This window comes from Sphingobium sp. TCM1, assembly GCF_001650725.1.
Lineage (GTDB): Bacteria > Pseudomonadota > Alphaproteobacteria > Sphingomonadales > Sphingomonadaceae > Sphingobium.
Window position 1 is genome coordinate 167,636 of sequence record NZ_LXVX01000016.1, and the last position, 91,643, is coordinate 259,278.

The following is a 91,643-nucleotide window of genomic DNA, read 5'->3' on the forward strand; positions in this document are numbered from 1 at the left end:
GCCCCTCGGCGGCCGCAGCAGCATCACCTGCGCCGAATAGGGGTTGATCCGCCGCTGTTCGGCGCACCGCGTCTTGAGTTCGGCGATCGCCGCATCGGCCAGGAAATGGCGGTTGCGCGACAGGGCGCGCAGCATCGGCGCAGCCTCCGCCAGCCCATCCTCGCATGACGGGTCGAACGCGGCGCTTTCGCACCAGTCCACCAACTCGTCGAGGCCGATGCTATCCTCCGACGCCGGGGTTTCGATCAGGCGCGTCATGACCCGCCCGCTATCTGGGTCAGCGTGCGCTGCGCTAGCAACCGCACGGCTCCGTCCTCTTCCCGCGCGGCCATCGCCCGCAACGCCGGCAGCGCGCGCCCCGTGTCGAGCGCCAGATATTCCCGCATCACCGCCCAGCGCTGCGCCGGCAGCCCAGCGTCCATTTCGGCCGCGAACTGGTCGGCGGCGTCTCGCCGCCCCTGCATCCGCAGCAGCGACAGCAGCATCAATGCGCGCGCATGGCCCTCGTCCGCCTGCGCCTGCCCCAGCGGCGCACCCGTGGCCAAGTCGAACAGGCGGGACACGACCGGCCCGGTCGGCGCGACTTGCGCCCTGAGCAGCAGCAGGGGAACCTCCCCCGGCCGAAAGCGCAGCGTCTCCCGCCGCTCATCCACCGCGATCACCATCCCCGGCTGACAGAGGCGCGGGCCGGTCGGCACCGCCCGCCCCTGCTCTATACGATAGGCATCGGCGCTCATCGCCCGGTTCAACGGACGGCACAGCGCGTGGCGGCCCGAAAAATGCACGCGGCCATGCGCGTCCGGCGCGGGATCGACGACGGTCGCCGTCACCCAGATGCGTTCCGTCCGGGCGAAAACCAGATGCCGCGCCGCGCCGCTGCGGCTCGCCCGGAAAGGGGGCAGATGCAGCGGGTCGGCCGCGATCCGCGCCCTTTCCTTATCCAGCAACGCCTCGAACCAGCCAATATCCTCCAGGAACGGCTGGATCAGCGCCACCGCGTGCTCGATCGGCGCGGCGTCGGCCACCGCGACCGCAGCGGTAAGATCGGCAAGCCTCACGGCTGGTCGATGATCGCGATCACCACATCCATCAGGCTGATGTCGAGCGCATCGCCATCGGCAAGTCCGAACAGGCTCGCGCCGTCGGGCAGGTCTGCAATATCCTCGATGGCCAGCTGCGCCATGGTCTGCGGCATGTGATCCCCCGTGTCGATTGAACGGGATCAAGGCTATGGCGCGCCGGCGAGCGGTACCAATTAAATCGGTGTAATCCCCGGCCCGCCATTAACCATTTCTTTGCGCGCCAATCCTATGCTGCGGCCTCGACCCAGGAACCGGACCCCATGCAGTTTTTCAGGCGCAACCCGATTCATCCGCACAGGAAGCCCCCGGCCGGCGACGCTGCGCCGATGCGCCGCCTGCGCCTGCTGCTGGTCGACGAAAATCCCGTGGCCCGCGCCGTCGTGGCGCGCCGCCTGTCCCATCTCAACTATGATGTGGCGCTGGCCGAAAACGGCCATGTCGCGCTCGGCCTGCTGGTAACGCGACCGGCGGACATCATCCTGATCGACATGGGCCTGACCTTGCTGCCGGCGGTGACGACGATGGAAAAGATGCGCGCCGCCCATCTCGCGCCATCGGCCTGCGTCGTCATGATCGGTGGTCGCGAGGACGGCCAGTCCGCGATCGAGGCGCTGAAGGCCGGCGCCGACGACCATATCCTCAAGCCCTTCGACTTCGACCTGCTCGATGCCCGCCTGCGGCATCTGTGCCAGCGCGCCGAGCAGGTGGGGACGCTCAACCGGCACAATGCCGAACTGGACGCGCGCATCGCCCGCCGCGCGGTGGAACTGGGCGAAACCCGCGAAACGCTGCGCGAAATGCAGGCCGACCGAGCTCGTCTCGTCTCCTCGATCCAGGCCTTGCAGGACGAAATCGCGCGGCTGCAATCAGCCCGGATATAACCAGAGCGACAGGCCCTCGCCCGGCGCGTCGGGCGGCCCATCCGCAACGATCCGCACAGCATCGGCCCGCGCGCGGTCCAGGATCGCCGCCGGCACATGCGCCGGATGATAGACGCGATCCGCCTCCCCCAGCAGCCGCGCCGCGCGCAGCGTCAGATCATCGGGATCGCCCGACAGCAGCCGGATCGACTCCAGCCGCGACCCACGATGGTCGCCCGTCCCTGCCAGCCAGGATGGCACCGCCCCGGCCGCGTCCTCCTGCAACGGATCGATGATCCCGCCCGGCGCCAGCCCCGCATCGATCGCCCGTCGCCGTTCGCCCGCATCGGCCCAGCGCGCGCGGATCGCCATCCGCGCGCCGAAAAGCGCCTCCGCGAGCGCCCCCAGCCGGGCGGGCAACATCGCTTCCAGCCGCTGCCGCAAAGCCTTGGCCAGGCCCGCCGACGCGCCTCCGGTGCCGATCGCGATCAGCACCGGATCACGGTCCACGATCGCCGGCAGGGTAAAGTCGCAAAGAGCCGGCCGATCGGTCGCATTGACCAGCACGCCGCGCGCGCGCAGCCGCGCCACGACCGCGCCGTCTCCGTCCGACACGATGGCGATTCGCGCCGCCGCATCCTCCTCGCCGACGATGATCGCGCCTGCCCGCTCCAGCAGTCGGCGTTTCGCGTCGGCCGCCTCGCCCTCACCGGTCAGGATGACCGGCCTGCCCGTCAGCAACAGGAAGACGGGCAGGCTCTGCATCAGTGTTCGATGTCCTTGGCCACCCAGTCGGGGATGATGTCGCCATCGATCAGCGCCTGGATCGGCGGCCGGGCCCGCACCACCGCCCATTTGTCGCCGGACACCAGCACTTCGGGCGTCAACGGCCGGCTGTTATAGGTGCCCGCCATGGTCGCGCCATAGGCGCCCGCCGTCATGAAGGCGACCAGATCACCGGCCTGCACGACATCCATGTCGCGGTGCATGGCGAAGGTGTCGCCCGTCTCGCACACCGGCCCCACCACATTGGCGGTGGCGCGCGCACCCACCGGCTTCACCGCGCGGATATCATGCCACGCGTCATAGAGGCTGGGACGCATCAGGTCGTTCATCGCGGCGTCTACGATCACGAAGGGTGCCTGCGCGCCCTGCTTCACCCGCACCACGCGCGAGAGCAAGGCGCCCGCATTGCCCACGATCACCCGGCCCGGCTCGAACATCAGCCGCACCGGCCAGCCCTGCGTCACGCGACACACCATCGCGCCATAGTCCGCCGGGCTGGGCGGCAAGGGCTGCGAGGGATCATAGGGGACGCCGAGGCCTCCGCCGAGGTCGGCGGTGCGGATGTCATGCCCCTCCGCCCGCAGCGCCTCGATCAGCGCCCCGACCTTGACGAAGGCCGCCTCCAGCGGCGCAAGGTCGGTCAGCTGGCTGCCGATATGGACGGCGACGCCCTGCACGTCGAGCCCGGGCAGATCGCGCGCGGCTGCATAGCTCTCGATCGCCCGGTCATAGGGAATGCCGAACTTGTTTTCCGACTTGCCCGTGGAAATCTTGGCATGGGTGCCCGCATCCACATCGGGGTTGATGCGATAGGCGACGGGCGCCTTCCTTCCCATCGACATGGCGATGTCCGACAGCATTTCCGCTTCCGGCTCGCTCTCCAGGTTGAACTGGTAGATGCCCTGTTCCAGCGCGATCCGCATTTCCTCGGCGGTCTTGCCGACGCCGGAAAAGACGATGCGGTTCGCGGGAATGCCCGCCGCCACCGCGCGCAGCAATTCGCCGCCCGACACCACGTCCGCGCCGAGGCCCAGCCTGGCCAGCGTTGCCAGCACGGCGGCGTTGGGATTGGACTTGACCGCAAAAGCGATCAGCGGGTCCGCAAGCTGCGACAGGCCCGCGCGGAATACGCCGACATGGCGCTCCAGCGTCGCGGTCGAATAGATATAGACGGGCGTACCGACCGCCTGCGCGATCGCGTCCATCGGCACCTGCTCCACCTGCATGGCGCCATCGACATAGGTGAAATGATCCAAGGTCTGTTCCTGTAACTTACTGGGGCCGCGCTTCGGGCGGCAGGTCGAACGGATCGTCGCCCCTCTGCCGGGACTGCGTCAGCAATTCCACATTGCGTTCGGGCCGCGCCTGGATGGAGGGCGTCAGCAGTTCCGTGCTGGTCGGCGCGGTTGCAGCGCCCGTCGGCACGGCGGGCAGGCTCTGGCCCTGGACCGGCTTCAAGGGCTGGCGTCCGCCGCACGCCGTCAGCGCCAGCGCAACCATGCCAAGCCCCGCGAGCGTGCGCGTCCTCATGACCCCAGTTCCTCCTTGGCCTGCGCGACACGCGCCCGTACCTGGCTCGGCGCAGTGCCGCCATGGCTCTGCCGGCTGGCGACCGATGCGTCGACCGTCAGCACGGCATAGACCCGCTCGTCGATCCGCGCGTCAATGTCCTTCAGCGTCTCGAGCGGCAGCCGGTCCAGCGGCACGCCCGTTGCCTCCGCCGCCGCCACCGCGCGGCCGGTGATATGATGCGCCTCGCGGAACGGAATGCCCCCTTCGCGCACCAGCCAGTCGGCCAGGTCCGTCGCGGTCGCAAAGCCGCTTTCCGCCAGGCCCCGCATCCGATCGGTGCGGAACGTCACCGTCTCGATCATCCCGGTCATCGCCGCGATCGACAGGCCCAGCAGGTCGTGCGCCTCGAACACCGGCGGCTTGTCGTCCTGCATGTCCTTGGAATAGGCCAGCGGCAGCCCCTTCATGGTGACGCACAGCGCATTCATGCATCCCATGATCCGCCCGGCATGGCCCCGCACCAGTTCGGCCGCGTCGGGATTGCGCTTCTGCGGCATGATCGAACTGCCGGTCGAATAGGCGTCGGGCAATTTCACGAAGCCGAAGGGCTGGCTCGCCCAGATGATGAACTCCTCGGCCAGCCGCGACAGGTGCAGCGAGGCCTGGGTCGCCGCCATCAGATAGTCGAGCGCGAAGTCGCGGTCGCTGACGCTGTCCAGGCTGTTGTCGGTCGGCTTGGCAAAGCCCAGCGCCGCCGCCGTCATGTGGCGATCGGTCGGGAATCCGGTCCCGGCCAGCGCCGCCGCGCCCAGCGGACATTCGTTCAGCCGCGCGCGCGCATCGGCGAAGCGGCTGCGGTCGCGCCGCACCATTTCATAATAGGCCATCAGATGATGGCCCAGCGTGACCGGCTGCGCGGATTGCAGATGGGTAAAGCCGGGCATCACCGCATCGACATGCTCCTCCGCCCGTGCCACCAGCGCCCGCTGGAGACCCAGCAGCCCGGCCTCCACTTCATCGATCGCGTCGCGCACCCACAGGCGGAAATCGGTCGCCACCTGGTCGTTGCGGCTGCGCGCGGTGTGCAGGCGGCCGGCCGCGGGGCCGATCAACTCGGCCAGCCGCGACTCCGTGACCATGTGGATATCTTCCAGGTCCAGGTTCACCGGCACGCCGTTCGCTTCATATTCGGCGGCGATGCGGCTCAGTCCCTCGGTAATCGCCTGCGCATCCTCGCCATCGACGATCCCCTGCGCGGCCAGCATCGCGACATGCGCCTTGGACCCGGCGATATCCTGTTTCCACAATCGCTTGTCGAAGGGGATGGAGGCATTTATCTCACGCATGATCGATGCCGGTCCGGCTGCGAACCGGCCGCCCCACATGCTGTTGGAGCCTGCTTCCGTGATATCGTCGTTCCGCGCGCTAATGATACTGCTCCTGCCTGCCGCCCTGGCGGCCTGCGATAGGCAATCCCGGTCCCCGGAGCAAGCCAATGCAGGCATCAGCGGTGAGGTTCCCGCCGCCTCCGGCGAAGTCAGGGACGCGGGCGCGAAGGACAATGCTTTCAGCTACAGGCTGGACCGCAGCAAGGCGGGCACCCCCGCGCCCGATTTCGCCTTCCTCGATCCCGATGGCGGGGAAAGGACGTTGCAGGACTTCGCCGGCCGCCCGCTGCTCGTCAATCTCTGGGCCACCTGGTGTGCGCCGTGCATCGCGGAAATGCCCACACTGGACCGGATCGCGGCGGCCCAGGGCGCCAGGGGGCTGGCCGTCCTCACTCTCTCGCAGGACATGCAGGGAATGAAGGCGGTGACGCCCTTCTTCCAGAAGCACAAGCTGCCCCATCTCAGGGGCTATGCGGACCCGGAAAACCGGTTCGGCTTCCATTATGCCACCGGCCAGCTCCCCACCACGGTCATTTATGACGCGCAGGGCAAGGAAATGGTGCGGGTGATCGGCGCGATGGATTGGGAAGGGCCGGAGGCGAAGGCGCTGATCGATGCAGCGACAGCCTCCTGACCACTGGCGCATAAACGAACGAACCGAAAAAACCCGCCATGCCAGTTGACTGCAAAATGCACTGGCATCGTCGTGCAGTTATCAATTGCCGAGCGATAGTCGATGCGACATGCTTGCGGATCAAGTGCCAGAAATAGTCGGGAAACAATCCGCTTTCGGGTAAAATTTGTGCAGTGCAATAGCGGTTTCACCGGCAATGCTCGTTCATCCCCTTGTCATCGATAATGCAAAACAGGGGGCATGAATGACAAGACTGTCCGCGTTGAAACTTTCTCTCATTATGGCATCGTCCTGGTCGGCCTGCGCGATGGCGCAGGAAGCGCCGCAGGAGCCGCAGGCTGACGACGGCGCCGCGATCATCGTCACCGGCACCCGCGCGGTGGGCATGCAGGCAGCCGAAAGCGCCGCGCCGATCCAGGTGCTGGGCGAAGAAGCGCTGACCCGCGTGGGCCAGCCGAACCTCAATCAGGCGTTGACCCAACTCGTGCCGTCCTTCCAGGCGCAGACCCAGGGCACCGACATGGCGAGCTTTTCGCTGTCGGCCCGCCTGCGCGGTCTGTCGCCCAACCACACGCTGGTCCTGGTCAACGGCAAGCGCCGCCATGGCAACTCCATTCTGCAGGTCATCAACGGCGCCTTCGGCGGTTCGGCCGCACCGAGCATCGACCTTATCCCGCCGGACATCGTCAGCCGCATCGAAGTGTTGCAGGACGGCGCGGCGGCGCAATATGGTTCGGACGCGATCGCCGGTGTCATCAACATCATCCTGAAGGATGACAAGGAGGGCGGCACCATCAAGCTGAACGCCGGCCAATATTATGATGGCGAAGGCACGACCTACAGCGCCAGCGGCAATTTCGGCATGAAGATCGGCGAGGACGGCTATCTCGACGTCTCGCTGTTCCACCGCCGCAGCGACTGGACCACGATCGGCGACGGCCAGATTTCAGTCATGAACTATAACGGCACTACCGTCACCAATGTCTCTCCCGCCTTCAAGCCGCTACTCGATGCCTGCAATGCGGACGATTGCACCGCCAACGTCAATGGCGGCCAGCCGGCGTCGAAGCTGACGCTGGGTTTCTACAATTTCGGCTATGATTTCGGCGGCGTCGAACTCTACTCCTTCGGTGACGTGTCCTATCGTCATGGCGACGCGCTCCAGGGCTATCGCCATCCCACCCGCCTGTGCCGCGCCCAGAATTCGGCGGGCGTATGGGTGGCGACGACCACCGATCCGACTCAGTGCTTCGGCACCTCCGCACAGACCGGTCTAGTCCCGCACATCGAAGTGAAGCAGAATGAATTCCAGATCACCAATGGCCTGCGGGGCGATCTGGGCGACGGCTGGAATTGGGATCTGGCCGCCAGCTATTCGGAAGACGTCGCCAAGGTCTATACGACCCACTCGGTCAACGCATCGCTGTTCGTCAACACCGGCCAGTCGCCCAGCGACTTCTACGACGGCAAGTTCGAATTCCGCCAATATGTCGGCACGGCCGATATCCGCAAGGAATTCGATATCGGCCTCGACAAGCCACTAAACCTTGCGTTCGGCGCGGAATATCGCCGGGAGAGCTACACCATCGGCCAAGGCGATCCACTGTCGCTCTATATCGAAGGCGGCCAGTCCTTCCCCGGCTACGCCGCCAGCGACGCCGGCACGCTGCGCCGCACCGCCAAGGCGATCTATGCGGACGTCTCCTTCAATCCGACGCCCGAATGGCTGGTCGACGTCGCCGGCCGCTACGAACATTACAGCGATTTCGGCGACACCCAGATCGGCAAGATCACGACCCGTTACGACTTCTCGGACGCTTTCGCGCTGCGCGGCACCGCCAGCACCGGCTTCCGCGCCCCGTCGCTTCAGGAATCGGGCTATTCGTCGACCAATGTCGGCCCGACCTCGGCCACGCTGCAACTCGCGCCCAGTTCGCCCGGTTCGGCAAGCGCGGGCTTCGGCGCGCTGAAGCCGGAAAAGTCGGTCAACCTGTCCGCCGGCATCGTGTTGCGCCCGATCCCGCGTTTGGCGATCACGCTGGACGGCTATTACATCAAAATCAAGGACCGCATCGTGTCCTCGGGTTCGATCACAGGCCAGCAATTTAACGGCCTGACTACCGCACCGACCCGCATCCTGACACCGCTGATCAACGGCCTGACGCCCTATGACCTGGTCCAGGCCGCGATCGCCGCGAGCGGCAAGCAACTCGACCCCACCGTCATTAGCAACGGTTCGCTCGCGATCCAGACCTTCACCAACGGTATCGACACCTCGACAAAGGGCCTGGAAATCGCAGCGCGCTATCCGGTCAATCTGGACTTCGGCAAACTCGACCTGTCGCTGGGCGCCAACTATAATGTGACCAAGGTCACGAAGAACAAGCTCGGCACCCTGTTCAGCCCCACCGCCGAACAGACCATCGAAGCGGCCAGCCCCAAGTTCAAGGGCACGGCCAGTGCTCTGTTCACCAGCGGCCGGTTTGGCGCCAATCTGCGCATGAACTATTATACCAAAGTGAATTCCTACGTGCAGCCGAACAGCACGTCGTCCAACGGCAACGCTTCGCGGGGCATTGCGGCCCTGCCCGCGCCGATCCTGCTGGCGAACGGACAGCGTTATTATAATGCCGAAGTGAAGCCGGCGGCGATCTTCGATCTCGAACTGGATTATGACATCACCGAATTCGCCAACATCGCGATCGGTGCGAACAACCTGTTCGACAAGAAGCCGGAAATCGCGCCGCTGGTGGGCAACTACGACCCGGCGACCTGGCCGACCACGGGCAATTCGCCCTACATCAACAATGGCGGCACCATCAACGCCCCCTATACGTTCGGCCCCTACGGCACGAACGGCGGCTATTATTACGCCAGGGCGACGATCAAGTTCTAACCTGACGTCACGAAGGAAGGGCCGGTCCGGCGACGGACCGGCCCTTTTGCCATGGAGAGAAAAAGCATGAAACGCCTGCTCGCCGCCGCCCTGCTGCTCGGCGCCACTCCCGGCTTGGCCCAGCCCGCCCCCGAGCCCCAGCCCCAGCCCCAGCCCATGCCGGCCAAACTCCCCTTCTCGCCGTCGGTGCGCGTGGGCGACATCCTGTTCCTGTCCGGCCAGATCGGCCAGGTGCCAGCCGGCATGGACAAGCACCAGGAAGGCTTCGACGCCGCCGTGAAGGGCGCGATGGATTCGATCGGCAGAATATTGAAGGACAATGGCCTCGACTTCGGCCACGTCGTCAAATGCACGGTGATGCTCGACGACATGGCCGACTGGCCCCGCTTCAACGCCGCCTATCTCCCCTATTTCGAAGGCAAGCGGCTCCCCGCCCGCAGCGCCTTCGGCGCAGACGGCCTGGCGCTGGGCGCCCCGCTCGAAGTGGAATGCATCGCCGCGTTCAAGTGATCGGATGGCGCGCCCGGCTCATGCGACGCTCGCCGCCTCACGCGATGGCAACGGCCTCGCGCACCACCAGCACCGGCACGCCGTCCCGCACCGGGAAGGCCAGGCCCGCCGCGTCGGACACCAGTGCCCCACTCGCCGCGTCCCAGCGCAGCGGCGTGCGCGTCACCGGGCAGACCAGCTTCTCCATCAGCCAGGGATCGATCGGGCCCGTCCCGATCTTCGCCGCGCTCATTGCATCGTCGCCCCGCCATCGCGCTCGATCCGGCCGACAATCTGCATCAGCTGGATGATCCGCTCCGACCGTTCGGACAGCGTGTCCGCTTCCAGCAAGGTCTGCTTGGCCGCGGGATCGAAGGGTGCGATCTGGGCGATGCCGTTCACCAGCGCCGCATCGTCCAGCCGCGACACCGCCGTCCAGTCTACCACATAGCCCAGCAGGTCGGCGAAGCGCCGCGATTCCTGCTCCAGCGCCGCACGCTCGACGGCAGACAATATCTCATCCTCCTGCGGCGCCTGCTCGATATCGGCCTCGACCTGCCGGAACTGGGTCGCCACCGGCAATTCGCGCACCACGCGAAACCGCGCCAGGCCGGTCAGGATGATATTGAACCGCCCATCCTCCAGCGCCTCGATCTGGCTGACATGGCCCAGGCAACCGACATCGAACAGCGGGGGCTGCGCCGCGGCGTGGGCCTCCTTCACACTCCCATCCCCGCGCGGCTGGATCATGCCGATCCGCCGGTCGCGCGCCATGGCGTCATGGATCAGCGCGCGATACCGCGGCTCGAAGATATGCAGCGGCAATTCCATCCCCGGCAGCAGCAACGCGCCTGACAGAGGAAAGATCGAGACGCGCGCGATCGGCATCTCAGGAAAAGAGAATCTGCGACAATTTGCGCCGCTGCCCCGCGACCCAGGGATCTTCCAGCCCCACCGCCTCGAAAATCTTGAGCAATTGCGCCCGCGCCGCGCCGTCATTCCAAGCCCGGTCGCGCCGCACGATCTCCAGCAGCGCGTCGGCCGCGCCATCGCGGTCGCCATTGGCCATCAGCCCGCCGGCCAGTTCGAACCGCGCTTCATGATCGTCGGGATCGGCCGCGACCTTCGCCGCGACGCCCGACAGGTCGGACACCGGCCTAACGTCGCGCGCCAGTGCGATGGCGGCCCGCGCCTGGTCGATCGCGACATGCTTGGCCGCATCCTCGGGCAACGCCGCCAGCACCGCCTCGGCCTCGTCCAGCTGGCCCAGCGCGACCAGCGCCCGCGCCTGGCCCGACGCCACCTCGACATTGTCGGGTGCCATCTCGGCGATCTGGGCGAAAACCGATAGCGCGCGGTCAGGCTCGCCGCCCGCCAGCAATTCCTCGCCCATGGCGATCAGTGGCGCGACTTCGGCGGCCAGCGCCTTCTCGTCGGATTCGATCGGCAACTGGCCCAGTATCTGGTCGAGATATTGCTTGAGCTGCCCTTCGGTGCGCGCCTGACTCAGGTCCGCCACCGGCTGGCCCTGAAACACCGCATAAACGGTGGGGATCGACTGGACGCGGAACTGGCTGGCGATGAAGCCATTTTCGTCGACATTGACCTTGACCAGCTTCACGCCCTTGGGTGCATATTCGGCGCACACCTTCTCGATCACCGGGGTCAACTGCTTGCAGGGGCCGCACCATTCAGCCCAGAAATCGACGATCACCAGGCTGGTGCGCGAAGGCTCCACCACGTCGCGGCGAAATGCCTCCACGGCCGCCTTTTCGGTGTCGCTCAGTCCCAGGGTCGCCACGCTTCTCGTCTCCTGCAATGCGGTCCAACTCGCCGCCGTCATACAGCGCCTTATGTGGGGCGTCACCCCTGGGGCACAAGACAGGAAGGGGAGAAAGGCGGCGCCCCCGCGTCAGAGGAAATATTTGAGTCTTATGTCCTGCTCGACTTCGCCGCCTCCGACCGAAAAGCTGGCCGACCGAAAACTGGGCGCGCCGAAGCGGATCGCTGGATTGCGCGAGAAGCCCACCCCCTCGCGCGGAATGCCGGCGAAGGTGTCCAGCTTGCCGTTGCCATTCTCGTCATGGATGATCGCGATGGCATAAATGCCGGGCGCCAGTTGCCCCAGTCCCACCGGCGCGGCGGACGCCGGCACGGCGAAATGCCGCTTGTCGGGGTCATGGCTGCAATCGGGGAAATGAGCGGGCGACCGGGTGACGCACACCAATATCTGCCCCTTGCCCGAACGCAGGCCCTCCAGCCCCATAAGCAGCGGCTGGGGCTGGAGAGCGGGCGCCGCGCCCACCGATCCCGCCATCGCCGCCAGCAACATACCGTATCGCGTCACGCCTGCCCCTTCGCAAAGTCGCCCAACCCCTTGTCGGTGCCACACAGCCGATCCCAGAATCGAAAATAGAGACCGTAGTTGCAACGATAGAGATCATGATGCCGTTGATGATGGCTGGCGGTGATCAGCCACGATCCCATCGGTCCGCGCACCATCCAGCGCGGAAACATCTCCCACCCCATATGGTTGCTCACCCCCATGACCGTCATGATGGTCAACACCACGCCCAGCGCGCCGACATGGATCGGGATCAGGAACACCAGCGCCGGGATGACGACCGCGCCGGTCAGCGCCTCCCAGGGGTGAAAGCTCATCGCTGCCCAGGCCGTCGGCGGCCTGCTGGCATGATGCACGGCATGGGCGATGCGGAACAGCGCGGGCCGGTGCATCCAGCGATGGGTCCAGTAGAACCAGCTGTCATGCGCGGCCAGATAGAGCAGCACCGATACCGGCAGCCACCACAGCGGATAACTGTCCAGGTCGGTGTATATTTTCGTCCAGCCCCGCGCCTGCCAGCCCCAGGCGACCACCCCGGCGGGCACGCCATAGATCAGCGCGGACAGCAGCGACCAGCCGACCTCGCGCCCCATCTGCGCCTCGAGCCCGCGATACAGGCCCGGCTGGCGCATCCGGGTCGCCAGCGCGAATCCTCCGCTGGTGAGCAGGTAGCGCACGCCGACGATGGCGCTCATCGCCAGGGCGGACAGGATGATAGCAATGGCCATGGCGCGGCTATAGCTCAAGCTAGGACCATGATCCCAGCAAAAGGTGGAGCGATCCTATGTTCTGGGCCGCGCCTGGCGATAGCTGCCCAGCATCCGCACCCATTTGGTGTGGAACTCCAGCTCGGCCAGCGCGCGGTCGACCGCCGGGTCGCCCGGCATCCCCTCGATGTCGCAGTAGAATTCGGTCGCGGCAAAGCTCGCGCCCCGCTGGTAACTTTCCAGCTTGGTCATGTTGACCCCGTTGGTGGCGAAGCCCCCCATCGCCTTGTATAGGGCGGCGGGGACATTCTTCACCTCGAACAGGAAGGTCGTCATCACCGGCCCGACATTGGGGGTCGGCATCTTCGGTTCGCGCGCCAGCACCAGGAAGCGCGTCATATTGTCGTCGCTGTCCTCGATATTCTCCGCGATCAGGCGCAGGCCATAGAGTTCCGCCGCCAGATAGGGCGCGATCGCCCCCTCCCCCGGCGTGCGCGTCTCGGCCACCAGCGCCGCCGCGCCGGCCGTGTCGGCATAGGCGACCGGCTGGATGCCGCGCTCGCGCAGATAATGGCGGCACTGGCCCAGCGCCTGCGGATGGCTGATCGCGCTCTTCACCGGGCTGTTGTCCGGCGCCATCAGGCAATGGCGGATGCGCAGGAAATATTCGTCGACTATCCGCAGCCCCGATTCGGGCAGCAGGAAATGCATGTCAGCCACGCGCCCGTGCAGGCTGTTTTCGATCGGGATGATCGCCCGCGCGGCCTGTCCGTTGCGCACTGCGTCAATCGCATCCTCGAATGCGAAACAGGGCAGCGGCACGCAATCGGGCGCATAGCCGAGCGCGGCCAGATGCGAATTGGCGCCCGGCGCGCCCTGATAGGCGACGGCGCGGGCGGGATCGGCGGCGGCCTTGGCGGCCAGTTCCGCGACGATCACGCGGGCAGGGGCGGGATAATTTTCCATGGACGCGTGCGCGCTTAGGGTTTCCGCCGCCGCCACGCAAGCGCGGACAGGCATCGCCGGCACAATCCGGTGCCAACCCGACTTGCACCATCGCGTGTCCCCCTTTATGGCAGCGCACAAGAGGGGGCGCGTCTGACAGTCTCCAGGACAAAAATCTTAGGGAAGTCGAGCGAGATGGGCGATCGTTTCAATACCGTGGCGGGCTGGGCTTTGTTTGCGGGGATCATCGCCCTGGGCGGTGGGATCGTCAGCGCCAAATATTTCCATGACGAACGGCCCGAAAAAATGGGCTATGCGATCGAAGGCGTGGAGGCCGAGGGCGAAGGCGGCGACAGCGGCCCCGGTCTGAACACCCTGCTGGCCAGCGCCGATGTCGCGGCGGGCGAAAAGGTGTTCGCAAAATGCGCGGCCTGCCACACCGTGAATCAGGGCGGCGCCAACGGCATCGGCCCCAATCTCTATGCCACGGTGGGTGAAGCCGTCGCCCAGGGCAAGGGCGGTTTCGCCTTCTCCGAAGCGCTCAAGAGCAAGGGCGGCAACTGGAGCTTCGACGCGCTGGATCACTGGCTGAAAAGCCCGCGCGAATTTGCCCCCGGCACGAAGATGACCTTCGCGGGCCTTGGCAATCCGGTCGATCGCGCCAACCTGATCGCCTGGCTCAATACCCAGGGGTCGAACCTGCCGCTGCCCGCCGCCGACGCGGCGCCGGCTGCCGAGGGCGCGAATGTCGCCGCCGCCGGTGAGGCCGCCAACGGCGCCGAAGCGCCGGCCGCAAACACCGCAAACGCTGCCGAGTAAGCGCCGATCGCCTCGCCGGTCCGAATCGCGGATCTGACGGGCGCGGCGCTTACCGCCGCGCTCGATTCGCTGGCCGAGCTGCGCATCGCCGTCTTCCGCGCATTCCCCTATCTCTATGATGGGGACCACGGCTATGAGCGCGACTATCTGACCGCCTATGCGCAAAGCCCCGACGCGCTCGTCGTCGGTGCCTTTGCCGGCGCGGCGGGACAGGAACGGCTTGTGGGCGCCGCCACCGCGGCCCCCATGGCCGATCATGCCGCCGAATTTGCCGCCCCGTTCCGCGCGTGCGGCATCGACGTGGCCGACGTCTATTATTTCGGCGAATCGGTGCTGCTACCCGAATGGCGCGGCCATGGCATCGGCCACGCCTTCTTCGACCGGCGCGAGGCCAGGGCGCGCGAACTGGGCTTCCCGCTCGCCAGCTTCTGCGCCGTCATCCGGCCGGCGGATCATCCCGCCCGGCCAGCCGGCTACAGCCCGCTAGATCCCTTCTGGCGCAAGCGGGGCTTCGCGCAGGTCGACGGTCTTGTCGGCCACTTCGCCTGGAAGGACATCGGTCATGCGACGCAGACCGACCACGCCATGCAATTCTGGACGAAGCGGCTCTGACCCTTGCCGCAGGCCGCGCCGATCAGCCCTCCGCCGCCTCGCCCACGCCACGCATCCGCGTAAAGATGTTCCAGGTGGCGATGAAGAGCGCCGCGATCACCGGCCCGATGACGATGCCGTTGAAGCCGAACAGCTCGATCCCGCCCAGGGTGGAGATCAACACGACATAGTCGGGAATGCGCGTATCCCGGCCCACCAGGATCGGGCGCAGCACATTGTCGACCATGCCGATCACCAGTATGCCGCAGGCCACCAGGATCGCGCCTTCCCAGACCGCGCCCGTGACGAACAGATAGATGGCCACCGGCACCCAGACGAGGCCCGTTCCCACCGCGGGCAGCAGCGAGAATGCGCCCATCAGCACGCCCCACAGCAGCGCGCCCTGTATGCCCAGCGCCCAGAAGACGATGCCGCCGATCAGCCCCTGCACGATAGCGACGACGATGCTGCCCTTGATGGTGGCACGGATGACGACGACGAACTGTTCGATCAGCGCCTTGCGCTGGCCCGCGCGCAACGGCGCCGCGGCCGCCACGCGCTGCGCCAGCACCTCCCCGTCACGCAGCAGGAAATAAGCGAGATAGAGCATCACGCCCAGCGCCATCAGGAAGCTGAAGGCGCTTTGCCCGATCTGAAAGGCCTGCGCCGCCAGCATCCGGAAACTGCTGGTGATACCCTTCGTCACCATTTCCTGCGCAGCGTAGAAATTGGTCAGGCCCCACCGGCGCAGATAGGGACGCAGCCAGTCGGGCAGGCTGGCGACCGCTTCAGAGAAGAGGCGCGCGAAGTTGATCTCGCCCGACTGGATCTTGCCATAGAAATAGGCCGCTTCCTGGAGCAGGGCGGCGCCCAGGACGAAGGCGGGCACGATCACCACGGCCAGGATCAGGAACAGGGTGATGAGCGCCGCGCCGTTGCGATGCCGGGGCATCGCCGCCAATATCCGCCGGTTGACCGGCGCAAAGACGATGGCAGCGATCACCCCCCACAATATTGCGGCAAAAAAGGGCTCGATCACCAGGGCGAAGGCGATCGACACCATCAGCACGAAACCGAGGAAGAAGCCATCCTCGATCCGGGGCGTGACGTTCAGGGCCGGCGCGGGGAGCGCGGGATGCGGCGGCGGGGTCGGTTCGGCGTCCATGCCCGCTCCTTCGCAAAATTCCACGGCCAAATCCATCGCGCAAAGATCATCGCGCCCTCCCCCTGTCCTTTTCCTCTTTCCGCCGGTAGAGAGGCCGCTTCCTTTGTCTTTGGGACCAGCAACGACCGTGGCACGCGAAATCACCGGATTTTCCAACCCGCTGGTGAAGCGCGTCCGCTCCTTGCGCGAAAAGAAATATCGCAAGGTCGAGGGGCTGTTCCTGGCCGAAGGGCTACGCATCCTTACTGAAGCGCGCGAGGAAGGTGTACTGCCCGAAATGCTGTTCCACGCCGGATCGACGCATCCGCTGGCGGCCGAACTGATCGCGGCGATGGAGGCAGCGGGCGGCGACGTGATCGAAACCACGCCCGACATCCTGTCGAAGATCAGCGGCAAGGACAATGCCCAGGCCGTTGTCGGCGTCTATCGCGATCGCCTCACCCCCCTCGACCGGCTCGACCGCAGCACGGCCGACATCTGGATCGTCGCCCAGTCGCTGCGCGACCCCGGCAATCTCGGCACGATATTGCGCACCGGCGACGCCGTGGGTGCGGGCGGCCTCATCCTCATCGACGATTGCGTCGATCCCTTCTCGGTCGAATCGGTCCGCGCCTCGATGGGCGCGCTCTTCACCCAGTCGATCACCCAGGCGCGCTGGGGCGAATTCATGCACTGGCTGCGGCAGGGTCCGGGCGAACTGATCGGCACCAGCCTCAAGGCGACCCAGGACTATCAGGAACCCGTCTATCAAAGCCCCAGCTTCCTGCTGGTCGGCAATGAAGCGCAGGGGTTGCCGGAATCTTACGAAGCCGAATGCGACCAGCTGGTAAAGATGCCGATGCTCGGCAAGGCCGACAGCCTGAACGCCGCGGTAGCCACGGCGGTGATGGCCTATGAACTGCTGAACCAGAAGAGAAGACGCGAATAGACCGTCAGACCTGCGCAGGCGGGAACCCATCTCCCGACCTTGCGCCACGGGATAGCGCCGGAAATGGATTCCAGCCTTCGCGGGCATGGCGAACGGGATAAAGCGACAGGGGGCGAAAAGACGTGACGAACACAAACGGCATCGGCGAAATGTGGCGGCACAAGCGCGTGCTCGCGGCCAGCCTGATCGGCACGGCCGTGGAGTTTTACGACTTCTACATCTACGCCACCGCCGCGAGCCTGATCTTCCCCTCGCTCTTCTTCCCCTCCTCCTCGCCCACGGCGCAGTTGATGGCCTCCTATGCCAGCCTCGCCCTCGCATTCTTCGCCCGACCGGTGGGCGCGGCGGTGTTCGGCCATTATGGCGATCGCGTCGGGCGCAAGGCGACCTTGGTCGCTTCGCTGATGCTGATGGGCGGCTGTACGCTGCTGATCGGCTTCCTGCCCACCTATGCGATGATCGGCTGGTGGGCGCCGCTGATCCTCTGTCTCCTGCGTTTCGGCCAGGGTTTCGGCCTGGGCGGGGAATGGGGTGGCGCGGCCTTGTTGGCGGTGGAAAACGCCCCGGCCGGATGGCGCGCCCGTTTCGGCATGTTCCCGCAGCTTGGCGCCCCGGTCGGCTTCATCGCCGCCAACGGCCTGTTCCTGGTGCTGGGCGCCTTCCTGTCGGACGCGGATTTCTTCGCATGGGGCTGGCGCCTGCCCTTCCTCGGCAGCGCGGTGCTGGTGATATTGGGCCTGTGGGTCCGTCTCAAGCTGACCGAAACCCCGGAATTCGCCGCCGCGCAGAAGGAGACGCCGCCGCCCGCCGTGCCGCTGGCCACCCTGCTCTCCTCGCATCTGGGCGCGGCAATCGCCGGCACCTTCGCCTGCGCCGCGTGCTTCGCCGTCTATTATATCGCGACCGCCTTCGCGCTCGGCTATGGTACGACCGCGCTTGCAATCGACCGCGAAATCTTCCTCGCGCTGCAACTCGGCGCGATCCTGTTCATGGCCTTCAGCATCATCCTCGCCGGCTGGTGGTCGGACCGCACCAGCCCCACCACTGCGCTCGCCTGGGGCTGCGCCGGGACGGTGCTTATGGGCATCGCCTTCGGCCCGCTGATCGGCACCGGGGCGCTGCTGCCGATCTTCGCGGCGCTCAGCCTGGCGCTGTTCGTCATGGGGTTCATATACGGGCCGCTTGGTGCCTATCTGCCCGCCCTCTTCCCGATCCAGCTGCGCTATACCGGCGCCTCCTTCGCCTTCAACCTGGGAGGGATATTGGGCGGCGCGCTCGCCCCGATCGTCGCTACCTGGCTGATCGGCGCGCAGGGCGTGGGGCTGGTCGGCCTCTACATGTCGGCCGCCGCGCTCATCAGCCTTGGCGGCCTGTGGTGGACGAGCCGGGCGCCCGCCATCAGATGAGCTTCCGCATCAGCAGCATCGGCACGCCGCTATCCTCGAACGGGCGCACGCCTTCGAACCCGAAGCTACGATAAAGCGGCACTCCCGCCATCGTGCCCGACAGTTCCAGCGCGGCGAAGCCCTCCGCCTTCGCCGCCGCCTCGCACAGCGACAGGATCAGCGTTCCCACGCCTTTGCGGACATGGTCGGGATGGGTGTACATCGCCCGCACCCGCGCCGGCTCGCTGGCCGGGTCGAGCAGCCGGTCGTCGCGCCCGGCGCTGTGATTGCCGCCATAGGCTGTCGCCCGCCGGCTCCAGCCGCCACAGCCGGCGATATCGCCCGCATCCTCGATCACGAAATAGGTGCCGTCGGCGATCAGCCGGCTGTCCAGCCCCATGAAGCCATGGCTGGCCTGCACCTGATCCGGCGTCAGCCAGCCGGATTGCAGCCGCTCGATGGCCAAGGTCATGAGCCCCGAAAGCGCGGGCTCGTCGGACAAGACGGCAAGTCGGTGGGTCAGCATGAATAGCTCCTGGGACGAAAACGGCCGACCCCGCAAGGGACCGGCCGCCGTCGTGACGTCGAACGAAGGGATCAGAAGTTGAAGCCTACCTTCGCATACCAGAAGCCGCCGTTGAAGCCGAAGGGCGACACGTCGGGATAGATGTCACCGGTGAAGCGGCCGCCGGTCGAGGCATAGACCGGACCCAGCGTCCCCTTGGTGTTCGAGAATTTATCCGGATAGTTGCTGAAGATATTCTGCGCGCCGGCGCTCAGCGTGAAATTCTCGTTGATCTCGTAGCTGACCTCCAGGTCGAACACGAACTCGCTGCCGAAGGTCTGCGACACCGGGCCGTCATCCGTCACCGTATATTTGCCGTACCAGTTCATGCGGCCCAGCACCGACAGAGGCCCTGCGGTCCAGTTCTCGGTCAGGATGACGCGGGTCTTGGGCAGCGTCCTTTCCAGCTGGGCCACACGCACGTCCGACACGATCGCCGCATCACGCGCGATGACCTTGGTCTTGTTCCAGTTGAAGGCCAAAGTCGAATTGAGCGACCCCAGGTCACCGACCGCGAAGCGATAGCTGCCAACGACATCGATGCCCTGCGTCCTCGTGTCGAAGGCGTTGGTCAGGAACTGCACCTCGTTGACGGTGGCATAATTGGCCAGGCCCAGCGACTGGAGCGTCGGCCGCTGCGCGTCGGTGATCTCGAACGTGCCGGACGTACCGATCCGGTCCTTCACCTTGATGTTGTAATAGTCGATCGACAGCGTCGCTCCGGGTGCTGGCGTGAAGACCGTGCCAAGCGAGAAGCTGACCGATTCTTCCGGCTTGAGCGCCTTGGCGCCCAGATAGGCCGCAACCGGGCTCGTCACCGGCAGCGTCATCGATTCGATCGCATTGGGATTGCCGGGATTGAAACCGGTGGCGATGCTGCTGCTGTTGACCTGGCCCGGCGTTGGCGCGCGGAAGCCTGTCGCCACCGTCCCGCGCAGCGCGAGGACGTCGGGAACGACGGCGTAACGGGCCGAGAATTTGCCGGTGGTCGAATTGCCGAAGTCGGACAGATGCTCGTAGCGGCCAGCGATGCCGAAGGAGAGCTGCTCGGTGACGTCGCCTTCGATGTCGATATAGATGCCCTTGGAATTGCGGCTGCTCTCACCCGCAATTGCCGGCCCATAACCGGGGAAGCCGTTGGCCCCGACCGGCAGCGTAACCGACAGTTGCGATCCATCCGCATTCAGTACCGGCGTACCGTCCTGATGGAACACCAGGTTCCCGGTATATTGCCCGATCGCATAGGAGGCCGCATCGCCCAGGCCCAGTTCATAGGATTCGCGGAAATATTGCCCGCCGAAGGCGATGGTGACGGGGCTGGCGAAGCCGACTTCCCACGGATAGCTGAAGTCCGCGTTGACCAGGGTTTCGCGCTGCTCCAGCTTGCCCAGATAGAATTCGGTCGGCGACGTGATGCCCAGCGACGGGTTCATCGTCCCGTTCATCGTGTAGCGCAGGGTCGACTGGCCGTAACTGCCCGACAGGTCATAGTTGAGGCCGAAGCCCGTCACCCCCTTATAGCCAACCGTGCCGGAAATATCGTCGATCTTGCCGAAGAAGATCGGAGTGAAGCCGCCGGGATAGACGCAGCTCCAGTTCTGGACCAGCGGGTCGGAACAGCTGGCGACCTGGGTATAGTCGCGATCGGTGACTTCATAATCGTTGGGGGCGTAGACGTTGCCGCCCGCCGCGCCGCTCTGGATGCCGGGCTGCGTATTGTCGAAGTCGGTGAAATAGTCGTTGAAGATGCCATTCTTGCCGAAGCTGTTGCCCTCGATGTCGACTCCGGATGTGTTCACCGACTGGCGATAGTTGAAGCTTTCCTCCTGGAAGCTGTGGCCGTAATTGCCGAAGAAATAGACGCTGCTGTCCTCGCCCAGGTCGAAGCCGCCATTCACGAAGAAGCGGTAGGACTCCATTTCCGGATTGCCATAGCGCTGCGCCAGTTCAGGCACCCCGATGTCCGGCTGCTCCTGCGCCAGCAGGTGCGCGCCCGCGCGGGTCACGCCGCGGCTGGTCTTGCCGGCGTTCACATATTCGCCGCTGATGTTGATATGGCCGCTGTCGCCCAGCTTGAACCCGGCATTCAGCGCAAGCTGATAATCCTCGCCGTCGCCACGATAATATTGGCCGTACCGCGCATAGCCCGACAGGCCGTCGCTGTCGTCGCGCAGCGTCATGTTGATGACTCCAGCGATCGCGTCCGATCCATATTGCGCCGACGCACCGTCACGCAGCACTTCGACCGCCTTCACCGCGATCGCGGGAATCTGGGCAAGGTCGGCGGAATGGGCGCCGGCCGACTGGGCGTTGGCGCCGATCTGGACCAGCGCGGAACGGTGCATACGCTTGCCGTTGACCAGCACCAGCGTCTGGTCGGGCGCCAGGCCGCGCAGGTTGGGGGGACGGACGAAGGACGAGCCGTCGCCGATGGCGTAGCGCGCGACCGAGAAGGAGGGAACCAGGTTCTGGATCACCTGGTTCATGTCGGCCGTGCCCTGCTTCTGCAGTTCCTGGCCGGAATAGACGTCGATCGGCGTGGGGGATTCGGCCACTGTGCGGTCGGTCCGCCGCGTGCCGGTGACGATGATGGTCTGGCCGGCCGCTGCCGCAGGTTCCTGGGGCGTAACGTCCTGCGCCAATGCGGGCATCGAATAGAAAAGCGCGACAGCAATGGCGCCGCGCGAAATCAGACCCTCATACTTCATCAAAAAGCCCCCTATTGTTTCTTTTACTGAGGCCTTTTCGACATCCTCTTCCCCACAACCGATCTAAAACACCATGGCCGCATGAATATATGGCCGAAATCGATGGATTTCGGCGTCGAATTATTCAGCAACATATGGAAACGAAAGGCTGGCACAAATCCACTAGGGGAGAAATGGCCCTTTTTCATGCCGCCGCACAATGTCGCGGAGGCGCAAAGGCCGGACGCTCGTCCGAATTCTGGAAATCATTGTAACATAACGAAAAAGGCGGCGACCCTAGGGGTCACCGCCTGTTTCATTTTTACAACTGTCAAGCGATTAGGACGATCAGTCCTCGCTGCGGTTGTCGCGGCGCTCGGCGATGCGAGCGCGCTTGCCGGTGCGGCCACGCAGATAATAGAGCTTGGCACGACGCACGACGCCGCGGCGAACGACGGTGATCGAATCGATGTTGGGCGAATAGAGCGGGAACACGCGCTCCACGCCTTCGCCGAACGAAATCTTGCGCACGGTGAAGTTGGAACCCATGCCCTTGTTCGAGCGGGCGATGCACACGCCTTCATAATTCTGGACGCGGCTGCGCTCGCCTTCGATGACCTTCACGCCGACGCGCAGCGTGTCGCCGGGGCGGAAGTCGGGAATGTCCTTGGCGAGGGCGGCGATGCTTTCCGCCTCGATCTGCTGGATGATGTTCATGTCAAACTCAGTCCTTGGTCGTTCGTTGCGCACCAGAGGGCGGCTGGTCCCGAACGCCGATATGGCGTTCCCAAAGGTCCGGCCGCCTTAGCCGTGTATCTGCCTCCGCCTGCTGTTTCCGCCAGGCGGCGATCTTCGCATGATCCCCCGATCGCAACACTTCGGGGATCATGCGCCCCTCCCATTCTACCGGGCGGGTATAGTGCGGATATTCGAGCAACCCTGTTTCGAAGGATTCCTCGACTCCGCTGGAAGCCGCGCCCATTACACCGGGAAGCAGCCGAACACAAGCATCGAGCAGCAGCAGGGCGGCCATTTCCCCGCCGGACAGGATGATGTCGCCCATGGAGACCTGCTCGATCGGCCGGGCATCGAAAATCCGCTCGTCAAACCCCTCGAACCGGCCGCACAATATGGTCGCGCCCGGCCCCTCCGCCAGCGCGCGCACCCGGCCCTGCGTGATCGGGCGGCCACGCGGCGTCATCGCCAGCACCGGCAGGTCGGGGCGCGTCTCCAGCGCATGGTCGACGGCCTTGGCCAGAATGTCGGCGCGCAACACCATGCCCGCGCCCCCGCCTGCGGGCGTGTCGTCCACCGTGCGATGCCGGTCGGCGGCGAAATCGCGGATATGGATGGGATGGCAGGCCCATTTCCCCTCGCTCAGCGCCCGCCCCGCCAGCGACACGCCCAATGGCCCCGGAAACATTTCGGGATAGAGGGTCAGTATCTGCGCGGTGAAGCTCATTTGCGGCGCCCCGCCCGCAGGCGCGCGGCCGACCAGCCGCCGGCCATGCACAGGATGCCGCAGATCAGCAGCGCAATGCCGACCGACTGCAACAACCCGGCAAAGGGCCGCTCGGGATGCAGCAGCGCCGGGATCAGCACCAGAAGCGGGATCGGCAGGATCAGCCCGGCCGCCGTCGCCAGCCTGGCCAGGCGCGACCAGCCGATGCCGAACAGGCGCCAGCCAGCGACGAGCATGAACAGCAGATAGAGAGCGGTGACGATCTGGGCCATGCGCCGCGCTTAGAGCGATTCCCCCTCGGATGGAACATCTGGCGATCCGGAAAATCACGGAAATCAAGAGATGGCCAGACAACGGCCATCGCCCTGTTCCGCCGCGTCAGGGCGTCTTGATGGCGATCTTCAATTCCTGGATCTGCGCCGTGGCGGTCGGCGCCAGCAGGATCGTGCCGGCCACCCGCCCCCTATCGCACGTCCAGGTAAAGCTGCCCGACAGAGTGCCGGTGGCGGTCACGGGCGCATCGGTCCGGCATGTGCCGACCTCATTCCGGACGGCCGCCAGTTTCCTCGTCCAACTGTCCATGTCGCTGTCCATCAGGAAGTTCATCGCCAGATGCGCGCGCGCCGCCCCGACATCGCCCGCCGCATAGATGCGCCCCGCGGCGGCATAGCCGTCCGCCAGCAACGCCGACACCGGCACGATCCGCGCGATCAGCGCGCCCGCCTGCCTCAGCGCCACCGCCGTGTCCCAGGCCGGACCGCTGCCGCCATTATAGGTGCGGTTGGTGAAGACGAAGACGCCCACGCCATGGTCGGGCATCAGCATCACATGGCTGCCATAGCCCGGATAGCCGCCGCCATGCGCCAGCGTCAGCCCCAGGTCGCAATCCTGCGCCACCCGCATCCCGAAGCCATAGGCTGCCGCCTGCCGGCACGCCGTCGCCCCGCTCCTGCCGTTGCGCTGGGCGATGGTCACGAAATTGCTCCCTTCGGCCAGCATCCGCACGGCGCCGCGCGACACCGGCCCCGTCTGCGGATCGTCGCGCGGCGGCCAGGCCGACAGCAGGAAGGCGACCCAGCGGGCATAGTCGTTCGCGCTGGTCTGAAGGCCGCCCATCGCCCCAAAGGCGCCATCCACCATGTCCGGCTCGCTTTTCCAGCGCCCCTCCTCCCAGCGATAGCCGAGCGCACGGCGCTCCAGCGGCCATTCGTTCACCGCATAGCCGCTCGACGTCATGCCGAGCGGCACCAGCAGGCTCTGCTCGACATAGCGGCGATAGGGCATCCCGCTCACATTGGCGATGATCCGCCCCAGCACAGCATAACCGAAATTGCTATATTCATACCGGCTGCCCGGCGCGGTGCTGAACGGCACGCCAGCGGCAAGCATCCGGGTGAACTCGGCCTCTGGCAGCGGCGTCTGCCGATCTCCCCAGGGATTGTCATCGACAAAGCCCGCACTGTGAGTCAGCAGGTCGCGAATGCGGATGCGCGGGCTGTCCCTGGTCGGATAGGCCCATCCGCGCATTTCCGGCACATATGTCTCCGCCAGATCGTCGAGCGACAGCTTGCCGTCCTCCCGCAGCTTGAGGATCGACAGCGCCGTGAACGCCTTGGTCATCGACGCGATACGGAACAGGCTGTCCGGCGTCACCGGCCGTTTCCGGACCAGTTCCTGCACGCCAAAGCCCCTCACATGGACCAGCCGCCCATTGGCGACGATGCCGTAGACGAGGCCCGGCGTGTGACTGTCCACCTGAAATTCGGCGAACAGGCGGTCGATCTCCGGGATTGCGGCATCGATCTTACTCTCATCGGCCGCCCTGGCCGTCGCGGGAAGCAGGGCCAGAAGCAGCAGCGATGGAAGGAAGAGCCACCTCACCGGGTCCAGTCCTCCACTTTCAGGCCGGCTATGTCTGTAAAGTCCGACAGGTTGCGCGACACCAGCGATGCGCCCAATGCGAGCGCCTGCGCTGCAATGAGACGATCGAAGCTGCCCCAACGGAAGGGAATGGCGGCATAAGCCCGCGCCGCCGCCTCATCGAAAGGCAGAACTGCGATCTCTTCCACGAAGGTAGCCAGAGCATCAGGCGACGGCGGCTTACCCCCTACCGTGCCATAAGCCAGTTCCGCATAGGTGATCGACGATATGAAGACGCTTCCCGCCGGCTGGTCTGCCAGACGGTCGATCAGCGACGGGTAAGCACCTGTGAAAATATAGATGCAGCTATTGGTATCCAGCAGATGGATCATTTGCCGCTGCTGTCACGCCCCAGAAGATGCCAGTCGCGCGGACTGTCCTCGAACTCGCCCTCTTCATAGGTGCGCGGCTCCAGCCAAGGCGCCTTGCCGGCGAACTTGCTGACGTCGACCTTGCGCTCCGTCTGCACAGGCTCGAAGGTGAACTTGCCCTTCTCCTCGCGCAGCGTCACCTCGGCGCCCTCCTTGAGCCCAAGCGCCTTGGGCAGCCGCAATGCCAGGCTGTTGCCCGACTTGAAGACCTTGGCCCGATATTCCTCGCCCATGGCGGACCTCCGTGTATACGGAGTGTATATACTATTCAGCGAAAGCGGCGTCAATCAACGCGCCGTCCTCGCTCAGCGTGACGACATGCATGGGCGCCATGAAGCGCTTGCCCGGCTTGTCGCCGACCGCGGGACGCTGCACCTCGATGATGTCGCCGGCGCCAAAATTCTCGACCGCGACGATCTCGCCCAGCGCTTCGCCGGTGCTGGAGGTGCAGGGCAGGCCGATCAGGTCGGCATGATAATATTCGCCCTCGCCCAGAGGCGGCAGGGCGGAACGGGGCACGGTCAATTCGGTGCCGCGCAAGGCCTCGGCCGCGCTCCGGTCGCCGATCTCGGCGAAGCGGGCGACCGCGCCATTGGGGCCGGGGCGCGCCGACTTCAAAGTCAGTGTGCGCCCCGCCGCATCGAAGCCCTTGAAGCTCTTGAGGCTTTCCGCCCCTTCGCCAAACAGCTTCAGACGGACTTCGCCCGCCACGCCATGCGCGCCGATGATGACGGCAAGGGTGACGGGCTTGTCGGTCAAGATAATCAGCCCTCGGCCGCTTCTTCAGCGGGAGCAACTTCTTCAGCGGCCGGCGCAGCAGCGGCTTCGGCCGCAGCAGCCTTGGCGGCTTCGGCGGCTTCAGCGGCTTCCGCAGCCTTGGCGGCGCGATCTTCCGCGCGGTCCTTGGCCTTCTGGCCCGGCTCAGCCTTGTTCGGGTTGTTGCGCGCCTTGCGCTCCTTCACGCCGGCGGCGTCCAGGAAGCGGGCGACGCGGTCGGTCGGCTGCGCGCCGGCTTCGACCCAGTGCTTCGCACGTTCGGTATCCAGAACGACGCGCTTCTCGTCGCCCTTGGGCAGGACGGGGTTGTAGCTGCCGATGCGCTCGATGAACTTGCCGTCACGCGGGGCGCGGCTGTCGGCCACGACGATGCGGTAATAGGGACGCTTCTTGGAGCCGCCGCGCGACAGACGGATGGAGGTTGCCATGGAACTTGCCTTTCTACTCTATTCTAATCTGTTGAAACTGCTTATTTCTTCATGAAATTCTGGAAACCGGGCGGAAGCTTGGGCATGTTGCCGCCCAATCCGCCAAGGCCGCCCAGACCCGACAGGTCGGGACCACCCGCACCGCCGTCCGGGCCGCCAAGGCCACCCATGCCGCCGCCGGTGAACATCTTGGCCAGCCCCTTGAGGCCGCCCATCTTGCGGATCTTCTTCATCGCCGTTTCCATTTCCTGATGCATTTTCAGGAGACGGTTGACGTCCTGCACGGTCCGCCCGGCACCCTTGGCGATGCGGATCTTGCGCTTGGCGTTGATCAGCGCGGGCTTCTCCCGCTCCTTGGGCGTCATCGATCCGATCATCGCGTCGAGATGCAGCAGCGTCTTGTCATTGGCGCCGCTGTTCGCCATCGCCGCCTGCGCCTTTTTCAGGCCCGGCAGCATCCCGGCAAGCGCGCCCAGGCCGCCCATGCGGCGCATCTGGTTCAACTGCGCCCGCAGATCGTTCATGTCGAACTGACCCTTGGCCATCTTCTTGGCCAGCTTGTCCGCTTCCTCGGCGTCGATGCTCTCGGCCGCCTTCTCGACGAGGCTGACGACGTCGCCCATGCCCAGGATGCGCTGCGCGACGCGGGCGGGATGGAAGGGCTCGATCGCGTCCAGCTTCTCGCCGGTGCCCGCGAACTTGATCGGGCGACCCGTGACCGCGCGCATCGACAGCGCAGCGCCGCCACGGGCATCGCCGTCCATGCGGGTCAGCACCACGCCGGTCAGCGGCACCTGCGCCGAGAAGCTGGTCGCGACATTGACCGCGTCCTGGCCGGTCAGCGAGTCGACCACCAGCAGGATTTCCGCCGGATTGGCGACGTCGGCGACCGCCTTCATCTCGTCCATCAGCGCCTGGTCGACGTGCAGGCGGCCGGCGGTGTCGAGCATGACCACGTCGAAGCCCTGGAGCTTCGCCGCCTGGAGCGCGCGCCTGGCGATCTCGACCGGCTGCTGGCCCGCGATGATCGGCAGGGTCGCGACGTCGGTCTGGGTGCCGAGCACGGCCAGCTGCTCCTGCGCAGCCGGGCGCTGGACGTCGAGCGACGCCATCAGCACCTTCTTGCGTTCCCGCTCCTTCAGCCGCTTGGCGATCTTGGCGGTACTGGTGGTCTTGCCCGACCCCTGCAAGCCGACCATCATGATGACGGCCGGCGGGGTCACGTCGATCATCAGGTCGGACGTGTCCGAACCCAGCGTCTCCGTCAGCGTGTCCGAGACGATCTTGACGACCATCTGCCCCGGCGTGACCGACCGCAAAACGTCGCTGCCAACCGCGCGCTCGGTGGCCTGATCGACGAACTGGCGGACGACGGGCAGGGCGACATCGGCTTCCAGAAGGGCGATTCGCACCTCGCGCATCGCGGCGCGGACATCGTCCTCCGTGAGCGCACCGCGCCCACGCAGCTTGTCGAATACCCCACCGAGACGATCGCTTAGCGAATCGAACATCATCACCTCATTTGGACCGAAAGGCCCGGAAAACTGCACTTACCCATCAAACGACAAAATCGCCGGCGGGCGAAACCTCGCCGGCCAGCGTCCATCCGATGCCCCTCTTGGGCGTCCTGGAGTCGTCAGGGTATCGGACGGAGACCGGCCGATTGCACGGGCGCCCTTAGCGCAAGGGCGTCCGCGATGCAAGCAATCAGGCAGGAGCCAGAACGGCGACCAGTGCACCGATCGGCGGGGTCGCCGCCAGCAGCGGAACCGCCACCCCCTCGACGATGACGACCAGCGCCCCCACGCCATAGGCCGGATGCACCCGGCGGCGCGAGATCGGATCATAGGCCGCCGCGATCCCCAGATAGAGAAGCTGCATCCCCAGCACCGCCAGTCCGCCCCACGGCCCCAGCAGCGCCATCGGCAATATCCGCCCGAATGCGGGACCGATTATCGCGATCAGCGTACAGATCATCAACCGGCGGTGCCAGTCGGTCCGCCGCCGCGCGCGGATGGCCAGCGTCAGCAGCAGCATGAAGGCCACTATCTCCAGCAGGCTCAGCGCCATGAAGATGCGCGGCGTGAAGAAGGGCGGCACCCGCCCCAGCCGCACCGCCATGCCGGCGGTCAGCAGGCCCAGGGGCACCATCGCCACGCCCAGCCCCACGGCGATCCACCCCAGCCGCCGATGCAACGCCATCGTGCCACGCCAAACCAGCGCGGCCTGCGCGACGAACAGCAGCGTCCACGCCACGAACACGGCGCCATGGACATGCACCCAATAGGGCACACGTCCCACATCCACCTGGCCCCGCAGGGCAAAGGAGCCGAAACCACCGATGACCGTGACCGCAATGAAGACGGCCATGGCCAGAAAAAAGCCGTTCTCGCGCGCGGTGACGCGCGGCGGCATAGCTATCGCATCCATGGGAGCCCTTTCCGCTCGATGACCCTGGCGCGACCCTTCGACTGTCGTTGACGCCTTTCTATCAGAAGCGCAGGGGCAAGACGACAGGGCGCGACGATTCCCGTCAGCGCTTGCGCGGGACGCTGTTTTACGCCAGCACAACAGCCCGCAACAGACATATATATGGGGAGCCGATCAGGACATGAGCTGGACACGCCGCAAGCCGATGGAGGCGATGATGCCGCAGGAGGCGGTGCACCAGATGGCGCGCACCCTTTCCTGGCCGCATCTGCTGGCGCTGGGCGTCGGCGCAATCGTCGGCACCGGCATCCTGACCTTGATCGGGGTCGGCGCGGACCGGGCCGGCCCCGCCGTGCTGCTCTCCTTTGCCATAGCGGGCGCGATCTGCGCCTGCGCCGCGCTCGCCTATGCCGAACTGTCGACCATGATGCCGGCGGCGGGCAGCGCCTACAGCTACTCCTATGTCGTGCTGGGCGAAGGCATCGCCTGGATCGTGGGCTGGAGCCTGATTCTGGAATATTCGCTCGTGGTGTCGACCGTGGCGGTCGGCTGGTCGGGCTATGCCGGGCCGCTGCTGACGCCGCTGGGCTTCCCGGAACTCTTGACCAAAGGGCCGGAACTGGGCGGCCTCGTCAACCTGCCCGCCATCTTCATCATCGCCGTGGTCGCGGGCCTGCTGATGTTCGGGACCCATGAAAGCGCGCGCCTCAACACCATCCTCGTCCTCATCAAGATCGCAACCCTGAGCCTGTTCGTCTGGGTCGCCCTGCCCGCTTTCGACGCACAGAATTTGCAGCCCTTCATGCCCTTCGGCTTCGCCAAGCATATGGGGCCGGACGGGGTCGAACGCGGCGTGATGGCGGCCGCCGCGATCATTTTCTTCGCCTTCTACGGCTTCGACGCCATCTCGACCGCGGCAGAGGAAGCGAAGAACCCGGACCGCGACCTGGCCATCGGCATCGTCGGGTCGCTGATCGTCTGCACGCTCATCTATGTGCTGGTGGCCGCCGCCGCGATCGGCGCCCTGCCCTTCACCCGTTTCGCCGCCAGCCCGGAGCCGCTGGCGCTGATCCTGCGCGAGATGGGACAGGGCGGCATCGCCCGGATCGTAGCCATCGCCGCCGTGATCGCGCTGCCGACCGTGCTGTTGGGCTTCCTCTACGGCCAGAGCCGTATCTTCCTGGTGATGGCGCGTGACGGCTTCCTGCCGCAGAGCCTTGCAAAGATTTCGCGGCGCGGCACCCCCGCACGCATTACTGCCGTCACCGCCGTGCTGGTGGCGATCATCGCCGGCGTCCTGCCGATCGACGAGATCGCGGCACTGGCCAATGCCGGCACCCTGATCGCCTTTACCTCGGTCGGCCTCTGCCTCCTCGTCCTGCGACGCCGCTCCCCGGACCTCAAGCGCCCCTTCCGCACCCCCGCCGCCTGGTTGGTTGGTATCGGCGCGGTCGCAGGCTGCGCCTATCTGTTCGTCAGCCTGCCGATGAAGACGATTCTGGCGTGTGCGGTGTGGAACGCGATTGGGTTGGCAGTCTATTTTCTTTACGGGCAGCGGCGGGCAACCGTCGTGTAAGGGGGAAAGTAAGTTTGTGGTATCCGGACTTTTGATGGCAAGTGCGCTTGCATTGGCTTCACCGGCCGGAAATCCCGGCAGTTGGATGTCCGACAACGACTATCCGGCCGGCGCGCTGAAACGACGAGAGGAAGGCACAGCCGGCTTCCAGCTATTGATTGGCCCAAAAGGACGAGTTGCCCGGTGCACGATCATGGAACCCAGTGGCTCGACGGACCTGGACGCAGCCACTTGTAGTATGATCGTCGCTCATTCAAAGTTCAGACCAGCGACCGACGAAAGCGGTCAGCCGAGCTATAATATTTATGACGGACGCCTCACATGGCATCTGCCCGGTCGTTCCGGACCGTTCAGGAGCAAGAGGCCCGCACCACCTGGCCCGACAATTGAATTAACGGTTCAAAAATTGCCCGACGGTTCACGGGAAAAAATGGTCTGGCTCATCGCCAGATACGACGCCACCGGACAGATGGCTGCGTGCGAGCCAAGCCCTACCAATTCCAAAGAATGGAAGCTCGCCTCTGTCGCCTGCGGGCAGGCGAAAGCAATACCCGCCGAGATCATCAAGGACAATGACGGCACCCCCATATCCTTGGTTCGCGGCATCAGCGTCTTGTTCAAGACCGCGCAATAGCCCGGACTCGCCTTTTTCGTCCACTCCCACTACATGCGCGCCCATGGGACGTTTTTCCAAAATGCATGGCCTGGGTAACGACTTCGTCGTGATCGACGCCCGCGCCCACCCCGTCGAGATGACGGAAGCGCGCGCGCGGGCCATTGCCGATCGCCATGCCGGCATCGGCTGCGACCAGCTGATCCTGATCGGCGACGCGCCGGATGCCGACGTATCGATGCAGATATTCAACGCCGACGGCAGCGAAGTCGAGGCGTGCGGCAATGCCACACGCTGCGTTCCCCTGTTCGTCGGCCGCGACGTGCTGATCCGCACCAGGGCGGGCCTGCTGGATGCCAAAGCCGTCGACGGCGGCGCGAGCGTAGACATGGGTGCGCCGCGCTTTGAGTGGGATGCGATCCCGCTCGCCTACCCCATGGACACGCTGACCATGGGCGCGACCTGGGAAGACCTGCCCGCACCCGCTGCGGTCAATGTCGGCAACCCGCATGTGATCTTCTTCGTGGACGATCTGGACGGTGTGAACTTCGACCGTCTCGGCCCGCTGATCGAGCATGATCCGCTCTTCCCCGCGCGCGTGAACGTCAATTTCGCGCAGGTCGTCGGCGACAATCATATCCGCCTGGTCGTATGGGAACGGGGCGCGGGCCTGACGCGCGCCTGCGGCACCGGCGCCTGCGCCACCGCCGTTGCCGCCATCCGCCGCCGCCTGATGGCCGGCCCGGTGACGGTCAGCCTGCCCGGCGGCGACCTCGTCATCGAATGGGCACCGGGCGGCACCATCCAGATGACCGGCCCCGCCACCCATGTCTTCGATGGCGAGGCGGACTGGTCGCGCTTTTAGGCCATGGCCGGCCCCGACATCATCACCATGGGCTGCCGCCTCAACATCGCGGAGAGCGAGGCGATCCGCGACATGGCGAGCGGCCAGGACGACCTGATCGTCGTCAACAGTTGCGCCGTCACCGCCGAAGCCGTGCGCCAGACCCGCCAGGCGATCCGCCGCGCCCGGCGCGAACGCCCCGACGCCCGCATCCTCGTCACCGGCTGCGCCGCCCAGACCGAGCCGCAGACCTTCGCCGCCATGGCCGAAGTCGACGGCGTGATCGGGAACCGGGAGAAGATGGAGGCGGCGTCCTTCGCCCTCGTGGCAGAACGAGTCCGCGTCTCCGACATCATGGCCGTGCGCGACACCGCGCCGCACATGGCGTCGGCCTTCGCCGATCATGCCCGCGCTTTCCTGGAGGTGCAGAATGGCTGCGACCATCGCTGCACCTTCTGCATCATACCCTATGGCCGGGGGAACAGCCGCTCCGTCCCCGCCGGCGCGGTGGTCGAGAAGGCGAAGCAGCTGGTCGATGCCGGCTACCGGGAAATCGTGCTGACCGGCGTGGATGTCACCAGCTATGGTCCCGACCTGCCGGGCAGTCCGTCGCTGGGCCTGTTGATCGAACGCATCCTGAAAGGCGTGCCCGACCTGCCCCGCCTGCGCCTCTCGTCGATCGACAGCGTGGAAATCGATAACCGCCTGCTCGATCTGATCGCCCATGAGCCGCGTATGATGCCGCACCTGCATCTCTCGCTCCAGGCCGGCGACGACCTGATCCTCAAGCGCATGAAGCGCCGCCACGCCCGCGCGGACGCGATCCGCATCGTGGAGACGGTCAAGGCCGCCCGCCCCGACATCAGCATCGGCGCGGACATCATCGCCGGCTTCCCGACCGAGGACGAGGCGATGTTCGAAAACAGCCTCCGCCTGATCGATGAATGCTCCATCGTCCACGGCCATATCTTCCCCTATTCACCCCGCACGGGCACCCCCGCCGCACGGATGCCGCAGATCGATCGCGCGACGATCAAGGCCCGCGCCGCGCGGCTGCGCGATGCCTGTGCCACCCGCCGCGAAGCCTGGCTCCGCAGCCTGATCGGCACCACCCAGTCGGTGCTGGTCGAACGCAGCGGGTTGAGCGGCCATGCGGAAAATTTCGCGCCCGTGCGCTTTACGGAAGGGCAAGCGCCCTCCTCCATCATGCGCGCAACCATCACGGGCCTTGAGAATGGCTCCCTGATCGCGCAAGAGGCGGCATGACAGGGATTTCCATCATCCGTCATTCCCGCGAAGGCGGGGATCCATCTCCCGGACTTGCGGTTTTGGGATATGGCCGGAGATGGTTTCCCGCCTTCGCGGGAATGACGATGGTTTATTTGCATGGCTGACACTTCCTGGCGCGACCGCCTCTTCGGCGGATTGAAGCGCACCTCCGACAGGCTCGGGGAAAATCTCACCGGCCTTTTTACCAAGGCCGCGCTCGACAACCAGACACTGGACGAGATCGAGGAAGCGCTCATCATGTCGGACCTTGGTCCCGCCATGGCCGCACGCGTGCGCGAGCGGCTGGCCGAGGGGCGCTACAACAAGGAACTGACCGAGGACTATCTGCGCGAAATCATCGCGGAGGAGATCGAGAAGACCCTCGCCCCGGTCGCCCGCCCGCTGGAGATAGAGGCCTTCCCCCGCCCGCAGGTGATCCTGGTGATCGGCGTCAACGGCTCGGGCAAGACCACCACCATCGCCAAGCTCGCCCATAATTTCCTGGAGCAGGATTATGGCGTGATGCTGGCGGCGGGCGACACCTTCCGCGCCGCTGCCATCGGACAGCTGAAGGTCTGGGCCGAGCGGCTCGGCGTCCCCATCGTCGCGGGCAAGGAAGGCGGCGACGCGGCGGGCATCGTCTTCGATGCGGTCAAGCAGGCCACTGCCACCGGCATCGACGTGCTGATCGTGGACACCGCCGGCCGCCTCCAGAACAAGACCGAACTGATGGACGAACTGGCCAAGGTGCGCCGGGTTCTGGGCCGATTGAACCCCGCCGCTCCGCACGACGTTGTCCTGGTGCTGGATGCCACCACGGGACAGAATGCGTTGAACCAGATCGAAGTCTTCAAGGAAACCGCTCAGGTGACGGGCCTCGTCATGACCAAGCTCGACGGCACGGCGCGCGGCGGCGTGCTGGTCGCGGCGGCGGAGAAATATCGCCTGCCCATCCATGCGATCGGCGTGGGCGAGAAGATCGAGGATCTGCGCCCCTTCGATCCGGGCGACATGGCCAAGGCGATTGCGGGGACGGCCTATGCCCGCTGACACCAAGGCGTCCGCAAAGCCCGCTCATGGCGGCACGCTCAGCCTGGCGCTCGACTTCGGGCCGCTGCTGGTCTTCTTTCTGACCTACAAGGGCGCAGGCTGGATCTGGGGATCGGGCAATCCCATCACCGCCATGACCTTCGGCACCGCAGCTTTCATGGCGGCGATCGTGATCGCTGTCATCATCTCGAAGGTGAAGCTGGGCCGTGTGTCGCCGATGCTCTGGCTCTCGGCGCTGCTGATCCTCTTCTTCGGCGGCCTCACCATCTATTTCCACGACCAGAGCTTCATCCAGCTCAAGCCGACCATCATCTACAGCTTCTTCGCGCTGATGCTGTTCGCCGGTCTGCTGCGCGGCAAGCCGCTGCTCAAATATCTGCTGCAAGCAGCCTATGACGGGCTGACCCATGAAGGCTGGCTGAAACTGTCGCGCAACTGGGCGCTGTTCTTCGTCGCCATGGCGGTCGCGAACGAGGTGATGCGCCGGTCGATGAGTTTCGATACATGGCTGGCGGTCAAGGTTTGGGGCGTTACCATCGTGTCGATCGTCTTCGCCGCCGCCAACATCCCGATGCTCATGCGCCATGGCCTGACCCTGGGCGATAGCCTGGACAGCGACGAAGTCGGCGAAACCACCCCACCGCAGGGATAGGCGCCTTTTTCTGCGATCGTTTCGCAATAGGCATATCCCCCTTTCAATCCCCGTCAGGGTGAGCATATGGGAGGCGCGGCGGGCTTGCAGCCCAGCCCGGATCATTGAACCAACCGGCCGCGCCAGCCGTTGTGCGGCCGTCCCATAACGAACCCGAGGAGTTCCGCCATGGCCTTTGTTCTGCCCGACCTGCCCTATGCCAAGGATGCCTTTGGCGACATCCTTTCGGTCGAAACCTTCGATTTCCACCATGGCAAGCATCACAACGCCTATGTCGTGAAGGCCAATGAACTGGTCGCTGCGGACCCCGCCCTGCAGGGCAAGTCGCTAGTGGAACTGATCAAGTCGTCCAAGGGCGGCCTTTTCAATCAGGTCGGCCAGATCTGGAACCACACATTCTACTGGCAGTCGCTGTCGCCGACCAAGACCGCGCCCACCGGCGAACTGCTGGCCAAGATCGAGGAAGCCTTCGGGTCGGTCGATGCGCTGATCGAAAAGCTGAAGACCGAAGCCGTCGGCCATTTCGCCAGCGGCTGGGCCGCGCTGATCCTGAAGGACGGCAAGCTGGAAGTGACCAGCTATCATGACGCCGACACCCCCGTCGCGCATGAAGGCCATGCGCCGCTGCTGATCGTCGATGTGTGGGAACATGCCTATTATATCGACTATCGCAACCTGCGCCCCAGCTATGCCGACCGCATCCTCAAGGAAGCGATCAACTGGGATTTCGCCGCCCTGAACCTGGACGGCGAGGGCGCCAGCCGCGCCGACCAGCCCGCCTGATCGGACGGACTGTCTCCGCGCCCCGGCGTGGAGACAGTCATTCCCGCACCATTATGGTGCCGGAACAATATTTTGTTAAAGCTCCTGCGGTCATGATCGGCTCTCCGTGGCACGGGGAGCGCCCTGATGATGAATTTGCATGAGCTGCGCCGGCAGCATGAAGAAATCAGCCTGAGCGCCCGCCAGCTCGCGCAGGCCATCACCGATGACCGGCAGCCGCAGGGCGTGGCCCGGCTCCGCTGGCAACTGGCGCGGCAACTGATCGCGCATCTCGCGCTGGAAGACCGCATCCTCTATCCGGCGCTGCAACGCGCCGCCGATCCCCTCACCCGCGAACGCGCAACGCTCCTGCAAAAGGAAACCGGCGCCCTGGCCGACAGATTTTCGGTCTATATGGCGGCCTGGAGCGACGACCGGATCAGTTCCCAATGGTCCGATTTCTGCGCCGAAACCCGCCTGATCCTGACCGCCCTGAGCGACCGGATCGATCGCGAAAACCGCGCTCTCTATCCACTGGCCGAAACGGCGGCGGCCGACGCATCCCGCTTGGCCCGACGGGCTTGACCCCTGTCAGGCGGCTTCCAGCTGCCCGACGAACCGGTCGGTCGCCCGCTGCAAGGCCTGCGCGGTGCGCGACAGGCCCGACGCAGCGCTGGACACACGATCGGACAGGCTTTCGGTGCTGCGCGCCATGTCGGCCACCTGCTCCATCCGCCCCGCCATTACGATCGCGTCGCGCGCCGTATCCCGCGCCGACTGGCCGATCGCCTCGGTCGCATCGCGCTGGTCGCCGACCGCGCGCTGGATCGCGTCGGCCGCTCCGGCCAATTGTTCCACCGCCCCAGCGACATCCGCCAGCGCCTCCTGCGCAACCCCAGCTCCTTGCTGCGCCGATTGCGCCAGGGTCTGGATCTCGCCGGTCGCGCTCGCGGCCTGCCCCGCCAGTTGCTTGACCTCCTGCGCGACGACGGCAAAGCCCCGCCCCACCTCGCCCGCGCGCGCCGCCTCAATGGTGGCGTTGAGCGCCAGCAGGTTGGTGCGCGCGGCAATCTGGGTGATGGAATCGGCGAAACCAGTGATGGAGGCGGTGCGATTCTCCATGTCGCGCATCGCTTCATGCCCGGCGCTGGACACGCGCTGCGCTTCCCCACCCAGCGTCGCCTGCTGGGTCGCGGCGGTCGCAATCGCGGTGATGGATTCGGAAAGCTGGTCGATCCGTCTCGCCAGTTGCGCCGCCCGGCTCGACGATTGTTCGGCAGCCGCAACCGTCTCGTCCGTGCCGGCGCTAGCGCGGCGCGCTACATCGTTCAGCGAACGGGCCGACTCCTCCAGTTCGCCGGTGGCGGTGCTGACCGCATGGACGACGTCCGCGATCGACTGGCGGAACGCCTGCACCAGCGCCAGCGTTTCCGCGCGTCTTTCCGTGGCGATCCTCGCCCTGTCCTGTTCGCGTTCGGACCGCAACGCCGCCTCGCGCTCGCTCGCCGCCCGGCTGGCCGCCATGGCCGATTCGGCCGCGGCGCGACCGGCCTCGGCCTCCTGCGCCAGCCGCGCCGCACCACTGACATGTCCATCGAGGGCCAGCAACATCGCCCGCAGGCGCGTGGTCAGATAGCAGAGTATCGCGGCCTCAAGCAGCACCGCCAGCGCATGAATCGCGACACGCTGCACGTCGCCCCCGCCGGGGAAAACCCAGATGGGCGAGAGAAAGCTCAGCAGGAGGTGATGCAGGGCCACCAGGCCCGCCGCCAGCAGGATCGGCCGCCAGTCGTACAGCAGGGCGAGGCCGGCAAGCGCGACGAAGAAGAACATATGGCCGTCCATCTGCCAGCGGTGTCCCGCCATCAGGAACACGCCCAGCGCCGGTTGCACCGCAGCCAGCGTGCCGACCGCGAGCCGCACGTCCATGTCGCGCCGCTGGCGCAGGACCATGACGGTCGGCAGCGCATTGGCGAGCGCGGAAAAGAACAATATCGTGCCCCCCTGCGGCAGGCCCAGGGCAATCGCCATCAGCCCCAGCGCGGCGCTCCAGATCCAGCTGGCCAGCAGCAGGATTCGCAACCCCTGCAATCGCAGCCGGCCCAGACTGTCGATCGCGCTCATCCCGCGGCCGCTCCGCACCCGCCCGCGCGCGCCGACAGCGCGATCACGCCCTTGCCCAGCAGCGGCCGGGCCAGCCGGTCGCGCTGCCCATCGACCAGGAAGGAGCCGGCCCACGGCCCTGCCGCCACCAGGCGCGCGCCGTTCGCCACCGCCATGGGCACCAGTTCGGCCCGGGCTTCCCGTGTGAGCGGCACCAGCAGCATCGTGCCGCTGGCCGGCGGCGCTGCATAGAGCGCGACCAGGCCGACCAAGATCAGCCCGCACTGGGCGACCAGCGGCAATCGCGACCGGACGGAAGATAATGATTTCATTTCGACCGGTTAGGGTTGGAATGGTAAGAAATGCATTAACGATGATCGGGAAGCAGCCCCAGCGTCGCCGCCAGCTCGTCCAGGTCCGCGTCCGGCCGCACCAGCAGCCATTCCCGGCTGTCCGCGCCGTTGACGACCGTCACGGCGCCCTTTGGACAGACACCCAGGCAATTCACCTCGACGATGCCGGCCGCACTCTTGCGCCCCTTCCTGATCGACAAGTGCTGCCGCAGCGCCTTGGCCAGACGATCGTCGCCGTCCGGACCGAAGCCGCCGTCCAGCTTCTTTGAACATTTGCGGCAGACCAGCACGGTATTCCGCCAGTTGGAGCGGACATGATCCTTAATCGGTCGCGCCCTTCGGCTTCCAGCTGCGACGTTCCTCCGCGGCACGCAGCACTTCATAAGCCGCCTGGATGGCCTGGAACCGCACCGCTGCTTCGGCGTCGCCGGGCTTCACGTCGGGATGATGTTCCTTGGCGAGCCGGCGCCAGCTCTTCTTGATCGCGTCGAAACTCGCGTCATCCTCTAGGTCCAGCGCTTTCAGCGCATGGAGCTCGTCCCGCGATCGGCTGCCATCGCCAGGTCCGCCCCAGCCATGATAGGCGCTCGACTGGAACGCGCCCGCATCGCGCCGCTCCTCCTGCTCACGCCGCGCCCGCTCTTCTTGGTCCAGCCCCTGAAAATAGTCCCAGTTCCGGTTATATTCGGCGGCATGGTCGCTACAGAAATACCAGCGATCACGGCTGTTCGGGGATTTGGGCGCAGGGCATTGACCGGGCCGGTCACAGCCATAACGGTCGCACAGGCGCACCTGCTGCGCCTCGCGCGTGGCGCCATAACTGCGCCACCGGGGAAAGCCCCAGTCATTGGATCGGCTCTGTCTTGCCATTTATGCAGAGTAGGGATTTGCCAGGCCGAACGCCAGCCCGCCCCTTCCTTTTTGCGTGAACACCAGTGCCAGAGGGTCTGTAAGCCGGGTTCTGTCCACCCCGTTAAGGGGATAGGCGACCATTCCTCTAGGGAACGGATTGCTCCGTTCCTCCAGCAACCAACCCGGGCGATCTCGGCCGAAACATGCCTAGCAGCCTTTCGACTGCGCGCCGCCCCTATTCGGTCTTGCTTCCGGTGGGGTTTACCGTGCCGCCTTCCGTTGCCGGAGACGCGGTGCGCTCTTACCGCACCCTTTCAATTTCGCGGGGTCGAAACCTTCGCGACCTGCTTTCTGTTGCACTGTCCCTTGGATCGCTCCAGCCGGCCGTTAGCCGGCACCGTCATTTCGTGAAGCCCGGACTTTCCTCGCCGTGGAAGTTACCCGCCACGCCGCGGCCGCCCGACCCTCTGGCGATGCTGCCCCTAGACCGATTCTGGCGCTTAGTCACCCTGTTTAGTCGTCGCCCTGTGGCTTGGGCAGCAGCAGGGCGAGCAGGATGGCGCGACATTCGCCGTCGATCACGCCGTCGATCAGTTCCGGGCGAAACCGTCGCTGGAACGCAACGACCGCCGCGTCCGGCTCGGCTATGTCATAGCCGAACCGCTCCAGCGCGAGCATGAAGGCGCTGTCGGTCCACAGCGGGTCCATCAGATTCTTGGTCGGCCGCGGTAGCGCCAGACGCAGGCGCGCAAGTGTTCCCCAGGGGAAGAGTTCGCCTGGATCCTGCTTGCGCGCGGGGGCCACGTCGCTGTGGCCGACGATATTGCCGCGTGTAATGCGATGGCGCTGGACGATGTCGTGGATCAGCGGGATCAGCGCGCCCATCTGCGCCTCGGGGAAAGGGCGATAGCCCCATTCATGCCCCGGATTGACGATCTCTATGCCGATGCTGGCGGAATTGACGTCGTCGGTGCCGCGCCAGTGTGCACGGCCCGCGTGCCACGCCCGCTTGGCCTCGTCCACCATCCGGACGATCTGCCCTTCCTCGGTCACGACATAATGGGCCGACACCTTCGATTCGGGACTGGCCAGCCAATCGATCGCACTCGCCGCGTCGGGCATCCCCGTATAGTGCAGCACCAGCATCGAGACGGGCAATTTCCGATCGTCGAAATTGGGCGACAGCGTCTCTATCATGGGAATGTCGGTCATCGGGAAAGGCCAGTCACTTCCAGCTGTTCGATCATCGCGCCCTTCCGGCCGCCTGTTCACGCGGCAGCCTTGCAAGACCATGGCCGAGACCGCCACGGCAATCAAGCATGGTTAAGGCGGGCGACCGCCTCAGCCGACGCGGCGCACCCGGCCGATCGCATTGGCGGGCAGCGCCGCCTGCCGCGCATAGCTGCCACGGAATTCGGGATGGGCAATGAAATCATCGCCTTGGCCGATCACCGTTTCCCCGGCACCCAGCAGCAGGATCGAACGCGCATGGCTGTGCCGGGCAAGCAGGCCGAGCACGGTCTGCCGCCGCTCCGGCGTGAAGTAGAGCAGGACGTTGCGACAGAGCAGCAGGTCATATTCCCCCGAAGGCGCCGCCGCATCGAACAGATTATCTTCCCGGAAATCGATCATGCGCCGCAATTCCGGACTGGCCCGCCAATCGTCCCCATGAGGCTCGAACCATTTGATCAGGTCCCCGATCCCCAGCCCCCGCTGCACGTCCATCTGGGAAAAGATGCCCGACCGCGCCTGGTCGATCGCAGCGCTCGATATGTCCGTCGCTAATATCTCGATCCGCCAGCCGTTCCAGCGCGACCAGTCGTTGCGCAACTGGATCGCCAGCGAATAGGCCTCCTGCCCGGTCGAACAGCCCGCGCTCCAGATACGGAGCGTGCGATCCGTTCGATCGGCATGGATATGCGGCAATATCTGTCGACTGACCATGTCGAACAGCTGAAGATCGCGGAAGAAGCTGCTTTCATTGTTGAGCAGCGCGTCGATCACCGCCTTTTCGAGCGGCAGGTCGCTCTGGCGCAGCAGCCGCGCGGCGAGCGCATCGATGTCAGCCAGGCCATGGTCGCGCAGCACAGGGCGCAGCGCCGTCTCCATGCGCCAGGCCCGGCCTTCGGACAGGATCTGGCCGGTCCGCGCCTCAAGCAGGCCCGACAGAAGCCGGGCCGCGCCCTGGTTGAGGCGAGCGGTCGATCCGGAGGGCGGAAGCGTCATCAGGCGCTCACCTTTCCGCGTCGCGCCACGAACGCCATCATTGCCGCCGGCTCCAGCAGCGCGCAGGTCAGGCCCGCACCCGCTACCGAACCGGGCATACCCCATACGACGCTGCTCGCTTCGGTCTGCGCGACGATCCAGCCGCCCGCAGCCACGATGTCCCGCGCACCCATGGTACCGTCACGCCCCATCCCGGTCAGCACGATCCCCGCCGCTCCGGCGCCATAGACTTCCGCCATGCTGGTGAACATCGGGTCGACTCCCGGCAGGTTGCCCGCCGCCGTCCGTTCGGGGTTGAGATGGATCGCAACCCGCCCATGCAGCCCCTTGCGCAGTTGAAGATTGGCGTCACCTGGTGCGACATAAACCGTGTCAGCGGCCAGCGGATCACCGGTTTCCGCAACCTTCACCCGCAGGCTCGTCATCCGCGCCAGTTGCTGCGCGAAATAGATGGTGAAGCTCAGCGGCAAATGCTGGGTCAGCAGGATCGGCACGCCAAGCGGCGCGACCAGCCCGTGGAACAGTTGCCCCAGTGCGTGAATCCCCCCCGTCGAAGCGCCGATCCCCAGGCAGCCGAGCGGCTGAACCGCCGGCTCCGCGACAGGTTGCCCCGCAGGACGCGACCCGACCGGGCTGTCCGATCGACCGTCGAACAACCGGTTCAGCCGCTCGATCAGCGCCTGGGGGAACTGCTCGCCAAAGCTGCCGCTGCCCGGCTTCGACACGATGTCGCTTGCGCCCAATGCGAGCGCCTCGACAGCGGCCGCGCTGCCCTCCTCGCACTTGCCCGACAGGATCGCGACCTTGATGCCCGCGTCCGCGCGCAGGATCGCCGGCAGCGCCGCAAGGCCGCTCTGCCCCGGCAATTCGATGTCGAGCAACACCAGGTCGACCGCATTGTCCGCCAGATAGTCGAGCGCATGTTCGGCGCTGTTGGTCTTGTGAACCACAGCATAGCGCGGGTCGGCGTTCAGGATGCGTTCGATGACGGTACGCACGACGACCGAATCGTCGACAACCAGCGTGCGAAACGGCTTCCGCTCACTGCTGTGACTGGTCATGATCGGCACGATGGCGGTCATCACGGCGCTTTCTGCACGAAATATGGAAGGAAAGACGGCACTCCTCGGGTCGGGACGCGGCTGTTGCCGTTAGATGACCCCCACGATCGCCAGCTTGCTTTCCAGCGTTTCGCGGTCGAACGGCTTCATCACATATTCGTCCGCCCCGGCCTCGACCGCCGCCTTGATGTGGCTGATGCCATTTTCCGTCGTGCAGAAGATGATCTTGGGTCGCGCCTGCATCCGTGCGCTCGACAGCGCCTGGAGGAATTCCATGCCGCTCATCACGGGCATGTTCCAGTCGAGCAGGACGACATCGGGCGGGGACGCTTCGCACTGGGTCAGCGCGTCCTGCCCGTCCACGGCCTCGCTAACCGTCAGGTCGAGCGATTCGAGAATATGGCGCGCTACCTTGCGGATAACCTTCGAATCGTCGACGACCAGGCAATTCTTCATGAAACGTCCCTTTGGATTATTCGCCCCGTGCGACGAGAGTTAACCGGCAAAACCAAGTATTTGGTAAACGTCTGGAGAATTCATGCAGCCTGCGCTGCCGTTCCGCCCTCGATAAATCCGGCGAGCGACACGAGCAGCCAGGGATGCCCGTCATGCTCGACGATCGCGCGCGCATAGGGCGCCCAGGCGGCGTCCAGTTGCCCCCGCATCGGCACCTCGCCTTCCGGCACATGACAAATGTCGATCACGCTATCGACCATCAGGCCGTAGCTATGGCCGCTGATGTCGGCGATGACGGCCAGGCCGCGCCGCTCCGCCGGCGTTGCCCGGCCATGCACGATCGCGGCGACATCGATGATCGTGAGGACCCGGCTGCGCAGCGCGGAAAGCCCGGCGACATGCGCGCCCATGCCCGGAACGGGCGATATGTCGGCCAGCTTGACGACGGCCTCGACCTCCTCGGTCTCGACCGCCACGCGGGTGCCCGCCAGCATGGCGAAAAGATAGAGTCTGTCCATGGCCTCACCCCTGTCCGCTGGCGATCGCCGCCATCAGCGCATCCTGATCGTAACGATAGATGCTGCCGTCCTGCGGACCGGCCGCGCGCGGCGACGTGCGCAACTGGACGACTCGGCATCCCATGATTTCCGCCGCCTGCACCGCATCGGAACCGCTGCACAGCACCACGTCGCGCGGATCGACAGCCGCGTCGGCCGGCAGGCCCAGCATCACGTCATGCCCCGCCTGACGCAGCAGCGGCGCCAGTATCTCGCGCGTCCAGCCATCGTCGCTGTCGGCCAGCAGGCAGCGCCCGCGCGGCCGCTCGTCCAGCGTCTCTTCGGGCAGCGCGGCGAACAGGGCGAAGGGGTTGAGCACTTCCAGATGCTCGCCATCGATCACCGATATGCCGCTCAGCAGTCCGTGCATCGCTACCATGTCGGGCACCAGCGGCATGTCGACGATATCCAGCACCGCCGCCACCGGATAGCAGGCCTCCCGCTGGTCGCCCCGCAGGCGCAAGGCCGAAACCTTGTCCCGGTCGAACCGGTCATGGCCATTGGCTACCGGCATCAGGCGCCCGTCGAGCCGCACGAAGGCGCGACCGCCGGATCGTCCGAACAGGCGCGCATCGATATCCTCGACGCGTTCGATCAGCGACAATTTGAGCAGACGTCGCTCGCCGGTCAGTTCCTCGAAGCGCAACGCCGCGACCATTTCGACCCCGGCCTTGGCATCGTCCTGCTCTTCCTGCCATTGCGCCGCCCGATCGTCGATGATGTTGGGCAGGCGCGCCGCATTCGCCAGGCCCGCCGCATCCAGCAGCAGCATCGGCTTGCCATTGTCGGGCAGGGTCATGCCGGCATAGACGCCGGTCGCCATGACCAGCGGCGAGGCGGGACGGATCACCAGTTCCTCATGATTGTCGACAGCCGCCACGCCCATGGCGAAGGGGACGCCAGTGGCGGATCGCACGACCATGATCGCGCGCGGCCCCGCCTGCGCCAGCTTCTCCATGCCCAGCACGTCCTCCAGCGCGATCATCGAATGGCGAACGCCGCGAATGGTGGCGATCTGCGCGCCGGCCACCTCGCTGATCTGGAGCATGTCGTTGTTGTCGTGCAGGATTTCCACGACCGCCGAGCGCGGTATGGCGAAATGCTGACCGCCCGCGCGAATGATGAGGCCGGGAATGATGGTCAGGGTCAGCGGCACGCGCAGCGTGATGCACAGCCCCTGGCCCGGCTGATTGTCGAGTGCGATGACGCCGCCGATCCGCTCCACATTGGCGCGCACCACGTCCATGCCCACGCCCCGGCCGGAAATGGCGGTTACCTGCCGGGCGGTGGACAGCCCCGGCTGGAAGATCAGCTCCAGCCGATCCTGCTCGCTCATCCGCGCCGCCGCTTCGGGCGTCAGCCGCCCGGCAGCGATCGCCTTTTCGACGAGACGCGCCGTGTCGATTCCCGCACCGTCGTCGGCAATCGCGATGACGATCTGGTTGCCCGACTGCCGGGCCTCGACCCGCAGCTTGCCGACCTCCGGCTTGCCCCTGGCGCGGCGCTTGTCCGGCGTCTCGATGCCATGGTCGATGCTGTTGCGCACGATATGGGTGAGCGGGTCGACGACCATCTCCACCATCTCGCGGTCCATTTCCACATCGCCGCCTTCCAGCGTCAGGTCGATGCGCTTGCCCAGTTCGCGACCCAGATCGCGCACCATGCGCGGGATCGCGGCGAACAGCCGGTCGACGCGCTGCATCCGGGTCTTGGAAATCACGTCGCGCATGTCCGCGACGCAGGCCGACAGCCGTTCGAATACCGTATCGAGTTCGGGGTCTGCGGACCGCTCGCGCAGCTTGCGCGACAACTCGTTGCGCGCCAGGACCATGTCCGAAACGCCGTTCATGAGCTGGTCGATCAGGCTCAGCGGCAGGCGGATGGTCCGTGGCCCCGCCTGCCGTGCGGCGACCTGCGCCACGGCGGCTTCGGCGACCGGCGCGGCGGACGGCACGGACCTCTCGACCGGCGCACTCAGCGCCGCGATCAGATAATCGTCATTCTCGTTGGGCAGCGCGGCGCCCATGGCGACCGCTTCCGCCAATTCGCCGATCCGGTCCATCAGGCCCAGGACCGCGCTCACCGTCGCGGCGTCCGCCTGCCGGTTGCCGGCGCGAATCTCCGACAGCACATCCTCGGCCGCATGGCTCAACCGCTCGAAACGGGGCAGGTTGAGGAAGCCGCAACTGCCCTTCACGGTGTGGAAGAAGCGGAAAATGGCATCCAGCCGGTCGCGATCCGACGGATCGGCCTCCCACGCAATCACCTCCCCGGCGAGCGCCTCCAGTGTCTCCTGGGTTTCGGATATGAATTCCTGAAGTAGTTCGTCCATTGCCTCTTGGCCCCACGGAAGCGCGCAGCCGCACCATGGCGGGGCGTGGTTAAAGGGTCGTTAAAGGCGCGACGACATGCAAAAGGGGCGCCGCGATCCCATCGCGACGCCCCTTGCAGGTCAGACGAACCAGTGGTTCGCTTATTCCTTGTTCTCGACGGCTTCCTCTGCCTTCTCGCCCGCCTCGCGGGTGGCGTCGGCCTTGTTCTCCAGCGCATCGGCCGCGTTCTCGGCCGCATTTTCCGCGCTGCCGGTCAGATTGTCGGCCATCGCTTCCATGTTGTCGGCCTGGTTGTCGAGTGCGTCCGCCTGGTTTTCGTAAGCATTCTCGACCTTGTTTTCCTGGGCGGAATCGCACGCGGCGAGCGCCACAAGGCTGGCAAGGCCAAGGACTTTGACGAAGGTTTTCACGGCGTTTTCTCCTGTTGCGCCCCCTGGGGCTGACGTCATTCGGCATAGGGTCCGATTGGCGCAACGCCATGCCGAACCCTGACGCCGATCAACTGGCCGCGCCGGGGATGGTTCCCGTCGCAGGCTCGTTTCGTCGCATAAACGATTATTTTCTGAGCGAATCGCGGATTTCCCGCAGCAGCATTATGTCTTCCGGCGTCGGCGCGGGGGTAGCTTCCGGTTCGGGCTTGGCGGTCAGCTTGTTCACCGCCTTGACCAGCAGGAAGATGATGAAGGCCAGGATCAGGAAATTGACCAGCACCGTCAGGAACTCGCCCCAACCGAACATGGCGACCCCGGCCGCCTTCAGGTCGGCATAGCTTTCGGGATTGCCCTTGAAGCCAGCGGGCAGGTCGCCGAGGCGGATGAAATAGCCGGAAAAGTCGGCCCCGCCGAAGACATAGCCAACCACCGGCATGATCAGGTCGTCGGTCAGCGACTTGGTGATCGTGGCGAAGGCGCCGCCGATGATCACGCCCACGGCCAGGTCCATCACGTTGCCGCGGTTGATGAACGTCTTGAATTCCGAAATCAGCCCCATGTGCAATCCCCTTGTGCCAGGGCGTTTCCGAGGCACGGGGAAATATCCGCCGGCTCGGAAAACGCCTCAAATCAAATGACTGAAGCCTCCGGACCGATACCATCGGAACGGATGATCCCGCTATGATATAATCAGGATGGCCCGTTGCGCCACGCGCGGCAACGTCCTATTTCCCCAAGCGAAACAAAGCCGAGGATGTTCCATGACGCTCCTGCGCCGCTTCTCCACTTTCCTGCTGCCGATCTTCGGCGCCCTCGCCCTGTCGGCCTGCGGCATCAACAGCGTGCCGACCGCCGAAGAGGAAGCCAAGGCCAAATGGGCCGATGTCCAGGCCCAATATCAGCGCCGCGCCAACCTGACCGGCAATCTCGTCGCCACGGTCAAGGCGGCGGGCAAGCAGGAACAGGCGACCCTGACCGCCGTCACCGAAGCCCGCGCCAGGGCGACCTCGATCCAAGTCAATGCCGAGGATCTGTCCGATCCCGCCAAGGTCGCGCAGTTCCAGGCCGCCCAGGCGCAACTCAGTCAGGGACTGGGTCGTCTGCTGGCATCGGTCGAGGCCTATCCCGACCTCAAGACCAACGAGAATTTCCTGCAACTCCAGTCGCAGTTGGAAGGCACGGAAAACCGCATCGCCGTCGCGATCCGCGACTATAATGCGGCAGTGCAGGCCTATAATACCCGCATCCGCACCTTCCCCGACGCGATCGGCGCCAAGCTGATCCATGGCGCCAAGCCCATGACTCCGTTCCAGGCGACCACGCCCGGCGCGGAAGAAGCGCCGAAGGTCGACTTCGGCAACTGATCCGATGCTTCGCCGCCTGCTCCTGATCCTCACGTTGCTGGCGCTCGCGCCGGCGGCGTGGGCGCAGAGCTTCCCCAAATTCGACGACAAGGGCGTTGTCGATGCGGCGAACCTGCTCGACCCGGCGCAGGAACAAGCGCTCAGCGCCAAGCTGATCGCAGAAAAGAAGGCGAGCGGCCGGGCGCTGGTGGTGGCGACCATCCCCGACCTCCAGGGCTATGATATTGCCGATTATGGCTATCGCCTTGGCCGGGCCTGGGCGATCGGCGACAAGGAAAATCAGGGCGCGTTGCTGATCGTCGCGCCTGCCGAGCGCAAGGTGCGGATCGAGGTTGGCTACGGCCTCGAAGGCATCCTGACCGACGCCCTCTCCTCCAGCATCGTCCGCAACGCCATCACCCCGCGCTTCAAGGCGGGCGACATGGCAGGCGGCATCAACGCCGGCGTGGACGAGATCACGACATTGCTCGCCCTGCCGCCCGACCAAGCCCGACAGCGCGCGGCGCAGGCTGAAGAACAGGCGCGGAGCGGGAATGGCGACGGCGCCATCCTCGGCTTCTGGATCATCCTGTTCATCGTCTTCTTCATCGCCCTGCCGCTCCTGTCGCGGGTGCGCGGCGGCAAGCGCTATCGGGGCAGCGGCGGCGCGCCGATCATCATCTGGGGGCCGGGTACCGGTGGTTCCGGCTGGGGATCTGGCGGTGGCGGCGGCTGGGGCGGATCGAGCTGGGGCGGCGGTGATAGCGGCGGTGGCTTTTCGGGCGGCGGCAGCTTCGGCGGCGGCGGGGCATCGGGGGATTGGTGATGCAGCTTCATCTGACGCAGGCCGACCATCATCTGGTGTCCGCCGCCGTGGCGGAGGCCGAAGAACAGACCTCTGGCGAGATCGTCACCATCGTCGCGCGACGGTCCGACAGCTATCATGATGTCGGCCTCAGCTGGGCGGCGGCGGCGGTGTTCATCGCCCTGGCGCTGATGGCCGCCTATCCGGCGCATCTGCGCGCCTTCCTCTCGACCTTGCTGCTCGACTGGGAGCATGAGCTGGCCGACTGGAAGCTGCTGACCGGCCTGCTCGGCCTGCTCATCCTCAAATTCCTGGTCGTGCGCTATCTGCTGGCGATCATGCCGCTGCGGATGCTGATGACCCCGCGCGCGACCAAGGCGCGCCGGGTGCGACGCCGCGCTATCCTCCTCTTCCGTACCGCGGCCGAAGCGCGCACCCATGGACGCACCGGAGTCCTCATCTATCTCTCGCTCGACGAACATCGCGCCGAGATCGTGGCCGACCGGGCGATCAACGAAAAGGTCGCACCGGAAGCCTGGGGCGAGGCGATGGCCGCACTGATCGACGCGATCCGCGCTGGCCGCGCCGGCGAAGGCTTGGCCGGGGCCGTGCGCCAAGTGGGCGCCGTCCTCGCCACCCACTTCCCGCGCGCGCATGACGACATCAATGAACTACCCGACAGGCTGATCGAATTATGACCGACCCCGACCGGACCGTGCCGGAAGAAGTGATGTGGGCCGGCCGCTTCATCACCGCCAAGAAACGCGGAAAATGGGAATATGTCGGCCGCGCGCGCGGCATCCACGCGGCCGTCATCCTGGCCATCGACGAAGCGGCCGACGGCCGGCACGTCCTGCTCGTCGATCAATATCGCGTCCCGCTTGGCCGCCGCTGCATCGAACTGCCCGCCGGGCTCGTCGGCGATCATGACGCGGGCGAGGACGCCAGCCTGGCCGCCGCGCGCGAACTGGAGGAAGAAACCGGCTACCGCCCCGCCCGGCTCGAATCGCTCGGCCAATTCTACAGCTCCCCCGGCATGGTGTCGGAAAGCTTTACCCTGTTCCGCGCCCATGGGCTGGAAAGGACGGGCGAAGGCGGCGGCGTCGATGGCGAGGACATCCATGTCCACCGCGTCCCGCTCGCCAGCCTGCCCGATCAGGTCAACGCCTGGCGGCAGGAAGGCTATGCGATTGACGTGAAGCTGCTGCTCCTGCTGGGCGCGGGGATGCTCGGCTGACCTCCGTTGGCGCCGGGTTTGTCGAAGCCCGTCTTTACGGCACCCGATACCAGGATGCGACCCGGTCCAGCGCCAGGGTCAGCACCAGCTTGCCCGCCCGGCTCGGCCAGCCCAGCGCCTTTTCCGCCGTAACCAGCCCTTCGCCGGCACAGGCGACCCGCCACAATATGTCCGCCAGCCCCGGCCCGGCGGCCCCGATCGCCCCGTCGAACCGCTCGCGGGCGGACAGTTGCGCCAAGGTCGGATCACTCCGGCGGCCCGGTCCGCGCCGTCCGCCCTCGCGCGGGGCCGCATCCCAGCGCATCGTCACGCGCGCGCCCAGCCCGGCCCTTTCCCAGTCGGCACGCAGCATGTCGCCCGCGACAAAATGGCGCTCGCTCAGATGGCCGCGCGCGTGCAGCCAGGACAGAGGCGACTCGCCAAGATGGACCATTACCGTCCGCCGTTGGCCGTCCGGCCCTTCGACCTGCTGCTCGACATGGTTCGTCATCCGCGCCTCCATCCTAAGAATCATGAGGATAAGGCTTGCCATATCGGATAATCTGTAGGAAACGGAAAACCAAATAGGTTATCGTGAGGTCCGCAATGATTACCCGCATCCGCGAGGTCCGCAAGGCGAAGGGACTGACCCTGGAACAGGTCGGCGCCCTGTGCGATCCGCCTACCACTGCACAGACGATCGGGCGACTGGAAACCGGAACCCGCACCGTGTCTGTCAAATGGCTGAACCGCATCGCGCAGGCGCTTGGCGTGACCAGCGCCGAACTGGTGGCGCTGCCGGGACAGAGCGAAGTGGCGGTCGCCGCCCTGCTCGGCCCCGACGGCGCACGCGCGCCGACCCGTCCACTGTCCTTCCCGCCCCCGATCGGGTCGGACGGCATGGTGGGCGTGCATGTGGGCGCCAGCATCGGCGACTATCGCGCGGGAGACGCCATCTGGTGCCGCCGCATCGCGCCAGACGATTATGCCAGCGCGCTCAATCGCGACATATTGCTGCCCCGGCCCGCCGGACGCTTCCTGTTCGGGCGGCTGATCGGGCGGGAAGGCGACCGCCTGCAACTTCTGCCGCTCGGTTCGGGCACCAGGCAGCTGGTGTTGACCGACCCGCCCTGGGCCGCCGTCGCCGAACAGCTGGTGCGACGCCTGTAGCGGGGCGGTTGCACCCTGTGATGCCACTCCGCCACCCAAAGGGGATGCACATGCCACATTCGCTCCCCTAGCCAATTTGTCGCTCTGCGCTTAACCATAAGTCAAAGCTGTGCATCCAAAAGAGGGACCATGACACTCAACGTCCTCATGCTGTCGACCCTCTTTCCCGACATCAGCCGGCCCAATTTCGGCGTGTTCGTGGAAAGACAGGCGCGCGAACTGGCCAGCCGCCCGGAAGCCGACGTGACCGTGGTCGCGCCGGTCGGACTGCCGCCCTGGCCGCTGTCGCTCGCCAGCCGCTACGCCGCGCTCCGCGCCCTGCCGCGCAAGGAGCGATGGCGCGAGTTGACCGTTTATCGCCCGACTTTTTCCATCATCCCCAAATTCGGCGGGCGCGCCAATGTCGGCGCCATGACCCGTGCGATCCTGCCGCTGGTGAGGCGGCTGCACGCCGAAAAGTCCTTCGACGTGATCGACGCCAGCTTCTTCTTCCCCGATGGCCCGGTGGCGCAAAGATTGTCGAAGGCGCTGGGCGTCCCCTATTCGGTGAAGGCCCGCGGCGCCGACATCCACTATTGGGGGACGCAGGGCGGCACGCGCCACATGGTGCGCAAGGCAGCCGACGGCGCCGCCGGACTCCTCGCCGTGTCCGACGCGATGCGGCGATCGATGATGCGGATGGGAATCGACGGAGACAAGATCCGCGTCCACTATACTGGCGTTGATCTCGACACATTCGAAATCACCGACCGCGCCGCGGCCAAGGCGGCGCTCGACTTCAACGGCCCCGTAGTGCTCAGCGTCGGCGCGCTCATTCCACGCAAGGGCCAGGATCTGCTGGTGCGCGCGCTGCCGCATCTGCCCGACGTCACGCTGCTGCTGGCGGGTCAGGGGCAATACCGGCGCACGCTGGAAAATCTCGCACAGGAACTAGGCGTGGAACGGCGGATCGGCTTTCTCGGCTCGGTCCCGCATCACAAGCTGCCCCGCATCTTCGCCGCCGCCGATGTCATGGCGCTGCCGTCCGAATCGGAAGGTCTCGCCAATGCCTGGGTCGAATCGCTGGCGTGCGGCACCCCCATCGTCATCAGCGACGTGGGGGGCGCGCGCGAACTGCTCGACCGGCCGGAGGCGGGGCAGATCGTGGCGCGCGATCCCGAAGCCATCGCCGCCGCCATCCGCGCGATCCTGGATGATCCGCCCGCGCAGGCAGCGGTGCGCGAAACCGCGCTGCGCTTCACCTGGCAGGCCAATGGCGACGCGTTGCTCGCGCATCTTCAGGGGATAGCGGCGTCCGTCTGATCGCCCGGCCCCAGCAATCGCGGCCGCCCGTCCGGCGTCGCGAACCGCCCCTCGTCGAACGGCACCTCCCCCCAGCGCCATGGCGTCAGTTCGGCGTAGGCCGGGTTGGAGATCGGCGCATGGCGCTTAAGGTTGAGCAGCCGCGCGCCGTCATTGCGATAGGCGGTCAGCCGCACATGCTCGCGATAGATATCGGCCGCCCATTCATAATGGAAAGCGTCGCCCCATCCCATCGCCTGGGCCACCTTGGTCAGCATCCACCAGTCCGGCCGAGCCTCTCCTGGCAGATCGAGCAGGCGACGCTGGCGGCTGATCAGCCGGTCCATGCCGGTCAGCGTCCCGTCCTTCTCGATCCAGGCCGCCGAGGGCAGTTGGAAAGTCCAGCCGCCCGCATCCGGCTCGCCCCGGTCCGTCGCGCGGATCGACAGCGGCACCAGCGCGCGGGCTTCCCTCAGCCAGTCTGAAGCCGCCTCATCCGGCCCGATGCTCCACAGCGCTTTCACCTCCCCGTCGCGCATGGCGCGCAGCAGCGCCTCGCCCTCCAACCCCGCCCCGCGCACCAGGTCGCGCGCGCCCCAGAAGCGGGCGGTCCGGTCCAGTGCCCCGGCATCGAAACCCATATGCGCGGCAAGGCCATCGGCCATGCACCCCACCTCGCGCGCGCCCATGCCGTTGGCCCCGCCGCCGATCAGGAAGGGCGCGGTGCCCGGACGGCCGATGCGCGCCGTGGCGAGATGCAGGTTCAGGATCGCCGCCGCCGTCGCCCGGTCCGCCCCGGCCGCCAGCGTCACCGCACGACCCTCCGCGACCCACGTCTCATAAAAGCCGCGGATCGTCGCCGGCGGTACGGCGCAGGCACGGGCAACCGACCAGATGTCATGACCTCGGCGCAGATCATCCCAATAGCCGTCCGGCACGACAAGGCCAGCAGCTTTGGCTACCCCGGCATCGCGGCAATGGAGCAGCAAGCCGCCGATCAGCCGCGCCATGCTCCCCGCAGCGATAGAGAGATGGAGGTCCGCCTCCGGCCCAAGTTGCTCGCCTGCCGTCGCCACATGGATCAGCCGCGCGCCATCCGCCCGCGCAGCCTGCACCCGGTCGATCAGCACCGGATGGTCGCGGCTGATCTGCCCACCCAGCAGCAGGATGGTGCCCGCCCGGCCGACATCCTCCAATGTACCCGGCATGACATCCTCGCCATAGGCGGCGCGCTGCAACCGCCCGACATCGCCCAGCCAGGGCGCATGGATATGGGCCGACCCGAAAAAGCCCTTCATCAGCTTGTTGGCGACATAATAATCCTCGGTCAGCAGGCCGCCGCCCACATGGAGCGCGATGCTGCCGGGGCCATGGCGCGCCCGGATGGCGGACAACCGCCGCGCAAGCTGCGCGATCACGCGCTCCCATCCTTGCCGTCGCCCCTGCACCAGAGGATGAAGCAACCGGCCGTCAAGCCCTTCGCCTAGCTCGAGCGCACGCCCCCGCGCGCAAAGCAGCCCGCCATTCGCAGGGTGGGTGGGGTCGCCCTCGATCCGCAGATCGCGGTCCTCACCGGTCAGCACGCGGATGCCGCACCCTAAGGCGCACTGGCCGCACTGGCTTCTCACGATCGCCATCTCAGTGCGATGTCCCGATACGATCGCTCATGTTCCGCCCCTAGCGCATTGAAGCGGAGGACAAAAGCGGCACTTGCCTCGGCATCCTCCCCGGCGCACACAGGCGGGCATGATGACGCTCCTGTTCCGCGCCCTCGCGCTGATCGCTCTGGTCGGCGCCTCCCTGGCCCCTGCCGCACCCGGCGATCGCGGCCCGCTGCTGCTGGCCGCCGCCAGTATGCAGGAAGCCATGAACGCTGCGGCGGACGCATGGGCGGCGCGCGGCCATCCACGCCCGGTCCTGTCCTTTGCCGGTTCCTCCGCCCTCGCGCGACAGATCAGGGCCGGCGCCCCCGCCGATCTGTTCCTGTCCGCCGACGAGGAATGGATGGACGATGTGGAAGGCGCGGGACTGGTGGTACGCGGCACGCGGGCCAATATGGCGGGCAATCGGCTCGTGCTGGTGCGGCCTGCGGCAAAGCCGGTCCATTTGCGCATCGCGCGCGGAATGCCGATCGCGCGTGCGCTGGGCGACGGACGCCTCGCCATGGCCGATCCCGATAGCGTGCCGGCCGGGAAATATGGAAAGGCGGCGCTCACCGCGCTGGGCGTGTGGGCATCTGTCGAACACAAGGTCGCGCGCGCCGACAATGTCCGCGCCGCGCTCGCCCTGGTCGAACGCGGTGCCACCCCGCTCGGCATCGTCTATGCAACCGATGCGCGCGCCAGCAGGAACGTCGCCCTGGTCGGCACCTTCCCCCCCGGCAGCCACGCGCCGATCCGCTATCCTGTCGCCCGGCTGGCCTCCAGCCGGCACAAGGACGCCGAAGCCTTCCGTCGCTTCCTGCTGTCCTCGATCGGCCGGTCGATCCTGGCGCGCTACGGCTTCAGCGCGCCCTGATCCTCATTTCTGGCAGGCGACGATCGCGGCGATGACCGCCAGCGTTTCCTCCGGATCGCGCACCCGCACCGTATCCAGCCCCAGTTCCTTGGCCGGATAGTCGTTGCCGCCGGGGAAGATGGCGTCGCCGATGAACATCATCGCGTCGAGCGCGATCCCGCTCGCGTCGCGCAGCTTCTTGAGACCATAGGCCTTGTCAACGCCCTCGCGCGTGATGTCGATCGAGGTCGCGCCTCCCATGTTGATCGACAGGCCCGGCAAACGCTGGCGCAGATCCGCCTGGATCACCTTGCGCTTGGCGAAATCGGGGTCCCACCCTTCCTTGGCATGGATCGGCGCCTGCTGGCCGAGCGCGGAGAAGGTGATCTGGCTGCCACGATCCTCGATCCGCTCGCCCCAGGTCTGTTCGGGCACGAAGCCGGTCGCCTCCAGCGACGCGTCGAACGCCTCCAGGATCGCGCCCTTCTGCCCAGCATCGAACAATTCGGCATAGACCGGATGCCAGCCGCCATCACGCCAGGTGAACAGCTTGGTGCCGGTCGTCGGCATCAGCCACAGCCGCGTCACGTCCGCCCGCGCTGGCAGCCGGCTCGCCACCTGCTTGTCGAACTGCGGCCAGTCGCCGCCGGAAATCACCGCGACATGCGCGACCTCCAGCAGGTCGGCCATCGCTTCCCCCATCGCTTCGCCCAAAGGCTGCTTGCTTTCGGCCAGCGTTCCGTCGAGATCGAAGGCGATCAATTCTTTCATGCACCTGTCCTGTCGGATGAAGTGAAAAATAGAGCGGTTGCGACCCTCGGATGACCGGGCGCTACGCCAACGTGACGCCCTTTTCCAGCCAAAGCCAATCGCGTCGCAATAGGAAAAATGCGACAAATTAAAAACATGGTGGGCAAGACATTCATATTCGGCACAGCCTGGCTTTCTTGACGGAACGGCGCATATCCCCCACGCAGCGGGCATGGATTTTTCCCTGACGCCCGACGATTGGACCGTCATCAGCCTGTCGCTGAAGGTCAGCCTGGTCGCGGTGACGGCCATGCTGCCGGTCGCCTTCGGCCTGGCGTGGATACTGGCGCGCCGGCGCTTCCCCGGCAAGCTGCTGCTTGACGCGCTGGTCCACCTGCCCCTCGTCGTGCCGCCGGTCGTGACCGGATGGCTGCTGCTGATTCTCTTCGGCATCAACGGCCCCATCGGCCGCTGGCTCGACCAGTGGTTCGGCGTCACCCTGCTGTTCCGCTGGACCGGCGCGGCGCTCGCCGCCGCGATCATGGCCATGCCGCTGATGGTGCGGGCGATGCGCCTTTCGATCGAAGCCGTCGATCGGCGGCTGGAACAGGCGGCGCAGACGCTGGGCGCATCCCGCATTCGCACCTTCCTGTCTATTTCGCTGCCGCTGTCCCTGCCCGGCGTGCTGGCGGGCGCGATGCTGGGGTTCGCCCGCTCGATCGGGGAATTCGGCGCGACCATCACCTTCGTCTCCGACATTCCCGGCGAAACCCGCACATTGCCGATCGCCATCTATGCCGCGCTCCAGATGCCAGGCGCCGAAGCGACGGTCAGCCGCTTCGCCATCATTTCGGTGTTGCTGTCACTCGGCGCGCTGCTCCTGTCCGAACTGCTCGCGCGCCGCATGACCCATGGACGTGCGCCCCATGTCCTTTGACGCTATGCCCTTTGACGCCATGCCCTTCGACCCCATGCGCTTCGACATCGGCGTCCGCCGCCGCCTGGGTGATCGCACCATCGCCTTCACCTGCCGCTCGGACGCCCGGCTGATCGCTCTCACTGGCCCCTCGGGCGTCGGCAAGACCAGCGTCCTCAACATGATCGCCGGCCTGCTGCCGCCCGATGAAGGCCATATCGCCATCGGCGGCGAGCGCCTGTTCGACCGCGCAGCCGGCATAGACCTGCCGGTCGCGCAGCGTCATGCCGGCTATCTGTTCCAGGATCTGCGCCTTTTCCCCCATATGCGGGTGGAGGCCAATCTGCGCTACGGCCGACGCCCCGGCGGCGCGCTGTCGCAGGCGGAAATCCTCGCCTTCCTCGGCATCGGCCATCTGCTTCACCGTATGCCCGCCAGCCTCTCGGGCGGCGAAGCACAGAGGGTCGCGATCGGCCGCGCCCTGCTCTCAGCCCCGCGCTTCCTGCTCATGGACGAACCGCTCACCGGCCTGGACCAGGCGCGACGGGCGGAAATCGTGCCGCTGATCGAGCGGCTGCGCGACGAGATCGGCCTGCCTATCCTCTATGTCACCCACGAACTGCGCGAAGCCGAAAGACTGGCGGACATCATCGTCGAGATGCCCGGCGACTGAGCCGCCACGCCAGGCGAAGGTTCGCAGCGCGCTACATCATGTTGTTTCGCGCTATTTCAAGCGGGGCATTCCGACACACAGGCCTCGTTCCGCTACTATTAGGTGCGGCAACGTTCGCTCGTCGGCCCGGCGGCGCTGGTCGCCCTGCCCGCTTCGATGCCGTGCCGGCCGCGGGCCGCCGCATGTGGAAGGCCGAACGCTTTTCTTCCCATGACCTCCGGCTTGCGAAAGTCGATAGAAGAGGTGCACAAAAAGGCTTGACCGACTTTCAAACCCCACCTATCTGCGGCTTCCCAAGCGGGGCTGGCCCCGCCGACGATGCCCGATCGTCTAAAGGTAAGACTACGGACTCTGACTCCGTCAATCGAGGTTCGAATCCTCGTCGGGCATCCAATACTCGCCTTCTGCGAGCAACTCCCAGCTAAATCGCGAACAGATTGACGTCGTCGTCTTCTACCGGGCCTGACGTCGCTGGTCAGGCCGCATCACCACGCACCATACCCATCGGCGGCCGCCTGCTTGCGGCCTGCCGCGGCAGAGGCAACACTTCGGAAGGCTCTTTTTCCAGCCGCTCGACCGCATTGGCGACAAGCATCTGCAACCCTTCCGCGCTCAGCAATCCGCCCCGAATCAGGCAACGATCCACCAACACGCGCCGGAAGGCGGAATAGAGCGCCATGTCGGGCGGGGATGGCGTAGCCCAGAAATCGTCCAACCCGGTGCGATGGACGACGCCCGGTACTTTATAGACGGCGTGGCCCAACACGACGACCGGTTTGCCGCTGTTGAGCGCCAGCGTACCGACGGTACTGTTGACGGTCACCACGCCAAGCGACTTGCGCACGACTTCAGCGACGTCCCAGTCGGACAGATAAAAAACGCGATCGGCGACGCCATAATGCGCGGCCAGCTTGCGAGTCAGCCGACTCCACGCAACCAGCCCCGGATCGAGCGGATGGCGCTTGACCAGCAGTGACACATCCTCGGGCGCGTGGCGGGCGAAGCTCTTGATGACGAAGCGCAGCGCGGCGCGCATGTTGCCGAAGGGGGAATGGACCCGGATCTGGTAATCGGAATTGAGTTGCAGCGGCAATGTGAAATAGGGCCGATCCTTGACCGCTTCCCACATTTTCAACGATTGTCGCGTCTCGCTCTTGCGCACGAGCAACTTGCCGCACCAGGCGATCGATTCCAGCAGGAAACTGTGCGGCCGATGCGTGCGGTAGAAGGGAAAGAGCGGCCGCATCAGCGCCGCGGCCAACCCGTTGCGCATGGTGTTGCGCGCCCGCGCCCGGAAGGTCGAGGGGACGGGCGGCAACACGCCCTCATATTCGGGCAGCCCCTTCGCCTGGTCGAGATACCATTGCGGATCGAGCGGCAGGGTCGAATTGCCGTTCACGCCGTCATCCTGCAACGTCAGGAAATCGGGACGGATATAGCCTTCCTCCATGCAATGGACCCGCAGCCCCCGCAGCCGTGCCATCGCATGTGCCGACGTGTGATAGGGGCGGCAGTCGCCATAGAGAATCAGGTCGGTAACGCCATGATTGACGATAAAATCGTCGAAGAAAAGCGGCCAGTTCCGGAAGGTGCCGCGATAGTCGGTCGCCTCGCCCGGCCAGTCGACCTTGTCGCCGCCATTGATGTTGATTCGCAGGGCGCGATGCCCTCGCGCCTTGAGCGCGTCGGCCAGCATCGCGAAATAGGGTCCGTGCGGCCCCTGAAGAAACAGGAAAGTCTTCACCGGCACGTCAGCCATGAAGATACTCCGCGGACAATGTCATAAATCTTCTTATCTTTCCCTGTAATGCCCGCAATCTCATCAATGACGTTGCCGTTGGTTTCGACCCGTCCGTCATACGCTCCACCATCACTTCGGGTCCACATGGCAATCGCGTCTGCAAATCCAGATAGCGAGGATAGAGAATGAGGGCAGCAGCGACAAGCTGATCCAGGGTCAGCCGCCGCCCCCGCCGGGCGCTTGGCTGGGCCAGGTCGCGGGTCAATCCCCAGCCGGCATAGAAGGGCATACCATGCACCGTCACGGGACGGCCGCGCATCAGCGCCTCGAACCCGGTCAGCGACGACAGGACATGCACTTCGTTCACCGCCTGCACCAGTTCCATCAGCGGCGCGCCGCTGTCGATCGCATCGGCATGGGCCAGCACCGCGGCTTCGGACAGGTGCCCCTTGCGATGCCCCGCCTGCACGTCGGGATGAGGACGGTAGACGATCCAGGCGTCCGGCTCGGCGCGTCGGACCCGTGCGAGAAAATCCAGATTCCCGTCGACGCCAGCCCCGCCCAGCCGAACCGACAGGTCGTCATCGACCTGTCCGATCGCCAGCACGGTGCGCCGCCCCGCCGGCAATGCCAGCATCCGTCCTGCCTCCGGCCCATATTTGGTCACGCCCGCCAGGCAGATGCGCGCGCGCAGCCTCGCCGCGCGCTCGATCAGCGGCGCCGGGAACGCATGGGTTGCGAGCAGGGTCTCCAGATCGTTCGCCGCGCGCGCGTTATAATAAATGCCGGTGCGGTCGACGACCACCGAACCGGGTGGATGGAGCGCCGCGCCCAGGCCGCGGGACCGGATGAAACCATCCTCCACCCGCGCCAGCGGCACCTGCTGCGCCGCAGCCTCCTGGACCGTGTCCGGCGGCACGCGCGACGTGCCAGATCGCCAGCGCGCCCCGCGCAAGCCGCGCGCGACGCAACCCGCGCGATACCGACTGGAAGGGCGGCGAATGCGCCCCGTCCCACAGAAATTCCCGGATCGCCTCCCGCTTCCAGAAGGCCATGCCGCTCGCCGCGACGATGCCACGATTGCCGTCCAGATGACGGCGCCAGTCGGCCAGAAGCCTGATCGCCGTCGCCGCGTCCGTCTGCCGGCCGGTGAAGGGGTCGCGATAGCGCGCGCCCGCGATCCGCCGCCCCGTTTCCGCGCGCAACCGCGCCGGATCGATCCGTCGTCCCTCCGGGCCGATCACCGGCACATCGAGCAGCCCGGCCACCAGCGCCCATTCATCCTGCTCGCTCGCATGGAGCGTCTGCGCGCCCGCGATCATCCACCAGGGGTCGCAGTCCGCCGGCAGCATCCGGCCCGGCACGGGCGCCTGGCCCTTCCCCGGCAGCAAGCCGATCTGGTCCTCCATCAGCCCGGCCAGCGCACCGGGGTCGATCGGCGTTCCGATCCGCACCAGCACCCGTGCCGGGGCCGGTTGCCGTCCCCAGAAACTGCCGCCCACGCGCGCCGCGACCAAGGCGTCGAGCACATCGTCCCAGATGCCATGTCCGTCCTCGACGCCATCAAGGGGCGCGCTGATCGCCGCCGCGGACGGCGCGACATGCGGGAAGGGCGGGGATCGGAGAAAAGGAGCCATCAGCGTCAATCGGCGGGTGCCGCCGCCGCACGCGCCCGAACCACCGCGACCCCGCGCCATCTATTCCGTGAGCGCACCGCGCACCGCATCTTCAAGCCCCTTTTGCCCATCCTTGGGCAGCAAGGTGGCGAAGGTCAAGAAACAGAAGCCGTTACTTCTTCGATCAGGTCGATGATGATGTCAAAATAGTCACGCCAGGTGGGCGCCCGCCAGTCGACGATGCGCGCCAGTTGCGCCGCGCGTTCCGGGGAATCCGCCCGCGCATAGGCGCAGACGGCGCGCATCCATCCCAGCCCGTCCAGCGGATCGAGATAGTCGGGCGCGGCCCCGCCCACCTCGCGATGGGCGACGATGTCGCTGCAGATCACCGGCACGCCCGCCGCCAGCGCCTCGACCACCGGCATCCCGAATCCTTCGGCGAAGGAGGGCATCAGCATCGCCCGCGCATGGGCGACCAGCGCCTGCATCCGGCTGTCCGACACTTCCCCCGCCTCGATCACATGGCCGCGCAGCGCCTCGGCCCGTTCGAGAATATCGATGACATTCTCATTCTCCCAGCCGCGCCGGCCGATCAGCACCAGCATCGGCGCCCTGTCGCCCTGCTCCTCCACCAGCCGCCGCCAGATGTTGAGCAGCAGCAGATGGTTTTTCCGCGGCTCAATGGTCGAGATATAGACGAAATAGGGACGCGTCGGCAGGTCCGTGTCCAGCGTGCCGAAAATGTCGGGCGGGTCCGCGCCGAAATGAGCGACGCGCACCACGCGCCCCTCCAGCCCCCGCTGCATGTGCGGCGCGAGCGCGTCGATCGTCGCCTGGCTGTTGCCGATGATGCCGGTGGCATGGCTGTCGATCGTGCGCACCCGCCGGCGATGTTCGTCGGCGCCCTGCGGCCGGGCATATTCGGGATGGCTGAGCGGGATGACGTCATGCACCAGCGTCACCAGTTTCGCGCCCTCAGCGCGCAGGATCGCACCAACCTGGTCATGATTGTCCAGATGATGGGGCGACACCTGGAGGTAGAGGCGCGGACCGCTGGCGCGCGGGACGGGCCGGGGCCGGGTGGCGAACATGTGGCGAATGACGGCCGCCTTGCCCTCCCCGGCGTCGGCCGAACCGTCGTTGCGCCATTTCGCCGCCGTGAAGGCCAGGAACTGCCGGACGGCCGCGCTGCTCAACCGGCCATAATAGCCGCCCGCCGGATGGACCGCGGCAAAGGCCAGCCGGTTCGGAATCCGCTCCAGCAATTCGCGCGCATAGACATATTCGACCCGGTCGATCCCGGTGGGCGAAGGATGGAAGGCGCGCGAGAGCAGCCGCGACAGGTCCAGAACGACCTCGCTCTCGCCGCGCCGCCCCTGGAAGCGCTCGCTGGCCCGCTTCGTCCGCAGGGCCAGCCGCGCGCCGGGCGCATTAAAGGGACGCAAAGCCATGTCAGCGCCTGTTCCACAGGCCGGCATTAAAGAAAAGAGGCATCAGAACTGCGCGCGAATCTCGTCGGCCAGCGCCTGCAACGCCGTCATATCGGCCTGCTTGCCATGGCCATGGGCGGCAAAGCCCCTGGGGTCGCCCTCCCAGCGCGGCAGGATATGGACATGCAGGTGAAAGATGGTCTGCCCCGCCGGCGCGCCGTTGAACTGGGCAATCTGGATGCCGTCGGGATTCAGCGCCCGGCGGATGGCGGTGGCGACCTTCTTGGTGGTCGCCATCACCTGCGCCAGCGCCTCCTCCTCGATCTCCAGCAGGTTGCGCGCCTTCGACCATTTGGAAATGACCAGCGCATGGCCTCGGGTCTGCGGCATGATGTCGAGAAAGGCGAAGGTCGTCTCGTCCTCGTAAAGCGCCGTCGCCGGGATCTTGCCCGCCAGGATCAACGCAAAGACATTGCTCTCGTCATAGGTGCCGTCGAGGCTCATGAAACGCCCTTAACTCAGATAATGGGCGCTCGTCTTAGCAGCGACTTCCTCCGCCGTCACGCCCGGCGCCAGCTCGACCAGCCGGAACGGGCTGTCATGGTCAGGACGCTGGAAGACGCAGAGGTCGGTGACGATCATGTCGACCACATTCTTGCCGGTCAGCGGCAGGGTGCAGGCCGGAATGAACTTGGGCGTGCCGTCCTTGGACGTATGCTCCATCACCACGATGATCTTTTTGACGCCTGCCACCAGGTCCATGGCGCCGCCCATGCCCTTGATCATCTTGCCAGGGATCATCCAGTTGGCAATGTCGCCATTCTCGGCCACTTCCATCGCCCCCAGGACGGTCAGGTCGATATGCCCGCCGCGGATCATGGCGAAACTGTCGGCGCTGGAGAAATAGGCCGATTGCGGCAGTTCGCTGATCGTCTGCTTGCCCGCATTGATGAGGTCAGCATCCTCCTCGCCCTCATAGGGAAAGGGGCCGATGCCCAGCATCCCGTTCTCCGACTGGAGCGTCACCTCCACGCCTTCGGGTATATGGTTCGCCACCAGCGTCGGAATACCAATGCCCAGGTTCACATAGAAGCCGTCCTGCAATTCCTTCGCCGCGCGCGCGGCCATCTCGTCACGAGTCCAGGGCATCGTCACTTCTCCCCTTCGGCGGGCGGCGCCCACCTCTTGTCCATCGGAAACACATCGTCGAACCCGCCCTTGAGGCCGCTGCCATAGACGGGATTGGGCATCACGAACCAGCCATTGCCCCACAGGCCCGCGATCGGCGGCCGCATGGTCGCGGCGCGGCGGGCAGCGGGCGAAGGCTTGTCCGCATTGAACAGGTCGGAAAAATCGCCCAGTTGGTCGCCACCCATGGCGATGACGCAATAGCGGGCGGAAATCGTCCAGCGGCGGCCATCCTTGCGCGATCCCATGGCGTCGTCGCCGCTCAGAAACAGAGTCTGACCATGCACCGCCTCGCCAAGGCCGGCCGCCTTGATCGCCCGGACGGTCGCATCGGCATTGGCCGCCGACCGGTTGGTGTTGAAAATCACGGTCACGCCCATCGCCCGCAGCGCCCGAAGTCCTTCCGCCGCGCCTGGCACCGGCCCGACCGCGCCCTGGCCGGTCTTTTCCCAGGCGTCCCAGTCCGCCTCGTTCCATCCCCGGCCGGTGCTGGCATCATGATATTCATAGCCGATGTTCAGCATTACCGTCTCGTCGACGTCGAACACTACGGCGAGCGGCTTGCCCCGGCATGGCAGAAATGTCGGCGCGTCCAGGCGCGCGCCCTCCGCCAGCACCACGCTATCGGCCGGGCGCGCCTTCACCCTGGCCGCCACATAGCCGAGCAGCCCTTGCCAGGCCTGCGCCGACAGCGCCGCCGCCTCGCCCGACCCGTAGAGATATTGCATCCCCGCAGGCGGGTTGGCCGGCACTGCCCGAATCGCGGCCGGCCGCTGGGCCGAACATCCGCCGAGCGCCACGAGCAGCATCACGCCCGCGCGGCGCATCGCCTGCGCCATCACGCCGCTTCCCGTGCCCGCACCGTCCGGAACTCGATCTTCTTGTCATAGGGCGCGCCCACGATCATGCGCTTCACATAGATGCCCGGCAGGTGGATCGCGTCGGGATCGAGGCTGCCGGTCGGCACCACTTCCTCGACCTCGGCGACGCAGATTTTCGCGGCGGTCGCCATCGGCTGGTTGAAGTTGCGCGCGGTCTTGCGGAAGATCAGGTTGCCGCTCTCGTCCGCCTTCCAGCCCTTGATGATCGCGACATCGGCGAAGATGCCGCGCTCGAGGATATAGTCCTGCCCGTCGAAAGTCTTGACTTCCTTGCCCTCGGCCACGGCCGTGCCGACGCCGGTCTTGGTGTAGAAGCCGGGAATGCCCGCCCCGCCCGCGCGGCACCGCTCGGCCAGCGTCCCCTGCGGGCAGAATTCCACCTCCAGCTCGCCGGCCAGATATTGCCGCTCGAATTCCTTATTCTCCCCGACATAGGAGGAGATCATCTTCTTCACCTGCTTCGTGCGCAACAGCTTGCCCAGCCCCTCGCCGTCGATCCCGGCATTGTTGCTGGCGATGGTCAGGTCCTTGACGCCCGAATCGCGGATCGCGTCGATCAGCCGTTCGGGAATGCCGCACAGGCCGAAGCCGCCCGCGCACAGATGCATCCCGTCGAACAGCAATCCGTCCAGCGCAGAAGCGGCGTCGGGGTAGAGCTTCTTGACCATCGGCATCCATCCTTCTCAAAGTTGGCAATCTTCTAGGCAGGCCGACCGATCAATACCAATGATTTGTTTTTTCGGTTAAGACAAAACAATGTCTATCAATCGCATCGCCTTCTACCATCTGGAAACGTTGCTGTGGATCGCCCGGCTCGGCACCTTCGCGGCGGCGGCGGCGCGCCTGAACACGACCCAGCCCGCCATTTCCGCCCGGGTGCGCGAACTGGAAAGCCATCTCGGCACCGCGCTCTTCCGGCGCGAGGGGCGGACGATGGCGCTCACCCCCGCCGGGCGCGAACTGGTGCGCGAAAGCGAACCGCTCTGGGCGCGCTTCCAGGGCGTGCTGATGGGATGCAGCGACATAGCGGGCGCGACCGGCATCATCCGCATCGGCGCGGGCGAGATCGCGGCGGCCAGCTGCCTGCCCGGCTTCGTCGCCCAGCTTGGCCGCGACCTGCCCCATGTCAGCCTTGAGGTCGACATCGCCCTAACCGCCGACCTGATCCAGCAACTGGCGTCCGGCCATGCCGACATCGCCTTCGCCGCCGGCCGGATCGCCCATCCGATGCTGCGCACCGCGCCGATCGGCGGAGTCGATCTGCTCTGGCTGGCCAGCCCGGCGACGCTGGCGGCCATGGATGCGGCCAGGACGCCGATCTGGTCGCTCTCCAACCTCTCGCCGCTCTATCGCATCATGAAGGAAGCGATCGCCGCCTCGGCCCTGGCCGACTGCCCGGTCAACCTGTGCAACAATGTCCGCACCATGATCGACATCGTGCTGGAAGGCGGCGGCATCGGCATCTTCCCCCAGCCCATGGCACGCCAGCAGCTGGCCAGCGGCCGGCTGGTCGCGGTACCGGGCGCCCCCGCCATGCCCCCCGTCGACTTCCACGTCGCCGTCCGCGCCGCCGAAACCGACCCCCTCGTCCTCGCCATCTTCGACCGGGCCAGTCGGCTGGAACTACGCGGGAACACGAGGTAAATCGACATCATGCCCCCCGGCGCACGACGCACCCCGCCTGCACAGGAATGACGAAATGGGGTGGAGTGCGGACATTGCCCCACGCCGTCATCCCGGACTTGATCTGGGATCCATGAGCCTCAACCTCTCAAGAATGTGCAGGCGTCGAGCAAATGGATGCCGGGTCAAGCCCGGCATGACGGCAGGCGGTGGTTAAGCGACTGAAGGCTCTGAAAGTTGAAGACGCTATAGCTGCCGTTCCGCAACGGCAGTAGGTCGCCATCATGAACGATGAGGCCTCAACTGACACGGACTGCTATTGTGGATCGCTGCCTGATCTTGCTGTGGTCCCGATGGGTTCCGATGGTTTGGATGAACGCGTATTTGCGTCCTTTGAGCGGCTCGTCGAGCATGGAGGCGATCAATGGTGGCTCTATGTCTCAAACTGTCACCGGTGTTCGCAAGATTGGATGATCGCATCCGACGAGCGCATTTACGACAATCACTATCTGCGCCGCATCACACCGTCCGTTCGGCAAGCCGCTGTGGAAAATGGGCGGTGGCCCGACGAGTTCATGACCTACGAGCAGGTTTTAAGGATCGGCCGAACCATGAGCACACCGTGGACATTTCTCGACCGTCGTTCGCCGGGACTGGTCTGGACGGCCGAAGACTTACGTCGAGAAAAGCCCGACATCTCATTTGCTGAGATTGCCTATCTGCTTGGCATCCCCGAACCTGATGCTGTTCGCTTGCTGCAAAAGCCGACGTTTATGGACCGCTTTCGGGCATGGCTCTCGCGCCATTGAACGGCAAAAACTGGTCGCAAGCGCCCCCCCCCTAACCTCTCCCTAAAAGGGACGTGAGCGCCAGGGACTGTTACTGGCCATCCTCTCCTGGAAGGGGAGTTCAACAGAGTCACACGCCTCTGTTGAACAGGGCGCAGGCCTGACGGAGGGGTGTCCTGCTGTCGACGGCGCGACACAACTCCCCCAAAGCAGCCGATTTCCCCACCCGATGTCGCCCGCCGCCCGCGCGCGCCACAAACGACTTTCCTATCCGGCGCGGCTCTGATCCACCCTCGGCGATGGATCCGCGCGCCCCAATCCCCCCTGTCCACTACCCCACAGCGACCATCCCACAACAGGGGCGCGCCCGTGACGGGGCCGACGCGTGCCCGTCGCGTCAGGCGCGCGTGGATGGGACCCGACCGGCGCGTCGGGGACGTGTCGCAGGCGCATCGCGGAAGCGTCGCGAGCGCAATCGGCCCGAAAAGCCCGACGACAGTGTGAACTTCGGAGGAGAACCCAACCGGCGCGTCGCTCCGAACGCCCGCCCCTAGATCAGCCCGGCCAGCGGGCTCGAGGGATCGGCATACATCCGCTTGCCCATGCGCCCGGCGCGATAGGCCATGCGGCCCGCTTCCACGCCCGCCTTCATCGCGGCGGCCATCAGCACCGGGTCTTTCGCTTCGGCGATCGCGGTGTTCATCAGGACGCCGGTGCAGCCCAGTTCCATCGCCTGCGCCGCTTCCGATGCGGTGCCAACGCCCGCATCGACCAGAACGGGCAGCTTGGTGCCTTCCACGATCAGGCGGATCGTCACCCGGTTCTGGATGCCCAGCCCCGACCCGATCGGCGCGCCCAGCGGCATGATCGCGACCGCGCCGACATCCTCCAGCCGCTTGGCCGCGATCGGATCGTCGACGCAATAGACCATCGGCTTGAAGCCTTCCTTGGCGAGAACTTCCGTAGCACGAAGAGTCTCGACCATGTCGGGATAGAGCGTCCGCGCCTCGCCCAGCACCTCCAGCTTGACCAGATCCCATCCGCCCGCCTCGCGCGCCAGCCGCAGGGTGCGGATCGCCTCCTCTCCAGTGAAGCAGCCCGCGGTGTTGGGCAGATAAGTGATCTTCTTCGGGTCGATATAGTCGGTCAGCATCGGCGCCTTAGGATCGCTGACATTCACGCGCCGCACCGCGACCGTGACGATCTCCGCCCCCGACGCCGCCAGCGCCGCCGCATTCTGCTCGAAGCTCTTATATTTGCCCGTCCCCACGATCAGGCGCGATCGGAATGTCTTGCCCGCAACGGTCCAGCTGTCATCATCCAGGGCGGTCACGTCGCCGCCACCCACGAAATGCACGATCTCCAGTTCGTCGCCATCCTCGACCCGGACCTGCGCCAGGGTGGAACGCGGCACAACCTCCAGATTGCGCTCCACCGCCACCTTTTCCGGCACGAAGCCCAGTTCGCTGGCCAGTTCGGCCAGGGTCTGTCCCTCGCGGATGCGGCGATGCTCGCCATTGATGCGGATGGAAATGGTGCCGTCTATGCTCACTATGCTTTCCCGAACATGCGAAGTGTCTCGACTAGGCGAGACAGGAAGGGCTAAGGATCGTGGCCGCATATAGGGGCGCTTGTCCCCGGCTCGCAACAGAAGAAGGGGGATCGCCTTGGCCGACACGCGCAAAATCTATGTGCTGAACGGACCCAATCTCAACATGCTCGGCACCCGTGAGCCGGACATTTACGGCTATGACACGCTGGACGATATCGCCGAGCGGATGGAGGACGCGGCCAATCGCGCCCATGTGGAGATTGATTTCCGCCAGTCCAACCATGAAGGCCATCTGATCGACTGGGTGCAGGAAGCGCATCAGGAGGGCGCGCACGCCATCATCATGAACCCCGGCGGCCTGACCCACACGTCGATCGCCCTGCATGACGCGATCAAGGCGGTCACCGTGCCGGTGATCGAAATCCACCTGTCCAATCCGCACGCGCGCGAGCCTTTTCGCCACAAAAGCTATGTCGGGATGGCGGCCAGGGGGACGATCGCGGGCTTTGGCCCGCTCTCCTACATGCTTGCGCTGGAAGCCGCGCTCGAATTGTAACTCGACGCACGAAAGTTGCGCTTTGCCGTAAATACGCATAGGCGCGGGCACCAGAAACGACATTCACCGGCCAGGGACTTCACATGACCGAAAAACAGGAAAAGGGCGCAATGCAGGTTGACGTGCAGCTGGTGCGCGATCTCGCCGCGCTGCTGGACGACACCAACCTGACGGAAATCGAGGTGGAAGATGGCGATCGGAAGATCCGCGTCGCGCGCAAGGCCGCGTCCGCCGCCGCGCCCGTCTATGCCGCCGCGCCGGCCGCCGCCCCCGTCGCTGCTGCCCCGGCCGCTGCGCCCGCCGCTCCCGCTACGGCGGCCGAATCCGGCCTCCCCGCCGGCACCGTGGTCAAGTCGCCGATCGTCGGCACCGCCTATCTCTCGGCCGAACCGGGCGCCGCGCCCTTCGCCCGCATCGGATCGCAGGTCGCCGCCGGCGAAACCGTCCTGATCGTGGAGGCCATGAAGGTCATGAACGCGATCACCGCTCCCTCGGCCGGCACGGTCAAGGCGGTGCTGGTCGATAACGGCCAGCCGGTCGAATATGACCAGCCGCTGATCGTGATCGAATAAGGCCCGCATCGCTCATGGCCATCGAAAAGCTGCTGATCGCCAACCGCGGCGAGATCGCGCTCCGCATCCACCGCGCCTGCCATGAAATGGGCATCAAGACCGTCGCGGTCCACTCCACCGCCGACGCGGACGCCATGCATGTGCGCCTCGCCGACGAAGCGATCTGCATTGGCCCGCCCGCGGCCAAGGACAGCTATCTGAACATCGCCGCGATCATTTCGGCGGCGGAGATCAGTGGCGCGGACGCGATCCACCCCGGCTATGGCTTCCTCAGCGAAAACGCCAAGTTCGCCGAAATCGTGGAGGCGCACGGGATCGCCTTCGTCGGTCCCAAGCCCGAACATATCCGCACCATGGGTGACAAGATCGAGGCGAAGCGCACTGCCGGCGCGCTCGGCCTGCCGCTCGTCCCCGGTTCGGACGGCGCGGTCAGCGACCTTGAAGAGGCCAAGGCGATTGCCGAGGCGGCCGGTTATCCCGTCATCATCAAAGCGGCATCGGGCGGCGGAGGTCGCGGCATGAAGGTCTGCACCTCGCCCGACAGCCTTGAAACGCTGATGCAGCAGGCGGGGTCCGAAGCGAAGGCCGCCTTTGGCGACGCCACCGTCTATATCGAGAAATATCTCGGAAATCCGCGCCATATCGAAATCCAGATCTTCGGCGACGGCAAAGGCAACGCCATTCACCTCGGCGAACGCGACTGCTCGCTCCAGCGCCGTCACCAGAAGGTGCTGGAGGAAGCCCCCTCCCCCGTTCTGTCGCAGGCCGAACGGGAACGCATTGGCGGCATCTGCGCCAAGGCGATGGCCGACATGGGCTATCGCGGCGCGGGCACGATCGAGTTCCTGTGGGAAAATGGCGAATTCTACTTCATCGAGATGAACACCCGGCTTCAGGTGGAACATCCGGTGACGGAGATGATCACCGGCCTCGACCTGGTACGCGAACAGATCCGCGTCGCCGAAGGCAAGCCCCTGTCGGTGGCGCAGGAGGATATCCGCTTCACCGGCCATGCCATCGAATGCCGCATCAACGCCGAGGACCCAAAGACCTTTGCTCCCTCGCCGGGCGTCGTCACCAGCTATCATGTTCCGGGCGGGATGCACGTCCGCGTCGATAGCGGTCTCTATCAAGGCTATCGGGTACCGCCCTATTATGACTCCATGATCGGCAAGCTGATCGTCTATGGCCGCACCCGCGAGGGCGCGATCATGCGGCTCAAGCGCGCGCTGGACGAATATGTGATCGAGGGGATGAAGACCACCATCCCGCTGCATCAGGCGCTGCTGACCGATCCCGATTTCCTCAACGGCGACTATACGATCAAGTGGCTGGAGGATTGGCTGGCGCGTGAGGACAAGGCGTGAAGGCCAGCATCTGGCATAACTCCCGCTGTTCCAAGTCGCGTCAGGCGCTGGCGATCCTGACGGAGATGCCGGGCGTTGAGGTGGAGGTCTTCGACTATCTGAAGACGCCGCCCACCCGCACGGAGATCGAGGCCGTGCTGGCCAGGGCCGGCGTCCGCCCGTCCGAAGCCGTCCGCAAGGGCGAGGCCGTGGTGAAGGACATCGGCCTCGACACCAGCGACGACGCTGCCGTGCTGGACGCGATGGCGCGGCACCCGATCCTGATCGAACGCCCGATCGTCATCACCGACAAGGGCGCCGTCATCGCCCGCCCGCCGGAAAAGACGCGCGACGTCCTTTAATCCGCGTCGCGATGCGGTCGGAGGAACCGTGGCGGCATCCAGGAGTCCTGTTGACAGGTCAACCGGGAGTCCTGCCATGAACCGCTTATGGGTCGCCGCCTTCCTCCTGTCCGTTCCAGCCACCGCCATCGCCCATCATGGCTGGAGCAGCTACGACGCATCGAAGACGATGAAGATCACCGCGCCGCTCACCGATGTCCGCTGGGGCAATCCGCACGGGAGCGCGAAGCTGACCTGGCAGAAACGGACTTGGGACGTCGTGCTCGCCCCGGTTGCCCGGATGGAGCAGCGCGGACTGAGCAAGGACATGCTGTCCGACGGCAAGCCGGTAACGCTGGAAGGCTATCCCCGTCGCGACGGCGCGGCGGAAATGCGCATCGAACGCATCACCGCGCATGGCAAGACCGTCGAGTTGCGCTGATTGATCGCGGAGCTTGCCGCAGCATTGGAGACCAGCCCGCTGGGAATGATGGCGCGCGAATCGGCCTGGGTCTATCCGCTTGCCAATATCGTCCACCTGCTGGGCCTGATCCTGCTGGTGGGTGGCATCGGTCTTCTCGACCTGCGGCTCGCCGGCTGCTTTCGCACCCTGCCGCTCGTCCCGCTCTGCCGCGCGCTCACTCCGTTTGCGATCGTGGGTCTGCTGCTGCTCGCCGGGAGCGGTACGCTGCTGTTCGTCGCCGATGCCGGAGCGCTGGTCCGATCGCCACGATTTCAGGCAAAGCTGCTGCTGATCGCCATCGCGCTGGCCAATGTCCTTGTCTTCCGACTGCTGTGGCGCGGCGAGACGACACCCCACCTCCTGCTTCGCGTCGTGGCGCTCCTTTCGCTTCTACTGTGGTTGACAGTGGCGGCGCTCGGACGACTGATCGCCTATGCCTGAACCAACCGTCACCACCGCGTAACAAAGCAATGATTTGAGCGCTTGCTTTGGCGCGAGGACGAACTAGCCTCCCCGTTCATGGCAAAGGAACCGGCATTGGCGACCATCGCCGTCTACAGCCTCAAAGGCGGCGTGGGCAAAACCACCTTCGCGATCAACCTGGCCTGGGCATCGGCCAGCATCTCGAAGCGGCGCACGCTGCTATGGGATCTGGACCCCCAGGCGGCGGCGAGTTGGCTCATCTCCACCGACATGACCAGCCGCGACGCCGCGCAGGCGATCTTCAGCAAGGATGTGGAGGTCAGGAAGCTGATCCAGCCTTCGACCGTGCCGGGGCTGGACCTGATCGCCGCCGACACATCGCTCCGCGGCCTAGATCACCTCTTTCGCGAGATGGACAAGAAGAAGCGGCTGGCGAAGCTGATCGAGAGCCTGGGCAAGGATTATGACCGCATCATCCTCGATTGCCCGCCGGGGCTGACCGAAACCAGCGAACAGGTGCTGCGCGCCGCCGACCTGATCGTCATCCCTGTCATCCCCTCCCCGCTATCGCAGCGGGCAATGGGCGAGGTCGCCCGCTATCTGGTCCAGCGCGGCGGCAGCCATGCGCCGATCCTGCCGGTCTATTCGATGGTCGATCGTCGCCGCGGCCTGCACCGCGCGGCTCTGGAAAGCCAGTCCGGCTGGCACGCCATTCCGATGGCAAGCACGATCGAGCAGATGACAGTGCGCCGCAAGCCGCTGGGTGCCTTCGCTCCCACCTCACCGCCAGCGCAGGCCTTCGCGTCGTTGTGGACGCTCGTGGAGCGTCAGCTTCAGGCCAGATAGCCCGTCGTTCAGGCGATCGCTTGCTGCAAGGGCTTGGGAAACAACCGCGCGGCATCGGCGGCCGGCATCGGGCGTCCGAAATAATAGCCCTGAACCTTCCTGCACCCGAGGGCGCGGACCATTTCTAGTTCGGCCTCCGTTTCCACACCCTCGGCCGTGGTCGCCATGCCCAGACTATCCGCCAGCGTCACGACGGCGCGGATGATCGCCAGGCTCTCGGCGACATTCTTCGACGCGCCGACAACGAAGCTGCGATCAATCTTGATGGTATCGAACCGGGTGCGGCTGAGATAACCGAGCGAGGAATAGCCGGTGCCGAAATCATCGAGCGACAGCTGGATGCCAAGGCCCAGCAACTGGTCGAGCACGCGCAGTGCGCCGGCATCATCGTTCATGAAGACGCTCTCGGTGACTTCGAGTTCCAGCCGCCGCGCGTCGAGCCCGCTCTGCGCCAGGGCCGACTTCACCGCCGCGACGAAGCTGGGATGCGTCAGCTGCTCGGCGGAGACGTTGACGGCAATGCGTACATCCTCGGGCCAAGTCGTGGCCTGGTGGCAAGCGGTGCGCAACACCCATTCGCCGATCGGACCGATCAGCCGGGCCTCCTCCGCGACGGGAACGAACTTGACAGGGGACACCGGCCCCAGTTCCGGGTGGGTCCAGCGCACCAGCGCCTCGAAGCCCACCACCCGGCCCTCGGCTGCATCCACCACCGGCTGATAGAGGACGTGCAACTGATCCTTTTCCAATGCATCGCGCAACGCCAGTTCGAGCTGGCGCCGTTCCTCGGCCTCGGCGTGAAGCTGCGGCTCATAGGCGCAATGGATGCCGCCGCCCTCTCCCTTGGCGCGATAGAGGGCCAGGTCGGCGCTGCGGATCAGTGCATCGGATTCGGTGCCGTCGGTGGGCGCCTGGGCCGACCCGACCGAGGCCCCGACATGCAGCACATGCCGATCGACCTGATAGGGTGCCGACAGCGCTCCGATGATCGCGCTGGACAATCTGGCGATGCCATGGCTGTCGGCGTGCGGGATGACCACGGCGAACTCGTCGCCGCCGATCCGCCCGCAGAACCCCCGCCCGGAACAGACCTGATGCAGACGCTGCGCCACCTGGCTCAGCAACCGGTCACCCGTCTGGTGGCCCAGCGTATCGTTGATCGCCTTGAACCGATCGAGGTCGATCATCAGGAAGGCGCAACCCGGCGCACGGCCCTGCTCCTCGGCCATCGCCTGATCGAGCGCCTCCCGCAGATGCGCCCGGTTGGGCAAGCCGGTCAGCGGATCGAAACGCGCAAGCTGCGCGATTTTGTCGGCCGATTCGCGCTGGATCGTGACATCCGATCCGACACCCCGGAACCCCAGAAAGGCGCCGGCTTCGTCATGACGCGGTGACGCCGACAATTCCCACCAGCGAACGGCGCCCTGAACCTCGACCGGCAGCACCAGGTTGCTGAAACTTTCGCGATGCTTGAGATGGTCGGCCAGACTGTGCAGGCCAGCGGCGAATCGCCCGCTCTCCCAGCTGCTGCCAGCGAGCGCCTGGACGAGCGGCATACCCTCCAACTGCTCGGGCGTCCGGCCCAGCATGTCGGCGAAACGCCTGGAAACTCCACTGATCCGGCGCAGCGGATCGGTCTGCCACAACCAGTCCGAACCGCCTCCCTCATATTCGCGCAGCAGCAGGCTCACGACCTCGCTCTTTTCCTCCAGCTGCGCCGTCGTGCTGTGCTGGCGCGCGAAGGTGCGAGCATAGATGCAGCAGCCCGCCAGCAACAGCAGCGCATAGCTGGTCGAAAGCGCGCGCAGCGGGAGTTGACCGTTATCGTCGAACATGGCGAACAAGCCGAGGATGCAGGTGAGCAGGAAAGCGCTGGCTGCCAGCGGCGTCGCCGCATAGCTGATCGCGCCACACACCATGACGCAGCTGACCAGGGTCCAGAGCGCCACCAGTTCCTCGGTCGCGCCCATATGAGACAAGGCGGGCATGGTGGCCGTCCAAGCGAGCCCGTGCAGCCAAGCGCCAAGTCCATGCCACCGCAGACCCGCTGCATCCACGCTAGCCCGGCGACGCCGATCATCCAGCAGCATCATGATCACCGTGGCGGCGATCAGCCCCCCGCTCCACAGTCCCAGCCGCAGGGCCGAGCAACAATGGGAGAAAACCTGCCAGACGAACAACATGCCGCACAGATTCATGCCATGGCGCAGGATCGCCATGCGATCGGCAGCGTGCAGCTGCGCCTCCAATATCCGCCCCGCAGCCTCACCGTCAAGCGCACGCAGGCCCATCAGGGCGCGCATCGACGCACGCTCCTGACGCTCCGGTTCGACATTGTTTCGCTGCTGAATGCCCACAACCCGGCGATAGCAGGCAGGGGTTAGCAATCAGTAACCTTGCGAGCGGGAATGATCGCCCGTCAGGCCGCGATGTCGTAGGGGCGGATTTCACCGGTCAGATAGAGGTTGCGCGCCTTCGACCGGCTGAGCTTGCCCGAGCTGGTGCGCGGCAGGGTGCGCGGCGGCACCAGTTCCACTACGCAGTTCATGCCGGTAATGGCGCGCACTCGCTCGCGGATCTGGTCCCGCAGGCGTGAGCGTTCCTCATTGTCCGACGTGCGGCAATGGACGAGCACGGCCGGCGCTTCCTCGCCACCCGGCGTGGTGATGGCGAAGGCGGCGATGTCGCCCTGCTTGAAACCGGGCAATTGCTCCACCGCCCATTCGATATCCTGCGGCCAGTGATTTTTGCCGTTGATGATGATCATGTCCTTGGCGCGGCCGACGATGTAGAGATAGCCATCGCTGAGATAACCCATATCTCCTGTGTCGAGCCAACCGTCGGCCATACAAGCCTTGGTCGCGGCCTCGTCACGGAAATAGCCGACCATCAGCGACGGGCCGGTGGTCCACACTTTGCCGATCTGCCGTTCGTTCAATGGCGCGCCGTCCTCGTCGCGGATTTCCACGACCATGTCCTTTGCGGGCTTGCCGCAGTTGACGATGGATCGGAAACGCTGCGGCCGGCCTTCGGGTGCATCACCACCCGACAGGTCGGTTTCCTCAACCAGTTCGACGATGATGCCCTCGCCCGGCGGCATGATGGTGACGGCCAGCGTCGCTTCGGCCAGGCCATAGCTCGGCAGGAATGCCTTGGGACTGAAACCCGCATCGGCAAAGGCATCGACGAAGCTCTGCATCACGTCAGGGCGGATCATGTCGGCGCCATTGCCGGCCAGCCGCCAGCGCGACAGGTCGAAACGGTCCTGCGCCTTGGTCTGGCTGGACATGCGGCGGGCGCAGATGTCATAACCAAAGGTTGGCGAGTAGCTGATCGAGGTGCCTTCATTGCGGCTGATGAGGTCCAGCCAGGCGAGCGGACGGCGCGCAAAATCCTCGGTCTTCATGTAGTCGGTCGATACCTGGTTGGCGACGACCGACAGGAAGCAGCCGACCAGCCCCATGTCATGATACCAGGGCAACCAGCTGATGCAGCGGTCGCTGTCCTGCACTTCCATGCCATGGCTGTGCGCCGACAGGTTGCTGAGCAGCGCATGATGCGTCACCGCGACGCCATGGGGGAAGCGGGTCGAGCCGCTCGAATATTGCAGATAGGCGATTTCCTCGCCCCTGGCTTGCGGCAAGGCGCAGGGCACGGCTTCTCGCGCGATAAAATCCTCGAACGCGATGCTTTCGACATTCTTCTGGCGGCCGGATTCACCCGCCATATCCTCCAATTCCTTGGGGAACAGGAACAGCATCGGGTCGCAGCTCGACAATTGGACGTTGAGCTGGTCGATATAGCTTTCCTTGCCACCGAAGCTAGTGGGCAGGGGCAGCGGCACCGGCCAAGCGCCCGCATAGACGATGCCGAAGAAGAGCTGCGCGAAGTCGGCGCCGGTTTCCGCGACCAGAGCGACCCGGTCCTGCGGCTTGACGCCGTGGGCGATCAGGCGGTGAGCGCAGGCGATGGCGTCGGCGCGCAACTCGCTGAACGGGTAGGGGCGCGCCAGGTTACCACGCGCGTCGTGGAAATTGAGGCCACGCCGCCCCTGCGCCGCATAGTCCAGCGCCTCGCCCAGCGTCTCGAAATCGGAGAAGCGGCGCGGCAGATCATCGGTGGTCGGCGTCGGTGCCATCATCTCTTGCGAACCCGTCATATTGGTTGACCCAATGTCTTAAAAATCGTGAAAGCGCGGCCGCTAGCAGCTTTGACCGCCAGTTGCACCGCCTATTCCATTCCAGCGTCGCTTATTAGCCGACAAGGCGCGGTAAAATTCCGGCCCGACTGTGGCATAAACATGGCGTATCGGGCATTGAGGCACGGCATGACCGGCAAACGCCTCCCTCCGCCGCTTGATGAGTCCGCCCTGCGCGACATGGCGTTGCGCCATGTCGCGCGCTTCGCGACGAGCCGGGGCAAGCTGCTTGCCTATCTCAACCGGAAGCTGCGCGAACGCGGCTGGGACGGAGAGCGCCCTGCCGACCCGGACGCGCTCGCCGACCGTTTCGTCGAGCTGGGTTATATCGATGACGCCGGATATGCGCTGATGAAGAGCGCGGCGCTCGCCCGACGCGGCTATGGCGCTCGACGCGTCGATGAGGCGCTGCGGGCTGCCGGCATAGCGGAGGACGACCGACAGCGGGCGGATACGCAGATGGCATCGGATGCCTGGTCCGCCGCCGACCATTTCGCTCGCCGCAAGCGCCTCGGCCCCTACGCCCCGCAGCCGCTCGATCCCAGGCAAAGGGAAAAGGCGATCGCCGCCTTCCTGCGGGCGGGCCATGCCTATGCGCTGGCGCGCCGTTGGGTGGACGCCGCGCCGGGAGAGGATCTGGCCGAGGACGGCTAGGCCGACGCCACCGTCCCGTTGCCTCTCGGGCTCAAGCCGGTAAAACCAGGCTGGCTTCCAGTCCGCCCCGCGGCCGGTTCGCAAGGCGCAGTTCGCCCTGATGTTCGGCCATGATCGCGCGGACCAGGGCAAGGCCGAGGCCAGCGCCGCCGGTCTCGCGGTTGCGTGATCCTTCCAGGCGGGTGAAAGGCTCCAGCATCTCGGCCATGCGATCCTGGGCGATGCCCGGCCCCTCGTCGGCCACGGCGATGCGGATCATGCCCCCTTCGTGTAGCACCGACACATGGGCGCGGTCGCCATAGACGACGGCATTCTCGATCAGGTTGCGCAGCGCGCGGCGGATCTGCTGCGGCCGGACGAAAGCGACCGCGCGTTCGCCCTCGACCAGGTCGACCGGCGAGCCCAGCTCGATGAAGTCCTCCACCACCGCATCAGCCAGCGCGGCCAGGTCCACCTTCTGCGCCGCCTCCGTGCTGCGCCCGGCGCGGGCGAGCGAGAGAATGTCCTCCAGCATCCGGTTCATCTCGTCGATGGTTTCGGACATCCGCGCCCGTTCGCCGTCATCCTCGACCGATTCAGCGCGGACGCGCAGAGAAGCAAGCGGTGTGCGCAGGTCATGGCCGATCGCACCCAGCATCCGGTCCTTCTCGTCGAACATCGCGATGATGCGCGCGCGCATCGCGTTGAATGCCAGGGTGAGGTCGCGCACGTCACCGGGGCCGCGCTCGTCCACCGGATCGGCCGCGCCGGTGCGGGCGAATTGCTGGGCGGAGCGGGTGAGTTGCTTGAGCGGCCGCGCCAGGCGGCTACCGATCCACAGCAAAGGCAGCAGCACGATGACATAGAGGATCAGCGTCTGGCCAACCAGCCAGCCGCCAAAGCGCGCCGGCCGATCAGCGCCGCTGCGCGCCTGCGCCACGACCCATTTGCCCGGTTCATATTCGGCCGCCAGAGTCAGCAGGCCAACGTTATGATCATGCGGGCCATCTCCATTGGCGCGCATCCGGATGCGTTCCCAGCGCCGGACCGGCATGATTTCGCTATTCTGGACCGCACGAACGGCAAGGATATGCAGGCCGATATCCTCGAACATCACGGTCGCGCGCCGCTCCACATCGGGGCGCGGATCGCCGGTCAGTCGCGGCGCACCGGTGACGAAGCGTGCGCGCATACGGCCGCGTTGCCGGGCGCCTTCCCGTTCCACGCGCCGTTCCGGCCGACTGTCGAGCGCATCGACGACGCGGTAGACCGCCGGCGCGGTCTGGCCGGTGAGTTCCAACCGCTGCCGTTCGCGCAGCAGCAAGCCGAAATTGATCGCCTGCGCCACGAACAGAGCGATCGCGACCAGAGCGATGATCTGGCCGACCAGGCTCTGCGGCCAGAAGCGAAGACGGCTCACAGTTTGCGCACTTCGGCGGACAGAGTGTAGCCACCACCCCAGACGGTCTTGATCAGGGTCGGATTCTTGGGGTCCGGCTCGATCTTCTTGCGCAGTCGGCTGATCTGGTTGTCGATCGCCCGGTCGAAGGCATTGGCCTCGCGCCCCTGGGTGATGTCGAGCAACTGGTCACGGCTCAGCACCTGGTTGGGCCGAGTGGCGAAAGCGAGCATCAGATTATATTCGGCGGTCGAAAGCGGCAGCGACACGCCCTCGCTGTCGACCAGGGTCCGTTCCTGCGCCTTGAGCAACCAGCCGGCAAAGGCGTAGCTGGCTCCGTCTGGCGCTGTGACGCGCTGGCCGCCGGTGGCGACGCGGCGGAAAATCACCTTGATGCGAGCGACCAGTTCACGCGGCGAAAAGGGCTTGAGCACATAATCGTCGGCGCCCATTTCCAGCCCGACGATGCGGTCGGTCTCTTCAGACCGGGCGGTCAGCAGGATCACCGGTATTTCACTCGTCTCCCGGATATGACGGCAGAGTGACAGGCCATCCTCGCCGGGCATCATGATGTCGAGGATGACGAGGTCGATCGCGTTCGCGCTCAGCCGCAGCCGGGCTTCAGCCGCATTTTCGACGGCGGTGACGCGAAAGCCGTTGCGCGACAGATATTGCGCCAGCGGTTCGCGGATCGAACGCTCGTCATCGACGAGCAGGAGATGGGGACGGTCGCTCATCTTGGCTGTCTGTCATGACTTTCAAATGGTTGGAAGGGCGAAGGCATGAGGGGGGGCAAGCCTTCGCCCTTCCCGGTCGGGCGGCTGTCGGTCGGGGCCAGGGGGAGAGGAACACCCCGCGCCGGGGAGCCGCCATTACGACATCCTATTTCTGCGCGGGGGGGGTCGGCGCCATGCGGACCTGCCACTGGCCACGCATCGCCTGGCGCGCAGCCTTCATCTCATCGGCGGTCACAAAGCCGTCCTTGTTGCCGTCAGCCTTGTCGAACATTGTCACGGCGCCGGCCATGAACTCGGCCTTGGTGATCGTGCCATCCTTGTTCGCGTCGCCCATGCCGCCCGGACCGCCCGGCCCCCGGTGCATCATGCCCCGGCCTGGACCGCGATGATGGCCCCCGCCCCAGCCCCGGCCGTCGGGCTCGCCCGCATCGGCACGCCGTTCCGCACGCTTTTCGGCGCGCGCTTCATGCATGGCGGCGAATTCGCTCTTGCTGATCTGACCGTTCTTGTCCGCGTCGAGCGCGGCAAAGCGGGTATCCAAACGCTGCTGGCGCATCGCGTCGCGGTCCTTCTGGGTCAGCTGGCCATCCTTGTCGACGTCCATCTTCGCGAAGCGAGCCTCCAGCCCGGTGGTCAGTTCCGTCTTGCTGATCTTGCCGTCCTTGTTGGTGTCGGCCATCGTCATCATGCCACCGCGCGGGCCATGACCGGCATGGGGGCCATTATCGGCGCCGGGCTGAGCAAAGGCGAGGTGGGTTGCAGCCAAACCGCCGACGAACAGCGAGCCGGCGGCGACGGTGGTGAAGAATGTGCGGAGCATGTCGGTCTTCCTTTGAAGGTCATCCCGGACGGCCCTTGGAGCCATCCTTGACAACGCTTATGGAAGCAACTTGTCCCGCAGATATGTCATGCCGCCCGCTTGTTTGTCGCGAATTGTAACGGGCGGCATCGCGATCTCAACGATCGCGCCGTCCCAGCAAACGAAGCCGCAGCGCATTGAGCTTGATGAAGCCAGCCGCATCGCGCTGGTCATAGGCGCCCGCGTCATCCTCGAAGGTCACGACCTTCTCGCTGTAGAGGGAATAGGGCGACTTCCGGCCGACGACATAGACGCCGCCCTTGTAGAGCTTGAGGCGGACGGTGCCCGTCACCTTTTCCTGGCTATGGTCGATCGCAGCCTGGAGCATCTCCCGCTCGGGGCTGAACCAGAAGCCGTTATAGATAAGTTCGGCATAGCGCGGCGCCAGTTCGTCCTTCAGGTGCGCGGCGCCACGGTCGAGCGTCAACTGCTCGATACCGCGATGGGCGAGGTGATAGATGGTGCCGCCCGGCGTCTCGTACATGCCGCGCGACTTCATGCCGACGAAGCGGTTTTCCACCAGGTCGAGCCGACCGATACCATGCTTGCGGCCATAGTCATTCAGCGTTTCGAGCAGCGTCGCGGGCGACATGCCGACGCCGTTGATCGCGACGCCATCACCGCGCTCGAAATCGATCGTGATATATTCGGGCGCGTCGGGCGCGTCTTCCGGGTTCACCGTACGCGAATAGACATAATCCGGGGTTTCCTCCCACGGATCCTCCAGCACTTTGCCTTCCGACGAAGTGTGCAGCATGTTCGCATCGGTCGAGAAAGGGCTTTCGCCACGCTTGTCGCGCGGAATCGGAATCTGGTGCTTCTCGGCGAACTCAATCAGCTTGGTGCGGCTGGCCAGATCCCATTCGCGCCAGGGCGCGATCACCTTGATGTCGGGGGCGAGGCCATAATAGCCCAGTTCGAAGCGGACCTGATCGTTACCCTTGCCGGTCGCGCCGTGCGACACCGCGTCGGCGCCCACCATCTTCGCGATCTCGATCTGGCGCTTGGCGATCAGCGGACGGGCGATCGAGGTGCCGAGCAGGTAGAGACCTTCATAAAGCGCGTTGGAGCGCATCATCGGGAAGACATAATCCTTCACGAATTCCTCGCGCAGGTCGTCGATGAAGATATGCTCTTCCTTGACCCCCATCAGGCGGGCCTTGGCGCGGGCCGGTTCCAGCTCCTCGCCCTGCCCCAGATCGGCGGTGAAGGTCACCACTTCGCACTGATAGGTCTGCTGGAGCCATTTCAGGATCACGCTGGTGTCGAGGCCACCGGAAAAGGCGAGGACGATACGGTTGATCTTGTCGGACATGGGCGGCGACTCTTTTCGTGCAGAAGGACGCGGAATTGATGCGCGCGCCCGGTATCAGGCAAGCCGCCAAAGCGCAACCGGACATGAAGAAAGCCGGGCGTTCCGACGCCCGGCTTTCTTCATGTCACGCGGATGGTCGGTCAGCTTGTGCGCGGCTTGCCGAAGCCCGGCCGCTGGCGATCCGCACCGAAGCGATAGACAGTCTGGCTGCGGTCCGAGGCCGACAAGGGGGCCGACGCGGCCGACGCAGGGACCGGTTCGGCATGGACCGTCTGTGGCGGGACATGGGGCGCCGCTTCCATCGCTCGCTCGGCCAGCAGGAACTTGGCGCGGCGCAGGCGCTTAGTCCGGGTGGTGAAGGGATTGTCCGCGCTGGGCGGCGCGGCGACCATCGCCTCAAGCGTCGCATCGGCTGGCATCGCCGCCATAGGGGCCATGGCCGGACGGGCGACCATCGGGCGTGCCGGCGCGGGCGTCATTGCGACGGCGGGGATCAGCGAGGGTTCAAGCGCGCGCACCGGGCCGGCATAATCTTCCTCCGGTCGACGACGACGCATCATCGCCGCCCCGCCCAGCCCCAGCAGCAGCAGCGCACCGCCGCCCAGTGCCCATAGGAGCGCATCGTCCGTCCGCCCCGACTGGGGCGTGGTCGCGGGCGTGACAACCGGATCGCCCGTGGCGGCCTCGACGGGCGCAGGAGCAGGCAGGACAGGTTCCGCCGCAACGGGCGGAGATGCAGGGGCAGACTGTGGAGCGGGCGCCGGCGCCCGCTCCGTCATGCGTTCGGCGCGGGACGCCGGCCGGGGCTGCGGCCTCGCTTCTGCCGTGCGGCGGGCGGCCGGTTGCGCGCCCTGTTCCGCCTCTGCTGCGGCGGTCGCGACGGCGATGCGCTCTTCCAGGGGCGGGGTGGCCTGCACCACCGGAGCGCTGGGCTTGAATACCGGCGATGGCGTGGTTGCGGGAGCTACCGGCATGGGCGTCGCCGCGGGTGTCGGCGCGTCCGGCACGGTCGTGGGGGCTACCAGCGGCGGCGCGACAGTCTGCGCGAATAGCGGGGTTGCACTGAGGGCCAGAACAGCGGCGATCGCGGCCCTGGCGGGGCGAATGGTGCGAATATGTCCAGTCATAGCGGCAATGAAACCGCCGAACGGGTGATTAATCTCACCCATTCGATCAGAATCGGGATGAATCGAGCAAGGCCCGCGCCGTGCCGAACAATATTAATAAGCGTTCATCTGAAGATGAACCGAACATTGACGAAACTCATGATACTCGATGAGCTCGATACTATGATTCTTCTGCGTCCGCCTGACCGTTTGTCTTTTCGCGTCGCGCGCCTTCCAGCAGAGCAATCCGCGCCTTTTCATCCGCCGCGTCGGCGACCCGCTGCGCCTTGCTTCGGCCGAACTTCACGCGATTGACCTCCGCCTGGCTCGCCTTGTCGGCGCGTGCTTTCGCCTTTCGCGCCTGGCGCAGGTTGATGACGTTGCTCATGCGCGCAGCATAGGGCCGGGGACCGCATCTTGCCAAGAGGCCCGAAATCCGGGCATGACAACCTTTTCCCAGCGTCCCGAGCCAAGTATCCCATGACGAGCATCCACGACGTCGCCGCCCGCGCCAAGGTTTCGATCAAGACGGTGTCACGCGTCGTCAACAAGGCGCCCAATGTCAGCGACGAACTGCGCGAACGCGTCCAGGCGGCGATCGATCAGCTTGGCTATCGCCCCAACCAGTCGGCGCGACGGCTCGCGGGCGGGCGCTCCTTCATGATCGCCTTTCTCTATAACAACCCTGCCCCCGGCTATGTCAGCCGCATTCAGATCGGCGCAGCCTGGCGCTGTCGGGAACTGGGCTATCATCTGGTGGTGGAGCCGATCTCACCCCGTGCGGAGGAACGGTTCGAGGTGCTGGAACGGCTGGTCGCGGCACTGCGCCCGGACGGCGTGCTGCTGGTGCCCCCGCTGTCGGACGATGTTGGGCTGCTGGAGCGGCTGGCGGAAATGAAGCTGCCCTGTGCCCGGATCGCGGGTTCGGTGGACGCGCCAAGCTTCACCATCCGCACGCCCGAGCAGGCGGCCGGCCGGATGATGGCCGATCATCTCATCGGCCTTGGCCATCGGCGCATCGGCGTCATCACCCCGCCCGCAACCCACCACGCCGCGCTGCGCCGTGTCGAGGGGTTTCGCGAGGGGTTGGCCGCCGCCGGGATCGCCGTGGACGAAGCCCTGTTCGTACCTGGCCGGTTCGATTTCGCCTCCGGCATCGAGGCAGGCGAGGCGCTGCTCGCCCAGCCCCAGCCGCCGACCGCGGTCTTTGCCACCAATGACGAAATGGCGCTGGGCGTGCTGACGCTGGCGCATCGCATCGGCCTGCGCGTGCCGGAGGATCTCTCGGTGACGGGCTTCGACGACACGACGGCCAGCCTCACCTCATGGCCGCCGCTGACCACCGTGCGCCAGCCGCTGGAGGATATGGGGCGCTGCGTAATCGACGCACTGGCCGCCGGCCCGCTCGACGTCCCGGAATTCCAGTTCACGCTGATCGAACGCGGAAGCTCGGGTCCGCCGGCGAAGGAAGAATAAGGAAGGGCTGGAGCGGGTAGCGGGGATCGAACCCGCATCACAAGCTTGGAAGGCTAGTGCTCTACCATTGAGCTATACCCGCCCGGCAGGAGAGCGCCCTGCCATCATCGCAGGGGTCTCGTCAAGATCACCCTTACCCATCTTCCGCATTTCCTCTATCAGGCGGTCATGGATCGCCCCTCCCTGCGCCAACTTGACCTTTTCGCGCAGATGGTTGCGGCCGGAAGCCTCGCTCGCTGCGCAATCATGCTGGGGGTGCCGGCAGAAGCGATCGCGCGCGACATGGCGTCATTGGAGATGCGGCTGGGGTACCGGCTGTTCGACGATCTGGAGGGCGCGGCGCGGTTGACCCCGGCGGGGCGCAAGACCGCGCAGGCCATGACCCAGTTGACGCAGGACGAGGCCGACGCACCTGACGATCCTGCGTCGCCGCCGCCAACCGACCCTGTCGTCCTGCCCGCGACGCTGGTTCGCCCCACATCCACCGAACCGCCGCGCCGGACGATCCTTCTCGCCGCCCCAGCGCCGGTCTTCGGCCAGTTGCAGGAGAAATTATCAGCCTTCGAGGCGGCGAACGAGGATATCGCGATCACGCTCGACCTGCACGTCCAGTCGGCCGAAGATGCCGCGGCGGCGCTGCGGCATGGCGGCGCGGACATCGCCTATTTCTATGCGTTGAGCGCGCCGGACGCCTTTCCCTCGCGCTATGGCTGGTCGGAGCAGCTCAACCTCTATGCCGGCGCGGCGCATCCGCTGGCGCGCGCGGACATCGTGTCGCGGGATGATCTCGCAATCAGCCCGATGATCGCGATGGACCGGCGCAACGCCACCCGCGCGATCATCGCTGACGCGCTGGAGCGCGGTCGCGCGCGGCTGGGACCAATGGCCTTGGAAAGCGATGATATGTTCGCAGTAATGTCGGCACTGCGCAAGGGCGCGGGCTTGTTCCCGGCCTTCGGCGCGCTCGCCCGCGACCTGGGGCGAATGGCGGGAATCAGCCGTCTGCCGCTCGACATGCCCCTCCCCCCGATCGAGATCAGACAGGCGCTCGGCCCTAAAGCGGGCGAGACGCCGGCCGTCGAGGCTCTGGCAGAATTTCTGTTTCTCTGAAGCATGGCGCCGCTTGCCAGGGCAACAACGGTTCGCGCCGCGCATGGTGGATCGGCCTCGCTCATCCGTCCTACATGATGCCCCGCGACAAAAACGCGGCGAACTGGTATTGATATGTTGTAACATGCTAGATACAGGGTCTCATCCTCTTTCGCGATTGCCCAAGGATGACAGTCCCCAATGTCCCGTTTTTCTTCGCTTCGTGCCGGTTGCGCCTCGTCCGCCCTATATCCCTACGGCCTGTATCTGGCCGCCGCCTGTCTCGCCTCCCCCGCCTTGGCACAGGCGCCGGCCGACACCGCAGCCCCCGACCAGGCCTATCATGACGATGCGAAGGCCGACATCGTCGTCACTGCGCTGATCCCGCGCCGACAGGGCGACATATTGTCGGGCACGTCGGTCCTGACCGGCGAGAAGCTGACCCGCGACCTGCGCCCCAGCATCGGCGAGACGCTGGCGCGCCAGCCCGGCGTGTCGGCCACCAGCTTCGGTCCCAATGCCTCGCGCCCGATCCTGCGCGGCTTCCAGGGGGAGCGCGTCCGCATCCTGACCGACGGCATCGGCAGTTTCGACGTATCCAACACCTCGGTCGACCATGCCGTCGCCATCAATCCGCTGACCGCCGACCGGATCGAGATATTGCGCGGCCCCGCGGCGCTGCTTTACGGATCGTCGGCGATCGGCGGCGTGGTCAATGTGATCGACAGCCGTATCCCGCGCCGCGTGCCGGACGAACCGATCCATGTCGAGGGCATCGCCACCTATGGCAGCGCCGCGAACGAGCGCACGCTGAGCGGTGAAATAGAAGCGCCGCTGGCGGAGAATTTCGTCGTCCATGTCGACGGCAGCTGGACCAAGACCGACGATCTGCGCACTGGCGGCTATATATTGTCCAAGCCGATGCGGGCGCTGGCCGCCCAGTCGGACGACCCGGAAATCCGCGAGGACGGCCAATGGAAGGGCAAGCTGCCCAACACCGCCGCCGAAACATGGGAAGTGGCGGGCGGCTTCGCCTATGTCGGCGACGGCGGCAATCTGGGCGTGTCGGTTTCGCACAGCGAAAATCGCTATGGCGTGCCGTCGCGGATCGACGTCGCGGAGGATACTGACGATCATGGTCATGACGACGAACCGGGCCACACCCATGAGGATGTGACGTTGGCGATGAAGCAGACCCGAGCCGACCTGCGCGGCGAGGTGGCGACGGGTGGCGGCTTCCTCGACAGCATCCGCCTGCGCGCGGGTTTCGCGGATTACCAGCATCAGGAAATCGAACCCAGCGGCGAGGTCGGTACGACCTTCTACAACCAGTCGATGGAAAGCCGGCTGGAATTCATCCAGGCGCGCCAGGGGGGCTGGGATGGCGCGTTCGGCGCGCAGTTCTTCACCCGCCGGTTCGAAGCGGTCGGCGAAGAGAAATTCCTGCCGAAGAACGAGACCAACCAGATCGGTGTCTTCACGCTTCAATCGATGGACCTTGGCCGCACACGGATCGAGGCGGGGGCGCGCTACGAACATACCGATCTTTCCTCCAACGCCGATGCCGACCTGTTCGTGGGCGGCTATCAGCGCAGCTTCAACGCGCTGTCCGGCTCCGTCGGCATCAGCCAGGAGATCGTGCCGGGCTGGCGGGCGGGCATCAACCTCTCGCGCAGCGAACGCGCGCCGTCGGCCGAGGAGTTGTTCGCGCGCGGCAATCATGCAGGAACCCAGGCGTTCGAACTGGGCGACCCGCGCTTCGGCAAGGAAAAGAGCTGGGGCGCCGAAGCCACGCTGCGCGGCAAAGGCGAAGGCTATAGCGTCAGCTTTGCCGCCTATCACAACTGGTTCGACGGCTATATCTATGACTCGGTCGTCGACGACAGCGTGTGCCAGGCGGCCAATGGCGGGGCGGAGATGGAGTTCCCCTGCTACGCCTATGCCCAGGCCGATGCCCGCTATTATGGCTTCGAGGCCGAAGGATCGGTGAAGCTGGCGCAACTGGGCGGCTACGCCATCAACCTGGACGGCGTTGCCGACTATGTCCGCGCCACCATCAAGGGCAGTGGCCCCGCCCCGCGCATCCCTCCCCTGCGCCTGCTGGGCGGGATCGAGGCGCAGGGCGACCGGATCAGCGCGCGAGCGGAAGTCGAGCATGTATTCGAGCAGGACCGCATCGCCGCGACCGAGACGCCCACCGATGGCTTCACCCTGGTCAACGCGTCGCTCTCATTCAAGCCCTTCGCCGGCAATGACCGCACCACGCTGATGCTGTCGGCCAACAATATCTTCGATGTGGAGGCCCGCCGCCACGCCAGCGTGCTCAAGGATTTCGCTCCGCTCGCGGGCCGCGACATCCGGGTGACGGCGCGCTTCTCCATCTAGGCCGTGAGGGCGGGCGGAGGTGATTGCGCATTATGACAATATTGTTACAAGCGGTCCATGCGCCAGATCGCCGCCCTGCCCTATACCACCGCTGCCGACGGATCGATGCAGATCCTGCTGATCACCTCGCGTGAGACGCGGCGCTGGGTGATTCCAAAGGGCAACCGGATCAAGGGGCTGGCCGGCCATCGCGCCGCCGAACTGGAAGCCTATGAGGAAGCGGGCATCCACGGCATTGCCTGCCCCGCCCCGCTCGGCCGCTACCGCTATGACAAGCGCCGCCGCAAGGGCGGGTCGCGCGAGGCAGAGGTTGAGGTTTTTCCGCTTGCGGTCACGGGCCACCTGACGCAATGGCCCGAACAGGGCCAAAGGGAACTGCGCTGGTTCCCCGTCGCCGAAGCTGCAAGGGCCGTCGACGAACCCGACCTGAAATCGATCATCGCCGCCTTCCGCGAACCGCCCGCCGATCCGGGCTGGTTCATCCGGTTGCTGCTGGCGATACGCGAGAAGCAAAGTGAAAGGACTGGAATGCTGCGCTGGTTTCATGCGCTGATGCCCAAGCAGGGGCGTTTCTTCGAGCAGTTCGAGGATCATGCGACGACGCTGGTCGCCGGCGCCGATGCGCTCGCGAAGCTGCTGAAGGGCGGGCCGGACATGGCCGAGCATATCAAGACCATCTCCGACCAGGAGCATGAGGCGGACGACATCATCCGCGAAGTGTTGCAGGACGTGCGACGCATCTTCGTCACCCCGTTCGACCGCAGCGCCATCACCGGCCTGATCGGCGTTATGGACGACGCGATCGACCAGATGAACCAGACCGCCAAGGCGATCGCGCTGTTCGACGTGAAGGAATTTCCCTCGCAGATGCAGGACATGAGCGCGCTGATCGTCGAATGCGCGCGCATCACGGCCGAAGCCATGCCGCTGCTGCGCTCGCTCAACCTCAATTCCTCACGCCTCCACGACCTGACCGAGCGACTGGTCAAGCTGGAGGGCCATGCCGACATTCTTCATGAAGCCGGCCTCAAGGCGCTCTATGAACAGGCCCGCGCCGGGAACCCGATGGACTTCATTGTCGGCAACGAGATCTACAGCCATCTGGAGAAGGTGACCGACCGGTTCGAGGACGTCGCCAACGAGATTTCCGGGCTGGTCATCGACCACGCCTGACCGCTCATATCCATGGACCCCATCGCCCTCCCGCTGCTGATCGCGCTGATCGGCGTCGCGCTCGCCTTCGACTTCCTGAACGGCCTGCACGACGCAGCCAACTCGATCGCCACCATCGTGTCGACCCGCGTTCTGAAGCCGCAATATGCGGTCGCCTGGGCCGCCTTCTTCAACTTCATCGCCTTCCTCTTCTTTGGCCTGCATGTCGCGACGACGGTGGGCAAGGGCATCGTCGACGCCAGCATCATCGACCCGCAGGTGATCTTCGGCGCGCTGATGGGCGCGATCGCCTGGAACCTCATTACCTGGGGGCTCGGTATCCCGTCCTCGTCCAGCCATGCGCTGATCGGCGGACTGCTGGGCGCGGGGATCGCCAAGGCCGGCCTGACCGCGGTGGTGTGGAGCGGCGTGTTCAAGACCAGCGCCGCAATCGTCCTTTCGCCCACGATCGGCCTGCTGCTGGCGCTGCTGCTGGTCCTGCTCATCAGCTGGATTTTCCGCCGCTTCACCCCGCAGGGCGCCGACAATGTGTTCCGCAAGCTCCAGCTCGTCTCCGCCTCGCTCTATTCGCTCGGCCATGGCGGCAATGACGCACAGAAGACGATGGGGATCATCGCCGTGCTCCTCTATTCTCAGGGGATGCTGAACGGGGAGTTCCACGTTCCCTTCTGGGTAGTCATCAGCTGCCAGGCGGCGATGGGCCTGGGCACGTTGCTGGGCGGGTGGAAGATCGTCCACACCATGGGGTCGAAGATCACCCGGCTGACCCCGGCGCAGGGTTTCTGCGCGGAAACCGGCGGCGCGATCACCCTGTTCCTGGCCACCCATCTGGGCGTGCCGGTGTCCACCACTCACACCATCACCGGCGCGATCGTCGGCGTGGGCGCGTCCCGCCGCCTGTCGGCGGTGCGCTGGAACGTGGCGTCGAGCATCATTGTCGCCTGGGTCGTCACCCTGCCCGCCGCCGCGATCATCGGCGCGGCCTTCTACGGGCTGACCCGCCTGTTCTGAACGGCGTGAGGGCGCGGTCGGTTGCCCGCCGCGCCCTTCCTCCCCTCGCCTTGACGGTTCAGGCCACGCGGCCGAGCCGGTGATAGAGATTGGCATATTTGACCGATTCCGGCTGGTCCTGAACCTCGCGCAGATAATGGGCGATGGCGGTGCGGATCAGGCCGAAATCCTCCTGGCTGAACACCGCACGGGAGCGAGCGGGCTGGGGGTGGCCGTGGGTCTGTTCGATCGTATCGGTGGTCATCCTCTTGTCCTTCATCGCTGGCCCATTGATCGGGCTATGGACAGCGAAATAGACAGCCAAATGCACTTGCGTAAGGCCGATGAGTGGCCTCCAGTCATAATCAGATTTGGTCATTTTGTCATTCTATGACATTATGACCATATGGCAGAGCTGACCGATCGCAAACTCTATCTCGGCCCGAAACTGCGCGTGCTGCGGCGCGAACTGGGCCTCAACCAGACGCGCATGGCGGAGGAACTGGGCGTATCCCCCAGCTATCTCAACCATCTGGAGCGCAACCAGCGCCCGCTGACCGCGCAGATGCTGCTGCGGCTGGCCAATACCTATGACATCGACATTCGCGATTTCACCGCCACCCCGGCCGAGGGCGGCCCCGGCGAACTGAGCGAGATTCTGTCCGATGCGCTGGTCCGCGACATCGGCATCGCACGCGACGAAATATTGGAGGTGGCGGAAAATTATCCGGGCGTCAGCGAGGCGATCGCCCGCTTCTACCGCGCGCTGGGCGACCTGCGCCGCCTGCCGGGCGACGCCCTCGACCGCAGCAGCCCCGGCCCGCTGGTGGCGCCTGTCGACTGGCTGCGCGAGACGATCGCGCGCGCGGGCAATCATTTCGCCGAGATCGACGCGGGCGCGGAAAGCCTGGCCGCCGGCCTGCCCGACGATCCGGCACTGTTGCAGGCGGAATTGCGCGCGCGGCTGAAGGATCGGCACGGCATGAGCGTCCAACTGGTGCGGGGTGACGTGCTGGCGGGAACGCTGCGCCATTATGACATGCACCGGCGACGGCTGATGCTGAGCGAGCGGCTGCCCGCTTCGGGGCGGCTGTTCGCCATCGCCTACCATCTGTGCGCGCAGGAACTGGCCGATTCGATCGCGGCGCAGATCGCCCGCGCCGCGCCGCCCGACGAGGACAGCCGCCGCCTCGCCAGCATCGCGCTCACCAACTATGCCGCCGCCGCGCTCCTCATGCCCTATGACCGCTTCCGCCAGGCGGCCGAACAGGGCCGCCACGACATCGCCCTGCTGCGCGACCGGTTCGGCATGTCCACCGAGCAGGTCGCCCACCGCCTCACCAGCCTCAACCGCACCGGCGCGCGCGGCATCCCCTTCTTCATGGTCCGGATCGACCGCGCCGGCATCATCTCCAAGCGCTTCGACGGCGAGGCATGGCCCTTCGCCCGCTATGGCGGCCTGTGCCCGCGCTGGGACGCGTGCGACGCGCGCGCACCGGACCGGGTCGAAACGCAGTTGATCGAGACGCTGGACGGCCGCCGCTTCGTCACGCTGGCCATGGCGCTGCCCCATCGGCCGGACGGCGGCCGGGCAAGCCCGGTGATCGCGCTGGGGTGCGAGGCCAAACATGCCGGACGCATCGTCCACGCCGACGGGCTCGACACAGAGAAGGACGAGGCGACCGGCGTCGGCCCCACATGCCATTTGTGCGAGCGGCGCGACTGCCCCGACCGGGCGCTGCCGCCGGTGACGCGCGCGCTGGACCTGCACAGCTACGAACGCACGATCGCGCCCTATCCGTTCCGGCGGGTTTAGTGCCGCAGCATCGGGACAGTCTGGAAGCGACCCAGACTGTGTGAAAACGCGTCAGATGTGGTATGGTGATCCAACGTTTTGGGGGATCATATGGGTCGCTTCATTTCCGGTGCTGATCGCAAACAAACCACGCTATTTCCGC

At 65.8% G+C, this 91,643-nt stretch carries 98 protein-coding genes, 2 tRNA genes, 1 other RNA gene and 1 pseudogene (1 of these 102 cut by a window edge); 42 read left to right on the top strand and 60 right to left on the bottom strand.

Annotated features, from left to right (window positions below):
* The 3 genes in view from A7Q26_RS13290 to A7Q26_RS25590 are tightly spaced (each overlapping or abutting the next) and all read right to left on the bottom strand, a layout consistent with a single transcriptional unit that may run on beyond the window.
* On the bottom strand, nucleotides 1-258 hold the 5' end (the start) of the coding sequence (locus A7Q26_RS13290; RefSeq protein WP_066860279.1) for a transposase. Its footprint begins 681 nt before the window's first position; 258 of the gene's 939 nt are visible here — the first part of the coding sequence; it begins with the start codon at nucleotides 256-258; its stop codon lies beyond the left edge, outside the window.
* Nucleotides 255-1,058 carry a hypothetical protein gene (locus A7Q26_RS13295; RefSeq protein WP_066860282.1) on the bottom strand — a complete coding sequence of 268 codons (804 nt, stop codon included), beginning with the start codon at nucleotides 1,056-1,058 and terminating at the stop codon, nucleotides 255-257. Before A7Q26_RS13295 ends, A7Q26_RS13290 begins: the two co-directional genes overlap by 4 nt.
* The gene (locus A7Q26_RS25590; protein ID WP_198162936.1) at nucleotides 1,055-1,195 is read right to left on the bottom strand and encodes a hypothetical protein; all 141 of its coding nucleotides are present in this window, start codon (nucleotides 1,193-1,195) and stop codon (nucleotides 1,055-1,057) included. The genes A7Q26_RS13295 and A7Q26_RS25590 overlap by 4 nt, the downstream gene beginning before the upstream one ends.
* A gap of 147 nt (nucleotides 1,196-1,342) precedes the next feature.
* On the opposite strand from A7Q26_RS25590, the gene A7Q26_RS13300 reads away from it, so the two are divergent.
* The gene (locus tag A7Q26_RS13300) at nucleotides 1,343-1,963 is read left to right on the top strand and encodes a response regulator transcription factor (RefSeq protein WP_066860285.1); all 621 of its coding nucleotides are present in this window, start codon (nucleotides 1,343-1,345) and stop codon (nucleotides 1,961-1,963) included.
* Here the strand turns inward: A7Q26_RS13300 and A7Q26_RS13305 are convergent.
* Genes A7Q26_RS13305 through argH form a run of 4 tightly spaced genes read right to left on the bottom strand, consistent with a single transcriptional unit; the run spans nucleotide 1,949 to nucleotide 5,625 of the window.
* Nucleotides 1,949-2,707, bottom strand: coding sequence for a precorrin-2 dehydrogenase/sirohydrochlorin ferrochelatase family protein (locus A7Q26_RS13305; RefSeq protein ID WP_066860287.1), 759 nt, complete (start codon nucleotides 2,705-2,707; stop codon nucleotides 1,949-1,951). The genes A7Q26_RS13300 and A7Q26_RS13305 overlap by 15 nt on opposite strands.
* Nucleotides 2,707-3,984 (bottom strand): diaminopimelate decarboxylase, encoded by a 1,278-nt coding sequence (gene lysA, locus A7Q26_RS13310; protein WP_066860290.1) that lies wholly within the window; start codon nucleotides 3,982-3,984, stop codon nucleotides 2,707-2,709. The genes A7Q26_RS13305 and lysA overlap by 1 nt, the downstream gene beginning before the upstream one ends.
* Before the next feature lie 16 nt (nucleotides 3,985-4,000).
* Nucleotides 4,001-4,258, bottom strand: a complete 258-nt coding sequence (locus tag A7Q26_RS13315; RefSeq protein WP_066860293.1) for a hypothetical protein — start codon at nucleotides 4,256-4,258, stop codon at nucleotides 4,001-4,003.
* Nucleotides 4,255-5,625 (bottom strand): argininosuccinate lyase, encoded by a 1,371-nt coding sequence (gene argH, locus A7Q26_RS13320; RefSeq protein WP_066860296.1) that lies wholly within the window; start codon nucleotides 5,623-5,625, stop codon nucleotides 4,255-4,257. Before argH ends, A7Q26_RS13315 begins: the two co-directional genes overlap by 4 nt.
* Before the next feature lie 43 nt (nucleotides 5,626-5,668).
* On the opposite strand from argH, the gene A7Q26_RS13325 reads away from it, so the two are divergent.
* From A7Q26_RS13325 to A7Q26_RS13335, 3 genes are all read left to right on the top strand, one after another.
* On the top strand, nucleotides 5,669-6,262 hold the full coding sequence (locus tag A7Q26_RS13325) for a TlpA family protein disulfide reductase (RefSeq protein WP_066860581.1): 594 nt from the start codon (nucleotides 5,669-5,671) through the stop codon (nucleotides 6,260-6,262).
* Between the two features lie 244 nt (nucleotides 6,263-6,506).
* Nucleotides 6,507-9,158, top strand: a complete 2,652-nt coding sequence (locus A7Q26_RS13330; protein ID WP_066860299.1) for a TonB-dependent receptor plug domain-containing protein — start codon at nucleotides 6,507-6,509, stop codon at nucleotides 9,156-9,158.
* A gap of 66 nt (nucleotides 9,159-9,224) precedes the next feature.
* The gene (locus A7Q26_RS13335; protein ID WP_066860302.1) at nucleotides 9,225-9,668 is read left to right on the top strand and encodes a RidA family protein; all 444 of its coding nucleotides are present in this window, start codon (nucleotides 9,225-9,227) and stop codon (nucleotides 9,666-9,668) included.
* A 37-nt stretch (nucleotides 9,669-9,705) separates the two neighbouring features.
* Here the strand turns inward: A7Q26_RS13335 and A7Q26_RS13340 are convergent, their stop codons facing one another.
* From A7Q26_RS13340 to A7Q26_RS13365, 6 genes are all read right to left on the bottom strand, one after another.
* Nucleotides 9,706-9,900: a Trm112 family protein gene (locus A7Q26_RS13340; protein WP_066860305.1), complete on the bottom strand. Its 195-nt coding sequence runs from the start codon at nucleotides 9,898-9,900 to the stop codon at nucleotides 9,706-9,708.
* Nucleotides 9,897-10,535, bottom strand: coding sequence for an LON peptidase substrate-binding domain-containing protein (locus A7Q26_RS13345; protein ID WP_066860309.1), 639 nt, complete (start codon nucleotides 10,533-10,535; stop codon nucleotides 9,897-9,899). The genes A7Q26_RS13340 and A7Q26_RS13345 overlap by 4 nt, the downstream gene beginning before the upstream one ends.
* A 1-nt stretch (nucleotide 10,536) precedes the next feature.
* Entirely contained in the window at nucleotides 10,537-11,448 is a 912-nt protein-coding gene (locus A7Q26_RS13350) for a tetratricopeptide repeat protein (protein ID WP_066860312.1), read from the bottom strand.
* Nucleotides 11,449-11,559: 111 nt separating this feature from the next.
* Nucleotides 11,560-11,979, bottom strand: coding sequence for a DUF2141 domain-containing protein (locus A7Q26_RS13355; RefSeq protein ID WP_066860315.1), 420 nt, complete (start codon nucleotides 11,977-11,979; stop codon nucleotides 11,560-11,562).
* Nucleotides 11,980-11,990: 11 nt separating this feature from the next.
* Nucleotides 11,991-12,719, bottom strand: coding sequence for a sterol desaturase family protein (locus A7Q26_RS13360; protein ID WP_066860585.1), 729 nt, complete (start codon nucleotides 12,717-12,719; stop codon nucleotides 11,991-11,993).
* 54 nt (nucleotides 12,720-12,773) lie between these two features.
* Nucleotides 12,774-13,664, bottom strand: coding sequence for a prephenate dehydratase (locus A7Q26_RS13365; RefSeq protein WP_066860318.1), 891 nt, complete (start codon nucleotides 13,662-13,664; stop codon nucleotides 12,774-12,776).
* A gap of 174 nt (nucleotides 13,665-13,838) precedes the next feature.
* On the opposite strand from A7Q26_RS13365, the gene A7Q26_RS13370 reads away from it, so the two are divergent.
* Nucleotides 13,839-14,462, top strand: coding sequence for a c-type cytochrome (locus tag A7Q26_RS13370; protein ID WP_066860321.1), 624 nt, complete (start codon nucleotides 13,839-13,841; stop codon nucleotides 14,460-14,462).
* Between the two features lie 33 nt (nucleotides 14,463-14,495).
* Nucleotides 14,496-15,074: a GNAT family N-acetyltransferase gene (locus tag A7Q26_RS13375; RefSeq protein ID WP_066860323.1), complete on the top strand. Its 579-nt coding sequence runs from the start codon at nucleotides 14,496-14,498 to the stop codon at nucleotides 15,072-15,074.
* Nucleotides 15,075-15,096: 22 nt separating this feature from the next.
* Here A7Q26_RS13375 and A7Q26_RS13380 read toward each other — a convergent pair whose 3' ends face one another.
* Complete coding sequence (locus tag A7Q26_RS13380) at nucleotides 15,097-16,218, bottom strand: AI-2E family transporter (protein ID WP_084439120.1); 1,122 nt, start codon at nucleotides 16,216-16,218, stop codon at nucleotides 15,097-15,099.
* 127 nt (nucleotides 16,219-16,345) lie between these two features.
* Between A7Q26_RS13380 and A7Q26_RS13385 the strand changes: the two genes are divergently transcribed.
* Nucleotides 16,346-17,146, top strand: coding sequence for a TrmH family RNA methyltransferase (locus tag A7Q26_RS13385; RefSeq protein ID WP_066860326.1), 801 nt, complete (start codon nucleotides 16,346-16,348; stop codon nucleotides 17,144-17,146).
* 149 nt (nucleotides 17,147-17,295) lie between these two features.
* Nucleotides 17,296-18,552, top strand: coding sequence for an MFS transporter (locus A7Q26_RS13390; RefSeq protein WP_232313797.1), 1,257 nt, complete (start codon nucleotides 17,296-17,298; stop codon nucleotides 18,550-18,552).
* Here the strand turns inward: A7Q26_RS13390 and A7Q26_RS13395 are convergent.
* From A7Q26_RS13395 to A7Q26_RS13450, 12 genes are all read right to left on the bottom strand, one after another.
* The gene (locus A7Q26_RS13395) at nucleotides 18,545-19,057 is read right to left on the bottom strand and encodes a GNAT family N-acetyltransferase (RefSeq protein WP_066860332.1); all 513 of its coding nucleotides are present in this window, start codon (nucleotides 19,055-19,057) and stop codon (nucleotides 18,545-18,547) included. The genes A7Q26_RS13390 and A7Q26_RS13395 overlap by 8 nt on opposite strands.
* Nucleotides 19,058-19,128: 71 nt before the next feature.
* Nucleotides 19,129-21,804 (bottom strand): TonB-dependent receptor plug domain-containing protein, encoded by a 2,676-nt coding sequence (locus tag A7Q26_RS13400; protein ID WP_066860335.1) that lies wholly within the window; start codon nucleotides 21,802-21,804, stop codon nucleotides 19,129-19,131.
* 327 nt (nucleotides 21,805-22,131) lie between these two features.
* Entirely contained in the window at nucleotides 22,132-22,500 is a 369-nt protein-coding gene (rplS, locus tag A7Q26_RS13405; protein WP_066860338.1) for a 50S ribosomal protein L19, read from the bottom strand.
* A 7-nt stretch (nucleotides 22,501-22,507) separates the two neighbouring features.
* Nucleotides 22,508-23,245 (bottom strand): tRNA (guanosine(37)-N1)-methyltransferase TrmD, encoded by a 738-nt coding sequence (trmD, locus tag A7Q26_RS13410; RefSeq protein ID WP_066860589.1) that lies wholly within the window; start codon nucleotides 23,243-23,245, stop codon nucleotides 22,508-22,510.
* Nucleotides 23,242-23,517 carry a hypothetical protein gene (locus tag A7Q26_RS13415; RefSeq protein ID WP_066860341.1) on the bottom strand — a complete coding sequence of 92 codons (276 nt, stop codon included), beginning with the start codon at nucleotides 23,515-23,517 and terminating at the stop codon, nucleotides 23,242-23,244. Before A7Q26_RS13415 ends, trmD begins: the two co-directional genes overlap by 4 nt.
* A gap of 106 nt (nucleotides 23,518-23,623) precedes the next feature.
* The gene (locus A7Q26_RS13420; protein ID WP_066860344.1) at nucleotides 23,624-25,126 is read right to left on the bottom strand and encodes a serine hydrolase domain-containing protein; all 1,503 of its coding nucleotides are present in this window, start codon (nucleotides 25,124-25,126) and stop codon (nucleotides 23,624-23,626) included.
* On the bottom strand, nucleotides 25,123-25,497 hold the full coding sequence (locus A7Q26_RS13425; RefSeq protein WP_066860347.1) for a type II toxin-antitoxin system VapC family toxin: 375 nt from the start codon (nucleotides 25,495-25,497) through the stop codon (nucleotides 25,123-25,125). Before A7Q26_RS13425 ends, A7Q26_RS13420 begins: the two co-directional genes overlap by 4 nt.
* Entirely contained in the window at nucleotides 25,494-25,769 is a 276-nt protein-coding gene (locus A7Q26_RS13430; RefSeq protein WP_066860350.1) for an AbrB/MazE/SpoVT family DNA-binding domain-containing protein, read from the bottom strand. Before A7Q26_RS13430 ends, A7Q26_RS13425 begins: the two co-directional genes overlap by 4 nt.
* Nucleotides 25,770-25,800: 31 nt before the next feature.
* On the bottom strand, nucleotides 25,801-26,295 hold the full coding sequence (gene rimM, locus A7Q26_RS13435; RefSeq protein ID WP_066860352.1) for a ribosome maturation factor RimM: 495 nt from the start codon (nucleotides 26,293-26,295) through the stop codon (nucleotides 25,801-25,803).
* A 5-nt stretch (nucleotides 26,296-26,300) separates the two neighbouring features.
* Nucleotides 26,301-26,741 (bottom strand): 30S ribosomal protein S16, encoded by a 441-nt coding sequence (gene rpsP, locus A7Q26_RS13440; protein ID WP_066860355.1) that lies wholly within the window; start codon nucleotides 26,739-26,741, stop codon nucleotides 26,301-26,303.
* 41 nt (nucleotides 26,742-26,782) lie between these two features.
* Entirely contained in the window at nucleotides 26,783-28,255 is a 1,473-nt protein-coding gene (gene ffh, locus A7Q26_RS13445; RefSeq protein WP_066860357.1) for a signal recognition particle protein, read from the bottom strand.
* A gap of 193 nt (nucleotides 28,256-28,448) precedes the next feature.
* Nucleotides 28,449-29,171 carry a hypothetical protein gene (locus A7Q26_RS13450; protein ID WP_066860360.1) on the bottom strand — a complete coding sequence of 241 codons (723 nt, stop codon included), beginning with the start codon at nucleotides 29,169-29,171 and terminating at the stop codon, nucleotides 28,449-28,451.
* A gap of 181 nt (nucleotides 29,172-29,352) precedes the next feature.
* Between A7Q26_RS13450 and A7Q26_RS13455 the strand changes: the two genes are divergently transcribed.
* The 8 genes from A7Q26_RS13455 to A7Q26_RS13490 all read left to right on the top strand — a co-directional run bounded on the left by A7Q26_RS13455 (nucleotide 29,353) and on the right by A7Q26_RS13490 (nucleotide 36,522).
* Complete coding sequence (locus tag A7Q26_RS13455) at nucleotides 29,353-30,747, top strand: amino acid permease (RefSeq protein ID WP_066860363.1); 1,395 nt, start codon at nucleotides 29,353-29,355, stop codon at nucleotides 30,745-30,747.
* Between the two features lie 34 nt (nucleotides 30,748-30,781).
* Entirely contained in the window at nucleotides 30,782-31,381 is a 600-nt protein-coding gene (locus A7Q26_RS13460; protein WP_066860365.1) for an energy transducer TonB, read from the top strand.
* A gap of 43 nt (nucleotides 31,382-31,424) precedes the next feature.
* Nucleotides 31,425-32,225, top strand: a complete 801-nt coding sequence (gene dapF / locus A7Q26_RS13465; RefSeq protein ID WP_066860367.1) for a diaminopimelate epimerase — start codon at nucleotides 31,425-31,427, stop codon at nucleotides 32,223-32,225.
* A 3-nt stretch (nucleotides 32,226-32,228) separates the two neighbouring features.
* Nucleotides 32,229-33,470 (top strand): tRNA (N(6)-L-threonylcarbamoyladenosine(37)-C(2))-methylthiotransferase MtaB, encoded by a 1,242-nt coding sequence (gene mtaB, locus A7Q26_RS13470; protein WP_066860372.1) that lies wholly within the window; start codon nucleotides 32,229-32,231, stop codon nucleotides 33,468-33,470.
* 120 nt (nucleotides 33,471-33,590) lie between these two features.
* The gene (gene ftsY / locus A7Q26_RS13475) at nucleotides 33,591-34,523 is read left to right on the top strand and encodes a signal recognition particle-docking protein FtsY (RefSeq protein WP_066860375.1); all 933 of its coding nucleotides are present in this window, start codon (nucleotides 33,591-33,593) and stop codon (nucleotides 34,521-34,523) included.
* Nucleotides 34,513-35,175, top strand: coding sequence for a septation protein IspZ (gene ispZ / locus A7Q26_RS13480; protein WP_066860378.1), 663 nt, complete (start codon nucleotides 34,513-34,515; stop codon nucleotides 35,173-35,175). Before ftsY ends, ispZ begins: the two co-directional genes overlap by 11 nt.
* A gap of 168 nt (nucleotides 35,176-35,343) precedes the next feature.
* Nucleotides 35,344-35,958 (top strand): superoxide dismutase, encoded by a 615-nt coding sequence (locus tag A7Q26_RS13485; RefSeq protein ID WP_066860380.1) that lies wholly within the window; start codon nucleotides 35,344-35,346, stop codon nucleotides 35,956-35,958.
* Nucleotides 35,959-36,084: 126 nt separating this feature from the next.
* Nucleotides 36,085-36,522: a hemerythrin domain-containing protein gene (locus A7Q26_RS13490; RefSeq protein ID WP_232313794.1), complete on the top strand. Its 438-nt coding sequence runs from the start codon at nucleotides 36,085-36,087 to the stop codon at nucleotides 36,520-36,522.
* Nucleotides 36,523-36,528: 6 nt separating this feature from the next.
* On the opposite strand, the gene A7Q26_RS13495 is transcribed toward A7Q26_RS13490, so the two are convergent.
* The 13 genes from A7Q26_RS13495 to mscL form a co-directional block, all read right to left on the bottom strand.
* Complete coding sequence (locus A7Q26_RS13495; RefSeq protein ID WP_066860382.1) at nucleotides 36,529-38,061, bottom strand: methyl-accepting chemotaxis protein; 1,533 nt, start codon at nucleotides 38,059-38,061, stop codon at nucleotides 36,529-36,531.
* On the bottom strand, nucleotides 38,058-38,372 hold the full coding sequence (locus tag A7Q26_RS13500) for a hypothetical protein (RefSeq protein ID WP_066860385.1): 315 nt from the start codon (nucleotides 38,370-38,372) through the stop codon (nucleotides 38,058-38,060). Before A7Q26_RS13500 ends, A7Q26_RS13495 begins: the two co-directional genes overlap by 4 nt.
* Nucleotides 38,373-38,407: 35 nt before the next feature.
* Nucleotides 38,408-38,776 carry a hypothetical protein gene (locus A7Q26_RS13505; protein ID WP_066860388.1) on the bottom strand — a complete coding sequence of 123 codons (369 nt, stop codon included), beginning with the start codon at nucleotides 38,774-38,776 and terminating at the stop codon, nucleotides 38,408-38,410.
* Entirely contained in the window at nucleotides 38,715-39,263 is a 549-nt protein-coding gene (locus tag A7Q26_RS13510) for a J domain-containing protein (RefSeq protein WP_066860391.1), read from the bottom strand. The genes A7Q26_RS13505 and A7Q26_RS13510 overlap by 62 nt, the downstream gene beginning before the upstream one ends.
* A gap of 64 nt (nucleotides 39,264-39,327) precedes the next feature.
* An RNA gene (gene rnpB / locus A7Q26_RS13515) (RNase P RNA component class A) lies at nucleotides 39,328-39,716 on the bottom strand.
* 42 nt (nucleotides 39,717-39,758) lie between these two features.
* Nucleotides 39,759-40,457 (bottom strand): N-acetylmuramoyl-L-alanine amidase, encoded by a 699-nt coding sequence (locus tag A7Q26_RS13520; RefSeq protein ID WP_066860393.1) that lies wholly within the window; start codon nucleotides 40,455-40,457, stop codon nucleotides 39,759-39,761.
* A gap of 129 nt (nucleotides 40,458-40,586) precedes the next feature.
* Nucleotides 40,587-41,471 (bottom strand): CheR family methyltransferase, encoded by an 885-nt coding sequence (locus A7Q26_RS13525; protein ID WP_066860396.1) that lies wholly within the window; start codon nucleotides 41,469-41,471, stop codon nucleotides 40,587-40,589.
* Entirely contained in the window at nucleotides 41,471-42,553 is a 1,083-nt protein-coding gene (locus A7Q26_RS13530) for a chemotaxis protein CheB (protein WP_066860399.1), read from the bottom strand. The genes A7Q26_RS13525 and A7Q26_RS13530 overlap by 1 nt, the downstream gene beginning before the upstream one ends.
* A gap of 69 nt (nucleotides 42,554-42,622) precedes the next feature.
* Nucleotides 42,623-42,988, bottom strand: coding sequence for a response regulator (locus A7Q26_RS13535; protein WP_066860402.1), 366 nt, complete (start codon nucleotides 42,986-42,988; stop codon nucleotides 42,623-42,625).
* Nucleotides 42,989-43,068: 80 nt separating this feature from the next.
* Nucleotides 43,069-43,506 (bottom strand): chemotaxis protein CheW, encoded by a 438-nt coding sequence (locus A7Q26_RS13540; RefSeq protein ID WP_066860405.1) that lies wholly within the window; start codon nucleotides 43,504-43,506, stop codon nucleotides 43,069-43,071.
* Between the two features lie 4 nt (nucleotides 43,507-43,510).
* Nucleotides 43,511-45,877 carry a chemotaxis protein CheA gene (locus A7Q26_RS13545; protein WP_066860408.1) on the bottom strand — a complete coding sequence of 789 codons (2,367 nt, stop codon included), beginning with the start codon at nucleotides 45,875-45,877 and terminating at the stop codon, nucleotides 43,511-43,513.
* A 141-nt stretch (nucleotides 45,878-46,018) separates the two neighbouring features.
* Complete coding sequence (locus tag A7Q26_RS13550) at nucleotides 46,019-46,288, bottom strand: hypothetical protein (protein WP_066860412.1); 270 nt, start codon at nucleotides 46,286-46,288, stop codon at nucleotides 46,019-46,021.
* A 145-nt stretch (nucleotides 46,289-46,433) separates the two neighbouring features.
* Nucleotides 46,434-46,868: a large conductance mechanosensitive channel protein MscL gene (gene mscL / locus A7Q26_RS13555; RefSeq protein ID WP_066860414.1), complete on the bottom strand. Its 435-nt coding sequence runs from the start codon at nucleotides 46,866-46,868 to the stop codon at nucleotides 46,434-46,436.
* Between the two features lie 202 nt (nucleotides 46,869-47,070).
* On the opposite strand from mscL, the gene A7Q26_RS13560 reads away from it, so the two are divergent.
* The 4 genes from A7Q26_RS13560 to A7Q26_RS13575 are packed head-to-tail and all read left to right on the top strand — an operon-like array spanning nucleotide 47,071 to nucleotide 49,694.
* Nucleotides 47,071-47,673, top strand: coding sequence for a LemA family protein (locus A7Q26_RS13560; protein WP_066860417.1), 603 nt, complete (start codon nucleotides 47,071-47,073; stop codon nucleotides 47,671-47,673).
* A 4-nt stretch (nucleotides 47,674-47,677) separates the two neighbouring features.
* Entirely contained in the window at nucleotides 47,678-48,478 is an 801-nt protein-coding gene (locus A7Q26_RS13565; protein ID WP_066860420.1) for a TPM domain-containing protein, read from the top strand.
* Nucleotides 48,478-49,155 carry a TPM domain-containing protein gene (locus A7Q26_RS13570; protein ID WP_066860422.1) on the top strand — a complete coding sequence of 226 codons (678 nt, stop codon included), beginning with the start codon at nucleotides 48,478-48,480 and terminating at the stop codon, nucleotides 49,153-49,155. The genes A7Q26_RS13565 and A7Q26_RS13570 overlap by 1 nt, the downstream gene beginning before the upstream one ends.
* A complete protein-coding gene (locus A7Q26_RS13575) occupies nucleotides 49,152-49,694 on the top strand; it encodes an NUDIX hydrolase (protein ID WP_066860424.1) in 543 nt (180 codons plus the stop codon). Before A7Q26_RS13570 ends, A7Q26_RS13575 begins: the two co-directional genes overlap by 4 nt.
* Nucleotides 49,695-49,728: 34 nt before the next feature.
* Here the strand turns inward: A7Q26_RS13575 and A7Q26_RS13580 are convergent, their stop codons facing one another.
* Nucleotides 49,729-50,184 (bottom strand): DUF6456 domain-containing protein, encoded by a 456-nt coding sequence (locus A7Q26_RS13580; RefSeq protein WP_066860595.1) that lies wholly within the window; start codon nucleotides 50,182-50,184, stop codon nucleotides 49,729-49,731.
* A gap of 95 nt (nucleotides 50,185-50,279) precedes the next feature.
* Here A7Q26_RS13580 and A7Q26_RS13585 point away from each other — a divergent pair, with 95 nt between their 5' ends.
* Nucleotides 50,280-50,843 (top strand): helix-turn-helix domain-containing protein, encoded by a 564-nt coding sequence (locus A7Q26_RS13585; RefSeq protein ID WP_066860426.1) that lies wholly within the window; start codon nucleotides 50,280-50,282, stop codon nucleotides 50,841-50,843.
* Nucleotides 50,844-50,972: 129 nt separating this feature from the next.
* Entirely contained in the window at nucleotides 50,973-52,145 is a 1,173-nt protein-coding gene (locus A7Q26_RS13590; protein WP_066860428.1) for a glycosyltransferase, read from the top strand.
* On the opposite strand, the gene A7Q26_RS13595 is transcribed toward A7Q26_RS13590, so the two are convergent.
* Nucleotides 52,121-53,761, bottom strand: coding sequence for a molybdopterin oxidoreductase family protein (locus A7Q26_RS13595; RefSeq protein WP_066860431.1), 1,641 nt, complete (start codon nucleotides 53,759-53,761; stop codon nucleotides 52,121-52,123). The two genes, A7Q26_RS13590 and A7Q26_RS13595, sit on opposite strands and share 25 nt — an antisense overlap.
* Before the next feature lie 109 nt (nucleotides 53,762-53,870).
* Here A7Q26_RS13595 and modA point away from each other — a divergent pair, with 109 nt between their 5' ends.
* On the top strand, nucleotides 53,871-54,641 hold the full coding sequence (gene modA / locus A7Q26_RS13600; RefSeq protein ID WP_066860433.1) for a molybdate ABC transporter substrate-binding protein: 771 nt from the start codon (nucleotides 53,871-53,873) through the stop codon (nucleotides 54,639-54,641).
* Nucleotides 54,642-54,644: 3 nt separating this feature from the next.
* On the opposite strand, the gene A7Q26_RS13605 is transcribed toward modA, so the two are convergent.
* Nucleotides 54,645-55,391, bottom strand: a complete 747-nt coding sequence (locus A7Q26_RS13605; RefSeq protein WP_066860436.1) for an HAD-IIB family hydrolase — start codon at nucleotides 55,389-55,391, stop codon at nucleotides 54,645-54,647.
* A gap of 211 nt (nucleotides 55,392-55,602) precedes the next feature.
* Here A7Q26_RS13605 and modB point away from each other — a divergent pair, with 211 nt between their 5' ends.
* From modB to A7Q26_RS13620, 3 genes are all read left to right on the top strand, one after another.
* Nucleotides 55,603-56,307 (top strand): molybdate ABC transporter permease subunit, encoded by a 705-nt coding sequence (gene modB, locus A7Q26_RS13610; protein ID WP_066860439.1) that lies wholly within the window; start codon nucleotides 55,603-55,605, stop codon nucleotides 56,305-56,307.
* Between the two features lie 34 nt (nucleotides 56,308-56,341).
* Complete coding sequence (locus A7Q26_RS13615) at nucleotides 56,342-56,959, top strand: ATP-binding cassette domain-containing protein (RefSeq protein ID WP_066860598.1); 618 nt, start codon at nucleotides 56,342-56,344, stop codon at nucleotides 56,957-56,959.
* A gap of 319 nt (nucleotides 56,960-57,278) precedes the next feature.
* Nucleotides 57,279-57,352: transfer RNA gene (locus A7Q26_RS13620), tRNA-Gln, on the top strand.
* Between the two features lie 82 nt (nucleotides 57,353-57,434).
* On the opposite strand, the gene A7Q26_RS13625 is transcribed toward A7Q26_RS13620, so the two are convergent.
* The 7 genes and pseudogenes from A7Q26_RS13625 to A7Q26_RS13655 form a co-directional block, all read right to left on the bottom strand.
* A complete protein-coding gene (locus A7Q26_RS13625; protein ID WP_066860442.1) occupies nucleotides 57,435-58,718 on the bottom strand; it encodes a capsule biosynthesis protein in 1,284 nt (427 codons plus the stop codon).
* A pseudogene (locus A7Q26_RS13630) lies at nucleotides 58,711-60,337 on the bottom strand (capsular polysaccharide export protein, LipB/KpsS family). The gene A7Q26_RS13625 and the pseudogene A7Q26_RS13630 overlap by 8 nt, the downstream one beginning before the upstream one ends.
* A 134-nt stretch (nucleotides 60,338-60,471) precedes the next feature.
* Entirely contained in the window at nucleotides 60,472-61,767 is a 1,296-nt protein-coding gene (locus A7Q26_RS13635) for a glycosyltransferase family 4 protein (RefSeq protein WP_066860445.1), read from the bottom strand.
* 42 nt (nucleotides 61,768-61,809) lie between these two features.
* Nucleotides 61,810-62,250: an HIT family protein gene (locus A7Q26_RS13640; RefSeq protein WP_066860447.1), complete on the bottom strand. Its 441-nt coding sequence runs from the start codon at nucleotides 62,248-62,250 to the stop codon at nucleotides 61,810-61,812.
* A 9-nt stretch (nucleotides 62,251-62,259) separates the two neighbouring features.
* Complete coding sequence (locus A7Q26_RS13645) at nucleotides 62,260-62,895, bottom strand: CoA transferase subunit B (RefSeq protein ID WP_066860450.1); 636 nt, start codon at nucleotides 62,893-62,895, stop codon at nucleotides 62,260-62,262.
* Between the two features lie 2 nt (nucleotides 62,896-62,897).
* Nucleotides 62,898-63,773 carry a 5'-nucleotidase, lipoprotein e(P4) family gene (locus A7Q26_RS13650; protein WP_066860453.1) on the bottom strand — a complete coding sequence of 292 codons (876 nt, stop codon included), beginning with the start codon at nucleotides 63,771-63,773 and terminating at the stop codon, nucleotides 62,898-62,900.
* On the bottom strand, nucleotides 63,773-64,483 hold the full coding sequence (locus tag A7Q26_RS13655; RefSeq protein ID WP_066860601.1) for a CoA transferase subunit A: 711 nt from the start codon (nucleotides 64,481-64,483) through the stop codon (nucleotides 63,773-63,775). The genes A7Q26_RS13650 and A7Q26_RS13655 overlap by 1 nt, the downstream gene beginning before the upstream one ends.
* 88 nt (nucleotides 64,484-64,571) lie before the next feature.
* Here A7Q26_RS13655 and A7Q26_RS13660 point away from each other — a divergent pair, with 88 nt between their 5' ends.
* Both A7Q26_RS13660 and A7Q26_RS25180 read left to right on the top strand, forming a co-directional pair.
* Entirely contained in the window at nucleotides 64,572-65,459 is an 888-nt protein-coding gene (locus A7Q26_RS13660) for a LysR family transcriptional regulator (protein ID WP_066860456.1), read from the top strand.
* Between the two features lie 263 nt (nucleotides 65,460-65,722).
* A complete protein-coding gene (locus A7Q26_RS25180) occupies nucleotides 65,723-66,247 on the top strand; it encodes a hypothetical protein (protein WP_157102550.1) in 525 nt (174 codons plus the stop codon).
* Between the two features lie 529 nt (nucleotides 66,248-66,776).
* Here the strand turns inward: A7Q26_RS25180 and thiS are convergent.
* The gene (gene thiS, locus A7Q26_RS13670) at nucleotides 66,777-67,778 is read right to left on the bottom strand and encodes a sulfur carrier protein ThiS (protein WP_084439118.1); all 1,002 of its coding nucleotides are present in this window, start codon (nucleotides 67,776-67,778) and stop codon (nucleotides 66,777-66,779) included.
* A gap of 115 nt (nucleotides 67,779-67,893) precedes the next feature.
* Between thiS and aroQ the strand changes: the two genes are divergently transcribed.
* From aroQ to A7Q26_RS13705, 7 genes are all read left to right on the top strand, one after another.
* Complete coding sequence (aroQ, locus tag A7Q26_RS13675; RefSeq protein ID WP_066860461.1) at nucleotides 67,894-68,334, top strand: type II 3-dehydroquinate dehydratase; 441 nt, start codon at nucleotides 67,894-67,896, stop codon at nucleotides 68,332-68,334.
* Nucleotides 68,335-68,417: 83 nt separating this feature from the next.
* Nucleotides 68,418-68,906, top strand: a complete 489-nt coding sequence (gene accB / locus A7Q26_RS13680) for an acetyl-CoA carboxylase biotin carboxyl carrier protein (RefSeq protein ID WP_066860464.1) — start codon at nucleotides 68,418-68,420, stop codon at nucleotides 68,904-68,906.
* A 14-nt stretch (nucleotides 68,907-68,920) separates the two neighbouring features.
* Entirely contained in the window at nucleotides 68,921-70,273 is a 1,353-nt protein-coding gene (gene accC / locus A7Q26_RS13685) for an acetyl-CoA carboxylase biotin carboxylase subunit (protein ID WP_066860467.1), read from the top strand.
* Nucleotides 70,270-70,614 carry an arsenate reductase (glutaredoxin) gene (gene arsC, locus A7Q26_RS13690; protein WP_066860470.1) on the top strand — a complete coding sequence of 115 codons (345 nt, stop codon included), beginning with the start codon at nucleotides 70,270-70,272 and terminating at the stop codon, nucleotides 70,612-70,614. Before accC ends, arsC begins: the two co-directional genes overlap by 4 nt.
* Nucleotides 70,615-70,690: 76 nt before the next feature.
* The gene (locus tag A7Q26_RS13695) at nucleotides 70,691-71,035 is read left to right on the top strand and encodes a DUF6152 family protein (RefSeq protein WP_066860473.1); all 345 of its coding nucleotides are present in this window, start codon (nucleotides 70,691-70,693) and stop codon (nucleotides 71,033-71,035) included.
* Nucleotides 71,036-71,497 (top strand): DUF6644 family protein, encoded by a 462-nt coding sequence (locus tag A7Q26_RS13700; RefSeq protein ID WP_198162937.1) that lies wholly within the window; start codon nucleotides 71,036-71,038, stop codon nucleotides 71,495-71,497.
* A gap of 78 nt (nucleotides 71,498-71,575) precedes the next feature.
* On the top strand, nucleotides 71,576-72,325 hold the full coding sequence (locus tag A7Q26_RS13705) for a ParA family protein (protein WP_066860476.1): 750 nt from the start codon (nucleotides 71,576-71,578) through the stop codon (nucleotides 72,323-72,325).
* Between the two features lie 8 nt (nucleotides 72,326-72,333).
* Here A7Q26_RS13705 and A7Q26_RS13710 read toward each other — a convergent pair whose 3' ends face one another.
* Together A7Q26_RS13710 and A7Q26_RS13715 are read right to left on the bottom strand one after the other, a co-directional pair.
* Nucleotides 72,334-74,628 carry a putative bifunctional diguanylate cyclase/phosphodiesterase gene (locus A7Q26_RS13710; protein ID WP_232313795.1) on the bottom strand — a complete coding sequence of 765 codons (2,295 nt, stop codon included), beginning with the start codon at nucleotides 74,626-74,628 and terminating at the stop codon, nucleotides 72,334-72,336.
* 116 nt (nucleotides 74,629-74,744) lie between these two features.
* Nucleotides 74,745-76,466: a fatty acyl-AMP ligase gene (locus A7Q26_RS13715; RefSeq protein WP_066860613.1), complete on the bottom strand. Its 1,722-nt coding sequence runs from the start codon at nucleotides 76,464-76,466 to the stop codon at nucleotides 74,745-74,747.
* 186 nt (nucleotides 76,467-76,652) lie between these two features.
* Between A7Q26_RS13715 and A7Q26_RS13720 the strand changes: the two genes are divergently transcribed.
* Nucleotides 76,653-77,177: a regulatory protein RecX gene (locus A7Q26_RS13720; RefSeq protein WP_066860479.1), complete on the top strand. Its 525-nt coding sequence runs from the start codon at nucleotides 76,653-76,655 to the stop codon at nucleotides 77,175-77,177.
* Nucleotides 77,178-77,208: 31 nt separating this feature from the next.
* Here A7Q26_RS13720 and A7Q26_RS13725 read toward each other — a convergent pair whose 3' ends face one another.
* The 6 genes from A7Q26_RS13725 to A7Q26_RS13750 all read right to left on the bottom strand — a co-directional run bounded on the left by A7Q26_RS13725 (nucleotide 77,209) and on the right by A7Q26_RS13750 (nucleotide 82,960).
* The gene (locus A7Q26_RS13725; RefSeq protein ID WP_066860482.1) at nucleotides 77,209-78,576 is read right to left on the bottom strand and encodes an ATP-binding protein; all 1,368 of its coding nucleotides are present in this window, start codon (nucleotides 78,574-78,576) and stop codon (nucleotides 77,209-77,211) included.
* Nucleotides 78,573-79,292, bottom strand: a complete 720-nt coding sequence (locus tag A7Q26_RS13730) for a response regulator (RefSeq protein ID WP_066860485.1) — start codon at nucleotides 79,290-79,292, stop codon at nucleotides 78,573-78,575. Before A7Q26_RS13730 ends, A7Q26_RS13725 begins: the two co-directional genes overlap by 4 nt.
* Nucleotides 79,293-79,437: 145 nt before the next feature.
* The gene (locus A7Q26_RS13735) at nucleotides 79,438-80,112 is read right to left on the bottom strand and encodes an EF-hand domain-containing protein (RefSeq protein ID WP_066860488.1); all 675 of its coding nucleotides are present in this window, start codon (nucleotides 80,110-80,112) and stop codon (nucleotides 79,438-79,440) included.
* Nucleotides 80,113-80,248: 136 nt separating this feature from the next.
* Nucleotides 80,249-81,466 (bottom strand): argininosuccinate synthase, encoded by a 1,218-nt coding sequence (locus A7Q26_RS13740; RefSeq protein ID WP_066860491.1) that lies wholly within the window; start codon nucleotides 81,464-81,466, stop codon nucleotides 80,249-80,251.
* A 140-nt stretch (nucleotides 81,467-81,606) separates the two neighbouring features.
* Nucleotides 81,607-82,593 (bottom strand): hypothetical protein, encoded by a 987-nt coding sequence (locus tag A7Q26_RS13745; protein ID WP_066860616.1) that lies wholly within the window; start codon nucleotides 82,591-82,593, stop codon nucleotides 81,607-81,609.
* A gap of 160 nt (nucleotides 82,594-82,753) precedes the next feature.
* On the bottom strand, nucleotides 82,754-82,960 hold the full coding sequence (locus tag A7Q26_RS13750) for a DUF4169 family protein (RefSeq protein WP_066860494.1): 207 nt from the start codon (nucleotides 82,958-82,960) through the stop codon (nucleotides 82,754-82,756).
* Nucleotides 82,961-83,052: 92 nt separating this feature from the next.
* On the opposite strand from A7Q26_RS13750, the gene A7Q26_RS13755 reads away from it, so the two are divergent.
* Nucleotides 83,053-84,048: a LacI family DNA-binding transcriptional regulator gene (locus A7Q26_RS13755; RefSeq protein ID WP_066860497.1), complete on the top strand. Its 996-nt coding sequence runs from the start codon at nucleotides 83,053-83,055 to the stop codon at nucleotides 84,046-84,048.
* A gap of 8 nt (nucleotides 84,049-84,056) precedes the next feature.
* Here A7Q26_RS13755 and A7Q26_RS13760 read toward each other — a convergent pair.
* Nucleotides 84,057-84,130, bottom strand: a tRNA-Gly gene (locus tag A7Q26_RS13760).
* Nucleotides 84,131-84,216: 86 nt separating this feature from the next.
* On the opposite strand from A7Q26_RS13760, the gene A7Q26_RS13765 reads away from it, so the two are divergent.
* The 4 genes from A7Q26_RS13765 (at nucleotide 84,217) to A7Q26_RS13780 (ending at nucleotide 89,706) form a co-directional block, all read left to right on the top strand.
* Nucleotides 84,217-85,158, top strand: a complete 942-nt coding sequence (locus A7Q26_RS13765; RefSeq protein ID WP_066860502.1) for a LysR family transcriptional regulator — start codon at nucleotides 84,217-84,219, stop codon at nucleotides 85,156-85,158.
* A gap of 180 nt (nucleotides 85,159-85,338) precedes the next feature.
* Nucleotides 85,339-87,522, top strand: coding sequence for a TonB-dependent receptor domain-containing protein (locus tag A7Q26_RS13770; RefSeq protein WP_066860505.1), 2,184 nt, complete (start codon nucleotides 85,339-85,341; stop codon nucleotides 87,520-87,522).
* A gap of 57 nt (nucleotides 87,523-87,579) precedes the next feature.
* On the top strand, nucleotides 87,580-88,695 hold the full coding sequence (locus A7Q26_RS13775) for a DUF47 family protein (protein WP_066860508.1): 1,116 nt from the start codon (nucleotides 87,580-87,582) through the stop codon (nucleotides 88,693-88,695).
* A 12-nt stretch (nucleotides 88,696-88,707) separates the two neighbouring features.
* Nucleotides 88,708-89,706 carry an inorganic phosphate transporter gene (locus tag A7Q26_RS13780; RefSeq protein WP_066860511.1) on the top strand — a complete coding sequence of 333 codons (999 nt, stop codon included), beginning with the start codon at nucleotides 88,708-88,710 and terminating at the stop codon, nucleotides 89,704-89,706.
* A gap of 58 nt (nucleotides 89,707-89,764) precedes the next feature.
* Here A7Q26_RS13780 and A7Q26_RS13785 read toward each other — a convergent pair whose 3' ends face one another.
* A complete protein-coding gene (locus A7Q26_RS13785; RefSeq protein ID WP_066860619.1) occupies nucleotides 89,765-89,950 on the bottom strand; it encodes a hypothetical protein in 186 nt (61 codons plus the stop codon).
* A 141-nt stretch (nucleotides 89,951-90,091) separates the two neighbouring features.
* Here A7Q26_RS13785 and A7Q26_RS13790 point away from each other — a divergent pair, with 141 nt between their 5' ends.
* The gene (locus A7Q26_RS13790) at nucleotides 90,092-91,501 is read left to right on the top strand and encodes a helix-turn-helix domain-containing protein (RefSeq protein ID WP_066860513.1); all 1,410 of its coding nucleotides are present in this window, start codon (nucleotides 90,092-90,094) and stop codon (nucleotides 91,499-91,501) included.
* Nucleotides 91,502-91,643 lie beyond the last annotated feature (142 nt).

Bases quoted from the DNA above. Each gene is read 5' to 3' on its own strand.
- modA (WP_066860433.1), top strand. From the start codon at position 53,871: ATGATGACGCTCCTGTTCCGCGCCCTCGCGCTGATCGCTCTGGTCGGC.
- A7Q26_RS13460 (WP_066860365.1), top strand. From the start codon at position 30,782: ATGGCAAGTGCGCTTGCATTGGCTTCACCGGCCGGAAATCCCGGCAGT.
- A7Q26_RS13520 (WP_066860393.1), bottom strand. From the start codon at position 40,457: ATGACCGACATTCCCATGATAGAGACGCTGTCGCCCAATTTCGACGAT.
- A7Q26_RS13790 (WP_066860513.1), top strand. From the start codon at position 90,092: ATGGCAGAGCTGACCGATCGCAAACTCTATCTCGGCCCGAAACTGCGC.
- A7Q26_RS13395 (WP_066860332.1), bottom strand. From the start codon at position 19,057: ATGCTGACCCACCGACTTGCCGTCTTGTCCGACGAGCCCGCGCTTTCG.
- A7Q26_RS13780 (WP_066860511.1), top strand. From the start codon at position 88,708: ATGGACCCCATCGCCCTCCCGCTGCTGATCGCGCTGATCGGCGTCGCG.
- A7Q26_RS13595 (WP_066860431.1), bottom strand. From the start codon at position 53,761: ATGGCGATCGTGAGAAGCCAGTGCGGCCAGTGCGCCTTAGGGTGCGGC.
- A7Q26_RS13450 (WP_066860360.1), bottom strand. From the start codon at position 29,171: ATGGATGCGATAGCTATGCCGCCGCGCGTCACCGCGCGCGAGAACGGC.
- A7Q26_RS13570 (WP_066860422.1), top strand. From the start codon at position 48,478: ATGCAGCTTCATCTGACGCAGGCCGACCATCATCTGGTGTCCGCCGCC.
- A7Q26_RS13535 (WP_066860402.1), bottom strand. From the start codon at position 42,988: ATGAAGAATTGCCTGGTCGTCGACGATTCGAAGGTTATCCGCAAGGTA.
- A7Q26_RS13380 (WP_084439120.1), bottom strand. From the start codon at position 16,218: ATGGACGCCGAACCGACCCCGCCGCCGCATCCCGCGCTCCCCGCGCCG.
- A7Q26_RS13315 (WP_066860293.1), bottom strand. From the start codon at position 4,258: ATGAGGACGCGCACGCTCGCGGGGCTTGGCATGGTTGCGCTGGCGCTG.
- A7Q26_RS13325 (WP_066860581.1), top strand. From the start codon at position 5,669: ATGATACTGCTCCTGCCTGCCGCCCTGGCGGCCTGCGATAGGCAATCC.
- A7Q26_RS13455 (WP_066860363.1), top strand. From the start codon at position 29,353: ATGAGCTGGACACGCCGCAAGCCGATGGAGGCGATGATGCCGCAGGAG.
- ispZ (WP_066860378.1), top strand. From the start codon at position 34,513: ATGCCCGCTGACACCAAGGCGTCCGCAAAGCCCGCTCATGGCGGCACG.
- A7Q26_RS13705 (WP_066860476.1), top strand. From the start codon at position 71,576: ATGGCAAAGGAACCGGCATTGGCGACCATCGCCGTCTACAGCCTCAAA.
- ffh (WP_066860357.1), bottom strand. From the start codon at position 28,255: ATGATGTTCGATTCGCTAAGCGATCGTCTCGGTGGGGTATTCGACAAG.
- A7Q26_RS13720 (WP_066860479.1), top strand. From the start codon at position 76,653: ATGACCGGCAAACGCCTCCCTCCGCCGCTTGATGAGTCCGCCCTGCGC.
- A7Q26_RS13735 (WP_066860488.1), bottom strand. From the start codon at position 80,112: ATGCTCCGCACATTCTTCACCACCGTCGCCGCCGGCTCGCTGTTCGTC.
- A7Q26_RS13660 (WP_066860456.1), top strand. From the start codon at position 64,572: ATGTCTATCAATCGCATCGCCTTCTACCATCTGGAAACGTTGCTGTGG.
- A7Q26_RS13655 (WP_066860601.1), bottom strand. From the start codon at position 64,483: ATGGTCAAGAAGCTCTACCCCGACGCCGCTTCTGCGCTGGACGGATTG.
- A7Q26_RS13545 (WP_066860408.1), bottom strand. From the start codon at position 45,877: ATGGACGAACTACTTCAGGAATTCATATCCGAAACCCAGGAGACACTG.
- A7Q26_RS13560 (WP_066860417.1), top strand. From the start codon at position 47,071: ATGACGCTCCTGCGCCGCTTCTCCACTTTCCTGCTGCCGATCTTCGGC.
- A7Q26_RS13750 (WP_066860494.1), bottom strand. From the start codon at position 82,960: ATGAGCAACGTCATCAACCTGCGCCAGGCGCGAAAGGCGAAAGCACGC.
- A7Q26_RS13695 (WP_066860473.1), top strand. From the start codon at position 70,691: ATGAACCGCTTATGGGTCGCCGCCTTCCTCCTGTCCGTTCCAGCCACC.
- A7Q26_RS13425 (WP_066860347.1), bottom strand. From the start codon at position 25,497: ATGATCCATCTGCTGGATACCAATAGCTGCATCTATATTTTCACAGGT.
- A7Q26_RS13565 (WP_066860420.1), top strand. From the start codon at position 47,678: ATGCTTCGCCGCCTGCTCCTGATCCTCACGTTGCTGGCGCTCGCGCCG.
- mtaB (WP_066860372.1), top strand. From the start codon at position 32,229: ATGGCCGGCCCCGACATCATCACCATGGGCTGCCGCCTCAACATCGCG.
- modB (WP_066860439.1), top strand. From the start codon at position 55,603: ATGGATTTTTCCCTGACGCCCGACGATTGGACCGTCATCAGCCTGTCG.
- accC (WP_066860467.1), top strand. From the start codon at position 68,921: ATGGCCATCGAAAAGCTGCTGATCGCCAACCGCGGCGAGATCGCGCTC.
- trmD (WP_066860589.1), bottom strand. From the start codon at position 23,245: ATGAGCTTCACCGCGCAGATACTGACCCTCTATCCCGAAATGTTTCCG.
- A7Q26_RS13615 (WP_066860598.1), top strand. From the start codon at position 56,342: ATGCGCTTCGACATCGGCGTCCGCCGCCGCCTGGGTGATCGCACCATC.
- accB (WP_066860464.1), top strand. From the start codon at position 68,418: ATGACCGAAAAACAGGAAAAGGGCGCAATGCAGGTTGACGTGCAGCTG.
- A7Q26_RS13430 (WP_066860350.1), bottom strand. From the start codon at position 25,769: ATGGGCGAGGAATATCGGGCCAAGGTCTTCAAGTCGGGCAACAGCCTG.
- A7Q26_RS13390 (WP_232313797.1), top strand. From the start codon at position 17,296: ATGTGGCGGCACAAGCGCGTGCTCGCGGCCAGCCTGATCGGCACGGCC.
- A7Q26_RS13365 (WP_066860318.1), bottom strand. From the start codon at position 13,664: ATGGAAAATTATCCCGCCCCTGCCCGCGTGATCGTCGCGGAACTGGCC.
- A7Q26_RS13305 (WP_066860287.1), bottom strand. From the start codon at position 2,707: ATGCAGAGCCTGCCCGTCTTCCTGTTGCTGACGGGCAGGCCGGTCATC.
- A7Q26_RS13370 (WP_066860321.1), top strand. From the start codon at position 13,839: ATGGGCGATCGTTTCAATACCGTGGCGGGCTGGGCTTTGTTTGCGGGG.
- A7Q26_RS13770 (WP_066860505.1), top strand. From the start codon at position 85,339: ATGTCCCGTTTTTCTTCGCTTCGTGCCGGTTGCGCCTCGTCCGCCCTA.
- A7Q26_RS13575 (WP_066860424.1), top strand. From the start codon at position 49,152: ATGACCGACCCCGACCGGACCGTGCCGGAAGAAGTGATGTGGGCCGGC.
- A7Q26_RS13785 (WP_066860619.1), bottom strand. From the start codon at position 89,950: ATGACCACCGATACGATCGAACAGACCCACGGCCACCCCCAGCCCGCT.
- A7Q26_RS13525 (WP_066860396.1), bottom strand. From the start codon at position 41,471: ATGACGCTTCCGCCCTCCGGATCGACCGCTCGCCTCAACCAGGGCGCG.
- A7Q26_RS13530 (WP_066860399.1), bottom strand. From the start codon at position 42,553: ATGACCGCCATCGTGCCGATCATGACCAGTCACAGCAGTGAGCGGAAG.
- A7Q26_RS13510 (WP_066860391.1), bottom strand. From the start codon at position 39,263: ATGGCAAGACAGAGCCGATCCAATGACTGGGGCTTTCCCCGGTGGCGC.
- A7Q26_RS13635 (WP_066860445.1), bottom strand. From the start codon at position 61,767: ATGGCTTTGCGTCCCTTTAATGCGCCCGGCGCGCGGCTGGCCCTGCGG.
- A7Q26_RS13715 (WP_066860613.1), bottom strand. From the start codon at position 76,466: ATGATGGCACCGACGCCGACCACCGATGATCTGCCGCGCCGCTTCTCC.
- A7Q26_RS13500 (WP_066860385.1), bottom strand. From the start codon at position 38,372: ATGAAATCATTATCTTCCGTCCGGTCGCGATTGCCGCTGGTCGCCCAG.
- A7Q26_RS25590 (WP_198162936.1), bottom strand. From the start codon at position 1,195: ATGCCGCAGACCATGGCGCAGCTGGCCATCGAGGATATTGCAGACCTG.
- A7Q26_RS13645 (WP_066860450.1), bottom strand. From the start codon at position 62,895: ATGCCCTGGACTCGTGACGAGATGGCCGCGCGCGCGGCGAAGGAATTG.
- A7Q26_RS13360 (WP_066860585.1), bottom strand. From the start codon at position 12,719: ATGGCCATTGCTATCATCCTGTCCGCCCTGGCGATGAGCGCCATCGTC.
- A7Q26_RS13340 (WP_066860305.1), bottom strand. From the start codon at position 9,900: ATGAGCGCGGCGAAGATCGGGACGGGCCCGATCGATCCCTGGCTGATG.
- rplS (WP_066860338.1), bottom strand. From the start codon at position 22,500: ATGAACATCATCCAGCAGATCGAGGCGGAAAGCATCGCCGCCCTCGCC.
- A7Q26_RS13765 (WP_066860502.1), top strand. From the start codon at position 84,217: ATGGATCGCCCCTCCCTGCGCCAACTTGACCTTTTCGCGCAGATGGTT.
- A7Q26_RS13730 (WP_066860485.1), bottom strand. From the start codon at position 79,292: ATGAGCGACCGTCCCCATCTCCTGCTCGTCGATGACGAGCGTTCGATC.
- A7Q26_RS13400 (WP_066860335.1), bottom strand. From the start codon at position 21,804: ATGAAGTATGAGGGTCTGATTTCGCGCGGCGCCATTGCTGTCGCGCTT.
- A7Q26_RS13740 (WP_066860491.1), bottom strand. From the start codon at position 81,466: ATGTCCGACAAGATCAACCGTATCGTCCTCGCCTTTTCCGGTGGCCTC.
- A7Q26_RS13755 (WP_066860497.1), top strand. From the start codon at position 83,053: ATGACGAGCATCCACGACGTCGCCGCCCGCGCCAAGGTTTCGATCAAG.
- ftsY (WP_066860375.1), top strand. From the start codon at position 33,591: ATGGCTGACACTTCCTGGCGCGACCGCCTCTTCGGCGGATTGAAGCGC.
- A7Q26_RS13415 (WP_066860341.1), bottom strand. From the start codon at position 23,517: ATGGCCCAGATCGTCACCGCTCTCTATCTGCTGTTCATGCTCGTCGCT.
- A7Q26_RS13625 (WP_066860442.1), bottom strand. From the start codon at position 58,718: ATGGCTGACGTGCCGGTGAAGACTTTCCTGTTTCTTCAGGGGCCGCAC.
- dapF (WP_066860367.1), top strand. From the start codon at position 31,425: ATGGGACGTTTTTCCAAAATGCATGGCCTGGGTAACGACTTCGTCGTG.
- A7Q26_RS13775 (WP_066860508.1), top strand. From the start codon at position 87,580: ATGCGCCAGATCGCCGCCCTGCCCTATACCACCGCTGCCGACGGATCG.
- A7Q26_RS13580 (WP_066860595.1), bottom strand. From the start codon at position 50,184: ATGACGAACCATGTCGAGCAGCAGGTCGAAGGGCCGGACGGCCAACGG.
- A7Q26_RS13495 (WP_066860382.1), bottom strand. From the start codon at position 38,061: ATGAGCGCGATCGACAGTCTGGGCCGGCTGCGATTGCAGGGGTTGCGA.
- argH (WP_066860296.1), bottom strand. From the start codon at position 5,625: ATGTGGGGCGGCCGGTTCGCAGCCGGACCGGCATCGATCATGCGTGAG.
- A7Q26_RS13345 (WP_066860309.1), bottom strand. From the start codon at position 10,535: ATGCCGATCGCGCGCGTCTCGATCTTTCCTCTGTCAGGCGCGTTGCTG.
- A7Q26_RS13335 (WP_066860302.1), top strand. From the start codon at position 9,225: ATGAAACGCCTGCTCGCCGCCGCCCTGCTGCTCGGCGCCACTCCCGGC.
- A7Q26_RS13330 (WP_066860299.1), top strand. From the start codon at position 6,507: ATGACAAGACTGTCCGCGTTGAAACTTTCTCTCATTATGGCATCGTCC.
- A7Q26_RS13490 (WP_232313794.1), top strand. From the start codon at position 36,085: ATGATGAATTTGCATGAGCTGCGCCGGCAGCATGAAGAAATCAGCCTG.
- A7Q26_RS13745 (WP_066860616.1), bottom strand. From the start codon at position 82,593: ATGACTGGACATATTCGCACCATTCGCCCCGCCAGGGCCGCGATCGCC.
- A7Q26_RS13300 (WP_066860285.1), top strand. From the start codon at position 1,343: ATGCAGTTTTTCAGGCGCAACCCGATTCATCCGCACAGGAAGCCCCCG.
- rpsP (WP_066860355.1), bottom strand. From the start codon at position 26,741: ATGGCAACCTCCATCCGTCTGTCGCGCGGCGGCTCCAAGAAGCGTCCC.
- A7Q26_RS13485 (WP_066860380.1), top strand. From the start codon at position 35,344: ATGGCCTTTGTTCTGCCCGACCTGCCCTATGCCAAGGATGCCTTTGGC.
- A7Q26_RS13355 (WP_066860315.1), bottom strand. From the start codon at position 11,979: ATGTTGCTGGCGGCGATGGCGGGATCGGTGGGCGCGGCGCCCGCTCTC.
- A7Q26_RS13585 (WP_066860426.1), top strand. From the start codon at position 50,280: ATGATTACCCGCATCCGCGAGGTCCGCAAGGCGAAGGGACTGACCCTG.
- mscL (WP_066860414.1), bottom strand. From the start codon at position 46,868: ATGGGGCTGATTTCGGAATTCAAGACGTTCATCAACCGCGGCAACGTG.
- A7Q26_RS13590 (WP_066860428.1), top strand. From the start codon at position 50,973: ATGACACTCAACGTCCTCATGCTGTCGACCCTCTTTCCCGACATCAGC.
- A7Q26_RS13710 (WP_232313795.1), bottom strand. From the start codon at position 74,628: ATGCGCGCCCTGATGGGCCTGCGTGCGCTTGACGGTGAGGCTGCGGGG.
- A7Q26_RS25180 (WP_157102550.1), top strand. From the start codon at position 65,723: ATGAACGATGAGGCCTCAACTGACACGGACTGCTATTGTGGATCGCTG.
- A7Q26_RS13505 (WP_066860388.1), bottom strand. From the start codon at position 38,776: ATGAAGTGCTGCGTGCCGCGGAGGAACGTCGCAGCTGGAAGCCGAAGG.
- A7Q26_RS13650 (WP_066860453.1), bottom strand. From the start codon at position 63,773: ATGGCGCAGGCGATGCGCCGCGCGGGCGTGATGCTGCTCGTGGCGCTC.
- A7Q26_RS13540 (WP_066860405.1), bottom strand. From the start codon at position 43,506: ATGGACAGACTCTATCTTTTCGCCATGCTGGCGGGCACCCGCGTGGCG.
- A7Q26_RS13605 (WP_066860436.1), bottom strand. From the start codon at position 55,391: ATGAAAGAATTGATCGCCTTCGATCTCGACGGAACGCTGGCCGAAAGC.
- A7Q26_RS13640 (WP_066860447.1), bottom strand. From the start codon at position 62,250: ATGAGCCTCGACGGCACCTATGACGAGAGCAATGTCTTTGCGTTGATC.